This is a genomic window from Pseudomonas sp. No.117 (assembly GCF_054558395.1).
On sequence record NZ_BAAJNP010000006.1, the window covers coordinates 279808 to 392980 of the forward strand.

Genomic DNA, 113173 nt, shown 5'->3' on the forward strand with positions numbered 1-113173 from the left:
CGACTTCAGCAACGGCGCCTACCGCGACCAGGCGGTGGCCGGGCTGCGTACCCTCGCCGATCCGGCGGTCAGCGAACCCGCCCTGGCCCTGCTCGCCGACGTGGTAGGTCGCCCGACCTTTCCCGCCGAGGCCATCCAGCGCATCCGCGACCAGTTGCTGACGCTGATCGTCGCCAGCCGGCGCGAACCGGCCAGCCTGGCGGGTGAAGCCCTGCAGGAGCGTCTCTACGGCAACCACCCCTATGCCCATTCGCCGCGCGGCACGGCAGCGGGCCTGGCGCGCCTGGACGCGGCCAGCCTGAAGGCCTTCCACGCCCGCGCCTATGCCGCCGGCAATACCGTGATCGCCCTTACCGGCGACCTGGATCGCGGCCGCGCCGAGCGCATCGCCGCCCAGCTGTCCCGCGCCCTGCCCCGCGGCCCGGCCCTGCCGCCGCTGCCGCCGCCCGCCCCGGCCGCGCCGGCACGGGTCCAGCTGGAGGTGCCGGCCCAGCAGACGCGCCTGCTGCTCGGCCAGCTCGGCATCACCCGCAGCGATCCCGACTACGCCGCGCTGTTCGTCGGCAACCAGATCCTGGGCGGCGGCGGCTTCGGCAGTCGCCTGATGACCGAGCTGCGCGAGCGCCGCGGCCTCACCTATGGCGTCAGCTCGGGTTTCACCCCCATGCGCCAGCCGGGGCCCTTCACCATCGGCCTGCAGACCCGCGCCGAGCTGGGCGACGCTACCCTCGCCCTGGTGCGCGAACTGCTGCGCGACTACCTGGCCCAGGGCCCCACCCAGGCCGAGCTGGACCGCGCCAAGCGCCAGATCGAAGGCAGCTTCCCGCTGGCCAACGCCAGCAACGGCGCCATCGTCGCCCAACTGGGCAACATCGGCTTCTACGACCTGCCCAGCAGCTACCTGGACGATTTCCTCCAGCAGGTCCGCAGCCTGACGGTCGACCAGGTCCACAGCGCCCTGCAGCGCCACCTGGATCCGGAAAAATTCATCGTGGTCAGCGCCGGCCCGCGGGTCGCCCAGCAGCCGCTGCCGCCACCCCGTCCTCTTACCTCGCTGCCGCTCCGCGGCATTCCGGAGCACTAGCATGGCCCAGAAGACCGCCAACCAATTGCGCATCATCGGTGGCGACTGGCGCAGCCGGCGCTTCGTCTTTCCCGATGCCCTAGGCCTGAGACCCACCCCGGACCGGGTCCGTGAGACCCTGTTCAACTGGCTGGCGCCCGTCACCCCCGGTGCCCGGGTGCTCGATCCCTTCGCCGGCAGTGGCGCCCTGCTGCTGGAAGCCCTCTCCCGCGGCGCCAGCCAGGCCCTGGCCTTCGATCTCAACGCCCAGGCGGCCAATGCCCTGCGTAGCCATTTGCAGACCCTTGACTGCAGCCAGGCCGAGGTACGTCAGACCGATGCCCTGCAGGCCCTGGCCAAGCCGGTGGAGGCGACCTTCGACCTGGTCTTTCTCGACCCGCCCTTCGGCAAGGAGCTCCTCGAGCCGGCCTGCGCGGCCCTGGAAGCCAACGGCTGGCTGGCCGCGGACGCCTGGATCTACACCGAGAGCGAAACCCAGCCTTCGTGCCTGACCCTGCCGGCGACCTGGCACCTGCACCGCGAGAAGAAGACCGGCAACGTCCACTACGCCCTCTGGCACCGCCAAGCGTGACCAGCGCCCCCTTCCGGCCGGCGCCCTGGCTGCCCGGCCCGCACCTGCAGACCCTCTGGGGCTCGCTGTGGCGGCGGCTGCCCCCCATCACCCGGCCGCGGGAACGACTGTGGCTGGAGGATGGCGATTTCCTCGACCTCGACTGGTACCACGCCGAGGATCCCCAGGTACCGCTGGTGCTGATCGCCCATGGCCTCACCGGCAGCTCCGGTTCGCACTATGTGCTCGGCCTGCAATTCGCCCTCGCCGCCCGCGGCTGGGCCAGCGTCGGCCTCAACTGGCGTGGCTGCTCCGGCGAGCCCAACCGGCTGCCGCGTGGCTACCATTCCGGCGTCAGCGACGACCTGGCGGCGGTAGTCCGCCATCTGCGGGCCAGTCGCCCGGAAGCTCCGCTGTTCGCGGTGGGCTTTTCCCTGGGTGGCAACGTGCTGCTCAAGTACCTGGGCGAGCGCGGCGCCGACAGTGGCCTGCGCGCCGCCGCGGCGGTCTCGGTGCCCTTTCGCCTGGACCTCTGCGCCGATCGCATCGGCATCGGCTTTTCGCGCCTCTACCAGCGGCACTTCATCCGCGAACTGGCGCGCTATGTGCGCGACAAACAGGCGCTGTTCGACCGCGAGCGGCATCCCGAGCAGCACGAACTCCTCGCGCGCCTGGGACCACCCGAGGGACTCAAGACCTTCTGGGACTTCGACGACCGCTACACCGCGCCCCTGCATGGTTTCCGCGATGCCCGGGACTATTATCGCCAGGCCTCCAGCCGCTACTACCTGGGCGGCATCCGCATCCCCACCCTGCTGATCCAGGCCGAGGACGATCCCTTCATCGGCGCCGATGCCCTGCCCGCCCGCGCCGAGCTGGCCCCCGGCACCCTGTTCGAGCGCCTGCGCCATGGCGGCCACGTCGGCTTCGTCGGCGGCACCTTCCGCGACCCCGACTACTACCTGGAAAGACGCATTCCCGACTGGCTGGTCAGCCAGCTGCCACCGCCATCCGGCCGATAAACGCCCACGGGTCGGCGATCCTGGCGCTGGTCGCCTTGGCCTCCTCCCGCCCCTGAGCTACCATCCAAGCCCCTACAGCTTCGCCCCCCAGGACAGCGTCATGAACCGAGTGCTATACCCCGGCACCTTCGACCCCATCACCAAGGGCCATGGCGATCTGGTGGAGCGCGCCTCGCGGCTGTTCGACGAAGTGGTGGTGGCGGTGGCCGCCAGCCCCAAGAAGAATCCGCTGTTCCCCCTCGAGCGCCGGGTGGAACTGGCCAAGGCGGTGACGGCGCACCTGCCCAACGTCGAGGTGATCGGCTTCAGCTGCCTGCTGGCCACCTTGGTGGAGCAACAGCAGGCGACCATCATCCTGCGCGGCCTGCGCGCGGTGTCGGACTTCGAGTTCGAATTCCAGCTGGCCAACATGAACCGGGTGCTGGCACCCCAGGCCGAGAGCATGTTCCTGACCCCCTCGGAACACTACTCCTACCTGTCTTCCACCCTGGTGCGGGAAATCGCGGCGCTCGGCGGCGACGTGACCAAATTCGTCCATCCCACTGTGCACCAGGCGTTGCTGGAGCGTTTTGCGCCGGCGGACTGATTAACCCCAAGGACTGTCGGGTGCAGCCGGCGCGCGGATGGGGCAAAATGCGCGCCTGACTTTTGAATCGCCACGTGTCCGCGGGGCGAGGAGCCGACGATGTCCCTCATCATTACCGACGATTGCATCAACTGCGACGTGTGCGAGCCCGAGTGCCCGAACGGCGCCATTTCCCAGGGTGCGGAGATCTACGTGATCGACCCGAACCTCTGCACCGAGTGCGTGGGCCACTACGACGAACCCCAGTGCCAGCAGGTGTGCCCGGTGGACTGCATCCCCCTCGACGAGAACCATGTCGAGACCAAGGAGCAGCTGCACGACAAGTACCTGAAGATCAGCGGCCAGGCCTGATACCTGGCCTTACGCCCTATTCGTTGGTACGGCCGTAACCGCTCTGGGTGCAGCCAAGGCAGCGCACGAAGGCCGCCTTGCCCGGTTCGACCACCAGCGCCTTGCCGGCCTTGCCGACATTGCCGCCCGCGGCGGTGAACGGCAGGCTCACCACGAAGGCACCCGCCCCGATCACGGTGGCGGCGATCAGCAACGGCCGCGCGATCAACAGATCACCGATCATGGAGAAGGCCTCTGGCGCCTGGGCTTCACCGAACGCCTGGTCGGCGGTCTGGTACTCGGTGACGTCACCCTGGGCCTGCTGCGCCTGTGCCGGCATGACCTGGCAGGTCAATGCCAGGGCCAGCACGGCCGCCAGGCTACGGAACGGATTCATACGGCTGATCCCTTGCGCGGTTGTGGTGGTCCCTGAACTATAACAGGCCGCCCGCACTTGTCATGCGGGCGGCCCCCAGACGTCACTCGGTACGGACGACCGGCTGCGGCGCGCGACGGTAGGCGTAGACCATCAGCGCGATACCGCCGAGCACCATGGGCACGCAGAGCACCTGCCCCATGGTCAGCCAGCCCCAGGCCAGGTAGCCGAGCTGGGCATCGGGCACCCGGACGAATTCGACGATGAAGCGGAAGATGCCATAGCAGAGCACGAATAGGCCGGACACGGCCATGGTCGGCCGCGGCTTGCGCGAATAGAGCCAGAGGATCACGAACAGCGCCACCCCTTCCAGGGCGAACTGGTAGAGCTGCGAAGGATGGCGCGGCAGCTGGGCCGGATCGCTGTAGGGCGGGAAGATCATCGCCCAGGGCACATCGGTGGGCTTGCCCCAGAGTTCGGCATTGATGAAGTTGCCGATGCGGCCGGCGCCGAGGCCGATGGGCACCAGCGGGGCGATGAAGTCCATCAGCTCGAAGAAGCCCTTGTTGTGGCGCTTGCCGAACCACCAGACCGCCAGGATCACCCCGAGCAGGCCGCCATGGAAGGACATGCCACCCTTCCAGACCTCGAAGATCAGCGTCGGATTGGCGATGTACTCCGCCAGGTTGTAGAACAGCACATAGCCCAAGCGCCCGCCGGCGATGACCCCGAGCGCCACCCAGAACACCAGGTCGGAGAGGGTCTCGCTGGTCCAGCGCGGATCGAAGCGATTCAGCCGGCGCTTGGCCAGCCACCAGGCGCCGCCGATCCCCACCAGGTACATGAGGCCGTACCAGTGGATCTTCAGCGGCCCCAGCGACAGGGCCACTGGGTCTATTTGCGGATACGGCAGCATGGTGCCTCCTTGGAAGGGATCAAAGTAGGAAGTTGAGACCGACGCCGAACAGCAGCAGCGCGAACAGGCGCTTGAGCAACCGGGGCGACAGGCGATGGGCCAGGCGGGCGCCGAAACGGGCGAAGAACATGCTGGTCAGGGCGATGCCCAGCAGCGCCGGGAGATAGACGTAGCCCAGGCTCCAGGCCGGCAACCCCGGCTCCTGCCAGCCGACGACGATGAACGACAGGGCGCCGGACAGGGCGATGGGCAGCCCACAGGCCGCCGAGGTGGCGACCGCCTGCTGCATCGACAGGCTGCGCCAGACCAGGAAGGGCACGGTGAGCGAGCCGCCGCCGATGCCGAAGATCGCCGAGGCCCAGCCGATCACCACGCCTGCCAACGTCAGCGCCGGCTTGCCCGGCTCGCGGGCCTGGGCCCGCGGCCGCAGGTCCAGCGCCAGTTGCAGGGCGATCAGGATGGCGAAGGTACCGATGATCTTCTGCAGCAGCGGTCCGTGGATGGCGGCGGCGGTGACGGCGCCCAGGGCGCTGCCGAAGACGATGCCCAGCGCCATCCAGGCGAACAGCCGCCAGCGCACCGCGCCGAGTCGATGATGGGCCCAGACCGAGTTGAGCGAAGTGAAGACGATGGTGGCCAGCGAAGTCCCCACGGCCAGGTGGGTGAGGATGTCCGGCGCGAGTCCCTTGGCGGTGAAGCTGTAGACCAGCACCGGCACGATGATCAGGCCGCCACCGACCCCGAACAGGCCGGCCAGTACCCCGGCGCAGGCACCGAGAACCAGGAAGAGCAACAGATCCATCATCACCTCGGGCGCAAGAAGCGGCATGGTACGCCGCTACCTGCCGGGCGGGAAGCGATGCCCCCGCCTGGCACGCTCAGTTCTGGACGCTGGCTGCCGGGTTGATCACCCGGCCCAGTCCGAGGTTGCGCAAGGCCAGGTGCAGGGCGCTGTGGATGACCTGGGGGTTATCGATCTGGCGCATCTGCTGGACCAGTTCGCGGGCCTTCTCCAGGGTGACCTGGCGCAGCAGCCACTTCACCTTGGGCAGGTTGGTGGCGTTCATCGACAGGGTATCGAAGCCCATGCCCATGAGCAGCACGGCTGCCGCCGGATCGCCGGCCATCTCGCCGCAGATGCTCACCGGCACCCCTTCGGCGTGAGCGCCGTCGACCACCTGCTGCAGCGCCTGTAGCACCGCCGGGTGGAAGTAGTCGTAGAGATCGGCTACCCGCGGGTTGTTGCGATCCACCGCCAGCAGGTACTGGGTAAGGTCGTTGGAGCCCACCGAGATGAAGTCCACCTGGCGCGCCAGGTCACGGGCCTGGTAGACCGCCGAGGGCACCTCGACCATGACACCCACCGGCGGCATGGGGATGTCGACGCCTTCGTCGCGCACCTCGCACCAGGCACGGTGCAGGAGGTGCTGGGACTCCTCCACCTCGTGCACGCCGGAGATCATCGGCAGCATGATGCGCAGGTTGTTCAGGCCCTCGCTGGCCTTGAGCATGGCGCGGGTCTGCACCAGGAAGATTTCCGGGTGGTCGAGGGTGACGCGGATGCCGCGCCAGCCAAGGAAGGGGTTGTCTTCCTTGATCGGGAAGTAGGACAGCGCCTTGTCGCCGCCGACGTCCAGGGTCCTCATGGTCACCGGCGCCGGATGGAAGGCGGCCAGCTGCTCGCGATAGATGGAGAGCTGCTCCTTCTCGCTGGGGAAACGCTCGTTGACCATGAAGGGGACTTCGGTACGGTACAGCCCGACCCCTTCGGCGCCGCGCTGCTGGGCGCGGGCGACGTCGGCCATGAGGCCGGTGTTGACCCACAGCGGCATGCGGTGGCCATCGAGGGTCTCGCAGGGCAGGCTGCGCAGGGCGTCGAGGCCCTGGGTCAGCTGGCGTTCTTCTTCCACCACGTCGCCGTATTGCTTGATCAGCGTCGGCGACGGATTGGTGAAGATCTCGCCGTGGTAGCCATCGACGATGAGGTCGATGCCGTCCACCTTGGAATACGGCAGGTCCACCGCGCCCATGACCGTGGGCACCCCCATGGCGCGGGCCAGGATGGCGACGTGGGAGTTGCCGGAGCCGAGGACCGAGATCAGGCCGACCAGGCGCCCCTCGGGGACCTCGCCGAGCATGGCCGGCGAGAGTTCCTCGCTGACCAGGATGGTGTTCTCGGGATAGATCAGGCAGGCCTGGTGGGCCTGCTGCAGGTAGGCCAGCAGCCGGCGACCCAGGTCGCGCACGTCGGCGGCCCGCTCGCGCAGGTAGGCGTCGTCCATCAGCTCGAAACGCTGGACGTGCTCCATTACCACCTGGCGCAGGGCGCCCTGGGCCCATTGGCCACTCTTGATGATGGTGGTCACCTCGTTACCGAGGGCGGCGTCGTCGAGCATCATCAGGTAGACGTCGAACAGCGCCCGCTCTTCCTTGCGCAGCTGGGTCGAGAGTCGCTTGGAGAGCGCCTTCATGTCCGCCCGCACCCCTTCGAGGGCGGTGCGGAACAGCTGCAGCTCGGCGTCGATGTCGGTCACGGTCTTGTCCGGGACCACTTCGAGGTCGGCGGGCGGCAGTACCACCACGGCCTTGCCGACACCGACGCCAGGCGAACCGGGGATGCCGACGAAGCGGGCTTCCTGGATGCCCTTGCCCTGCCGGTCCAGGCCGCGAATGGTCCCGGTGGCCTCGGCGTGGGCGATGACCCCGGCGAGCTGGGCGCTCATGGTCACCAGGAAGGCTTCCTCGCCCTCGTCGAACTGGCGGCGCTCCTTCTGCTGCACCACCAGCACGCCCATCACCCGGCGGTGGTGGATGATGGGGGCCCCGAGGAAGGAGGCGTAGCGTTCTTCGCCGGTCTCGGCGAAATAGCGGAAGCGGGGATGGCTGGCGGCGTCCTCGAGATTGAGCGGCTCCTCGCGGGTGCCGACCAGGCCGACCAGGCCCTCGTTGGGCGCCATGCTGACCCGGCCGATGGACTTCTTGTTCAGGCCCTCGGTGGCCATGAGCACGAAGCGGTTGGTGTCCGGGTCGAGCAGATAGACGGAGCAGACCTGCGACTGCATGGCCGCGCGGACACGCTGCACGATGATGGACAGTGCCGACCCCAGATCCTTGGCGGCATTGACCTCCTGGACGATCTTGCGCAGAACTGCAAGCATCTAGCGCCTCCGCAGTCGACGCCCGGCGGACTCGCCGGCGTGCATCACGTGTCGTTCATCCTGCATGACCACAGCTTCTCCTCACCTCTTTCGCACCGGCCGTACCGGTAATCAGGCCAGCAAGCGGGGTGCCAACTCCTTGAGCGCCCGCCGATAGACCTCTCGCTTGAAGGTCACCACCTGGCCCAGGGGGTACCAGTAGCTTACCCAGCGCCAGCCATCGAATTCCGGCTTGCCGGTGACATCCATGCGCACACGCTGCTCTTCCGCGGTCAGCCGCAGCAGGAACCACTTCTGCTTCTGGCCGATGCACAGCGGACGGCTGTGGGTACGCACCATGCGCTGCGGCAGCCGGTACCTCAGCCAACCGCGGGTACAGGCCAGGATACGGACATCATCGGGACTCAGTCCCACCTCTTCGTTCAGCTCCCGGTACAGCGCCTCTTCGGGCGTTTCCCGGTCATCGATCCCACCCTGGGGAAACTGCCAGGCATCCTGGTTGATCCGGCGGGCCCACAGTACTTGGCCGGCATCGTTGGCGAGAATGATGCCGACATTGGGGCGAAAACCATCAGCGTCGATCACGGCTGCCACCCTTGAAAATTGTCGTTGCCCGCATTGTTCCACAAAGCCCGACAGCCCAGCAATGCAAGCTCCGGACCGACTGCGGTGCGGCCGACCGACGCCGTCTCCAGGCGGCCACTGCCGCCTGCAAAAGCCGGCATTATGGTGCTCGCTAGCTGAACGTCGGCTTAAGGGCGGGCAATCGCGGCGCCCTAGCGGAAATGCCGCTGCACGGCCATGTAAGCGGCCAGCGCCAGACCGACCCAGCCGACCAGCCAGAAATAGTCGAGATAGCCCAGCACCTGGCTTTGGCGGGTGACCAGGCTGGAGATCTGGGCAAGGGCACTGTCGGCACCGGTGGCCTGCCGATAGCGCTCGCCATAGGCCTGGTAGGTCTGGGCATAGGGGGTAACGGCGGCGCTGAGCACCGTGGCATGGAAGGCGTCGCGCCATTGCAGGAAGACGTTGGACAGCACGATGCCCATGGGCATGACCAGTTGCTGGGTCATGTTCTTGATCTGGTAGGCCTGGCTGAAATAGGCCGGCTCGACGCGCATGAAGGTGTACATGATGATCACCGCGAAGGTGCCGATCAGGTAGGTGCCGTGCATCATCAGCCCCGGGACCAGTTGCTGGAACAGCGGCACGTCGGCGTGCTGGCGCACCATCCAGAACCCATAGCCGGCCAGCAGCAGGTAGCCGGCCACCAGGTACTTGCGGAAGCCACCCCAGGGGAAGCGCTCGCGCAGCCGCACCGAGGTGATCATCAACAGCGGCGCCAGGCCGCACAGCCAGCCCAGCGCCATGACGCCCCCGGCGGTATAGACCGGCAGTTGCAGGCCGTTGACCACGTACTGGGGGATGATGAAGTTGTAGGCGCCGAGCAGGAAGTAGTTGAGCATCATGAACAGCATGCCGGCGAGAAAGCCGGGGGTGATGGCATGCTTGAAGTCCAGCGTCGGCCGCGCCAGGCCGCGCTCGTAGTAGACGTACAGCCCGAGCAGGGCCGCCCCCAGCAGCAGCTCCAGCGCCAGCCACGGGCCATCGCTGAAGAAGTCGAAGGCCAGCCGCTGGGTGGTGGTGGTGAGCAGCAGGCTACCGGCGGCGAGCAGCACCATGGACAGCAGCGAAGGCGCGCCGGAATTCTGCAGCGGATGGGAGCGCCGCGGCAGGGACAACCAGACGCAGACCGCCACCAGCAGGCACGCCAGCGCCGGCACCAGGAAGATCGCCCGCCACTGATGGCCTTCCAGCAACTCCGCGGTGGTGAAGGAGGCCAGCGCCCCGCCCAGGGGCACGCCGGAGGCGAAGGCGCGGATCCCGGTCGGCAACTGGGGGCCGGAGAAATACATCTGCACCAGCACCCGCGCCCCGGCGAAGAAGGTGGCGGCGCCGGCGCCCATCAGGACGCGCCCGGCGATGAAGGTCGGCAGGTCGGTGGCGACCAGGCAGCACACCTGCCCGACGAGATGGATGCCGACCGCGGCGAAGATCAGGTTGCGATAGCCCAGGCGCTGGGCGAACCACTGGTGCGGCGCGCTGGTGAGGATGACCGCGGCGCTGTAGCAGGCGGTGGCCAGGGAATAGCTGCGCTGGTCGATGCCGAGGCCGCCATAGACGTAACGATTGGCCAGGGCGATGGACAGGTTGTCGAGAAAGTACACCAGCACCATGAGGGTGATGCTCAGCAGCAGGAGGCCGCGGTGGTGGGGGCGATCGGTGTCGTCGGCGTACATGGAGACCCAGGGCTGGCACTAAGGGGGCCAGCCGTGGACCCTGCGTCCGGGGTGGGGTTCAGCGACGGCGTTGTCGCAGTCTCCTCCAGGTGATGTGGATCGCGTCCCGGATCAGCCCGGCAGCAGTGCCCGGACGTCGGCCAGCAGTTCGTCCGGCACCTCGAGCCAGCCGCGGGTGGTATTGCGCTTCCGCGCGGCATAGCGGCGCTGCGACGGCAGGCGGGCGCCCTGGGCTTCGATGCCGGCGAACAACTGCTCGGCGCGCTGTTGGTAGTCGGCTACCGCGGCGCCGAGAAAGCGCTGGGGATCGAAGGCCAGGATGAGTTCGCCGTGATAGGGCAGCCCGCCCGCGCCAGCGTCGACCGCGGAAGACTCCGGACTGGTGAGATCGCCGATCAGCGGACCGGCGAGCAATTCGATCATGGCCGACAGCGCCGAGCCCTTGTGACCGCCAAAGGTAAGCATGGCGCCCTCCTCCAGCACGGTGCGGGCATCGTTGCTGGGCGCGCCCTCGGCATCCACGCCCCAGCCCTCGGGCAGGGCCTTGCCCGCGCGACGATGCAATTCGATCTCGCCACGGGCCACGGCGCTGGTGGCGAAATCGAAGACGAAGGGCGGACCTTCGGGCCGCGGCCAGCCGAAAGCCAGGGGATTGGTACCGAACAGCGGGCGACGACCGCCGGCCGGGGCGACATAGGCCTGGGTCGGATTGCAGGCCAGGGCCACCAGCCCCCTGGCGGTGAGGGCTTCCATCTCCACCCAGAGCGCCGAGAAGTGCACGCAATTGTTGATCGCCAGGGCTGCCAGGCCACAGCTGCGCGCCTTGGCGTCGAGCAGGGGCAGACCCGTCTCGAAGGCCAGCGGTGAGAAGCCGCCGCCCGCGTCGACCCGAACGATGGCCGGGGCCACGTCCTCGACTCTGGGCTGGGCATCCGCCACCACCTTGCCGGCCTTGAGCGTCTTGATGATGCCCAGCAGCCGATAGATGCCGTGGGAGGCGCAGTCATCCTGCTGCCCGGCCACCATCACCGCGGCGATGGCCGCGCCCTGCGCCGGGCTGAAGCCATGGGCCGCGAGCACCTCTTCGGCCAGGTGCTGCAGGTTTTCCGGGGTCATCTGGGCCATGGCGGCGCTCCATCGGGAAAACCCCGACTATGCCGCAACCGGTCACGACCCGCTCGCTCGACTTGGGAGCGGTCGTGCCGATCCCGGCACAGTCAGCCCTGGTGGTAGCGCCCCGACAATTCGTGCACGGCGGCGATGAAGGCTCCGGCATGGGCCGGGTCCACCTCGGGGGTGATGCCGTGGCCGAGGTTGAAGACGTGGCCGCTGCCCTGGCCATAGCTTTCCAGAATGCGCCCCACCTCGGCGCGGATGGCCGCCGGCTTGGCGTAGAGCACGCTGGGGTCCATGTTGCCCTGCAGGGCGACCTTGCTGCCGACCCGCCGACGGGCTTCGCCGATGTCGCAGGTCCAGTCCAGGCCCAAGGCCTCGGCACCGCTGTCGGCCAGGCTTTCCAGCCAGAGTCCGCCGTTCTTGGTGAAGAGGATCACCGGCACCCGGCGCCCCTCGTGCTCACGAATCAGGCCGGCGACGATCTTGCGCATATAGGCCAGGGAGAATTCCTGGTAGGCCGCCGCCGAGAGGTTGCCACCCCAGGTATCGAAGATCTGCACCGCCTGGGCGCCGGCGCGGATCTGGCCGTTGAGGTAGGCGGTGACCGCCTGGGCCAGCTTGTCCAGCAGCAGGTGCAGGGCCGCGGGGGTGTCGTAGAGCATGGCCTTGGCCTTGCGGAAGTCCTTGCTGGAGCCGCCTTCGATCATGTAGGTGGCCAGGGTCCAGGGGCTGCCGGAAAAGCCGATCAGCGGCACCCGGCCATCCAGCGCGGTACGGATGGTGCGCACGGCGTCCATGACGTAGCCCAGGTCGCTTTCGGCATCGGGGATCGGCAGGGCCTCGATGTCGGCCGGGGTATCGATCACCTTGCGAAAGCGCGGCCCCTCGCCGGTCTCGAAATACAGGCCCTGGCCCATGGCATCGGGGATGGTGAGGATGTCGGAGAAGAGGATGGCCGCATCCAGCGGATAGCGCTCAAGCGGCTGCAGGGTCACCTCGCAGGCGAACTGCGGGTTCTTGCACAGGCTCATGAAGTCCCCGGCACGCGCCCGGCTGGCGCGGTACTCGGGCAGATAGCGTCCGGCCTGGCGCATCATCCACACCGGGGTGACATCCACCGGCTGCTTGAGCAGGGCACGCAGGAAACGGTCGTTCTTCAGGGCGGTCATGGCGACATCCGGCAGCAAAAGTGCCGGCATTGTCGCAAAGCGGCTGGCAAAAGGCACGGCGCCAGGGCGTGCCTTTTGTCTATCGCGGCGATCGGCTCACCAGCTCTTGTAGGGCAGGAACTTACCGTTGAGGACGATCTGCACCCGGTCACCCTTGGGATCGGCCACCCGCGAGATATCCATGCTGAAGTCGATGGCGCTCATGATGCCGTCGCCGAATTCCTCATGGATCAGGGCTTTGATGGTATCGCCGTAGACGTTGATCATCTCGTAGAAGCGATAGATCAGCGGATCGGTCGGCACGGCCTTGTCCCAGTGCTTGTGCGGAAAGGCTTGCAGCGCCAGGGACACCTCGTCCGGCAACTCCAGCACCTGGCACAGACGCTCCGCCACCGCCGGCGGCATGCTGTTCATGCCTAGGCAGGCGGAGGTGGTCCAGACCGGCGACATTTCCAGGCTGGCGGCGATCGCGGCCCAGCTCAGGCCGAGACGCTGCTTGGCGGCCAGGATGGCGGAGGTCATTTCGGGCTTGTTCATGGCAGTACCTCGCAGGAAGGAGCCGGGTTCTCTGCAGGCCCTGTGCCAGGCCCGTCAGGCGCGTGAACTGGCAGCCCGGAGCGCTGGTGACACCCCGGACTGCACCAGAAAGCGGCCCCGCCGCCGAACGACGCCCAAGAAAAAAGCCGACCGGCTCGGCGCCGGTAGGCTTTTTCCCATCCGGGGCGGCTTAGACGCCGAGGTAGTCGAGGATACCCTCGGCGGCGTTGCGGCCTTCGAAGATGGCGGTCACCACCAGGTCGGATCCGCGCACCATATCGCCACCGGCGAAGATCTTCGGATTGCTGGTCTGGTGCTTGAACTCACCGAGACCAGGCGCCACCACGCGGCCCTGGCTGTCGAGGTCGATGCCGAACTGCTCGAACCAGGGCGCCGGGCTGGGGCGGAAACCGAAGGCGATGACCACCGCCTCGGCCGGCAGGATCTCCTCGGAGCCGGGAATCGGCTCGGGGCTGCGACGGCCGCGGGCATCGGGCTCGCCGAGGCGGGTTTCCACCACCTTGACGCCTTCCACCTTGTCTTCGCCGATGATGGCGATGGGCTGGCGGTTGAAGAGGAACTTCACGCCCTCTTCCTTGGCGTTCTTCACTTCCTTGCGCGAGCCCGGCATGTTGGCGGCATCGCGGCGGTAGGCGCAGGTCACGCTCTTGGCGCCCTGGCGGATGGAGGTGCGGTTGCAGTCCATGGCGGTGTCGCCGCCACCCAGGACCACTACGCGCTTACCCTTCATGTCGACGAAGTCGGCCGCATCCTTCTCGAAGCCGAGGTTACGGTTGACGTTGGCCACCAGGAAATCCAGGGCATCGTGCACGCCAGGCAGGTCTTCGCCAGGGAAGCCGCCCTTCATGTAGGTGTAGGTGCCCATGCCGAGGAAGACCGCATCGAATTCCTCGAGCAGCTGTTCCATGGTCACGTCCTTGCCCACCTCGGTGTTGAGGCGGAATTCCACGCCCATGCCGCCGAAGACTTCGCGGCGGCGGCTGAGCACGGTCTTCTCCAGCTTGAACTCGGGGATACCGAAGGTCAGCAGGCCGCCGATCTCGGGGTGCTTGTCGAACACCACCGGGGTCACGCCGTTGCGTACCAGGATGTCGGCGCAACCCAGGCCGGCCGGGCCGGCGCCGATCACGGCGACGCGCTTGCCGGTGGGCTTGACCTTGGACATGTCCGGGCGCCAGCCCATGGCGAAGGCGGTGTCGGTGATGTACTTCTCCACCGAACCGATGGTCACCGCGCCGAAGCCATCGTTGAGGGTGCAGGCGCCCTCGCAGAGACGATCCTGCGGGCAGACCCGGCCACAGACCTCGGGCAGGGTGTTGGTCTGGTGCGACAGTTCCGCCGCCGCCAGGATGTTGCCCTCGGACACCAGCTTGAGCCAGTTGGGAATGAAGTTGTGCACCGGGCACTTCCATTCGCAATAGGGGTTGCCACAGCCCAGGCAGCGGTGCGCCTGTTCGGCGGCCTGCTGCGGCTTGAAGGGATCGTGGATCTCGACGAATTCCTTCTTGCGCTGGCGCAGCAGTTTCTTCTTCGGATCCTTGCGTCCGACCTCGATGAACTGGAAGTCGTTGTTCAGACGTTCAGCCATTTCCAAACCTCTTGAAGCGACGCCCCATCAGCTGGGCGCCACGAGCTAGCACGGTGAAACCGGCTCCCTCGGGAGCCGGCATCGAAGTCGTTATTCCGGACGGGCGCGGGTGCTGACCAGCAGCGAGGCCAGGCTTGCCGCCTTGGGCTTCACCAGCCAGAACTTGCGCAGATAGTCGTCCAGGTTTTCATGGAGATGGCTGCCCCAGGCACTGCCGGTCTCGCGCACGTATTCGGCCAGCACCCCTTCCAGGTGGCTGCGATAGGCTTCCATGGCCTCGCTGTTGATGCGCTGGATCTCCACCAACTCGTGGTTGACCCGGTCGTAGAAACCGTTGTCCAGGTCCAGCACGTAGGCGAAGCCGCCAGTCATGCCCGAGCCGAAGTTGTAGCCGGTCTTGCCCAGTACGCAGACGAAGCCGCCGGTCATGTACTCGCAGCAGTGGTCGCCGGTGCCTTCCACCACGGTGTGCGCCCCGGAGTTACGTACCCCGAAACGCTCACCGGCGGTACCGGCGGCGAACAGCTTGCCACCGGTGGCGCCGTAGAGGCAGGTGTTGCCGATGATCGCCGACTCCTGGCTCTTGAAGCCCGCTCCCTGGGGCGGGGTGATCACCAGCTTGCCGCCGGTCATGCCCTTGCCCACGTAGTCGTTGGCGTCGCCTTCCAGATACAGATGCAGACCGCCGGCGTTCCAGACGCCGAAGCTCTGGCCGGCGGTGCCCTTGAAGCGGAAGGTCACCGGCGCCTTGACCATGCCCTGGTTGCCGTGGCGCCGGGCGATTTCGCCGGAGATACGGGCACCGATGGAGCGGTCGCAGTTGCCGATACTCAGGCTGAAGTCACCGCCTTCGAGCTGCTCGATACCCGGCAGCGCCATGCGCACCATTTCCTCGGCCAGCAGCCCCTGGTCGAACGGCGGGTTCTTCTCCACCTGGCAGAACTGCGGCTTCTCGGCCGGAATATGGTCGCTGCCCAGTAGCGGGGTCAGGTCCAGGTGCTGCTGCTTGGCGGTCTCGCCCGGCAGGATCTCCAGCAGATCGGTACGGCCGATCAGCTCGCCCAGACTGCGCACGCCCAGCTTGGCCAGCCATTCGCGGGTCTCCTCGGCGATGAAGGTGAAGAAATTCATCACCATTTCCACCGTGCCGATGAAGTGCTCCTTGCGCAGCCGGTCGTTCTGGGTGGCCACGCCGGTGGCGCAGTTGTTCAGGTGGCAGATGCGCAGGTACTTGCAGCCCAGGGCGATCATCGGCGCGGTGCCGAAGCCGAAGCTCTCGGCGCCGAGGATGGCCGCCTTGATCACGTCCAGGCCGGTCTTCAGGCCGCCGTCGGTCTGCACCCGCACCTTGCCGCGCAGGTCGTTGCCACGCAGCGTCTGGTGCGCCTCGGCCAGGCCCAGCTCCCAGGGCGAGCCGGCGTACTTGATGGAGGTCACCGGCGAAGCGCCGGTGCCGCCGTCGTAGCCGGAGATGGTGATGAGGTCGGCATAGGCCTTGGCCACGCCGGCGGCCACGGTGCCCACGCCAGGCTCGGACACCAGCTTGACCGACACCAGCGCCTGGGGGTTGACCTGCTTGAGGTCGAAGATCAGCTGCGACAGGTCTTCGATGGAATAGATGTCGTGGTGCGGCGGCGGCGAGATCAGGGTCACGCCAGGTACCGCATAGCGCAGCTTGGCGATCAGGCCGTTGACCTTGCCACCCGGCAGCTGGCCGCCCTCGCCCGGCTTGGCACCCTGGGCCACCTTGATCTGCAGCACCTCGGCATTGACCAAGTACTCGGGGGTCACGCCGAAGCGGCCGGTGGCCACCTGCTTGATCTTGGAGCTCTTGACGGTGCCGTAGCGCGCCGGGTCTTCGCCACCCTCACCGGAGTTGGAGCGCCCGCCCAGGCGGTTCATGGCCTCGGCCAGGGCCTCGTGGGCTTCCGGCGACAGGGCACCCAGGGAGATGCCGGCGGCATCGAAGCGGGTGAAGATGTTGGCCAGCGGCTCGACCTCTTCCAGCGCCAGGGGCTGGTCGCTGGTCTTGACCTTGAGCAGGTCGCGGATCATGGCCACCGGGCGCTGGTCCACCAGTGCGGTGTATTCGCGGAACTTGGCGTAGTCGCCCTGTTGCACGGCCGCCTGCAGCAGGTTGACCACGTCCGGGTTGTAGGCGTGGTACTCGCCGCCATAGACGAACTTGAGCAGGCCACCCGGCTGGATCGGCTTGCGGTTGTTCCAGGCTTCACCGGCCAGCAGCTTCTGCTCGGCTTCCAGGTCGACGAAGCGCGCCCCCTTGATGCGGCTGGTGACGCCGGGGAAGCAGAGGTCGGTGACCTCGTCCGCCAGGCCCACGGCCTCGAACAGCTGGGCGCCGCGATAGGAAGCGACGGTGGAGATGCCCATCTTGGAGATCACCTTGAGCAGGCCCTTGGTGATGCCCTTGCGGTAGTACTTGAACACCTCGTAGAGATCGCCCAGCACCTCGCCGGTGCGGATCAGGTCACCCAACACCTCGTAGGCCAGGAACGGATAGACCGCGGTGGCACCGAAGCCCAGCAGCACGGCGAAGTGGTGCGGATCGCGGGCGGTGGCGGTCTCCACCAGGATGTTGCTGCTGGTGCGCAGCCCCAGGTTGACCAGATGGTGATGCACGGCGCCGGTGGCCAGCACCGCGTGCACCGGAAGCTTGCCCGGCTCGATGTGGCGATCGGTCAGCACCAGCAGCACCTTGCCTGCGCGCACGGCTTCCTCGGCCTGCTCGACGATGTTGCGCAGCGCCGCCTCGAGACCCATGGACTCGGGGTAGTTGAGGTCGATCTTGACATGCTCGAAGCCGGGCTTGGGCATGTTGAGGATGGTCCGCCACTTGGCCGGCGAGACCACCGGGCTGCTCAGGATGGCGCGATCGGCGTGCTCGGCGGTTTCCTCGAAGACGTTGCGCTCGGCACCCAGGCAGGTCTCCAGGGACATGACGATGGACTCGCGCAGCGGGTCGATCGGCGGGTTGGTGACCTGGGCGAACTGCTGGCGGAAGTAGTCGTAGGGCGAACGGATGCGCCGCGACAGCACCGCCATGGGCGTGTCGTCGCCCATGGAGCCGACAGCTTCCTGGCCCTGCTCGCCCAGCGGGCGCAGCACCTGGTCACGCTCCTCGAAGGTGACCTGGAACATCTTCATGTACTGGCGCAGCTGATCCTGGTCGTAGAAGGCCGAACCGTGATCGTTGTCGTCCAGGGTCGCCTGGATGCGCATGGCATTCTTGCGCAGCCACTGCTTGTAGGGGTGGCGTGCCTTCAGGCGGTTGTCGATGTCGTCGGTCTGCAAGACCTCACCGGTCTCGGTGTCCACGGCGAGGATCTGGCCCGGGCCGACCCGGCCCTTGGCGATGACGTCGTCGGGCTGGTAGTTCCAGACGCCGACTTCCGAGGCCAGGGTGATGTAGCCGTTCTTGGTGGTCACCCAGCGCGCCGGGCGCAGGCCGTTGCGGTCGAGCAGGCAGACCGCGTAGCGACCTTCGGTCAGCACCACGCCGGCCGGACCGTCCCAGGGCTCCATGTGCATGGAGTTGAATTCGTAGAAGGCGCGCAGATCGGCGTCCATGGTCTCGACGTTCTGCCAGGCCGGCGGAATGATCATGCGCACGGCGCGGAATAGGTCCATGCCGCCGGTCACCAGCAGTTCCAGCATGTTATCCATGCTGGAGGAATCGGAACCGACGCGGTTGACCAGCGGACCGAGCTGATCGAGGTCCGGGATCAGTTCGTTGACGAACTTGGTCCGCCGCGCCTGGGCCCAGTTGCGGTTGCCGGTGATGGTATTGATCTCGCCGTTGTGGGCGAGATAGCGGAAGGGCTGCGCCAGCGGCCACTTCGGCAGGGTGTTGGTGGAGAAGCGCTGGTGGAACACGCAGATGGCGGTAGCCAGGCGCGGATCGCCGAGGTCCGGATAGAAGGCGGCAAGGTCCGCCGGCATCATCAGACCCTTGTAGACGATGACCCGCGACGACAGGCTGCAGATGTAGTGCTCGGCGTCCTCGGCGTTGCGCACCGAGGAGCGGCGGCGGGCGGAAAACAGCTTGACGGCGAACTGCTGGTCGTCGAGACCGGGACCGGCGACGAACACCTGCTCGATGCGCGGCAACCGCGCCAGGGCCAGTTCACCCAGCACGGAGGTATCGATGGGCACCTTGCGCCAGCCGACCAGGGTCAGGCCGGCGGCCTCGATCTCCAGGTTCATGTTGGCACGGGCCTGCTCGGCGCGGGCTTCGTCCTGGTTGAAGAACACCACGCCGGCGGCGTACTGCTCGGGCAACTCGGCACCGAACTGCTCCTGGGCGATGGCGCGCAGGAAGGCGTCCGGCTTCTGCATGAGCAGACCGCAACCGTCGCCGGTCTTGCCGTCGGCGTTGATACCGCCCCGGTGGGTCATGCAGGTCAGGGCTTCGATGGCCGTTTCCAGCAGGTCATGGCTGGGCTCGCCCTGCATATGGGCGATCAGGCCGAAGCCGCAGTTGTCCTTGAAGCTATCGGGATTGAACAGGCCTGCTTTCATAGCGCTCTCACCGGCAATCAGGTTGTTGCGAAGGCATCACAAAACGGTCCGTTTGTTTGAACTTTTTTCGGACAGTCAAAGGCTGACCAGTGTATCGAAAAAAACGCCTTCGACAAATACCGATGACACCTGATGAAAATTGCATGACGCAAAACAGAAAGCCCCGGCGTCACTCTCGTGATAGCGCCGGGGCTTTCCTTTCCTGCCAGACAACAATCAGCGGCTGGTGGCGATGTCCTGCTGGATGCTGGCGAAGGTCCGCGGCCAGGGCTTGCTGGCCTGCACCTTGGCCGGCAACTGCTTGGCCGCCGCCTCGGCCGCCGCGCGATTGGCGAAGTTGCCGTAGGTCACCACATAGAGCGCCTTGCCCTGGTAGCTCTTCTTGAAGTAATGGAAGCTGCCACTGTCGGCCTGAGCGGCGATGAAGTCCTGTGCCGCCTTTTCGGTGCTGGTGCCGACGACCTGCAGGGCGTACTTGCTGCCGGACTGACTGCTGTACCAGCCTGCGGCCGCACCTGCGGAATGCGTAGCGGGCGCAGCGGGAGCCGGGGCGGGCTTGGCCGGTGCCGGCGCGGGAGTAGGCGCAGGTGCGGTATGCCGGGGCGCCGGAGCGGCCACTGCCGGCGCACTGGGCGCTGGCGTGCGTGCCGGCGTCCGGCTGGGCAGTTCATCCTCGTCACTGATGGGCGGGGCGTCGGTGCTCACGGTTGGTGGCACGCCACCCGCGCCCAGGTCGTTGCCCGCCGCGGTGCCGGCCTGGCGCCCACCGGCGGCTTCCGCCAGCGGCTCGCGGATGACCGGCTGCGACTCGCCCACCAGCGGCAGGGGTAGCGGCTTGGAAGAGCCGTCGAACTGGATGGGCGCACCTTGCGCATCCTTGCCATTGGCAGCCGTGGCCTGGCCGCCCAGGGGCAGGTCCTGTCCGCTCGCCGTGGTCGTCGGCGCCTCGCTCTTGCCGCCCTTGAGCGACAGCGCCGCGGCGCCGACCGCCAGCACCACCACCCCGAGAATGATCAGGTGCTTGCGTGGCAGGGCGGCGAGCAGATTGCGCGAGGCCTTGGCCGGTGCCGCCGCCTTCTTGCGGCGGGCGCTCATGCCCGCCACCAGGATGTCCCGCGCCTCTTCGTTGAGCCGGCCGGGCCAGCCGCCGGAGCGCTGGTGAATGGTCGCCAGCTGCTCGTCGGTGAAGATCTCCAGCCCCTGGCCGGCCCCTTCCAGGCGCTGGGCCAGGTATTCTTCGGCCTCGCTTTCGCTGTAGGGCAGCAATTCGATGGCGTGGTAGCGCTCTTCACCCTGGGCGATGTCCTCGAGGCGCATCACCACCTCGGCCTCGCCGAACAGGAAGACGTGCAGACGCTCCTTCTCGGCGCCGCCGGCCAGCTCCAGCAGGGCTTCCAGGGCAGGCGTCGCCAGTGCTTCGGCGTCATCCACCAGGATGTAGACCTCCTGCCCCGCCAGACGCACTTCTGCGGCCTGCTCGAGAATGGCGGCCGGGGTTTGGCTATCGGCGCCCACGCCCTTGGCGACCTGGGCCAGCACGGTGCGGGCGTCGCCGCCGTTCTGCGCGGAAATCACCACGCAATGCACGGCTTCCTTCTTGGTGCTGGCCGCCAGGGCCTGGCGCAGCAGCGTCTTGCCGCTGCCCTCGGGACCGCTGACCACCAGCAGCAGCTGGCTGTAGCGGGCCAGGTGATGCAGCTGGCCCAGTACCGGCTTGCGCTGCGCCGGGAAGAACTTGAAACCGGGAACGCGCGCGGCGAACGGGTCGTGGGTGAACTGGTAGTGACCGAGAAAGGCTTCGTCGGCGTGCAGATTGGACATGGGACTCTCTTGCTCTCCTTACTGGGCGGTCAGAACGCGGTAATCGGTACGCAGCGTCTGCTCGAGGATGTCGCGGGCGAAGTCGGCGGTCACCACGGCCTGGCCCAGGTCACTAAGCAGCACCAGCCGGAGTTGTCCATCCAGGACCTTCTTGTCCACCGCCATGAGGCGTTCGAAATCGGCGGGCAGCATGTCGGCCGGCGGCACCACGGGCAGCCGGGCCTTGACCAGCAGGCGGATGGCGCGGTCGCGCTGGGCCGCGCTCAACCAGCCCAGCAGCAGGGACATCTGCAGCGCCATCACCATCCCGGCGGAGACCGCCTCGCCATGCAGCCAGACGCCATAGCCCTGGTGGGTCTCGATGGCATGGCCGAAGGTATGGCCCAGGTTGAGGATGGCGCGCAAGCCCGACTCGCGCTCGTCGCTGCCGACGACCTGGGCCTTGGCCGCGCAGGAGCGCTCGATGGCCTGGGTGAGCGCCGCCTGATCGAGGGCTAGCAGCGCCTCGACATGCTCTTCGAGCCAGCCGAGGAAGGGCTCGTCGCAGATCAGGCCGTACTTGATGACTTCCGCCAGGCCGGCCGACAGCTCGCGCGCCGGCAGGGTCGCCAGGCTGTCGGTGTCGATGACGACCGCCTTCGGCTGGTAGAAGGCGCCGATCATGTTCTTGCCCAGCGGGTGGTTGATGCCGGTCTTGCCGCCGACCGAGGAGTCCACCTGGGAGAGCAAGGTGGTGGGCACCTGGATGAAATCCACGCCGCGCTGATAGCAGGCCGCGGCGAACCCCCCCATGTCGCCGATCACCCCGCCACCCAGGGCGATCAGGGTGGTCTTGCGGTCATGGCGATCCTGGAGCAGGCCATCGAAGATCAGCTGCAGGGTTTGCCAGTTCTTGTGCGCCTCGCCATCGGGCAGCACGATGGTGCTGACCAGGCGATCGCCCAGGGTGCGCAGGAGCCGCTCCAGATAGAGCGGCGCGATGGTTTCGTTGGTGACGATGGCCACCTTGCGCCCGGCGAGATGGGGCAGGAAGCATTCCGGTCGATCCAGAAGGCCCTGGCCGATGTAGATCGGGTAGCTGCGCTCACCGAGCTCGACGTGAAGAGTCCGCATGCCGTCACCAAGATTCAAAGGGCGCCTAGCATAGCGCAGAACGCGCGCGGCTTTAATGCGGTGCCAGGGCTTTCAGACGGTCGAGTATCTGCAGTACCACCAGCCGCGGCGGCCGCTCGTCGGTCTCGATGATGATGTCGGCGATCTGGCGGTAGAGCGGATCGCGCATGGCCATGAGGTTGCGCAGCACCGCCGCGGGATCGGCGGTCTGCAACAGCGGCCGGTTGCGGTCCCGGGCGGTCCGCTCGATCTGCTGCTCGATGGAGGCATGCAGGTAGATGACCCGCCCGCCGCGCTTGAGCGCCTCGCGATTGTCTTCGCGCAGCACGGCGCCGCCGCCGGTCGCCATGACCAGGCCGTTTTCCGCGCACAGCTCGGCGATCGCGGCGCGTTCGCGCTCACGAAAGCCCTGCTCGCCTTCCACGTCGAAGATCCAGGGAATGTCGGCACCGGTGCGCTCTTCGATTACCTTGTCGGAATCCTTGAACGGCAACCGCAGCTCCTTCGCCAGGAGCCGACCGATGGTGCTCTTGCCCGAGCCCATCGGTCCTACGAGAAACAGATTACGCACTTATGTCATCGACCGACCGCTATCGCCTGGTTGTTCATGATACGCGGCGTGAGGAAGATCAGCAGCTCGACTTTGCTATCGGTGACCGAATCCCGGCGGAACAGGCGGCCGACATAGGGGATGTCGCCCAGCATCGGCACCTTGGTGGTGGACTTGGTCTGGGTGTTGGAGAACACGCCGCCGAGCACGATGGTCTCGCCATCGCTCACCAGCACCTTGGCATTGACCTCGTTCTTGCTGATCGGCGGCACGCCGTTGAGGGCGTTCTGGTAGTCAGGCGCATCCTTGTTGACCTTGACCTCCATGATGATGCGGTTGTCCGGGGTGATCTGCGGCGTGACCTCCAGGGACAGCGCGGCCTGCTTGAAGCTGGTGCTGGTGGCACCGCTGGAGCTGGCCTCCTGGTAGGGAATCTCGGTACCGCGCAGGATCTTGGCGGTCTCCTTGTCCGAGGTCACCACCTTGGGCTGGGAGATGATCTCGCCGTTGCCGCTGGATTGCAGGGCGGACAGCTGCAGGTCGAGCATCTGGCCGCCGGCCATGAAGCCGATACCGATGCCGGAGGTGCTGCCGGAAACGCCCATGTCGACGAAGGGCGTGGGCGCCACGCCGCTGGTGGAGGTGAAGTTGCCGACCGTGCTGGTTCCCGGCAGGTAGACCTGGCCGGTGGTGCTGTCCACGGTCGTCGCGCCATCCTTGCCATAGACCGAGAAATTGCCGTGGCTGCTATTACCGCCCCAGCGCACACCCAACTGCTTGCTGTAGTCGACGTTGGCTTCCACCAGGCGCGCCTCGATCATCACCTGGCGGACCGGGATATCCAGCTGGGAGACGATGCGGCGCAGTTCGTCCAGGCGATTCTGGGTCTGGTAGGCGATGATGCTGTTGGTGCGCTCGTCCACCGAGATGGAGCCGCGCTCGTCGGCGGTCTTGTCGGCGCTAGTCACCGACTGGAACAGCTTGGCGATGTCGGCGGCCTTGGCGTAGTTGACCTGGATCAGGTCGCGGCGCAGCGGCGCCAGCTGCTGGATCTGCTTCTGCGACTCCAGCTCCTGGCGCTCGCGGGCGGCGATCTCGTCGGCCGGGGCCACCAGCAGCACGTTGCCGATCTGGCGCTTGTCCAGACCCTTGGTCTTGAGGATCAGGTCCAGCGCCTGGTCCCAGGGCACGTTCTGCAGGCGCAGGGTGATGTTGCCCTGCACGGTATCGCTCGCCACCAGGTTGAGGTTGGTGAAGTCGGCGATCAGCTGCAGCACCGAGCGAACATCGATGTCCTGGAAGTTGAGCGACAGCTTCTCACCGGTATAGGTGAAGCGATCCGCTGCGCGCTTTTCCTTTTCCTCGGTGGTCAGCGGCTTGACGCTCAGGGTCAGGCGATTGTTGGTCTGGTAGGCCAGGTAGTCGTAGGTGCCGGTCGGCTCGATGACGATGGAGGCGGCGCCGTTGTCGGCCGAGGCATTGACGAATTGCACCGGCGTGGCGAAGTCCTTGACGTCCAGGCGCACGCGCAGCTCTTCGGGCAGCTGCGTTCCGGCGAAGGTCAGGCGGATCTTGCCGCCCTGCTCCTGGATGTCCGGGTTGATGCCGGTCTCGCTCAGGTCGATGACCACGTTGCCCTCGCCCTGGGGACCACGCTGGAAATCGATATGGCGGATCGCCTTGCCGCGCAGCTGCGGACGCGGCGCGGTCATGGCGGCCACGGTCGAGCTGGCCGGGGTCGGCGGCAAGGCGCCGCGCGTGGCCGGCAGGGGCATGGCCGAAGGTGCGGTCACGGTGGCCGGCGCGGCCGCGCGGGGCAGGTTCGGCGTCAGGTTGGCCTGGGCGCTGACGGTCTGGCGCCCCGCGGTGCCACCGATGGTGACGAAGAGGTTGCGGCCGTCGGCGCGGGTGTCGTAGCTGGCCAGGTTGGTGAGGTTGATGATCAGCCGGGTCCGGTTGCCCGCCTCGACCACCGTCACGCTGCGCGCATTGCCATTGCCCAGGTCACGGCTCTTGCTACCCAGCTTGTTGGCCACCCCGGGCAGGTCCAGGGCGATCCGCGCCGGCTGCTCGATGGTGTAGCCCTTGGGCACGGGCACCGGCTGATCGAAGGTCAGCTTGAGTTCGATGCGATCCCCGGGCAGGGAGGCGACGTTCAAGGCCTGCAGATCGGCCGCCAGGGCCTGGCCGGCCAGGCCGCCCAGCAGCAAGGCCAAGCCCAGTCCCAACCGTCTTGCGCTTTTCGTCTTCACTGTACTCGCCCTGCCCATTAAGTCTTTTCCTTCAAGGTGATGGTGCGCGGCCGTTCCAGCCAGCCACCCTCGCCATCCGGGACGATTTCGATCACGTCGATCTCACCGTCGGTAATCTTGGTGATGCGCCCGTCGTTACGCCCCAGGTAGTCCCCCACCTTGACGCGATGCACCCCGCCGGCCCCGTTGACCAGGGCATAGCGGCCACTGGCATTGGCCAGGATGCCGACCATGCTGAAGGTTTCGATGTTGAAGCCCTCGAGGAACTGCTTGGGCCGATTCGCGTCCGGCTTGATGTTGCCGGTGCCGCGCTGGCGCACCGTAGGATCGATGCGGATCGGCGCCTGGAAGGGGCTGCGCAGGGCCGCCGCGGCGTAGGTGAAGGGCTCGTAGGCGCGGAATTGCGGCAGCGGCTCGATGGAACCGCGCGGCTTGGCGCGGGTTTCATCCATGAAGGCCTGCAGATCGCTGGTATCGCTGGAACCGCAGCCGACCAGCACGCTGGTCAGGAGGCAAAGCAGCAGGGGCGTTCTCATTTGCCGAGCCCCTTGTCGTTGTAGCGATAGGTCTTGGCCAGCACGTTCATGCGCAGCTTGCCACCGGTACCGGACACGGAACCGCTGCCATTGGCCGTCTTGTCATCCACCGGCTTGAGATCGAAGTCGTGCAGGGTAACGATGCGCGGCAGGCTGGAGACGCTGCTGACGAAGGTCGCCAGGTCATGATAGCTGCCCACCACGGTGATCTGGATCGGCAACTCGACGTAGAACTGCTGGGTGACCTCGGGGAGGAGCTTGATCTGCTCGAATTCCAGGCCACTGCCCAGGCCCGTGCGGGTGATGTCCTCGAGCAGCGCCGGTACCTCGGTGTCGCCCGGCAGCTGCCGCAACAGCGCGCCGAAGGACTCTTCCATCTCCACCATCTGCTGCTTGTAGGCATCCAGGTTGGCGGCCTGGAAGGCCTTGCTGGCGTACTGCTGCTTGAGCGTCTCTTCCTGGGTGCGCTGGTTCTCCAGCTGCGCCTGCAGGTCGCTGAGGTGGAACTGGTAGCCGAGCAGCAGCACCACCAGCACGATCAGCAGGCAGGCGATGACCTTGACCGGCTTGGGCCAGGAGCCCAGGTTCTCGAGACTGAGTTCATTGATGTCGATCTTGCGCAGACTGGCCAGGGAATCGGCGAGACTCATGGCTTGACTCCCTGGGCGAGCGGGGCCGGCGCCGGTGCGCCGGGCTGGGTCTGCTTGACGGTGAGCTGGAAGGTGTTGGCCTGGTCCACCGCCCCGGCGGTGGTCGCCTTCACCTCGATCAACGTCGGCGAGGCGAACCAGTCCGAGGCGTCCAGGTTACGCATCAGGTTGGAGACCCGGTTGTTGGATTCCGCCTCGCCACTGATCGACAGGGTATCGCCCTGCATCTTCAGCTCACGGAAATACACCCCGTCCGGCAGGGTCCGCACCAGCTGGTCGAAGACATGGCCGATGACCGGCCGATTGCCCTGCAGGTCCTGGATGATCTTCATCCGCGCCAGCAGCTGCTGGCGGCGGGTCTTGAGTTCGCTGATTTCCTTGATGCGCACGTCGAGCTGGGCGATGTTCTGCTGGATGAAGGCGTTGCGCGCCTCCTGGTGGGTGATCTCACCGGACAGGTACTGATCGCCGAGGAATACGGCGCCGCACGACAGCACGAAGATGCCGCCCAGGATGACCAGGAACTGCTTGCGTCTTTCTTCGCGCAGCTGTTCCCGCCAGGGCAAGAGGTTGATGCGGGCCATCTAGTCGAAACTCCTCATGGCCAGGCCGCAGGCGATCATCAGTGCCGGAGCGTCCCCCGCCAGGGCTGCCGCATTGACCTTGTTGCTGACGGTCATGTCGGCGAAGGGATTGGCCAGGACGGTCGGGGTGCCGATTTTCTGCTGGATCAAACGGTCGAGTCCGGAAATTGACGCTGTTCCTCCGGCAAGCAAGATGTAGTCCACATCATTGTATTGCCCGGCGGCGAAAAAGAACTGCAGCGAGCGCGCGACCTGCTGTACCACCGCCTCGCGGAAGGGGGTGAGGACCTCGCTCTGGTAGTCGTCCGGCAGCCCGCCCTGCTTCTTGGCCAGCCCGGCCTCCTCCACCGACAGGCCATAGCGGCGCTGGATCTCCTCGGTGAGCTGGCGGCCGCCGAACAGCTGCTCGCGGGTATAGATGGTCTTGCCGTTGTGCAGCACGCTCAGGGTGGTCATGGTGGCGCCGATGTCGACCACCGCCACGGTCAGGTCGTCGACGTGGCCACCGAGCTGATTGGCCAGCAGCTGGTAGGCGCGCTCCAGCGCATAGGCCTCGACGTCGACCACCTTGGCCGAGACGCCGGCCAGGGCCAGGGCCGCCTCGCGGACCTCGACGTTTTCCTTCCGGCAGGCGGCCAGCAGCACCTCGACGCGCTCGGCGTTGCGCGGCGACGGCCCCTGCACCTCGAAGTCGATGGCGACCTCGTCGAGGGGATAGGGAATGTACTGGTCGGCTTCCAGCTTGATCTGGTTTTCCAGCTCGTCGTCGGACAGGCCGGCATCCATCTCGATGGTCTTGGCGATCACCGCCGAGCCGGACACGGCCACGGCGGCGCTGCGCGCGGAGGTGCGCGCCTTGACCAGCACCCGGCCGATGGCCAGGCCGACGCCCTCCAGCTCGGCGATGTTCTTCTCGACCACGGCATTGGCCGGGAGGGGTTCGACCGCATAGGCTTCTACCCGATAGCGACCGCCTGCACGGCTCAACTCGATGAGTTTCACGGATGTCGAACTGACGTCGATACCCAGCAGCGTATTCGCCTTCTTTCTGAATAGCCCTAGCACATCAGTTCCCTATGAGCGACGGTGATATTCCGCGGACGGGCATTAGATAACAGACTTGACACCCGAGCAAATAGCGGCCAACCGCCAAACGCGCCTATAATGGCGACGCCGTGTAGGCTGACCCTCACCTGTCGCCCTTTCCTTCTTTCCATTCGAAAAGTCTCTTGATGCGTGTTTTGAAATTTTTCTGGTGGTCGTTGGTCGCCCTGGTCTGCAGCCTGTTGCTGGGTCTCAGCGGTGCCTTCCTCTACCTCAGCCCCAGCCTGCCCTCCATCGACGCCCTGCGTAACGTGCAACTGCAGATCCCCCTGCGGGTGTACAGCGCGGACGGCAAACTCATCGCCGAATTCGGCGAAATGCGCCGCTCGCCGCTGCGGTTCAACGAGATACCCCCCGATTTCATCCATGCCCTGCTCTCCGCCGAGGACGACAACTTCGCCAATCACTATGGCGTGGATGTGAAGAGCCTGGCGCGAGCGGTGAGCCAGCTGGTCAAGACCGGACACATCCAGACCGGCGGCAGCACCATCACCATGCAGGTCGCCAAGAACTACTTCCTGACCAGCGAGCGCAGCTTCTCGCGCAAATTCACCGAGATCCTCCTGGCGCTGCAAATCGAGCGCCAACTGACCAAGGACGAGATCCTCGAGCTCTACGTCAACAAGATCTACCTGGGCAACCGTGCCTACGGCATCGAGGCCGCCGCCCAGGTCTACTACGGCAAGTCCATAAAGGACCTGACCATCGCCCAGATGGCGATGATCGCCGGCCTGCCCAAGGCGCCGTCGCGTTACAACCCGGTCGCTAATCCTGAGCGTAGCCTGGAAAGACGGAATTGGATTCTCGAACGCATGTTCAAGCTCGGTTATATCGATCAGGCGGCCTACCAGGCCGGCATCGCCGAGCCGCTCGAGGCCTATCACCACGTCGCCATTCCCGAGCTCAACGCCCCCTACATCGCCGAGATGGCGCGGGCGGAAATGGTCGGCCGCTATGGCGGCGACGCCTATACCGACGGCTACCAGGTGTACACCACCATCGACAGCCGGCTGCAGACCGATGCCTTCGAAGCCGTGCGTGATGGCCTGACCGACTACGACCGGCGCCATGGCTATCGCGGTCCTGAGGCGCAATGGCCCAACCGCAGCCGGGCCGAATGGACCGCATTGATCCAGAAGCAGCGCATCGTCGGCGGCCAGGATCCCGCGATCGTCACCCAGGTGGAGAAGAGCGGCATCCTGGTGCTGACCCGCGACGGCAAGGAAGAGGCGGTGTCCTGGGAGTCGATGAAGTGGGCCCGCCCCTACCTCAGCGCCAACAGCCTGGGCCCGCGGCCGAACGGCCCGGCCGACGTGGTCAAGGTCGGCGACCTGATCCGGGTGCAGCGCCAGGACGATGGCAGCCTGAAGTTCTCGCAGATCCCCAAGGCGCAGAGCGCCCTGGTCTCCCTCGATCCCCAGGATGGCGCCATCCGCGCCCTGATCGGCGGCTTCTCCTTCGAGCAGAGCAACTACAACCGCGCCACCCAGGCCCGCCGCCAGCCCGGCTCCAGCTTCAAGCCGTTCATCTATAGCGCGGCCCTGGACAAGGGTTTCACCGCGGCCAGCCTGGTCAACGACGCCCCCATCGTCTTCATGGACGAGAATCCCGACGAAGCCTGGCGGCCGAAGAACGACAACAACACCTTCCTCGGTCCGATCCGCCTGCGCGAGGCGCTCTATCGCTCGCGCAACCTGGTCTCCATCCGGGTACTGCAGGCCATCGGTATCGACTATGCGCTGGACTACGTGAGTCGCTTCGGCTTCGAGCGCGATCAGTTGCCGCGCAACCTGTCCCTGGCCCTCGGCACCCCGGGCCTGACGCCGCTGGAAGTGGCCACCGGCTGGTCGGTGTTCGCCAACGAGGGCTACAAGGTGACGCCCTATGTGGTCGACCACGTGACCGATCGCGACGGCAAGGTGGTCTACCGCGCCGCGCCGCCACGGGTGCCACAGCAGGCCCAGGCCAAGACCGTCCCGGGCGTCGAGGTCACCCCCGCCGCCGACACCGCGGCCGCCGATCCGGCCAATCCGGCACCGGTGTTCGCGCCCCAGGTCATCGACCCGCGCAACGCCTTCATCATGAACAGCATGCTGCAGGACGTGATCAAGCGCGGGACCGGGCGCAAGGCCCTGGAGCTGGGTCGTAACGACCTGGCCGGCAAGACCGGTACCACCAACGAGTCGAAGGACACCTGGTTCTCCGGCTACAACGGCGACTACGTGACCACGGTCTGGGCCGGTTTCGACCAGCCCGATACCCTGGGTCGCCAGGAATTCGGTGGCACCGTGGCCCTGCCGATCTGGATGAGTTACATGGGCGCGGCGCTCAAGGACAAGCCGCCGCACCAGCTCAAGGAGCCGGACGGCATCGTGTCCATCCGCGTCGACCCCACTACCGGCCGCGCGGCGCCACCCGGCACGCCCAACGCCTACTTCGAGCTGTTCAAGAGCGAGGATACCCCGCCGAGCCTGGACGAGCTCCCGCCCGGCGTGGCGCCCGGTACTCCGCTGCCCTCCAGCGAAACCGTACCCATGGACATCTTCTGATCTCCAGCCAATAAAAAACCCCGCCAAGGCGGGGTTTTTATTGCTTCAGGCCTTACTTGGCGAAGACGTCATCCACCGACTTCAGCGGATAGTTCGCCGGATAGGGCAGCGTGGCCACACCGGTTTCGATGGCGGCCTTGGCCACGGCATCGGACACCAGGGTGATCAGACGCGCGTCCATCGGCTTGGGAATGATGTACTCGCGGCCAAAGCTCAGGCTGTCGACCTTGTAGGCCTCGCAGACTTCCTTGGGTACCGGCAGCTTGGCCAGGTCGCGCAGGGCCAGGGCGGCGGCGATCTTCATCTCTTCGTTGATGACCCGGGCACGGACGTCCAGGGCACCACGGAAGATGAAGGGGAAGCCGAGGACGTTGTTGACCTGGTTCGGGTAGTCGGAACGACCGGTGGCCATGATCACGTCGTCACGGGTGGCGTGGGCCAGCTCGGGGGTGATTTCCGGATCCGGGTTGGAGCAGGCGAAGACGATGGGATTGGCCGCCATGCGCTTGAGGCCTTCGGCCGACAGCAGATTGGGGCCGGACAGACCGACGAAGACATCGGCGCCGTCGAGGGCATCGTCCAGGGTGCGCTTGCTGGTCTCGGTGGCGAAGGCCGCCTTGTACTGGTTCAGGTCGCTGCGGCCGCTGTGGACCACGCCCTGACGGTCGATCATGTAGATGTTCTCGACCTTGGCGCCCATGCTCGCCAGAAGGCGCATGCAGGAGATCGCGGCGGCGCCGGCGCCCAGGCAGACGATCTTGGCGTCTTCCAGGCGCTTGCCGGCGATTTCCAGGGCGTTGAGCATGCCGGCGGCGGTGACGATGGCAGTACCGTGCTGATCATCGTGGAACACCGGGATGTCGCACTGCTCGATCAGGGCGCGCTCGATCTCGAAGCACTCGGGTGCCTTGATGTCTTCCAGATTGATGCCGCCAAAGGTGATGGAGATGCGCTTGACGGTATCGATAAAGGCCTGGGGGCTCTCGGCTTCCACCTCGATATCGAAGACGTCCACACCGGCGAAGCGCTTGAACAGCACGCCCTTGCCTTCCATCACCGGCTTGGAGGCCAGCGGGCCGAGGTTGCCCAGGCCGAGGATGGCGGTGCCATCGGAAATCACGGCGACCAGGTTGCCTTTGCCGGTGTAACGGTAGGCCAGTTCGGGATCGCGACCGATCTCGCGGACCGGTTCGGCGACACCCGGGCTGTAGGCCAGGGACAGGTCACGGGCGGTGGCGGTAGGCTTGGTCAACTCGACGCTGAGTTTGCCGGGGCGCGGCTGAGCATGGTATTCGAGGGCAGCGGTTTTGAGATCAGACATTATTGGTATATCCGCGTGGTGTGGGTCTTGGGTCGGGCGAGAATACGCAAAGACTCAAGGTGCCACAAGCAATCGGCCATATGCCTGAAATCAATCGCAATACGACTTTCGGCTAAAACGATTCAACCCGCAGACCCAGCATGTGCGGGTCGCTCAGGGTCATCTGCCAGCGCGCTCGCCCTTCCTCCCGCTGCCGGCTGCGATCGACGATCCAGCCCCGTGCTTCGAGGGTCCGACCGATCCATGACTGCAGCGGGACCTTGGCGAAGGCCGCGACGAAACGACTCGGCACCCTGACCACCAGATCACCGTCGAACTGCAGCCAGAGGCCACCCTGGTTGCGCTCCACGCTCCGCAGACGGCCCTGCACCAGGGCGAACCCACTGTCCTGGACGGCGCTGGCGGCGATGGTCGGATCCTGCTTCCAGAGGCCGAGCCGCGCCTGGCGTGCCTGGCGCTCCGCCGCCACCTGGCAGTTGGCCAGGCGGGTGTTGGGCGCGATGGCGACCGCGTAGCCCAGTCCTTCGGCGATCAAACGGGCTTCCAAGTTGCTGCCCTGGCGGTCATAGAGATGGGCCAGGGTCCGCCCATAGTGGTCGGTCGCCTCGCTTCCCGGTACCAGCCGGAGGCGCTCGTCACTGGCCTCGACCAGCGCCTGCAGACGCCGGCGGGCCGCCTCGGCATAGGGCTGGGCGGTACCGCCGGATTTGCCCAGCTCTGGGGCATTGACCCCGATCAGGCGCACGGAGCGCCCATCGACCAGCCGCAGGGTGTCGCCATCCACCACCTGCCGGACCGTCACCTCCTGACCATCCGGCAGCAGCGGGCAGTCCTCGGCCATGGCGAGGGACGCGCTGCCCAGCGCCCAAACGAAAAAGGCGCCCCAGAGGGACGCCTTCTTCCGTGTCGAGCCATGCGGAGATGGCCGACGGCAGCGCATTACTTGCTGCTGCCGAACACGCCGAAGCGCTGCTTGAAGCGATCGATACGGCCGCCAGCGTCCAGGACCTTCTGCTTGCCGGTGTAGAACGGGTGGCATTCGGAGCAGACGTCCAGGTGAATGTTCTTGCTCAGGGTCGAGCGGGTCTTGATGACGTTGCCGCAGCTGCAGGTAGCTTCGATGGCATCGTACTGGGGATGGATATCAGCTTTCATGGGGCTATCCTCGGGGTCTAGCTGTGCCGCCACCCGGCGCCATTGCCGGATACCGCACAGATTTGGGCTGCAAATCATACCAGAGCGGTTAGGACGTGCAAGCGACCCCCACGCCGCCCGTCTGCTACCATCGGGCTTTCCCCCTGCGAGCCTTGCCGTGCCCCTGATCCTGCGCCTGGCGCTGCCCTCCCCGCTGCGTCGCCTGTTCGACTATCTGCCGCCCAAGGGCGCGGTCGCGGAGCAGTTGCGTCCGGGCGTACGGCTGCGGGTGCCCTTCGGTCGCCGCGAAGTCATCGGCGTGCTGATCGAGGTCGCCCAGGACACCGAGGTCCCTGCGGACAAGCTGCGCAAGGCCCTGCAGCTGCTCGACGAGCGTCCGCCGCTACCGAGCGCGCTGTTCGAACTCTGCCAATGGTCCGCCCAGTATTACCAGCACAGCCTCGGCGACACCCTGAGCTGGGCACTTCCTGCCCTTTTGCGTCAGGGCGAGCCGGCCGAGCGCCGGTTGCAGCGTTTCTGGATCGCCCAGCCCGATGCCCGCCCGGAGGATCCGCGCCTGGCCCGGGCACCGCGGCAGCGCGAGGCGCTCAAGACCTTGCGCCAGCATCCCCATGGCGTGCTGCACGAATTGCTCGGCCAGCTCGGCCTGGTCAAGGACAGTCTCGATCTCCTGCAGGCCAAGGGCCTGGTCAAGGTGGAGACCCGCTATCACCAGCCGACCCGGCACCAGGGTTCCTGGCTCGCCCAGGCCGAATTGCCGCTCAACGGCGAACAGCGCCTGGCCTACGAAGCGGTCCGCGCCGGCAGCGGGTTCCACTGCTATCTATTGGAAGGGGTGACCGGCAGCGGCAAGACCGAGGTCTATCTGCAACTGATCCGCGCCACCCTGGAAGCGGGACGCCAGGCGCTGCTCCTGATCCCCGAGATCAACCTGGGGCCCCAGACCCTGGGACGCTTCGAGCAGCGCTTCAACGCCCGCATCGCCCTGCTGCATTCGGCGCTGACCGACCGCGAGCGCATGGACATCTGGCTGGCCGCCCGCGACGGCGAACTGGACATCGTGGTGGGCACCCGCTCGGCGCTGTTCACCCCGCTCAAGCACCCGGGCCTGATCATCGTCGATGAAGAACACGACGCTTCCTATAAACAGCAGGAAGGCCTGAGGTATCACGCCCGCGACCTGGCGGTGGTCCGTGCCCGCTTCGAGAACCTGCCGGTGGTCCTGGGGTCGGCGACGCCCTCGCTGGAAAGCCTTCATAACGCCGACCAGGGCCGCTATGCCCATCTGCGCCTGTCGCTGCGCGCCGGGGGCGCCCAGCCGCCGCGCTTCGAGCGCCTGGACGTGCGCAGCCGTCCGCTGGACAGCGGCCTGTCGCAGCCGCTCTTGAAAGCCATGGGCGCGACCCTGGAGCGCGGCCAGCAGGTACTGGTGTTCCTCAATCGCCGCGGCTTCGCCCCGACCCTGCTCTGCCACGACTGCGGCTGGCTGGCCCAGTGCCCGCGCTGCGATGCGCGCATGACCTACCACCGCGGCTCCGGCGAACTGCGCTGCCATCACTGCGATCACCGCCAGGCACCGCCGCGGCATTGCCCGTCCTGCGGCAAGCTCGACCTGCGCCCGGTAGGCGCCGGCACCGAACGCGCCGAGGAGCGCCTGCAGTTGCTGTTTCCGGACATCCCGGTGCTGCGCATCGACCGCGACACCACGGCGCGCAAGGACGCCCTGGGCAAGCTCTTGCGGACCATCCACAGTGGCGCGCCCTGCATCCTGGTCGGCACCCAGATGCTCGCCAAGGGGCACCATTTCCCCAAGGTGACCCTGGTGGCCGTGCTCGATGCCGACAGCGGGCTGTTCTCCGCCGATTTCCGCGCCAGCGAGCGCATGGCGCAGCAGATCGTCCAGGTGGCCGGCCGCGCGGGTCGTGCCGAGGAACCCGGCCAGGTGCTGATCCAGACCCACCTGGCCGATCATCCGCTGATGGTGCAGCTGGCCGAGGAAGGCTATCCGGCCTTCGCCCGCCAGGCGCTGCAGGAGCGCCGCGCCGCCGGCCTGCCGCCCTTCGCCTACTTGGCGCTGCTGCGCGCCGATGCGCATCGCCAGGACCAGGTGGAGAATTTCCTCGAAGCGGCCTACCACGTCGCCGAGGGGCTGGCGGTGAATCTCGCCCTGCCTCAGGTGGAGTTGCTCGGTCCGGTACCGGCGCCGATGGAGCGCCGCGCCGGTCGTCACCGCGCCCAGTTGCTGCTGCAGAGCAGCAGCCGCGCGCCCCTGCATCGGCTGCTGGGGATCTGGGTGGTGCAGCTGGAAAGCCTGCCGGAGGCCCGGCAGGTGCGCTGGTCGCTGGATGTCGATCCCATCGATCTGTTCTAGTGGCACAGGCTTACCATTGGCAAGGCCGGGCCGGCCACGGATAATGCCGGGTTTTCATCGCAGTGCGCGCTCGGCGCACGCCGAAGGCCAACGACCATGAAAGACAGCATCCGCCAGCTCATCCAGCACGCCCTCGACCGCCTGATCGCCGACGGCACCCTGCCGGCCGACGTCGCCCCGGCCATCCAGGTCGAGAACACCAAGGACAAGAGCCACGGCGACTTCGCCAGCAACGTCGCCCTGCTGCTGGCCAAGCCGGCGCGGGCCAAGCCGCGCGACCTGGCCGAGAAGCTGCTGGCCGCCCTCCCCGCCGATCCGGCGGTGAGCAAGGTGGAGATCGCCGGCCCGGGCTTCCTCAATTTCTTCCAGAATCACGCCCAGTTGGCCGCACGGCTGGATGCGGCCTTCGCCGATCCGCAGCTGGGCGTGCCCAAGCACGATCCACGGCAGCGCGTGGTGGTGGACCTCTCCTCGCCGAACCTGGCCAAGGAGATGCACGTCGGCCACCTGCGTTCCACCATCATCGGTGACGCCGTGGCGCGGGTACTGGAATTCCTCGGCGACGAGGTGATCCGCCAGAACCACGTGGGCGACTGGGGCACCCAGTTCGGCATGCTGCTGGCCTACATGGAAGAACAGCCCCAGGCCGCCGAAGGTGAGCTGGCCGACCTAGAGGTGTTCTACCGCGCCGCCAAGGGCCGCTTCGACGCCTCGCCGGAATTCGCCGCCCGCGCCCGCGAACTGGTGGTGGCCCTGCAGGCGGGCGATGCCGATTGCCTGCGCCTGTGGGAAAGATTCAACGCCGTCTCCCTGTCCCACTGCCAGGAGGTCTACGACCGCCTCAACGTCAAGCTGACCCCGGCCGATGTCAAGGGCGAGAGCGCCTACAACGACGACCTGGCCCAGGTGGTGGCCGACCTGGACGCCGCCGGCCTGCTCACCGAGAGCGATGGCGCCCGCTGCGTCTTCCTCGACGAATTCAAGAACGCCGAGGGCAATCCCCTGCCGGTGATCGTGCAGAAGGCCGGTGGCGGCTACCTCTATTCCACCACCGACCTCGCCGCCATGCGCTATCGCAGCCGCCAGCTGCACGCCGACCGGGCGCTCTACTTCGTCGACCAGCGCCAGGCCCTGCACTTCCAGATGGCCTTCGAGGTGGCGCGCCGCGCCGGTTTCGTCGACCCGGCCATGGGGCTGGAGCACATGGGCTTCGGTACCATGAACGGCGCCGACGGTCGTCCGTTCAAGACCCGTGACGGTGGCACCGTCAAGCTGGTCGACCTGCTCGACGAAGCCGAGGAACGCGCCTACCAGCTGGTCAAGGAGCGCAATGCCGGACGCGCCGAGCGCGGCGAAACGCCCTTCAGCGAAGAAGAGCTGCGCCACATCGGCCGCGTGGTGGGCATCGCCTCGGTCAAGTACGCCGACCTGTCCAAGCACCGCACCAGCGACTACAGCTTCAACTTCGAGCAGATGCTCAGCTTCGAGGGCAACACCGCGCCCTACCTGCTGTACGCCTACACCCGGGTCGCCAGCGTGCTGCGCAAGGCCGGGCAGACCGCGCCCGAGGGCAGCATCCGCCTGGACGCCCCCCAGGAGCAGGACCTCGGCGGGCGGCTGGCGCAGTTCGGCGAGATCCTCGCCAGCGTCGCCGACAAGGGCACCCCGCACCTGCTGTGCAGCTACCTCTACGACCTGGCCGGGCTGTTCTCCAGCTTCTACGAGAATTGCCCGATCCTGACCGCCGAGGACCCCGAGCTGCGCCAGAGCCGGCTGCGCCTGGCCGCCCTCACCGGGCGCACCCTCAAGCAGGGTCTGGAACTGCTCGGCCTGCACACCCTGGAACGCATGTAAGAGACGGATCACCGCCTGATGGCCAAGAAAGCCCCACCCAAGCGCGGCGCCAGTCGCAATACCTCGGCTCCGAAAAAGCAGCCCCTGCCCGGCTGGGTCTGGCTCGCCTCGGGCCTGGCCATCGGCGCCTTCGTGGTGTTCCTGATGAAGCTCGAACCGGGCAACAAGGCGGTGCAGCGCGCCAAGCCGGAAGAAGGTCGTCCGGCGGCCGCGGCGGGCAATGGCAAGCCCTCGACCAGCGCCGGCAAGACCGAAGGCACGCCACCCACACCGATCAAGCCCAAGTACGACTTCTATACCCTGCTGCCGGAATCCGAGGTGATAGTGCCGCCGGACGCCGTCCCGCGCACCCCGACCGCCAAGCCGACCACCCCGGCGAAACCGGATGCCGCGGCGACCCCGGCCCAACCCGGCCAGCCCACCAGCACGACGCCGGCCACTCCGACGACCGCGCCGGGCCAGCCTGCCGCCACGCCGCCCAAGGAAGCCACCACCAAGGCCCAGCCGCCGGTGACGCTGTTCTTCCTACAGGCCGGCTCGTTCCGTACCCAGGCCGATGCCGACCGGGTCCGCGCCCAGATCATCATGCTCGGCCAGGACGTGCGCGTGGAGTCGGGCAAGGTCAAGGACGACACCTGGTACCGGGTGCTGGTCGGCCCCTACAGTGATCGCGACCAGCTGACCCAGGCGCAGAAGCAGCTCGCCGGCAGCGGTTTCAAGAATTTGTTGCTGCAGCAACGCCGCGGTCACTGATTGGATGAATCCCCTCGCCGCGGCGCTTGAAGGGCGTCGCGGCCATCCCCATATCTCTGCGTAACCGGGGCTGACCGCCCCAAGCAACGCGGAGAGATTCCCTTGACCACCATCGTTTCTGTACGCCGCAACGGCAAGGTCGTGATCGGCGGCGACGGCCAGGTTTCCCTGGGCAACACCGTCATGAAAGGCAACGCCAAGAAGGTCCGGCGGCTGTACCGGGGCGAGGTGCTGGCCGGCTTCGCCGGCGGTACCGCCGACGCCTTCACCCTGTTCGAGCGCTTCGAGGCGCAACTCGAGAAGCACCAGGGCCACCTGGTCCGCGCCGCCGTCGAGCTGGCCAAGGACTGGCGCACCGATCGCGCCCTGCGCCGCCTGGAAGCCATGCTGGCCGTGGCCAACAAGGATGCCTCCCTGATCATCACCGGCAACGGCGACGTGGTGGAGCCCGAAGAGGGCCTGATCGCCATGGGCTCCGGTGGCGCCTATGCCCAGGCCGCCGCCCGCGCCCTGCTCATGCATACCGACCTGAGCGCCCGCGAGATCGCCGAGACCGCCCTGAACATCGCCGGTGACATCTGCGTGTTCACCAACCGCAACCTGACCATCGAGGAGCTGGACGCGCCCCAGGCGTGATCCGGTTTAGAGACTGCCCATGTCCATGACCCCCCGCGAGATCGTCCACGAACTCAATCGCCACATCATCGGCCAGGACGACGCCAAGCGCGCCGTGGCCATCGCCCTGCGCAACCGCTGGCGGCGCATGCAGCTGCCCGCCGAGCTGCGCCCCGAGGTCACGCCCAAGAACATCCTGATGATCGGCCCCACGGGCGTGGGCAAGACCGAGATCGCCCGGCGCCTGGCCAAGCTGGCCAATGCGCCCTTCCTCAAGGTGGAAGCCACCAAGTTCACCGAGGTCGGCTACGTCGGCCGTGACGTCGAGTCCATCATCCGTGACCTCGCCGACGCCGCCGTGAAGATGCTGCGCGAGCAGGAGATGGTGCGTAACCGCCATCGCGCCGAAGACGCCGCCGAAGAGCGCATCCTCGATGCCCTGCTGCCCGCCGCCCGCCCCTCGGTGGGCTTCAGCAACGAGCCCCAGCCGGCCGCCACCGATAGCAACACTCGCCAGCTGTTCCGCAAGCGCCTGCGCGAAGGTCAGCTGGACGACAAGGACATCGACATCGAGGTCGCCGATACCCCGGCCGGCGTCGAGATCATGACCCCGCCCGGCATGGAGGAGATGACCAGCCAGCTGCAGAATCTCTTCGCCGGCATGCACAAGGGCAAGACCAAGCAGCGCAAGCTCAAGGTCAAGGAAGCGCTCAAGCTGGTGCGTGACGAAGAGGCCGCCCGCCTGGTCAACGAAGAAGAACTCAAGGGCCGCGCCCTGGAGGCCGTCGAGCAGCACGGCATCGTCTTCATCGACGAGATCGACAAGGTCGCCAAGCGTGGCAACACCAGTGGCGCCGACGTCTCCCGCGAAGGCGTGCAGCGCGACCTGCTGCCACTGATCGAGGGCTGCACCGTCAACACCAAGCTGGGCATGGTCAAGACCGACCACATCCTGTTCATCGCCTCGGGCGCCTTCCACCTGTCCAAGCCCAGCGACCTGGTGCCGGAACTGCAGGGTCGCCTGCCGATCCGCGTCGAGCTCAAGGCGCTGACCCCGCAGGACTTCGAGCGCATTCTCACAGAGCCGCACGCCTCGCTCACCGAGCAGTATCGCGAGCTGCTCAAGACCGAAGGGCTGCACGTGGACTTCGCCGCCGACGGCATCACCCGCATCGCCGAGATCGCCTGGCAGGTCAACGAGAAGACCGAGAACATCGGTGCCCGGCGCCTGCACACCCTGCTGGAGCGCCTGCTGGAAGAGGTGTCCTTCAGCGCCGCCGACCTCGCCGGCCAGCAGAACGGCGAGCCCATCGTCATCGACGCGGCCTATGTGAACGGCCACCTGGGCGAACTGGCCCAGGACGAAGACCTGTCGCGCTATATACTGTGACGGTAGGCTCGGCGACTCTGTGATCGCGGCCATGGCGGTCCGCCGATGCGGCCGCTCCTACAGGAGACATCGAACCCTGTAGGAGCGGCCCATGGCCGCGATGGCCAAAGCAAAGGCTGCAACCAAACCGTAGGTTGGGTTGAGACAGCACTATCGTCGAAGCCCAACATGGCATGCTCCCCGAGCCCGTGCTGGGCTTCGCTAGGCTTAACCCAACCTACGGCAGCCTGTAGGACCGGTCCAGGGCCGCGATGGCCTCAGGCAAAGACTGCAAAACCGCCCAGGGAACCTCAACATGCGTACCCCCACCGCCATCCAGCTGCGCAAGGCCTCCAAGACTCTCAGCGTCAGCTACGGCGCGGAAACCTTCGAGCTGCCCGCCGAGTTCCTGCGGGTGCACTCGCCCTCGGCTGAAGTCCAGGGACACGGCAATCCGGTGTTGCAGTTCGGCAAGCAGCAGGTCGGCATCACGGCCGTGGAACCGGCCGGGCGCTACGCCATCAAGCTGACCTTCGACGACGGCCACGACAGCGGCCTGTTCAGCTGGGATTATCTCTACGAACTGGGCAGTCGCCGCGACCAGCTCTGGGCGGACTACCTGGAGCAGCTGGCCCGCGCCGGCAAGACGCGGGACCCGCACGTCAGCGCGGTCAAGCTGATGCTCTGACCTGGACTCAGGCCGCCAGGGCCTTGTCCAGCTTGCGCTCGATCTCCTTCTCGATCTGGCCGCTGAGCATCGAGAACATCATGCCCAGGGTCGCCAGCACCCGCACCCGGTCCTCACCGACCTCGATCCGCCCATCCACGCCACTGCGCGCGAAGGTCAGGGTGTCGCCTTCCCAGGCGCAGGCCACCCCATAGTCACGCGTGAGTTTTTCCGCCAGCTGGTCGGCCTTCTGCCGGGCGCCTTCCAGCCCGAGCGAGTGGCTGCGTTCGATGGTGATCTGGGACATCGGGGAACTCCGGATAAAGGGCCATGACTATAGCGAGGGCCCGCCACGCCGCCAATCGCGAGAACCGAGCGGTCAGCCCTGGTTTTAGCCGGGCAAGCCGGGTGATCGGCCTGCTAGAATGCCCTCTTGTCCCTGTCCCAGGTGTAGCCCCATGAGCGATCCGCGCAAAGGCCCCGAGGCCGAATCCCAGACCCACTTCGGCTACCAGAGCGTGCCGGAGAGCCAGAAGGCTTACAAGGTCGCGGAGGTCTTCCATTCGGTGGCCGCCAAGTACGATGTGATGAACGACCTGATGTCGGCGGGCATCCACCGGCTGTGGAAGAGATTCACCATCGAGCTGTCCGGCGTGCGCCGCGGCAACCGGGTGCTGGACATCGCCGGCGGTACCGGCGACCTGACCAAGCAGTTCGCCCGCCTGGTCGGCCCCACCGGCGAGGTCGTGCTGGCCGACATCAACGATTCCATGCTCAGGGTCGGCCGTGATCGCCTGCTTGACGAGGGCGTGGCCAGCAACGTGCGTTTCGTCCAGGCGGATGCCGAGAAGCTGCCCTTCCCCGACAACCATTTCGATTGCATCACCATCGCCTTCGGCCTGCGCAACGTCACCCACAAGGACCAGGCGCTGGCCTCCATGCTGCGCGTGCTCAAGCCCGGTGGCCGGCTGCTGGTGCTGGAATTCTCCAAGCCCACCAACCCGCTGGTGTCCAAGGCCTATGACGCCTACTCCTTCGGCTTCCTGCCGCTGATGGGCAAGCTGGTGGCCGGTGACGCCGAGAGCTATCGCTACCTGGCGGAATCCATCCGCATGCACCCCGACCAGCAGACCCTCAAGGCCATGATGGAGGAGACCGGCTTCGCCCGCGTCTCCTACCACAACATGACTGGCGGCGTGGTCGCCCTGCATCGCGGCATCAAGCCCTGATGGCCCTCGTCACCCAGGCCTTGCTGGCGGCGCTGGAGCGCGGCCTGAATCCGCTGCTGGCGCTCGACCCGGTGGCGTTGCCGCGCCTGGCCGCGCTGACCGGGCGGGTGATCGCGGTGCAGACCCGGCAACCCGCGCTGCGTCTCTACATCCTGCCGGCCGGTGACGGCCTGCACTTCGCCGCCCACCACGAGGGCGACGTCGACTGCACCCTGAGCGCCCCGGCGACGCGCCTGGCCGAGCTGGCCCTGGCCCGCGACAAGCAGCGCGTACTGCACCAGCCGGATGTCCGCCTGGAAGGCGACAGCACCCTGCTGATCGAACTCGCCGACATCCTGCAGAAGCTGGAGCTGGACTGGCAGCACGAGGTCAGCCGCTGGCTCGGCCCGCTGCCGGCAGCGCTGTTGGGCGACCTGGCCCGGCGTGGTCAGGCGCTGGGCGCGCAGAGCCGCGACAGCCTGCAGCTGACGCTGTCCAACTGGCTGAACGAGGAAAGTCGCCACCTGGTCGGTCGCCTGGAAGGCGAGGCTCGCTTCGCCGAGATCGATGCCCTGCGGCTGGACGTGGATCGTCTTGACGCCCGGCTCGCCCGCCTGGAAACCGCCCGCAACGCCAGGGATAACCCCGACGAATGAAGCTGTTTGCTGCCCTCAACCGCCTGTTGCGGATCTTCTTCGTCGTCATCCGCTATCGGCTGGACGACATCGTCTATGCCCTGCCGCTGCCCTGGTACCTGCGCGCCACCCGTTACGTGCTGCCCTGGCGCTGGCTGCCGCGGCCGAGCAAGACGCTGCCGCGCGGTGCCCGCCTGCGTCTGGCCCTGGAAGGACTGGGGCCGGTGTTCGTCAAGTTCGGCCAGATCCTCTCCACGCGCCGCGACCTCATGCCCGAGGATATCGCCGACGAGCTGATGTTCCTGCAGGACAAGGTTCCGCCCTTCCCGCCGGAAAAGGCCGTGGCGCTCATCGAGGCCCAGCTCGGCGTGCCCATCAAGCAGGCCTTCGCCCGCTTCGACCACCAGCCGCTGGCCTCGGCCTCGGTGGCCCAGGTCCACGCGGCCCAGTTGCGTACTGGCGAGGAAGTGGTGGTCAAGGTGGTGCGGCCTGGCCTCAAGGGCATCATCAGCCAGGACATCGCCTGGCTGTTCCTGCTGGCGCGCATGGCCGAACGCCTCTCCGCGGAAGCCCGCCGGCTGCACCCGATGGACGTGGTCAGCGACTACGAGAAGACCATCTACGACGAACTCGATCTCCTGCGCGAGGCGGCCAACTCCAGCCAGCTGAGACGCAACTTCGAGGGTTCCGAACGCCTATACGTGCCCCAGGTGTACTGGGACTGGTGCCGCGAGCGGGTGCTGGTGATGGAGCGCATCTACGGCATCCCCGTTACCGATTTGGCCGCGCTGCGCGACCAGGGCACCGACTTCAAGCTGCTGGCCGAACGCGGCGTGGAGATCTTCTTCACCCAGGTGTTCCGCGACAGCTTCTTCCACGCCGACATGCACCCGGGCAACATCTTCGTCAGCACCGCCAAGCCCTGGGACCCGCTCTACATCGCGGTGGACTGCGGCATCATCGGCAGCCTGACCCCCGAGGACCAGGACTACCTGGCGCGCAACCTCTGGGCCTTCTTCCAGCGCGACTACCGCAAGGTCGCCCAGCTGCACATCGACTCCGGCTGGGTCCCGGCCAACACCCAGGTCAACGAGCTGGAAGCGGCGATCCGCACCGTCTGCGAACCCATCTTCGAGAAGCCGCTCAAGGACATCTCCTTCGGCCAGCTGCTGCTGCGACTGTTCCAGGTGGCGCGCCGCTTCAACATGGAGATCCAGCCGCAGCTGGTGCTGCTGCAGAAGACTCTGCTCAACATTGAAGGCCTGGGTCGCCAGCTCTATCCGGACCTGGACCTCTGGTCCACCGCCAAGCCCTATCTGGAGAAGTGGATGCGCAAGCGGCTCAGCCCGCCGCAGATCGCCCGCAACATCCAGCAGCAACTGGAACAGATCCCGCACCTGGCGCAGATGGCCCGCGATACCCTCGAGCGCATCACCCAGCCGCACCGCAAGGATCCGCCCAACCCCTGGGGCGGTCGCAACGACGACTGGATCGTCCGGGTGGTCGGCGCCGTCCTGCTGGTCGGCGCGGCCCAGCTCGGCCTGGAGCCCCAACCCCATGCCTGGCCGGCCTGGGCCATGCTGGTCGGCGGCCTGGTTCTGGTGATCCGGCGCTGAACTCCTTAAGCTGTAACCACCCTGTCATTTTTATCGGGCGAAATACACGCCCTCAGCCACTGGTGCCTTGCCGCTGTATTCGGACCGCGTCTTGTGCGAGGCTAGGGCCTGTCTGACAGTCGCCGCATGACCAAGCGCAGGCATCTTTCAGACAGAGCCCAGTACCCTAATTCGTAGTATCGAACAGACCCATGAGCAACTGGCTAGACGAGATCCACTGGAACAGCGATGGCCTGGTACCGGCCATCGCCCAGGACCCCACCACCGGGCGTATCCTGATGATGGCCTGGATGAACCGCGAATCCCTGGCCCTGACCGCCGCCGAAGGCCGCGCGGTGTACTGGTCGCGTTCGCGCAACCGGCTGTGGCGCAAGGGCGAGGAATCCGGCCACGTGCAGCGGGTGCTCGAACTGCGCCTCGACTGCGACGCCGATGTGGTGGTGCTGCAGGTTGAGCAACTCGGCGGCATCGCCTGCCACACGGGCCGGGAAAGCTGCTTCTATCGCGTGCTGCGCGACGGCCAGTGGGAGATCGTCGATCCTGTGCGCAAGGACCCCAGCGCCATCTACGCCGGAGGCCACGGCCATGACTGACACCCTCGCGCGCCTGGCGCAGGTGCTGGAAGAACGCAAGCAGGCCGCTCCGGACTCCTCCTACGTGGCCAGCCTCTATCACAAGGGCCTGAACAAGATCCTGGAAAAGGTCGGCGAAGAAAGCGTCGAGACCATTCTCGCCGCCAAGGATGCCGCCATCAGCCAGCAATACGACGATGTCATCTACGAGACCGCCGACCTCTGGTTCCACAGCCTGATCATGCTCTCGGCCCTCGGCCAGCATCCGCAGGCCGTGCTGGACGAACTGGATCGCCGTTTCGGTCTCTCCGGGCACGCCGAAAAGGCCGCTCGTACTCAATCCTGACCCCAAGCTTCGCAACGAGGAAAGACCATGGGTATCTTCGACTGGAAACACTGGATCGTCATCCTGCTCGTCGTGGTGATCGTCTTCGGCACCAAACGGCTGAAGCACCTCGGCTCCGACGTGGGCGAGGCCATCAAGGGCTTCCGCAAGGCCATGCACACCGACGAGGACGACAAGGCCGAGCAGCCGTCCACCACCACGGCCAACCCGAACGCTCCCCTGAATCGTCCGCAGACCTTCGACGCCGAGCACCGCAAGGTCGAAGAACCGGTGGTACGCAAGGACTAAGGCGCCCCCATGTTCGGAATCAGCTTCCCCGAGATGATGCTGGTGGGGTTCGTCGCCCTGCTGGTACTGGGCCCGGAGCGCCTGCCCGGTGCAGCGCGCACCGCGGGCCTGTGGATCGGTCGCCTGAGGCGCAGCTTCAACAGCATCCGCCAGGAAGTCGAGCGGGAGATAGGGGCTGACGAGATTCGCCAGCAACTGCGCAACGAGCATATCCTCTCCATGGAGCAGCGCGACAACCGGCCCAAGCCTGGTGCCTCCACGCCGGAAGCCCAGACGTCCCCCGCCGCCGCTGCCCCGCCCATGCCCCAGGACGTGGTTGCCGAACGCCCGCAGGATCCGCCCCAGACGCCGCCAAGAGCACCATGAGCGACAAGCCCTCCGACCACGACGACCAGGAAATGCCCCTGGTCTCGCACCTGACCGAACTCCGCACCCGCATCCTCAGATGCGTGCTGGCCACCTTCGTGATCTTTCTCGGGTTGTTCTATTTCGCCCAGAAGATCTATGCCTTCGCCTCCGAGCCGATCCGGCGCGTGCTGCCCGAAGGCGCGACCATGATCTCCACGGACGTCACCTCGCCGTTCCTCGCGCCCTTCAAGCTGACCCTGGTGGTCTCGCTGTTCATCGCCATGCCGGTGATCCTGCACCAGGTCTGGAGCTTCGTGGCGCCCGGCCTCTATCGGCACGAGAAGAAGGTGGCCATCCCGCTGCTGATTTCCAGCATCGTGCTGTTCTACGCCGGCATGGCCTTCGCCTACTTCCTGGTGTTCCCGATCATCTTCCATTTCTTCAGCAGCATCACGCCGGAAGGCGCCATGATGATGCCGGACCTGAATGCCTATCTGGATTTCATCCTGACGCTGTTCTTCGCCTTCGGCGCGGCCTTCGAGATACCGGTGGCCACCGTCCTGCTGATCTGGATCGGCGTGGTCGACGTCGCCTACCTGAAGAAGATCCGTCCCTACGTCATCATCGGCTGCTTCGTGGTCGGCATGCTGCTGACGCCTCCGGACGTCTTCTCCCAGACCATGCTGGCCGTGCCCATGTGGCTGCTGTTCGAGATCGGCCTGCTGTTCGGCCGCTTCGTGCAAAAGCGCGAAAGACCCATAGGCGCCGACGAAAGCAGCGCCGACCCGCAACCGCCCGCCGAACGCCCGTGAACCTGATCCTGCTCGAGGCGGCCGACTTCACGGCCGCCGACCAGGTCGTGCTGCGTGACCAGCGGCGTCTTGCCCATCTGCGCGACGTCCACCAGGCCCAGGCCGGCGATCAGCTGCGCGTGGGACTCCTCGGCGGCCTGATGGGCCAGGGCCGACTCGAGTCCCTCGATGCCGCCCAGGCCTGCCTGCACGTCACCCTCGACCAGCCGCCACCCGCCAAGCTGCCGCTCACCCTGCTGCTCGCCCTGCCGCGCCCCAAGATGCTGCGCCGCGTGCTGCAGACGGTCTCGGCCATGGGTGTCGAGCGCCTGGTGCTGCTCAACAGCTTCCGGGTGGAAAAGAGTTTCTGGCAGACGCCCTTTCTCGAACCCGCTGCCCTCGAGGAGCAGTTGCGCCTGGGCTTGGAACAGGCACGGGATACGGTGCTGCCGGAGGTGCTGATCGAAAAGAGATTCAAGCCCTTCGTCGAGGATCGCCTGCCGGGCCTCGCGGCCGGCTCTCGCGGCCTGGTCGGGCACCCGGGTGACTATCCGGCCTGCCCACGCGCCCTGAGCGAACGGGTGACCCTGGCGATCGGTCCGGAAGGTGGCTGGATCCCCTATGAGGTCGAAAAGCTGCAGGAGGCTGGCCTGCAACCCGTCCAGCTCGGCGAGCGCATCCTAAGGGTGGAGAACGCCGTCCCGGCCCTGCTCGCCCGCCTCTTCTGACCGTTGCCCAAGAAAAAGCCCCGGTGTCTCACGACAGCGGGGCTTTTTATTGGGCAGAACGCCTCCTCAGGAGGCGGGCCTTGGGCTCAGACCGGCCGGATTACCCACTGCGTCCGTCGCCGAATCGCTGTGGGAGCGGGGTCTCAGGGTCGCATAGGCTTCTCGCCAGTTGCGATGCTCCTCGGCTTTCCAGACCTGCAGGTGCAGTTGCGCCATGCCATCCGGGTCGCTGAGCAGACGCCACTGGTCGTCGCCCTTGGTCTTCTCCGGCCCGGCGGCCAGGACTCGGGCCACCCGCTCTTCGCGCAGGCGCCGCGCCGGCTCCACCACCTTGCCATGGCGCCCACGGGCCATGCCGATGGCCAGGGCATTGAGCACCGGATCGACAGTAGCGCGCAGGAAGCCCTTGGTCAGGGCGTTGCGGTTGTTCAGGTGCAGGTACTCGTCGGTGGCCACCAGCTCGCGCGGCGGGGCGTACTCTTCCGGGATCAGGAACAGGTGGTGCCGCCGACTGCCCAGGCCCAGGTTGGTCCGGCTGGAAATCACCGACACCGGTGCCGACAGGATCAGCGACACCACGATGGGCGACAGCCACCAGAGGAAGCGCGGATCCAGCCAGGCCACGCCGGCGGTCCAGATCAGGCCGAGCAGCATCTGCGAGCCGTGGCGGCGGAAGGCCTCGCTCCAGGGGGTGTCGTCATCGTCCCGCTGGGGCGAATTCCACTGCACCGACCAGCCGAGGAAGGCGGCGGTCACGAACACCGTGTGGAACAGCATCCGTACCGGTGCCAGCAGCACCGAGAAGAGCATTTCCAGCAGCATGGACAGGAACAGCCGCAGGCCCCCACCGAATTCCTTGGCGCCCTTGGCGATGATCAGCACCACGCTGAGCAGCTTGGGCAGGAACAGCAGCACCAGGGTGGTGGAGAACAGCGCGATGGCCTGTTCCGGATGCCACTGCGGCCAGACCGGGAACAGCTGCCGCGGCTGGAAGAAGTACTGGGGTTCCAGCAGCTTGTGGATCGCCAGCAACGCCGTGGACAGTACCAGGAAGAGGAACCACAGCGGCGCCGACAGGTAGGACATCACCCCGGTGAGGAACACCGCGCGGTGTACCGGGTGCATGCCCTTGACCAGGAACAGCCGGAAGTTCATCAGGTTGCCATGGCACCAGCGGCGGTCGCGCTTGAGTTCGTCCAGCAGGTTGGGCGGTAGCTCTTCGTAGCTGCCCGGCAGGTCGTAGGCGATCCAGACGCCCCAGCCGGAACGCCGCATCAGCGCCGCTTCCACGAAGTCGTGGGAGAGGATGGCACCGGCGAAGGAACCCGTGCCCGGCAAGGGTGCCAGGGCGCAATGGTCGATGAACGGCTTGACCCGGATGATGGCGTTGTGGCCCCAGTAGTGGGATTCACCCAGCTGCCAGAAATGCAGGCCCGCGGTGAACAGCGGTCCATAGACCCGGGTGGCGAACTGCTGCAGGCGGGCGTACAGGGTATCCATGCCGGAGGCCTTGGGCGCGGTCTGGATGATGCCGGCGCGGGGATTGGCCTCCATCAACCGGACCAGGCTGGCCAGGCATTCGCCGCTCATGACGCTGTCGGCGTCGAGCACCACCATGTACTTGTACTGGCTGCCCCAGCGGCGGCAGAAGTCGTCGATGTTGCCACTCTTGCGCTTCACCCGACGGCGGCGACGACGGTAGAAGATGTGACCGAAGCCGCCGACCTCGCGGCACAGCTCCAGCCAGGCCTTCTCTTCGGCCACGCACTTGTCCGGATCGTTACTGTCGCTGAGGATGAAGAAATCGAAGTGCTCCAGCTCGCCGCTGGCCCTGACCGATTCGTAGGTGGCGCGCAGACCGGCGAAGACGCGCGGGACGTCCTCGTTGGCGATGGGCATCACCAGCGCGGTACGGGACTGCGGATCGATCGGCTCGGTACCGGTGGAGCTGGCCGAGATGCTGTACTTGTCGCGACCGCTGAGCAGCTGCCAGAAGCCCATCAGGGCGGTCCAGAAGCCGGCGGACACCCAGCAGAACAGCAAGGCGAAGAGCAGCAGGATGCTGGTCTGCACCACATAGGGCAGCACCTGGCGAATGGATTCGCCCCAGCCCTGCCGATAGACCTCGCCGAGATCGACCAGCGCCCAGCCCTGATAGGGCAGCACGGCCTTCATGTACCAGGTGGCGATGCCGGTCTGCACCAGCATGAGGATCAGCAAGATGAAGCGCCGGAACGAACCGACCTTGCGCCAGTGCGCGTGGGCGTCCGCCTCGGGATCCGGTTGCCAGCGGCTGTGGTCCTTGCGGCCGAGCAGGCGCTTCCAGCTCCGCGCCACGGGGTTGGTGCGCCAGGGATCGGGCACCATCATGGAGCGGGTCATGGGCGGGGTGGCCTTGATGAAGACCCGGCCCTGGGCATCGGCGCCCAGCAGCTCGCCGTCATCCAGGGTGTCGTCCCAACCCGCCGCGAGACGGGCCTCGGTGGAAGCGATCACCGCATCGGCGCCCTGGGCGCCCTCCCCCCGGGCACCGGCCAGTTGCCGGTGCAGCGTCTCGACATCGGCCGCAGGATCCAGCGCCTGCCGCTGCCCGGCGGGCAACGGCAGGTGTTCGAGGTAGTCGCCAGCAGCGGCGACCGAGGTATCACGGGTGGAGTTATTCATTGGCAGGTAGCTGGTAAGTCCAGGTTTCGCTGAGAGGTTTGTCACCCTGGGCGAGGTTGGCACGCATTTCCACCGGCTTGGTCTGATCCTTGACCTTGAGTCTCAAGGTCAGGCGATAACCCTTGGTAACCGGGTTGTATCTCACAGAGTTCTCGACCAGTTCACCGTTGGCATCCAGGCTGACCTGGGAGCCGACTTGCGAATCCTCGGGCAGGTCGTCGAGATTCGGCCCTTCGAAATCGATGATATAGGCCAGGCTGCCGTCGGTCTGGCGCACCAGGTTGGACTGGCGCACGTCGCCGGTGGACAGGCGGGTCTGGGCGACCCAGGCCAGGTCCTTGGTGTGCAGATTGGGCTCGTCGGTGGTGAAGTGCAGGCGATAGCTGACATCGATCGGCTGGCCCTTCTCCGGCAGCGTATCCGGCGTCCAGAAGGCCACGATGTTGTCGTTGGTCTCATCCGGCGTGGGGATTTCCACCAGCTCGACGTGACCCTTGCCCCAGTCACCCTTGGGCTCGACCCAGCCGCTGGGACGCTTGTCGTAGCGCTCGTCCAGGTCCTGGTACTTGTAGAATTCGTGGCCCCGCTGCAGCAGACCGAAGCCGCGCGGATTCTCGATGGTGTAGGTGCTGACCGACAGCCGGCGCGGGTTGTTCAGCGGACGCCACAGCCACTCGCCGTTGCCGGCGTGGATGGCCAGGCCGTTGGAGTCGTGCAGGGCCGGACGGTAGTTGACCTGGGCGCTCGGCTGGTTGGGGCCGAACAGGTACATGCTGGTCAGCGGCGCGATGCCGAGCTTGTTGACGTTGTCGCGCAGGAACACCTTGGCTTCGACGTCGACGGTGCTGTCCTTGCCGGGCGTCAGCACGAAACGGTAGGCACCGGTGGCCCGGGGCGAATCCAGCAGCGCATAGATCACCAGGTTGCGGCGATCCGACTGGGGCTGCTCGACCCAAAATTCGGTGAAGCGCGGAAATTCCTCGCCGGACGGCAACGCGGTATCGATGGCCAGGCCGCGGGCGGACAGGCCATAGACCTGGTTCTTGCCAATCACGCGGAAGTAGCTGGCGCCGAGCATGGTCATCAGCTCGTCGTTCTTGTCCGCCTTGTTCAGCGGATAGAGCACCTTGAAACCGGCGAAACCGAGGTCCTTGAGCTGGGACTGGTCGACCTGCAGGTTGCCGAAATTGAACATCGAGGGATCGTATTTGATCTCTTCGACGCTGTTGGCGGTGACCTCGTTGATCTTCACCGGCACGCTGTAGTGCATGCCCTCGTGATAGAAATTCAGGCGGAAGGGCGTCTTGGCATCCTTCCAGTAGGCCTTGTCCTGATTGAAGGTGATCTGCTGATAGTCGGCATACTTCATGCCGCTGAAGGATGCGGGCAGGTTGCTCTTGGGCGCGACGAACTTCTGGCCGGAGAGCTCTTTGGCCTTGGCGGCCACATCGTCCAGGCTGAAGGCCAGGGCCTGGGCACTGAACAGGCCCAGGGCGACGGAGAGCCCGACGAGGGCGAAGCCCTGCTTGCCCGGCTTAACTTTGGAATGAGATAACACGCAGCCTCCTAAATCAGCGTACGAATACGTTTGGCGACCGGTGGTCGCGAAACGGATAGGCAAGGGTCCGACTCCCCCGGGGGTCAATGATTCCCCGGTTGGACGACCGTTCAAACTCGAACTGCGCAATCATAGACACTTGGCAGGGCGCTGTAAGGGGCGCCCTCACTAAATCGACAATAAAAATGTCACCGGTCCGTCGTTGGTCAGGGAAACCTGCATATCGGCACCGAAACGACCGGTCTGAACCTCCGGATGCAGGTCGCGCGCCAGGTTGACCAGATGGCCGAAGAGACGCTCGCCCTGGGCAGGCGGGGCCGCCGAGGAAAAACTCGGCCGCCTGCCGCTGCGGGTATCGGCGGCCAGGGTGAACTGGGACACCAACAGCAGACCGCCTGCCACATCCTGCAGCGAGAGGTTCATGCGCTGCTCGCCATCGGCGAAGACGCGGTACTCCAGCAGGCGCTTGAGCATCCGCGCGCAAGCCGCCTCGTCATCCTGTGGTTCGATACCGACCAGCACCAGCAGACCCGGGCCGATGGCGCCGACCGTGGTGCCCTCGACCTCGACGCTGGCGCGGCTGACCCGCTGCAGCAGCGCCTTCACTCGGCCTCCTGGGGCAGGTCGAGCAACTGCCGGGCAATCTGGTCGGTCGCCCGTACCAGGGCGTCGCAGATACCGGGCTCGCTCGCCGCATGGCCGGCGTCGCGGATGATCTGCAGCTCGCTGCCGGGCCAGGCGTGGTGCAGCGCCCAGGCATTGTCCAGCGGACAGACCATGTCATAGCGGCCATGGACGATCACCGCCGGGATATGGGCGATCTTCGGCATGTCGCGCAGCAGCTGGTCCGGTTCGAGGAAGGCAGCGTTGACGAAGTAGTGGCACTCGATGCGGGCGATGGCCAGGGCATGCTCGCTGAATTTTTCCAGCACGTCGGGATTCGGCCTCAGGGTCACGGTGCGCCCTTCCCAGCAGGACCAGGCGCGGGCCGCGGACATCTGCGCCAGCTCGTCCGGCCCGGTCAGCCGCCGATAATAGGCATTGATCAGGTCGCCCCGCTCCGCTTCGGCGATGGGGTGCAGGTAGTCCTGCCAGAAGTCGGGGAACAGCCGGCTCGCGCCGTCCTGGTAGAACCAGTGCAGGTCCACCGGACGACAGAGGAAGATGCCGCGGACCACCATCGCCCGGACCCGCTCGGGATGCCGCTGGGCATAGGCCAGGGCTAGCGTGGAACCCCAGGAGCCACCGAACAGCACCCATTGCTCGATCCCAAGGTGCTCGCGCAGGCGCTCGATGTCCTCGACCAGGTGCCAGGTGGTGTTGTTTTCCAGGCTGGCATAGGGCGTGGAGCGACCGCAGCCGCGCTGGTCGAAGGTGACGATGCGATAGAGGTTGGGATCGAAGAAGCGCCGGCTCAGGCGATCGCAACCAGACCCGGGGCCGCCGTGGATGAACAGCACCGGCAGGCCGTCGGGCGAACCGCTCTCGTCGGCATAGAGCACATGGGGCGCTTCGACGGCCAGCTCGTGGCGGGCGTAGGGCTTGATTTCCGGGTACAGATTCAGCATGTCGCGCTCCGCGGGGCAGGGTCAGCCCCTTCATCATAGACCTGCACCTTACAGGGTTTCCATGCCGCTCGGGCTTGCCTCACGCCCACGCCGCGCCGCACCATCAGCGGCCAGTCGCCCGAGGAGAGTCCCATGTCCCAGCCCAAGCTGCAGCTGTTGCTGATCGATCCGCAGAACGACTTCTGCGACCTGCCGGGTGCCGCCCTGCCAGTGCCCGGCGCGGTCGCCGGCCTGCAACGCGTCGCGGGTTTGATCGACCGCCTCGGCGCCCGCCTGGCAGGGGTGCAGGTGACCCTGGATTCCCACCAGCCGCTGCATATCGCCCATCCGCACTGGTGGCAGGACGCCGCCGGCCAGGCCCCGGCGCCCTTCACCCAGATCGGCGCGGACGAGGTGGCCAGCGGTCGCTGGCAGACCCGCGACCCGGCCGAACGCGCCCGGGGGCTGGCCTATGTCCAGGCCCTGGAAGCAGGGGGTCGCTATCGCCTGGTGATCTGGCCGGAGCACTGCCTGGTGGGCGGCTGGGGCCATGGAGTGCAAGCGGACGTGCACCGGGCGCTGAATGCCTGGGGCCGGACCCAGGGCCGCCTGGTGGACTTCGTCATGAAAGGGGGCAACCCCCATACCGAGCACTATTCGGCGCTGCGCGCCGAGGTGCCGGATCCGCAGGATGCCCAGACGGCCGTGGATGCCCGGCTGATCGCGCGCCTGCAGCAGGCGGATACCCTGCTGGTAGCGGGCGAAGCCCTGTCCCACTGCGTGGCCAGCACCCTGCGTGACCTGCTCGATCGCTGGCCGGCGGAGCGGCGCCAGGACCTGGTGCTGCTGACCGACTGCAGCCATTCGGTACCCGGCTTCGAGGCCCAGGGCGAGGCCTTCCTGGCCGAGATGCGCGCCGCGGGCGTCAGGCTGGCGACGTCGACGGACGAGCTCGGCTAGCCCACCCGTCGTCTGCCCTACTTGATCTCGTAGAGACCGGTATAGGTTGCCGAGGCCAGCTGGTTGAGGTGGATCATGAAACGGCCGACCGCGTTGGTGGCGTCCGCCGGTACCGGCAACTGGTCGACCTTGAGCGCATGCAGCTGGAAGACGTAACGATGCGGCTTGTCGCCCTTGGGCGGCGCCGCGCCGCCGAAGCCGCGGGTGCCGTAGTCGTTGATCAGCTGCAGGGCGCCCGCGGGCAGGCCCGAGCCGTCGGCGCGACCGGCGTCTTCCGCCAGCCCCTGGGTAGTCAGCGGGATGTTGACCACCACCCAGTGCCAGAAGCCACTGCCAGTGGGAGCATCCGGGTCATAGACGGTCAGGGCGAGGCTCTTGGCGTCGGCGGGCAGATCCGACCACTGCAGGGCCGGCGAAATATTCTCCCCATGGGCACCGAAGTCGGCCACGTCGAACTCGTGACGCTTGGGCATGAACTCATTGTCGGCGAAGGCATCGGTCCAGAGTTTCACGTTAGGGCTCCTGTCGCTCAGGGCATGTGGGCGTCGGTCTCGCGCCAGACCAGACGATTGAGGTTGTAGCCTTTTTCGCGGGCGATGCGCAGCAGCTTCTCGCTCTGCGCCGCGGAGATCTCGGGCTTGCGCGCCAGCAGCCAGAGGTACTTGCGATCCGGGCTGCCGACCAGGGCGGTCTTGTAGTCCTCGTCGACGTAGAGGATCCAGTAGGGTCCCTTGGCCACGTTGGGCAGCACGCCGCTGAACCAGGTGTCGAAGCGTACTTCCAGGCGATCGGTCACGCCGGGCTTGATCGGCGTGGCGGTCCCGGTCGCTTCCTGGACCTTGCCGTCCAGGGTGCGGCAGCTATTGAACACCGCCACCTTGCCGTCGGCCATGACGTGGTAGTTCGCCTCGGACTGGGCGCAGTTGCGCTGGAAGAACATCGGCAGGCGTGCCAGCTCGTACCAGTGCCCCTGGTAGCGCTGCAGATCGACATTGCCCGCGGTAAGCGGCGGCACCTGGCGCGGACTGCTGGCGCAGGCCGCGAGCAATCCGGCGGCACCCGCCAGCAGCAACAGTTTGGTAGAGGTTTTCATCGCAGACCCTGCCCGGCGAACATCGCCACCTTATCGTTGAGATACTGCACGCTGATGAAGGAGCCGCGATCACCCCAGGTACAGGTGGTGACGCCCAGGGCGCCGGCACATTCCGTGGGTGCCCCCAGGATATGTTCCACCTCGGCCTTGGTCTGGCCGGCCTTGAGCCGGGAATAGTTTTCCTGGGTGACCTTGCCGCACCCTGCCAGTAGCAGACTGCCCATCAGCAGAAGCGCCATGCGCCACTTCATACCCTTCTCCTCCATCCTGACGGCAAGGTTATAGAGCCTGTCCGGCCGCCAGGGTTCGCTCGCGCGGAAGCCGTTCACCATCTCGCCGGCTGGCGCCAGACAAGGTGGAAATGCCTGAAAGCTCAGTGTACACGCGGTACCTGAGCCTTTCGCCGGGGCTGGCCACCCAGGGCATGTTCACGCAGTCTGGCGCACGCGCAGCAGATCGTGAGCGGCTCCCTAGCTGGCGAGATAGGAGGAGCGGGTCAGCCCCAGGCGCATGGCGTCGAGGAACTGGGTGCGCTCGCGGGCAGTGAGCCGGGCGCTGGCGACCTTGTCGCGGTAGTAGGTCATCAGTTCCTCGGGCGAGAGGTGCACGTACCTGAGCATGTCCTCGATGGTGTCGTGGGTCTCGATGCCGCCGTGGCGCACGCTGCCGTCGGCGTCCTGGTAGACGTTCACCGAGTCGGTGTCGCCGAACAGGTTGTGCATGTCGCCGAGGATCTCCTGGTAGGCGCCCACCAGGAACACCGCCAGCAGGTAGTCCTCGCCCTCGCGCACCTCGTGCACCGGCAGGCTGGTCTCGATGCTCTGCTCGTCGACGTATTGCTTGATCTTGCCGTCGGAGTCACAGGTCAGGTCCTGCAGCACGGCGCGGCGCACCGGCTCCTCGTCCAGACGGGTCAGGGGCACGATGGGCAGGATCTGGTCGATGGCCCAGGTGTCGGGCAGGCTCTGGAACACCGAGAAGTTGCAGATGTACTTGTCGGCCAGCTTGTCGTTGAGTTCGTCGAGTACCTGGCGGTGGGAGCGCTGGCGCGCCTTGAGCTGGTTGTACAGCCGCCGGCAAATGGCGAAGTAGCACTGTTCGGCCAGTGCCTTGTCGCCCAGGCTGAGACTGCCCGCGGCATACTGGGCGGCAGCTTCGCTGACGTACTGGGTGGCGCGCCAGTAGGTCTCGGTGACCATTTCCGGATCGGTGTCGCCGAGCAGCTCGGCCAGCCACTGCACCACCTCGGGCTTGCCTTCGAAGCGCTCGCTGGCCGGCACGCTGTCGTTGTGGCGCTCGACGTCGGTGACCTGCATCACCAGCATGGCGTGGTGGGCGGTCATGGCGCGACCGCTTTCCGAGAAGATGTTCGGATGCGGCAATTCCTGCTGGTCGCAGAATTCCTTGAGCATGCCGACCACGGTACCGGCGTAGTCGTCCATGTCGTAGTTGATGGAGCTGGCATTGCGCGAGTGGGTGCCGTCGTAGTCCACGCCCAGGCCACCGCCGACGTCGATGTGGTCCAGCGGCAGCCCCAGGGCGCGCAGCTCGGCGTAGTAGCGGATGGCTTCGCGGAAGCCCTGGCGGTAGTCGGCCAGGTTGGCGATCTGCGAGCCCATGTGGAAGTGCAGCAGGCGCACGCCCTGCTCCAGGCCGGCGGCGCGGAAGCGCTCGATCACCGACAGCAGCTGGGCGGCGGACAGCCCGAACTTGGACTTCTCGCCCCCGGTATCGGCCCACTTGCTCGAGGCCAGGGATGACAGCCGTACGCGCAGGCCGACCTGGGGGGTAACCTTGAGCTCGGCCGCCTCCTCGATCACCAGCGGGACCTCGGATTCCTTCTCGATGACGATGAAGACGCTATGGCCGAGCTTCTGGCCCATCAGCGCCAGGCGAATGAATTCGCGGTCCTTGTAGCCGTTGCAGACGATGGTGCCGCCCTTGGGCGCCAGCGCCAGCACCGCCATCAGCTCCGGCTTGGAGCCGGCTTCCAGGCCGATGGAGACGTCGCGGGTGGCGATGATGTTCTCCACCACCGCTTCCTGCTGGTTGACCTTGATCGGATAGAGGGCGGTGTAGCGACCCTGGTAGTCCAGCCGCTCGATGTTACGGTCGAAGGCACCGGTCAGGTGGCGCACCTGGCCCTGCAGGATGTCGGGAAAACGCACCAGCAGTGGCAGCGACAGCCCCGCTTCGCGCAACTGGCCGACCAGGACGTGCAGGTCGATCGGCTGGCCATCCGGGCCGTGGGGGCGGACCTCGACGTTGCCGGCATCGCTGATGGCGAAGTAACCGGCGCCCCAATGGCGAATACCGTAGACGCTGCGGCTGTCCGCCACGGTCCACTGGCTGCCGTCGTCTTTGCGCGTGCGTCGTGGGGACATTCGCGGGAATCTCCTGTAGGGAATCTTGCTTGGATGGACCGCCGCCAGGGACGGTAAGTTGTACGCCGGGGCACCGAAGGCGTGGCCTAGCCGCCCGAGCGCTTGGTCTTGAAGCCGCGTTTCTCGAGTTCGCCGACCAGCAGGTCGACGTGATCGCCCTGGATCTCGATGACGCCATCCTTGAGCGCCCCACCGGTTCCGCAGCGGCGCTTGAGGGCGCTGGCCAGGTCCTTGAGTTCGACCTCGTCCAGCGGTACGCCGGTGACGGTGGTGACCGTCTTGCCACCCCGGCCCTTGGTCTCGCGGCGGACCCGGGCGATACCGTCGCCGGCCGGTGCCTGGACCTGGGGCTCTTCCGGACGAATGCGGCCGACGTCGGTGGAATACACCAGGCGACTGAGGTCCGACAGCGACGAGGTTTTCTTGCTCAAGGGGCGGTCCTCCCAACTCGGGGGCAGGCGTCGGGCACCAGGCGCCGGGCACCTGGCAAACCTTGGATGCAGCACGGTCCGGCAAGGGCCGCACTGTTCCGGGGCCGCGCAATGTAGCAGCATCGCCGCCGGATGCTAAGGGACGAATGCGAGAAATTAAGGCAGGGATGCGACATCCGCCTGCCCCAGGGCCAACCGCAGCGCCTCCAGGGAATCCGGGCAGTACGGCAGGGTCCTTGCCTGGTCGAGGATGACGGCGGGCGCGAGGAAGCGGGCTTCCAGCACCTCTTCCGGCTGCAGCTGCAGCGGGCCGTCCCAGCGGGCGCTGAATACCGCGCCCCAGAGCCGGTTGCCTGGCTCCTCGAAATAGAAGGTGCCGTGCTCGCGCAAGGGCACACCGCTTACCCCGAGTTCCTCGGCCAACTCCCGCGCCGCCGACTCGGCGTAGCTCTCCCCCGGCGCCACCATGCCACCGGCGGCCACGTCCCAATAGCCCGGGTAGAGCGCCTTGCTGAGGGTACGCCGGTGCACGCAAAACTCACCGGCGGCATTGAACAGCAGGATGAAGGTGCAGCGCCCGATCAGGCCGCGGGCGCGCAACTCCGCGCGCGGCAGCTGGCCCTGGACCCGGTCGTCACAGTCGACCCAGACCACCGCCTCCCGGTCGGAGGCGGCGCGATGGGCCGCTTCGCGGTCGCCCGGCGTCATCAGCCCTGTTCCAGCAACTGGCGCAGGTCGATGATGGCGGCGTTGGCGCGGGAGATATAGTTGGCGATCACCAGCGAATGGTTGGCCAGGATGCCGAAGCCGCTACCGTTGAGGATCATCGGACTCCAGATCGGCTGCTGCGCCGCTTCCAGCTCGCGAATGATCTCGCGCACATTCACCGTGGCGTTCTTCTTCGCCAGGGTATCAGCGAAGTCGACCTCGATGGCGCGCAGGATGTGCGACAGCGCCCAGGCCTGGCCGCGTGCCTCGTAGAAGACGTTGTCGATCTGCAGCCAGGGCGTCTCGACGCGCTGCTCGTGGACTTCCGGCACTTGGCCGGCGGGGATGTCCTGGTTCGGCCGTACCTCGGCATCCAGGCGTACGCGGCCGACGCTGGCCGACAGCCGCTGGGACAGCGAGCCAAGCCGCGTCTCGACGTCACCCAGCCAATTGCGCAGGTTGTCCGAACGCGAATAGAAGTAGGCGGTGGGCTGGCCCTGGACGTTCTGGCCACCCAGGCGCGCGAGATAGCGATCAAGGGAGGCGATACCGGCGCGGTATTCGGACTCCGACGACGGCATGGCCCAGCTGTGGTTGTCGAAGTTGAAGCGCGGCTCGGCCTGGGCCAGGTCGACGTCCTCGGTGGACTGCGACTGGGAGCGGGCGAAATCCTTGCGCAGCGCCCGGGCCAGGTCGCGGGTCTGCACCAGCACCCCGTACTCCCAGGACGGCATGTCGTCCAGCCAGACGCCCGGCGGCATGATGTCGTTGGACAGATAGCCACCCGGCTTGTCCAGCAGGGTGCCCGCCACCTGCTTGAGGGTCTCGACCGTGGTGTAGCCGAGTACCAGCTTGCGCCCGCTGGCCGCAGCCGCCTCCTGGGCATGTTGCTGGACCGGGAAGAAATCCGGCTCCCGGCTCCAGTACCAACCTATCGCCAGGGTCACCAGCAGGTACAGCGCCACCAGCACCGCCACCAGCCGGAGCCATCCCGACCTCAAGTTCCACTCCCGCATGGACAATTCCTTGCACTGATTTCAAAGGTGTTGGCGCTTGGACCCCGGCCAGAGCCACCGGTTGCGCCACGCTCGAGGCGACGCCGGGCCGGACCGCGTTCGCCGCCGTTGCCGAGACTAGGGTAACAGGCGACAGACGCTACTCCAGAAGCGACCGACAGTGTCCGTGCGAGCGGCATTACCGCCGCTAACCAGGGTACCGCCTCTCCCCTGCCAGTCATCAATTGGTAGCATAGGGCCATCACCTCCAGAATGACGGACCATTTCGTGAGCGAACATGACGACCCGAGCCGGGACCGACTCAAGCTGCACTTCGCCCAACGGGTCATCCATCAGTCGCGCCAGGTGCTGGAGATCTGGCAGCGCCTGCAGCGGGACGAATGGAGCGCTGGCAGCCTGAGCGAGCTGACCGATGCCAATGCCCGGCTGCGCCAGTACGCGCAGCGTTTCGAGCAGCAGGGCCATGCCGACCTCGCGGAAACCATCGGCGGCACCCTGGCGCAGGTCGCCGCCAATCGGGGCCGGCTCAACAGCCAGGCCATCACCGAACTCAGCCAGGCCATGCAGAGCCTGTCGCGCACCGGCCTGCGCCAGGGCGATCAGCTGGAGACCACCAGCCTGCCGCCGCTGCGCAAGCCGATCTACATCGCCCTGCTCGACACCGAGCGCGCCGAGCGCCTGGCCCAGCAGATGGAGTACTTCGGCGTCACCATCCAGATCAGCCGCGACGCCGACGACTTCCGCCGGATGCTGGACAGTCGCCATCCCGCGGTCATCGTCATGGACGTGGACTTCGGCGGCGCAGGCGCCGGCATCCAGCTGGCGCTGGACGCCCAGCACGGCCTCGAGCGCAAGCTGCCGGTACTCTTCTACAGCCACCAAGAAGCCGACACGCCCTTTCGCCTGGCCGCGGTGCGCGCCGGCGGCCAGGAGTTCTACACCGGCACCCTGGACTCGGCGCGCCTGCTGGAGAAGATCGAGACGCTCACCCGTACCGTCTACTACGATCCGATCCGCGCCCTGGTGGTGGACGACTCCCGGGCCCAGGCCATGGCCACGGAAATGGCGCTCAACAGCGCGGGCATCGTCACCCGCACCCTGATGCAACCTGGCGCGGTCATGGCGCACCTGGCCGAGTTCGCGCCCGACCTGATCATCCTCGACATGTACATGCCCGAGTGCACCGGCACCGAGCTGGCCAAGGTCATCCGCCAGCACGAGCGCTATGTCAGCGTGCCCATCATCTACCTGTCGGCCGAGGACGATCTCGACAAGCAGCTGGACGCCATGAGCGAGGGCGGTGATGACTTCCTCACCAAGCCGATCAAGCCGCGCCACCTGATCGCCACCGTGCGTACCCGCGCCGCGCGGGCGCGCAGCCTGCAGGCACGCATCGTCCAGGACAGCCTCACCGGCCTCTACAACCACACCCACACCCTGCAACTGCTAGAAGATGCCTGCTTCCGCGCCCGGCGCAGCCAGCGGCCGATCACCTTCGCCATGCTCGACATCGACCACTTCAAGCAGGTCAACGACCACTACGGCCATCCCATGGGCGACCGGGTGATCAAGAGCCTGGCGTTGTTCCTCAAGCAGCGGCTGCGCAAGTCCGACCATATCGGCCGCTACGGCGGCGAGGAATTCGCCATCGTGCTGCCCGATACCGATCTGGCCACCGCGACCCGTCTGATCGACGAGATCCGCCAGCGCTTCGCCGAGATCTGCTATCCCGCGCCGCCCAAGGAGCTCAGCTGCACCTTCAGCGCCGGCCTGGCACAACTGCAACCCGATCAGGAAATGACCCTGCTGGCCAAGCAGGCGGACGAGGCGCTCTACAGCGCCAAGCGCGCCGGGCGCAACTGCGTGCACCAGTACGGCCAGGACTAGCGGGACGGCCCTGGCGCCTCTGCTATGATCGGCCGCTGCCGATTGTCGAGAAGCCCATGCGTCTCCTGCTGTTCCTGCTCACCCTGCTGCTGACCCTGCCTGCCACGGCCGGCCTGTTCGATGCGCCGCGGCCGGCGGCCGCCCTGGGGCTGGACGGCCAACGCGCCAGCCAGGCCTTCCTGCCGGTGGACCAGGCCTTTCGCCTGGAGCAGCGCCGCGATACCGAGGGGCGCACGGTGGTGCGTTTCATCATCGCCGAAGGCTACTACCTCTATCGCCAGAGATTCGCCTTCGAGGCCGCGCCCGGCCTGCTGACCGGCCCGGTGCCGCTGCCCGCCGGCGAGCCGAAACACGATGAGTGGTTCGGCGACGTCCAGGTCTACCACGCCGGCGTCGACATTCCCCTGCCCCTCGCGCCCGACCGCGGCGGCCAAATAAAGGTGACCTACCAGGGCTGCGCCGATCGCGGCCTCTGCTATCCGCCGGAAACCCGTACCCTGGAGATTGCCGGTCCCGCGGCTTCAGTTGCCGTGACCACGCCCGCCCCCGACCAGGTGGGGTGGCACAGGATCCTGCTGGCCTTCCTCGCCGGCCTGGGCCTGACCTTCACTCCCTGCGTCCTGCCGATGCTGCCCATCGTCTCGGCGGTGGTGCTGGCTGGCAAGGCGCGTCCCGGACGTGGCCTGCTGCTGGCGCTGGCCTACGTGCTGCCAATGGCGCTGAGCTTCGCCGTCCTGGGCGCCCTCATGGGCGTCTTTGGCGCCCGTCTCAATCTGCAGGCGCAACTGCAGTCGGCCTGGGTACTGATTCCCTTCGCCGGACTGTTCCTGCTATTCGCCCTGGCGATGTTCGGACTCTTCGAGTTGCGTCTGCCGACCGCCCTGCGCGAACGCCTCGAACGACTGGCCAGTGGCACCCGCGGCGGTTCCCTGGGCGGCGCGGCGACCCTCGGGGTGCTCTCCAGCCTGATCGTCTCACCCTGCGTCTCGGCCCCCCTGGCGGGCCTCCTGCTCTACATCAGCAGTACCGCCGACTGGCTCGGCGGAGGCTTGGCGCTGTTCGCCCTGGGTCTGGGCATGGGCACGCCACTCGTCCTGGTCGCCGCCGGGGGCGGTGCCCTGTTGCCGCGCAGCGGCGCCTGGCTGGTAGGTATGCGCAATGCCTTCGGCGTCCTGCTGCTGGCGGTGGCGCTCTGGCTCCTCGAACGGCTGCTGCCGGGGCCGCTGGCGCTAGCCGGCTGGGGCCTGCTGGCCGCCGGCTGCGGCCTGTTCCTCGGTGCCCTCGAATTCCAGCCCAAGCCACCCCGCCAGCGGCTGCTGCAACTCGTCGGGCTGGCCTTGCTGCTGTACGGCGGGGCCGCAGGCATCGGGGCCTTGCGCGGCGCCAGCGATCCCCTGCGGCCGCTGGCCGCGGCAGCGCTAGCGACCCCGGTCACCGGCGAGCAGGGCCTGCGCACCCTGAGCGATCCGGCTGCCCTCGCCACGACCCTGGGCAGGGGCCGGCCGGTCCTGGTGGACGTCTATGCCGACTGGTGCATCAGCTGCAAGCTGATCGAGCGCGAGGTGTTCGGTAACCCCGCAGTCCAGGCGCAGTTGCACGACTTCACGTTGATCCGCTTCGATCTGACGGCAAGCAACCGGGAACAGCGGCAATGGCTCGATCGGCAGGGTCTGTTCGGCCCCCCGGCGATCCTGTTCTATGATGACAAGGGCCAGGAGCAGCCAGCGGGCCGCATCGTCGGTGAAATCGATGCGCCGGACTTTCTCGCCAGGCTGGCCGAGGTAAAAAGGCTGCTCACCAACGATTAAAAGAATTTCGCCCAACGTGCGGGCATTTCCGGCAAACGTCTAGCGACTGGACAGTCACCTCAGGTTGCGGCATAGTCCGCGGCCAATCTGGTGCCGAAAACGCGAGGCAAGTGGCTATGGCGCAACTGCTGGTACTGCACGGACCCAACCTGAATCTGCTGGGAACCCGCGAGCCGGGCGTGTACGGTGCCACCACCCTGGCCGAGATCAACGCCGACCTCGAAGCCCGCGCCACTGCGGCCGGTCACCAGCTGCAGCATCTGCAGAGCAATGCCGAACACCTGCTGATCGAGCGCATCCATGCGGCGCGCGACGAAGGGGTGGCGTTCATCCTGATCAATCCAGCCGCCTTCACCCACACCAGCGTCGCCCTACGTGACGCCTTGCTCGCGGTGAGCATCCCATTCATCGAAGTGCACCTGTCGAACGTGCACAAGCGCGACGCCTTCCGCCAGCATTCTTATTTTTCCGACGTGGCGGTCGGGGTCATCTGCGGGCTCGGCGCCAGTGGCTATCGCCTGGCACTGGAAGCCGCCTGCGAACAGCTCGCCGCCTGCGGCTGAGCGCGACTCAACATCCAGAACATCACCAGAACCCGAGGGGAGAGCCAACGCCAATGGACATCCGTAAAGTCAAGAAACTGATCGAGCTGCTGGAAGAGTCCGGTATCGACGAGCTGGAAATCCGCGAAGGCGAAGAATCCGTCCGCATCAGCCGCAACACCGGCCGTGGCCAGGGCATGCAGACCGTCTACGCCGCCGCGCCCGCTCCGGTCGCCGCCCCGGCTCCGGCTGCCGCTCCGGCCGCTGCTGCCCCCGCCGCCGAAGCCGCCGCGCCGCAACTGACCGGTAACGTGGCGCGTTCGCCCATGGTCGGCACCTTCTACCGCGCCTCCTCGCCCACCACCCCGGCCTTCGTCGAAGTCGGCCAGCAGGTGAAGAAAGGCGACATCCTGTGCATCGTCGAAGCCATGAAGATGATGAACCACATCGAAGCCGAAGCCAGCGGCACCATCGGCCAGGTGCTGGTCGAGAACGGTCAGCCCGTCGAATTCGACCAGCCGCTGTTCACCATTGTCTAAGCCCGTGGAGCCCACGATGCTGGAAAAAGTCCTGATCGCCAACCGCGGGGAAATCGCCCTGCGCGTGGTGCGTGCCTGCAAGGAGCTGGGCATCAAGACGGTGGCGGTTCATTCCACCGCCGACCGCGAACTGATGCATCTGTCCCTCGCCGACGAATCGGTGTGCATCGGCCCGGCCCCCTCGCCCCAGTCCTACCTGAACATCCCGGCCATCATCAGTGCCGCGGAAGTCACCGGCGCCACTGCCATCCACCCCGGCTACGGCTTCCTCGCCGAGAACGCCGACTTCGCCGAGCAGGTGGAGCAGTCCGGTTTCGCCTTCGTTGGCCCCACCGCCGACGTGATTCGCCTGATGGGCGACAAGGTGTCTGCCAAGAACGCCATGAAGCAGGCCGGCGTCCCCACCGTGCCGGGCTCTGACGGCGCCCTGCCGGATGACGAGGCCGAGTGCCTGCGTATCGGCCGCGAAGTCGGCTATCCGGTGATCATCAAGGCCGCCGGTGGCGGTGGTGGTCGCGGCATGCGCGTGGTCGAGGACGAGGCCGAGCTGATCAAGTCGATCAAGCTGACCCAGACCGAAGCCGGCGCCGCCTTCGGCAACTCCATGGTCTACATGGAGAAGTTCCTCGGCAATCCGCGTCACGTGGAAGTCCAGGTGCTCTCCGATGGCCAGGGCAACGCCGTGCACCTCTACGACCGCGACTGCTCGCTGCAGCGTCGGCACCAGAAGGTCATCGAGGAGGCGCCCGCGCCCCAGATCGACGAGAAGGCCCGTGAAGAAGTTCTGGCGCGCTGCGTCAAGGCCTGCATCGACATCGGCTACCGCGGCGCCGGCACCTTCGAGTTCCTCTACGAAGACGGCCGCTTCTACTTCATCGAGATGAACACCCGCGTGCAGGTGGAGCATCCGGTGACCGAGATGATCACCGGCGTCGACATCGTCAAGGAGATGCTCAGCATCGCCGCGGGCAACCCGCTGTCGATCAAGCAGGAAGACATCAAGATCACCGGCCACGCCATCGAGTGTCGGATCAACGCCGAAGATCCCAAGACCTTCATGCCCTCCCCGGGCCTGGTCAAGCACTACCATGCACCGGGCGGCAATGGCGTGCGGGTGGATTCGCACCTCTACAGCGGCTACAAGGTTCCGCCGAACTACGATTCGCTGATCGCCAAGCTGATCACCTGGGGCAAGACCCGCGACGAGGCCATGGCCCGGATGCGCAACGCCCTGGACGAGCTGATCGTCGACGGCATCAAGACCAACGCCGATCTGCACCGGATGCTGACCCGCGACCAGGCCTTCGGCCAAGGCGGCGTGAACATCCACTACCTGGAGAAGAAGCTCGGCCTGCGCCACTGAGTGCATGACGACCTTTGATTCAGCGAACGGGCTGCCCTCGGGCAGCCCGTTTTCATTTACCCTCCCCGCTTTGACCCGATTCAGGTAGCCCACCATGTCCTGGCTGCAAGTCCGCCTCGCCCTCACTCCCGCCCAGGCGGAAACCTACGAAGACCTCATGCTCGAACTGGGCGCCGTCTCGGTGACCTTCATGGACGCCGAGGACCAGCCGATCTTCGAACCGGATCTCGGCACCACGCCACTGTGGTCCCAGACCCATTTGCTGGCGCTGTTCGCAGGCGACACCGACGCCGCGGCCCTGGAGCAGCGCGTGCAGCTGCTGGCCAACGGCCTCGTCTACGAGGTGGAACGCCTGGAAGACCAGGAATGGGAACGCAGCTGGATGGACAACTTCCAGCCCATGCGCTTCGGCCAGCGGCTATGGATCGTGCCCAGCTGGCACGAGGCGCCGGAGCCCGAGGCGGTCAACCTGCTGCTGGATCCGGGCCTGGCCTTCGGCACCGGCACCCACCCCACCACCTCGCTGTGCCTGCAGTGGCTGGATGGCGAGCCGGTCCAGGGCCTGCAGGTGCTGGACTTCGGCTGTGGCTCGGGGATTCTCGCCATCGCCGCCCTGCTGCTGGGCGCCGAGCGCGCCGTGGGCACCGACATCGACGTTCAGGCCCTGGAAGCCTCGCGGGAGAATGCCAACCGCAATGGCCTCGACCCGGCGCGCTTTCCGCTGTACCTGCCCGCCGACCTGCCCGCGGAGCCGGCCGACGTGGTGGTGGCCAACATCCTCGCCGGTCCGCTGGTCGGCCTGGCCGAGCAGATCACCCGTTTAACCCGCATCGGTGGGCGTTTGGCCCTCTCCGGCATCCTCGCCGAGCAGGCCGAGGACGTGCGCGCCGCCTATGCCGGCTGCTTCGACCTGGAGCCCACCGCCACCCTGGACGGCTGGGTACGCATCAGCGGCACCCGTCGCCGCTGAGCCCTGGCCCTGCCGCCGGGCCCGCTCACCCGGCGGCCTGGCGGAGGCGCTTCTTTCGCCAGGGCCTTCGGGTACACTAGCGCGCTTCACTCCCTGGCTGTCGCCTCGCCATGACCGATTCTCTCGTCGCCCAGTGTCCGCATTGCCATACTCGCTTCCGCGTCACCCAGGAACACCTGGCCGCCGCGGACGGTGATGTACGCTGTGGCGTCTGCCTGGAGGTGTTCAACGCCAGCAACCAGGCTGCGCCCCTGACGGCGCCGGAACCCGTGCCCGTGCCCGTGCCCCCCGTGGCCGAGCCGGCGCCGCCCCCCAGCGAAGCCCCCTGGCCGCACGACGAACTGGACCTGAGCCACCTGGAGCTGGACGCAGAGGTCGCCCGCCTGGGCGCCCTGGAAGAACAGCGCCGCGCGCCCCTCGCGCCCACCGCGCCGCTGCCCGTGGCCGCGCCCCGGGAAGAGCCGGCACCGGCCCAGGGCCTGGCGGCCCGTCGCCCCCAGGAAGACGAGGACACCTTCGAGCTGCCGTCGCTCGGCGCTGCCTCCGCCGCGCACGAACCCGAGCCGGAGCCCCTGCGGCTGCAGGCCGAGCCCGAGCCCGAGCCCGAGCTAGCGTTCGAGCCGGAGCCGGAGTGGCAGCCGGAACCCGAGCCGTTGCCCCTGCCCGCACCCGAGCCGGAGCCGGAACCAGAGCCCGAGCCCGACGTGGCGCCGGAACTCGCACCGGTCAGCAACCCCTTACCGGTAGCGGCGCCCCTGGCGGCCACGCGTACCCCGCTGAAGCCCGCCCCGGCCCCGCCGCCCGCGCCGCTGACCGTCCCTGCGCGCGAGCGCCAGGAGCCGGCGCTCGGCCGGGTCGAGGCCGACGACGACGAGCGCGCCGAACCCGGCCTGGGTCGCCTCGACGACTGGCAGGAGCCCGGCGCCGAACCCCTCAGTGCCGACCGCGACCGCGACGAAGAGCCGCTGCTGGCCAAGACCACGAACGCCCTGCGCAGCGAGCCGGAATGGCAGGACGACCCCCTGCTGGACCTGCACGACGAACCCTTGCAGCTGGACAGCCGTCACGCGCGTCCGCGCTGGGGCCGGCGTCTGCTGTGGCTGCTGCTGTGCCTACTGGCCCTGCTCGGCCTGGCCGGCCAGTACGTCTACTACCACTTCGACGAACTGGCGCGGCAGGACAGTTATCGCCCTGTGTTCGTCCAGGCCTGCGCCAGCCTCGGCTGCAAGGTACCGTCCAAGGTCGACGTCCAGCAGATCCGCAGCAGCAACCTGGTGGTACGCAGCCACCCGCAATTTTCCGGGGCCCTGCGCGTCGACGCCATCCTCTACAACCGAGCGCCCTTCTCCCAGCCCTTTCCGCTGCTCGAACTGCGCTTCGCCGACCTCAATGGCCAGTTGCTCGCCAGCCGCCGCTTCAAGCCGGCCGAATACCTGAGCGGCGAACTCAAGGGCCAGGACGAGATGCCGCCGCAGACGCCGATCCACATCGCCCTGGACATTCTCGACCCCGGTCCGCGGGCGGTGAACTACAGTCTGAGCTTCTTCTCCCCGGAGTGAGGCCGGGGTGAATTGCTCATAAACTAGCCAACTCGCGCTTTATCCCGACGCGGCGAGCGGGTATCATTCCCAACCCTTTTCAAGCACAGCAGCCCCTGTCCGCGGCCGGTTCCCGGCGCAGGCGGAACAGGCGCCTATTCGCCAGGGAAAAAGATATGTCGATGGTACGCATCGGCCCTTATACCTTGCCCAACCCGCTGATTCTCGCGCCCATGGCCGGGGTCACCGACCTGCCCTTCCGCCGCCTGTGCCTGGCACTCGGTGCCGGCATGGCCGTGTCGGAAATGGTGACCAGCGACGTGCGTCTCTATGACAGCCGCAAGTCGCGGCTGCGCCTGATCCACGCCAGCGAGCAGGAGCCGCGTTCGGTGCAGATCGCCGGCGGCGACCCGGCGATGCTGGCCGAAGCCGCCCAGCGCAACGTCGAACTGGGTGCCCAGATCATCGACATCAACATGGGTTGCCCGGCGAAGAAGGTCTGCAACAAGGCCGCCGGCTCGGCGCTGATGAAGGACGAGGCCCTGGTGGCCGAGATCCTCTCCGCCGTGGTGGCCGCGGTGGACGTTCCCGTGACCCTGAAGATCCGCACCGGCTGGGATACCGCCAACCGCAACGGCCTGCGCATCGCGCAACTCGCCGAAGCCACCGGCATCCAGGCCCTGGCCGTGCATGGCCGGACCCGGGACGATCGCTTCTTCGGCAGCGCCGAATACGACACCATCGCCGCCATCAAGCAGGCGGTCGGCATCCCGGTGTTCGCCAATGGCGACATCGACAGCCCGGAAAAGGCCCGCGCGGTACTCGACCACACCCGTTGCGATGGCCTGCTGATCGGCCGCGCTGCCCAGGGCCGTCCCTGGATCTTCCGCGAGATCGCCCACTACCTGGCGACCGGCGAGCACCTGGCGGCCCCCAGCGACGCCGAGGTGGAAGCCATCCTGCTGGCGCATCTGGACGCCCTGCATGCCTTCTACGGCGTGGAGATGGGCGTGCGGATCGCCCGCAAGCACGTCGGCTGGTACCTCGCCGATCGCCCGGGGGCGACGGAATCCCGCGCCCAATTCAACCGGCTGCAAGACCCTCAAGCCCAGCACGCCAGCATCCGTGCCTTCTTCGCACAGCCCCCGACCGGGAAGCAGGTGGCATGAATTCGATGACCGAGACCTCTTTGACTGGAACAGCGCCCGTGAGCGACAACGGCGACCTCAAGCAGCACCTGACCGCCCCCTTGCAGGAGGGCCAGACGCTGCGCGACAGCGTGGAAAAGGCGCTGCGCAACTACTTCGCCCATCTCGATGGGCAACCGGTGACCGACGTCTACAACATGGTGCTCTGCGAAGTGGAAGCACCCCTGCTCGAAAGCGTGATGAATTACGTCAAGGGCAACCAGACCAAGGCGTCGGAGATGCTCGGGCTCAATCGCGGCACCCTGCGCAAGAAGCTCAAGCAATACGACCTGCTCTGATCCGCCTCCTCGTCGGTGGGCCAGGGGCCCGACCGGCGACCTCTCTTCTCCTGATGGACATGACCATGACCGACCAGACCTCTCGCCTCCCCGTCCGCCGTGCGCTGATCAGCGTGTCCGACAAGACGGGCGTCGTCGACTTCGCCCGTGAACTCGCGGCCATCGGCGTGGAAATCCTGTCCACCGGCGGCACCTACAAGCTGCTGCGCGACGAAGGCATCCCGGCAGTCGAGGTCGCCGACTACACCGGCTTCCCGGAAATGATGGATGGTCGCGTCAAGACCCTGCATCCCAAGATCCACGGTGGCATCCTCGGCCGCCGCGGCGTCGACCACGAGGTGATGAGCGAGCACGGCATCCGCCCCATCGACCTGGTCGCGGTCAACCTCTATCCCTTCGCCGCCACCGTGGCCAAGCCGGGTTGCAGCCTGGCCGACGCCATCGAGAACATCGACATCGGCGGTCCGACCATGGTCCGCAGCGCCGCCAAGAACCACAAGGACGTCGCCATCGTGGTCAATGCCAGCGACTACGTGTCCATCATCGGCGACCTCAAGGCCGGCGGCCTGACCTATGCCCAGCGCTTCGACCTGGCGCTCAAGGCCTTCGAGCACACCGCCGCCTACGACGGCATGATCGCCAACTACCTGGGCAGCATCGACCAGCAGGCCGAGACCCTGTCCACCGAGGGCCGCGCCGCCTTCCCGCGCACCTTCAGCGCCCAGTTCATCAAGGCGCAGGACATGAGATACGGCGAGAACCCGCACCAGCAGGCGGCCTTCTACGTCGAGCACGCCAGCGAAGCCTGCGTGGCCACCGCCACCCAGCTGCAGGGCAAGGAACTGTCCTTCAACAACGTCGCCGACACCGACGCCGCCCTGGAAACCGTGAAGAGCTACGCGGAGCCGGCCTGCGTCATCGTCAAGCACGCCAACCCCTGCGGCGTGGCCGTGGCCGGCGACCTCCGCCAGGCCTATGAGCTGGCCTACGCCACCGACAGCGAATCGGCCTTCGGCGGCATCATCGCCTTCAACCGCGAGCTGGACGCCGAGACCGCCCGCGCCATCGTCGAACGCCAGTTCGTCGAGGTGATCATCGCCCCGCGCGTCAGCGCCGAAGCCCGTGAAGTCGTCGCCGCCAAGGCCAACGTCCGCCTGCTGGAATGCGGCGAGTGGCCCGCCGAGCGCAAGCCCGGCCTGGACCTCAAGCGCGTCAACGGCGGCCTCTTGGTGCAGAGTCGTGACATCGCCATGATCAGCGCCGCAGACCTCAAGGTGGTGACCCAGCGCGCGCCCAGCGAGCAGGAGCTGCAGGACCTGATCTTCGCCTGGAAGGTGGCCAAGTTCGTCAAATCCAACGCCATCGTCTACGCCAAGGGCCAGCAGACTGTGGGCATCGGCGCCGGCCAGATGAGCCGGGTCAACTCGGCGCGCATCGCCGCCATCAAGGCCGAACACGCCGGCCTGGCCGTAGCCGGGGCGGTCATGGCCTCGGACGCCTTCTTCCCCTTCCGCGACGGCATCGACAACGCCGCGGCCAACGGCATCACCGCGGTGATCCAGCCGGGCGGCTCCATGCGCGACGCCGAGGTCATCGCCGCCGCCGACGAAGCGGGCATCGCCATGGTCTTCACCGGCATGCGTCACTTCCGCCACTAAGCGCCTGTCTCGGCGAGGCCGCACGCGCCTCGCCGTCGCTCCCATTTCAAGTGCGGACGCCACCCTGCGGCCGCCCGAGAGGAACTCTGCATGAACGTACTCATCATCGGCAGCGGTGGTCGTGAACACGCCCTGGCCTGGAAGGTCGCCCAGGACACCCGCGTCACCAAGGTCTATATCGCCCCCGGCAATGCCGGCACCGCCACCGAGGCCAAGTGCGAGAACGTCGCCCTCGACGTCCTGGCCCTGGAGCAGCTGGCCGACTTCGCCGCGGCTAACGTCGAGCTGACCATCGTCGGCCCCGAGGCGCCGCTGGTGGCCGGAGTGGTCGACCTGTTCCGCAGTCGCGGCCTGCCCTGCTTCGGCCCCACCGCCGGCGCGGCGCAACTGGAAGGCTCCAAGGCCTTCACCAAGGATTTCCTGGCGCGCCACAGCATCCCCACCGCCGCCTATGCCAACTTCACCGAGGTGGAGCCGGCGCTGGCCTATCTGCGCGAGCAGGGTGCGCCCATCGTCATCAAGGCCGACGGCCTGGCCGCCGGCAAGGGCGTGATCGTCGCCATGACCCTCGCCGAAGCCGAGGACGCGGTGCGCGACATGCTCTCCGGCAACGTCTTCGGCGATGCCGGCGCGCGGGTGGTGATCGAGGAATTCCTCGACGGCGAGGAAGCCAGCTTCATCGTCATGGTCGACGGCAAGAACGTGCTGCCCATGGCCACCAGCCAGGACCACAAGCGCGTCGGCGACGGCGACAGCGGCCCCAACACCGGCGGCATGGGTGCCTACTCCCCGGCTCCGGTGGTTACCCCCGAAGTCCACGAGCGGGTCATGCGCGAGATCATCGAGCCCACCGTGGCCGGCATGGCCAGCGAAGGCAACGTCTACACCGGCTTCCTCTATGCCGGCCTGATGATCGACCAGAGCGGTGCGCCCAAGGTCATCGAATTCAACTGCCGCTTCGGCGATCCCGAGACCCAGCCGGTGATGCTGCGCCTGCAGTCCAGCCTGGTGCTGCTGGTGGAGGCCGCCCTGGCCGAGGCCCTGGACAAGATCGAGGCCTGCTGGGATCCGCGGCCGAGCCTGGGCATCGTCCTGGCGGCCGGTGGCTACCCGGGCGACTATGCTAAGGGTGACGCCATCGCCGGCCTAGACGCTGCGGCAGCGCTGCCGGGCAAGGTGTTCCATGCCGGCACTACGCTGCGCGACGGTCAGGTGGTTACCGCCGGCGGTCGGGTTCTCTGCGCCACGGCACTGGGCGATACGGTATCCGCTGCTCAGCAGAACGCCTATGCCCTGGCCCAGGAAGTTTCCTGGGATGGCTGTTTCTACCGCAGCGACATCGGCTACCGTGCCATCGCCCGCGAGCGACAGTGACGCTCACCAGGGATCGGCTCGTTACACTGTTACGTCAACAGACGTGACGGGCTGATCTATACTCGACATCCGTAACCGCGAAGGGAACTCTCGTGCACCGGCTCTGGATCGCCATAGGCTTTGTGGTCAGCTGGCTACTGTTGCTGCTAGCGGCCAATTCCGTGCAGGCCGAGAGTTCGCCGGAAGCCGGCTGGGCGCAATACGAGGATGCCTCGGGAGAGTTTCGCCTCGACGACGTTCGCGACCGCCTGTCCGCCTTCAAGCCGCTGACCGTGGCCAAGACCCATCGCCCCGCCGGTCCCGGGGCGCTCTGGCTACATACCCGCATCCAGCCCGACACCCAGCAGCGCCTGCTGCGCATCGTCTCGCCCAACGTGGGCTATCTGGATTTCTTCGCCTACCGCGATGACCAGCTGCTCAGCGAGATCCGCGACGGCCTGTCCCGGCCGTTGCTCAATCCGCAGCAGATCAGCCGCGACTTCGTCTTTCCCATCCCGGCGAGCGATCAGCCGCTGGATGTGTTCCTGAGGTTCGAATCGACCCAGCCGATGCGGATCTCCCTGACCCTCAGCAGCAGCGCCGAAGCCGAGGTCACCCATCGCCTGGTACTGTTCGGCGTGCTGCTCGGCTGCCTGGCCATGCTGGCGCTGTACAACGGCGTCCAGCTGCTCTACCACCGCAGCCGCGCCACCAGCGCCCTCACCCTGCTGCTGGTGATGCTGGTCTGCGTGGCCCTGAATCTGTTCGGCCTGAGCAAGTTCCTGCTCGGTGCCTACAAGGGCCAGGCGCCATTGCTGACCGACCTGTCCGTGCTGGCCTGCGGCGCGGCCGGCCTGAACCTGATCGGCGCCTTCTTCGGTTGGCGCCGCCTACCGTTCTGGAGTCGCCGGCTGATCCGGGCGCTGCTGATCCTGGTGGGCGCGGCCGCCGTGGCCCGCATCGCCGCCGGCGAAGTCTATGTCGGCGACTGGCTGATGACGACCAACGGCCTGGTCCTGCTCGGCTGCCTGGGCATCAGCCTCGAACGCTGGCACCAGGGCGCGCGCTATGCGCGCCTGCTGGTGGTGAGCTGCGTCCTGCTGGCGCTGGCCGGACTGCTCGCGCTGCCGATCCTGGCCGGCTACGCCAACGCGCCCATCTGGCTGGGCCGCGCGCTGATCGCCAGCTGCATGTTCAGCGGCATCCTGCTCACCCTGGCGCTGGAGGAACGTCGCCGCTACCTGCGCGAAGAGCACTTCACCCGCACTCGGGATCGCGCCGCCAACCATGCCGAGCTCAAGGGCAAGGCCGAATTCCTCTCGCGCATCAGCCACGAGATCCGCACGCCCATGAACGGCGTGCTGGGGATGACCGAGCTGCTGCAGGGCACGGCGCTGTCGGCCAAGCAGCGCGACTACGTGCAGACCATCCACAGCGCCGGTGCCGAGCTGCTCAACCTGATCAACGAGATCATCGACATCACCCGCCTGGAAAGCGGCCAGATCGAACTGGAGGAGGTCACCTTCGACCTCAATGCCCTGCTCGACGATTGCCTGGACATCTTCCGTCCCCGCGCCGAAGAGCACCGCGTCGAGCTGCTCAGCTTCATCCAGCCCCAGGTCCCCCGCCGGTTCATCGGCGATCCCACGCGCCTGCGCCAGATCCTGCTGAACCTGCTAGAGAATGCCTTCCAGCGCACCGAAGAGGGCGAGATCCTGCTGGTGATCTCCCTGGAAGAGGCCATCGGCCAAGCGCCCCGGCTGCGCATCTCGGTGCAGGACAGCGGCATCCCGCTGGACGCCACCCTGAGCCGCCAGCTGCTGTCCGCCCACCTCGACAGCCGCGACTTCCTCACCGGCGATACCGCCAGCCTGGATTTCGGCCTGGTCATCGCCCGCCAGCTGGTGCTGCTGATGCAGGGCGAGTTCGGCATCCAGAACAATGCCGAGGGCGGCTCCAGCTTCTGGATCAGCCTGCCGATCCCGGCCCAGGCGCTGGTGCTCTCCCGCGGCGACAGCGACTATCCGCTGCAGGACGTGCGGGTGCTGGTGGTCGACGACAACGAACTCTGCCGCAAGGTACTGCAGCAGCAATGCAGCGCCTGGGGCATGCAGGCGGTCACCGCCGCCTCCGGGCGCGAGGCCCTGGCCCTGCTGCGTACCCAGTCGCACCTGCGGGAATACTTCGACGTGGTGCTGCTCGACCAGCAGATGCCGGGCATGACCGGCATGCAGCTGGCCGCGCGCATCAACGAGGACGAGAACCTCAACCACGACCTGCTGCTGATCATGCTCACCGGGCTGAGCAACGCGCCGAGCAAGGTCATCGCCCGCAATGCCGGCATCAAGCGGGTGCTGGCCAAGCCGGTGGCCGGCTACACCCTGAGAGCCACCCTGGCCGACGAGCTGTCCCGCCGTGGCCAGCGGGTGAGCGAGCCCGAGCCCCAGGAGCAGCCAAGCGGCATTCCCGGCGATTTCCGCGTGCTGGTGGCTGAGGACAACAGCATCTCGGTCAAGGTGATCCGCGGCATGCTGAAGAAACTCGGCGTCGAACCCGACACCGTGAGCAACGGCCTGGAGGCCTTCGAGAAGCTCCAGCAGAACACCTACGACCTCATCCTGATGGACTGCGAGATGCCGCTGCTGGACGGCTTCGGCGCGACCCGCCGACTACGCGCCTGGGAGCAGCAGAACCACAGGTCGCGTACCCCGGTGGTGGCCCTCACCGCCCATATCCTCGCCGAGCACAAGGATCGCGCCCAGGAGGCCGGCATGGACGGCCACATGGGCAAGCCCATCGAGCTCTCCCAGTTGCGCGAGCTGCTGCTCTACTGGGCCGAGCGGCGCCGGCTCGACGTCACCAGCCCGGGCCTCAAGGCGACTCCTTGAACCTGTCCTTGACGTAGGTGATCTCGGTCTTGCCGTGCGGCACCGGATTGCCTTCCTCGTCCAGGTTGACGAAGACGATCTTGTCGATGGTGAGGATGCTCTTGCGGGTGATCTTGTTGCGCACTTCGCACCTCAGGGTGATGGAGGTGCGGCCGAACTCGGTGGCGGTGATGCCCAGTTCGATGATGTCGCCCTGGCGCGAGGCGCTGATGAAGTTGATCTCCGAGATGTACTTGGTCACCACCTTGGGATTTTCCAGCTGGACGATGGCGTAGATCGCCGCCTCCTCGTCGATCCACTTCAGCAGGCTGCCGCCGAACAGGGTGCCGTTGGCATTGAGGTCCTCGGGTTTCACCCACTTGCGGGTATGGAAGTTCATCACGGCTCCTTGAATTTCTCGGGGGTTGCGACATCAGATCGGGGTGCGCGCGGGAGATTCCGGTGGACATGAGGCAGAGCGCCACCCTTTGGGTTTATCGCGATCCTCGTTATACTGCCCGCGCATCGCGGCCACCAGGCCGCCCCGCCTTCCGTTCGAGGGGCGCTGCAGCACGCTGCGTTATCCCATCCTAGCCGACCCGCCGCTGCCGCGGGAATCACGGCGGGCATGACGCCAGACGTTGTCAGGCTCGAGCGGAGCGTTATCAGAACGCATCAACGGCGCCCATTCGCACCTTACGAATGGAGACTCTTCAATGAGCGCTGTCCTCACGCCTGCCGCTTTCAACGATTTCAAGGTCGCCGACATCTCCCTGGCCGACTGGGGTCGTCGCGAAGTCATCATCGCCGAATCGGAAATGCCCGCCCTGATGGGCCTGCGTCGCAAGTACGCCGGCGAGCAGCCCCTGGCTGGCGCCAGGATTCTCGGCTGCATCCACATGACCATCCAGACCGCCGTGCTCATCGAGACCCTGGTGGCCCTGGGTGCCGAAGTGCGCTGGTCCAGCTGCAACATCTTCTCCACCCAGGACCAGGCCGCGGCCGCCATCGCCGCCGCCGGTATCCCGGTGTTTGCCTGGAAGGGCGAGACCGAAGCCGAGTACGAGTGGTGCATCGAGCAGACCATCCTCAAGGACGGCCAGCCCTGGGACGCCAACATGGTGCTGGACGACGGCGGTGACCTGACCCAGATCCTGCACGACAAGTACCCGCAGGTACTGGAGCGCGTCCACGGCATCACCGAAGAGACCACCACCGGCGTGCACCGCCTGCTGGACATGCTCAAGGACGGTACCCTCAAGGTCCCGGCGATCAACGTCAACGACTCGGTCACCAAGAGCAAGAACGACAACAAGTACGGCTGCCGCCACAGCCTCAACGACGCCATCAAGCGCGCCACCGACCACCTGCTGTCCGGCAAGCAGGCGCTGGTGATCGGCTACGGCGACGTGGGCAAGGGCTCGGCCGCCTCGCTGCGCCAGGAAGGCATGATCGTCAAGGTCTCGGAAGTCGACCCGATCTGCGCCATGCAGGCCTGCATGGACGGCTACGAGTTGGTCTCCCCCTACGTCGACGGTCTCAACGACGGTAGCGAAGGCTCCGTCGACCGCGCCCTGCTGGGCAAGATCGACCTGATCGTCACCACCACCGGCAACGTCAACGTCTGCGACGCCAACATGCTCAAGGCGCTGAAGAAACGCGCCCTGGTGTGCAACATCGGTCACTTCGACAACGAGATCGACACCGCCTTCATGCGCAAGCACTGGGGCTGGGAAGAGGTCAAGCCGCAGGTGCACAAGATCCACCGCACCGGCCTGAGCGTCGATCCGAGCAACGACGACTACCTGATCCTGCTGGCCGAAGGTCGCCTGGTGAACCTGGGCAACGCCACCGGCCATCCCAGCCGCATCATGGATGGCTCCTTCGCCAACCAGGTGCTGGCGCAGATCCACCTGTACCAGGAGAAGTTCGCCGACCTGCCGGTCGCCGAGAAGACCGCCAACGTCACCGTCATGGTCCTGCCGAAGAAGCTCGACGAAGAAGTGGCGCTGGAAATGGTGAAAGGCTTCGGTGGCGTGGTGACCCGCCTGACCGAGGCCCAGGCCACCTACATCGGCGTGACCCAGGAAGGCCCCTTCAAGCCCGACAGCTACCGCTACTGATGGCCAGCCCCGCCCGCGAGGGCGGGGCCGCCCACGAGAGAGACGACGTGAAACCCAGTCTGAGTTTCGAATTCTTTCCCTGCAAGACCGAAGCGGGCCATGAGAAGCTGATCGCCACGGCGCGGCAGCTGGCGAGCCACGGGCCGGAGTTCTTCTCCTGCACCTACGGCGCCGGCGGCTCTACCCGCGACGGCACCTATCGCACTGTCCGCCAGCTCAACGACGAGGTCGGCGTGCCGACCGCGCCGCACCTGTCCTGCGTCGGTGACAGCAAGGCCAAGCTGCGCGAGTTGCTGCAGCAATACCGCGAAGCGGGCATCAACCGCATCGTCGCCCTGCGCGGCGATCTGCCGTCCGGCATGGGCCTGTCCGGCGGTGGCGAGTTGCGCCATGCCAGCGATCTGGTCGCCTTCATCCGCGAGGAGACCGGTGATCACTTCCATATCGAAGTCGCCGCCTATCCGGAAACCCATCCGCAGGCCCGCAGCTTTACGGACGACGTGCGCAATTTCGTGTACAAGATGGAGGCCGGTGCTGACCGCGCGGTCACCCAGTACTTCTTCAACGCCGATTGCTACTTCCATTTTGTGGAACGTGTCCGCAAACTGGGAGTCGAAGCTCCTGTGATCCCTGGCATCATGCCGATCACCAACTACAGCAAGTTGGCGCGCTTCTCGGATGCCTGCGGCGCTGAATTGCCTCGCTGGCTGCGGAAGCAACTGGAAGCCTACGGTGACGACACCCAGAGCATCCAGGCCTTCGGTGAAGAAGTCATGACCGCCCTCTGCGAGCGTCTGCTCGAAGGCGGGGCACCCGGTGTGCACTTCTATACCCTGAACCAAGCGGAGCCGTGTATCGCCATCTGGCGAAACCTCGGTTTTTGAAGTCGGCCACGCGAACTGGCGGCGACTTCACCCAATCGTGACTACCGCTACCGGTCATCGCCCGACTCGTCATCCAGCGCAGGATGACGAGGGTGGGCGAGACGTCCGAAACCCTTTGGACGTCAGCCGGGAGCGCAACCGCGCCCCCACGTCGGCGGGACGCCGACAGAGACAGGAACCCCGCATGTCCTTCATTTCCCTCGGTCTCTCCGAGGCCCTTGCCCGCGCTGTGGAAGACGCTGGCTACACGAATCCCACCCCTGTTCAGCAACGCGCCATTCCGGCCGTCCTGCAGGGTCGCGATCTGATGGTGGCTGCCCAGACCGGCACCGGCAAGACCGGCGGCTTCGCCCTGCCGGTGCTTGAGCGCCTGTTTCCCAATGGTCATCCCGATGGTCACCACTATGTGGCCAAGCAGCCCCGCGTGCTGGTGCTGACGCCGACCCGCGAACTGGCCGCTCAGGTCCATGACAGCTTCAAGGTCTATGCCCGCGACCTGCCCATGCGCAGCGCCTGCGTCTTCGGTGGCGTCGGCCTCAAGCCGCAGGTCACCGCCCTGGCCAAGGGCGTCGACGTCCTCGTCGCCTGCCCCGGCCGGCTGCTCGACCTCGCTGGTCAGCAGAGCGTCGACCTGTCCGCCGTCGAGATCCTCGTGCTGGACGAAGCCGACCGCATGCTCGACATGGGTTTCATCCATGACGTGAAGAAGGTCTTGGCCCGCCTGCCCGCGCAGCGCCAGAACCTGCTGTTCTCGGCCACCTTCTCCAAGGACATCACCGACCTCGCCGGCAAGCTGCTGCAGGATCCCGAGCGGATCGAGGTCACCCCGCCGAACACCACTGTCGAGCGCATCGAGCAGCGGCTGTTCCGCATCCCCGCCAACCAGAAGCGCGCCCTGCTCGCCCACCTGATCACCCTGGGTGCCTGGGAACAGGTACTGGTGTTCACCCGCACCAAGCACGGCGCCAACCGCCTGGCCGAGTACCTGAACAAGCACGGCCTGCCGGCCGCGCCGATCCATGGCAACAAGAGCCAGAACGCCCGTACCAAGGCCCTGGCCGACTTCAAGAGCAACGAAGTCCGGGTGCTGGTCGCCACCGATATCGCCGCCCGCGGCCTGGACATCGACCAGTTGCCCCACGTGGTCAACTTCGAGCTGCCCAACGTCGAGGAAGACTATGTGCACCGCATCGGCCGTACCGGCCGCGCCGGGCGCAGTGGCGAAGCCATTTCGCTGGTCTCCCCCGACGAAGAGAAGCTGCTCAAGGCCATCGAGCGCCTGACCAAGCAGAACATCCCGGATGGCGACATGCAGGGCTTCGATCCGCAATCCGTGCCGCCGGAGCAGCCCGAGGTGCGCGCGCCGCGCGAGCCGCGTGGCAAGCCGCAGCAGCAGAATCGCCAGAAGAAGGCCGACAAGCCAGCGCGCAGCGAAGGCAAGAGCCAGAACCAGGGCCAGAACCCGGGTCGTGCCGCCAACGGCGAGCAGTCCGCCGGGCAGCCCCAGGGCGAGCGCAAGGGCCGTACCCGCAATCGTCGTGACCGCCGCGATCGCGATGACGCCGGTCAGGCCAATGCGCAACCCGGCCAGGCCGTGGCCCAGCAGCCGCGCAATCGCGATCCGGAAGAATTCCTGGACGACGATTACGACAACTTCGGCAACAGCGTCGACTACGTCAGTCCCTACCAGGGCAAGGGCCGCAAGGGCCCGCGCAGTGGCAACGGCGGCAACGGTGCCCGTCCGGCTGCCGCGACCGGCACTGGCCAACCGCGCCAGGGTCAGGGCCAGGGCGCGGCCCGTGGTCAGCGTGGCCAACAGCAGCAACAGCCCGGCAAGCGCCGCGGCCAGAACGGCCAGCCCCGCGCTGCCCGGCCGTACGAGTCCACCCCCAGCGAGCCGCGCGCCTATGCCGCGGAAGAGCGGGCCTCGAGCAAGCCGCAGCCGAAGATCGTGCACAAGCCATCGCGCGCCGACCGCCTGCCGACCCTGGAGCAGCTGGAAGACCTGCCGAGCCGGCCGCGCGGCGAGAAGCCTGCGCTGCTGACGCGCAACCGAGAGGCCTGACGAGCACGGGCCGCGTCAGCGGCCCGCTTTCCAGGCAAAAATAAACCCCGCCATGGCGGGGTTTATTTTTGGTGCGGCTAATCAGGCGTGCGCGGCGCGCAGGGCGTCGATATAGGGTTCGGCCTGGCGATGGCTGCGGATCAGCTCGATGAAGTCCTCGCCCTGGGCATTGCGCGCATCCAGGTCGTAGCCAGCCTCGACGAAGAAGCCGACGAAGCGCTCGAAGTCGTCCGGACGCAGGCCGCGATAGGCCTTGACCAGCTTGTGCAGAGACGCGGGGGTATCGTCCGCTGGCTCGACGTCGAGGAACAGCTTGATCTGCTCGTCGCTGATCTCTTCACCGATGACCTGCTTTTTATCCTTGCGCATCCTTTAGCTACCTGTGCTGGGGGATTGTCGAAAAAGGGATCCCGATTCTAACCCCGCCTTCCGCCGGCCCGCCAGTGACAAAGCCGTGGCAATACCGCGACGCGGCGCAAAAGTTCAGTCGAATTGCGCACGCATCCAGCGGCGATAGGCGGCGGCGTCGGCGGCCTCCTCCCGGGGTGCCCAGGCCGGGCGCTCGCCCTCGCCCAAAGGCGTGAAAGGACCGGCCTTGCACTCGAAGAACAGGCAGTCGCCGTCCAGGGCGACCAGAGCATGGTACTGGCCCGGCGCGAGATCGACGCCCAGGCAACCGGCCACCACGGACAGCTCGCGGCGCAGCAGCACCTGACCCGCCTCATCGAAGGTCAGCAGCCCGAGGCGACCTTGCAGCACCAGCAGGCTCTCGGCCTTGCGCGGATCCAGGTGGCGATGGGGAGGTATGTAGCTGTCTTCGCACATGCCCACCACCAGCCGGTGGCAGGGCTCGTCCGGGGTGTGCAGGCTGTGGTGGGCCCGCCGCCGCGGGCTGGTCGCCGCCTGCCCGAGCAGGTCGGCGAACAGCTGGCCGTCGAACAGCCGGGCGGTCACAGCCCCTTCACGGCATAGATGCCGGGGGCGTTGCGCCAATAGCCCTTGTAGTCCATGCCGTAGCCGAAAATGTAGCGATCGATGCAGGGCAGGCCGACATAGGTGGCTTCCAGACCCTTGACCTTGCGATCGTGGGTCTTGTCGATCAGCACCGCGGTGTGCACCTGGCGCGCGCCGGCATGGCGGCAGAAGTCGATGATGGCCTTGAGGGTATGGCCTTCATCGAAGATGTCGTCGACGATCAGGACATCGCGGTCGATGAAGGACACCTCGGGCTTGGCCTTCCAGAACAGCTCGCCGCCGGTGGTCTCGTTGCGATAGCGGGTGGCGTGCAGATAGGACATTTCCAGGGGAAAATTCAGCCGGGTGGCCAGCTTACCGGTCAGGATCAGGCCGCCGTTCATGACGCAGAAGACCACCGGGTTGCGCTCGGCGAGATCGGCGGTGATCGCGGCGGCGAGCTGGTCGATGGCCGCTTCGACCTGGGCTTCGTCATAGAGGCAGTCGGCCTCCTGCATCACCTGGCGGATGTGGGCGAGATCGGCGGACATGGGGCTTCTCCGGGGGATGGGGCGCCAGCCTCGCGGGCGGCGCGGATAAAAGGCGGCAAAGGTACAGACACCGCGGACCGATCTCAAGCGCCGGCAGGCGGCTAGTATTGTCGCAGGGTACTGCCCACCTCGAGTCGGATGCTTTAATGTACCGCGGTTTTTTTATTCGCCTGCCCTGTCCTGCGGCAAGCCTTCGGGCCGCCGGTCGTACCGACACCGTCCTCGTTCGCGGCGATCCGCTGCCCTACCGTCTCTGGAGAACCCCATGTCCGTCCACGAAATCCGCCATCCGCTCATCCGCCACAAGCTCGGCCTGATGCGGCGCGCCGACATCAGCACCAAGAATTTCCGCGAGCTGGCCCAGGAAGTGGGCGCCCTGCTCACCTACGAGGCGACCCAGGACCTGCCGGTGGAAACCGTGGACATCGAAGGCTGGTGCGGCACGGTGCCGGTGGAAAAGATCTCCGGCAAGAAGGTCACCGTGGTGCCCATCCTGCGCGCCGGCATCGGCATGCTCGATGGCGTGCTCAGCCTGATCCCCAGCGCCCGGGTCAGCGTCGTGGGCTTGGCCCGCAACGAATCCACCCTGCAGGCCCATACCTACCTGGAAAAACTGGTGGGTGAGCTGGACCAGCGGCTGGCGATGATCATCGACCCCATGCTCGCGACCGGCGGCTCCATGATCGCCACCATCGACCTGCTGAAGAAGGCCGGGGCCAAGGAAATTCGCGCCCTGGTGCTGGTCGCGGCGCCCGAAGGCATCGCCGCGGTCACCGAGGCCCATCCGGACGTGCGCCTCTATACCGCCTCCATCGACGAGCGCCTCAATGAGCACGGCTACATCCTGCCGGGCCTGGGCGATGCCGGCGACAAGATCTTCGGCACCAAGCAGAAGGACGCCTGAGCGTGGTCGCCAAAGAACCCCTCTGGCGGGAAATCCTCGTCGGCGCCCAGATGCTCTTCGTGGCCTTCGGCGCCCTGGTGCTGATGCCGATGATCACCGGCATGGATCCCAACGTGGCGCTGTTCACCGCCGGCTTCGGCACCCTGCTGTTCCATCTGGTCACCGGCCGTCAGGTCCCGGTGTTCCTCGCCTCCAGCTTTGCCTTCATCGCCCCCATCATCGCCGCCAAAGCCGAATTCGGCCTGCCGGCGGTGCTCGGTGGCGTGGTGGCGGCCGGCTTCGTCTACACCTTCCTGGGCCTGGCGGTGAAACTGCGCGGCGTCGGTTTCATCGACCGGCTGCTGCCACCGGTGGTGATCGCCCCGGTGATCATCTCCATCGGCCTGGGCCTGTCGCCGGTGGCGGCCAACATGGCCATGGGCAAGGCCGGCGACGGCAGCGCCCAGCTGGTGCCCTATGCCACCGCGATGCTGATCTCCATGCCGGCGCTGGTCACCACCCTGCTGGTGGCCATCTACGGTAAGGGCATGTTCCGCCTGGTGCCCATCCTCGCCGGGGTGTTCGTCGGCTATGCCCTGGCCTTCGTCTTCGGCATCGTCCACACCGAGGGCATCGGCGCCGCGCCCTGGCTGGCGATCCCGGCCTTCGTCGCGCCGGAGTTCCACTGGGGCGCCATCCTGTTCATGGTCCCGGTGGCCCTGGCGCCGGCCATTGAGCACGTCGGCGGGGTGATCGCGGTGGGCGGGGTGACCGGCAAGAACTACCTGAAGCAGCCCGGTCTGCACCGCACCCTGCTCGGCGACGGTCTGGCGACCTCGTCCGCCGGTCTGTTCGGCGGCCCGCCCAACACCACCTACGCCGAGGTGACCGGCGCGGTGATGCTGACCAAGAACCACAATCCCAGGGTCATGCTGTGGGCGGCGGGCTTCGCCATGGTGCTCGCCTTCGTCGGCAAGTTCGGCGCGGCGCTGCAGACCATCCCGGTGCCGGTGATGGGGGGCATCCTCTGCCTGCTGTTCGGCTCCATCGCGGTGGTGGGCCTGAACATCCTGATCCGCCACCAGGTGGATCTCTCCGAGGCCCGTAACCTGGTGATCGTCTCGGTGACCCTGGTGTTCGGCATCGGCGGCATCGTCTTCGGCAACGGCGAGATCGGCCTCAAGGGCATCTCCCTCTGCGGCCTGATCGCCATCGGCCTCAACCTGGTCCTGCCCGGGCACAATGCCTGGAAGAAGGACGCCGAGCCGCCAGAGCGCCCGCTGCTCTGACGGCTCGCCAGCCCAGGATGCCGCGCTAGGCCGGCATCCTGGGCTGCTCGATGGGCTGCGGCGGCAGCTCCGCTACTTCCTCGCAGAGTTCGACCAGGGCCTGCACCCAGGCCGGGTGGTCGTTGACGCAGGGGATGAGTACCAGCTCCTCGCCACCGGCCTCGATGAATTGCTCGCGACCGCGATCGCCGATCTCTTCCAGGGTCTCGATGCAGTCGGCGACGAACGCCGGGCACATCACCAGCAGCCGCTTCACGCCGGCCTTGGCCAGTTCGTCCAGCCGCGCCTCGGTGTAGGGTTCGATCCATTTGTCCTTGCCCAGCCGTGACTGGAAGGACACCGACCACTTGCCCGCTGGAATGCCCAGCCGCTTGGCGAGCAATTCGGCGGTGCGCTGGCACTGGCTGCGGTAGCACACGGCCAGGGCCTTGGCGCTGACCTTGCTGCTGTCGGGGGCGCGCAGGTCGTGCTTGCGATCCTTGACCAGCTTGCGGATGTGCCGCTCGGGCAGGCCGTGGAAGGACAGCAGCAGGTGGTCGTAGGGCTGCTCGAGATAGGGCTCGACGCTGGCCGCCAGCGCCGCCTGGTATTCCGGACGATCGTAGAAGGGCGGCAGGATCTTCAGCGTCAGCGGCAGCTGGTGTTCCTCGATCACCCGCCGCGCCTCGACGATGGCGGTGGTGGTGGTGCTGTCGGCGAACTGCGGATAGAGCGGTGCATAGGTCACTTCGCGGATGCCCTGGCTGGCCAGGCGCTTGAGCACCGACTCCACCGACGGTTCGCCGTACCTCATGCACAGCTCGACCGGCCCGTGCGGCCAGTATGGGCGCACCGCCTCCTGCAGCCGGCGGCTGAGCACGATCAGTGGCGAGCCATCGTCCCACCAGATCGACTCATAGGCCTCGGCCGAGGCCGCGGGTCGCTTGATCAGCACCAGCGACACCAGCAGTCGGCGCAGTGGCCAGGGCAGATCGACCACATAGGGGTCCATCAGGAATTGGTTGAGATAGCGCTTCACGTCGGGGACGTGGGGCGAATCGGGCGAACCCAGGTTGGCGAGCAGCAGAGCGTTGGCAGTCATCGTGAATCCTTGGCAGCGAGCAGGTCGGCGAGGGCCGCGTCCAGCTCGGGATAGCGAAAGACGTACCCGGCCGCGAGCAGGCGCTCGGGGCGGGCGCGCTGGCCACCCAGCAGGAGGATGGACAGCTCTCCCATCAGGCGCAGGGCGAAGGCGGGGATCAGCAATCGCGCCGGGCGCCGCAAGGCCCGTCCCAGCGCCTCGGTGAAGTCGCGGTTGCGCACCGGCTGGGGGGCACAGAGATTATAGGGACCCTGGGCGTCGCTGCGGTTGAGAAGAAAATCGATGGCCCCGATTTGATCCTGTAAATGAATCCACGGCATCCATTGGCGTCCGTTACCCAGGCGCGCGCCCAGGCCGAAGCGGAAAGGCGGGAGCAGGCGCAGCAGGAAGCCGTCGTCGGCGGCCAGCACCAGGCCGGTGCGCAGATTGACCACGCGGATCCCCAGCGCCTCGGCCTCGTTGGCCACCTGCTCCCAGGCCAGGCACAGCTCGCCGGCGAAGTCGGGACCCGCCAGGCTGTCCGTCTCGCTGACCGGCTTCTCGCCGCTGTCGCCATAGAAGCCGGTCGCCGAACCGGACAGCAGCACCGCGGGCTTCTGGCTGCGCCCGCGCAGCCATTCGATCAGCCGCTCGGTGGTGCCGATGCGGCTCTGCCAGAGTTCGGCCTTGCGGCTACGGGTCCAGGGCTTGTCGGCGATGGGCGCACCGGCCAGGTTGACCACGGCGTCCAGGTGCTCGTCGCCCAGCGCGTCCAGCTGGGCGATGCCGCGCACGCCAGGCCCGCATTCGCGGGCGACCCGCGCCGGGTCGCGGCTCAAGACGGTGAGCTGGTGTCCGGCAGCCGCCCATTGGCGGCACAGCGCACGGCCGATCAGTCCGGTGCCACCTGTCAGCAGGATATGCATGTCGTCACTTCCTTCTCGTATTGCCCTGTCGCCCGGATGCATCTGAACGAAGGGAAGAGGATTGTTTGGTATGGTCGTGGGTCGAAAGATCCAGAACGGTTGCCAGTCGTAGCCGTAGAGCCCTTGCGCACGCAAACGTTCGACAAGGGCGAATCGTCAGACAAGCGAGGTCCATCATGACTGCCCCTATCGCCATCGTTGGCGCAGGAATAGCCGGACTTTCCGCTGCCCAGACGCTGATTCGCGCCGGGCAGCAGGTCCAGATCTTCGACAAGAGCCGCGGCAGCGGCGGCCGCATGGCCAGCAAGAGAAGCGAGGCCGGTGCCCTCGACCTGGGTGCCCAGTACTTCACCGCCCGCGATCGGCGCTTCATCGACGCCCTCAACGAGTGGCGCCGTGCGGGCTGCGCCGCCGAGTGGAATCCGGTGCTGTACCAGTATCGCGACGGCCGCCTGAGTCCGTCCCAGGATGAGCAGCCACGCTGGGTCGGGGTTCCGCGCATGAGCGCCATCACCCGCCACCTGCTGGCCGATCTGCCGGTCACCTTCGACTGCCGCATCACCGAGGTCTTCCGCGGCGCCAAGCACTGGCATCTGCTCGACGCCAACGGCGAGACCCATGGGCCCTTCGCCCAGGTCATCATCGCCATGCCGGCGCCCCAGGCCACCGCCCTGCTGTCCAGCGTACCCAAGCTGGCGGCCACGGTGGCCGGCGTCAGCATGGAGCCGACCTGGTCGGTGGCGCTGGCCTTCGCCACGCCCCTGCAGACGCCGGTGGAAGGCTGCTTCGTACAGGGCAGCGAGCTGGACTGGCTGGCCCGCAACCGCTGCAAGCCCGAGCGCGACGCCACCCTGGACACCTGGGTGCTGCATGCCACCAGCGCCTGGAGCAAGGCGCACATCGATGCCTCGAAGGACGAGGTAATCGAATGCCTGCACGGCGCCTTTGCCGAGCTGATCGGCTGCCCCTTGCCGGCCCCGAGCTTCACCTTGGCGCATCGCTGGCTCTATGCCCGACCGGCACAACCGCACCAATGGGGCGCTCTGGCCGATCCAGACATGGGCGTCTTCGCCTGTGGCGACTGGTGCTCCAGCGGTCGGGTCGAGGGGGCATGGCTGAGTGGTCATGAGGCGGCGCAACAGCTCCTGGGCAGTCTGGAATAAACGACGAAGCGCACGCCGTCCGTAACCTGCGGCGAATCTTTTACGGTAACCCCCTGTCGAAAGTTGCACGAAACTTGTACAAATAGGCAAACCTTGTACAAGAAAATACACGACAGGGGATCTCCATGTCTTACCTCGCTCCTTCCAGCCTGCCTCGTCCGCGCCTGGGTATCAGTGCCTGCCTGCTGGGTGACGAAGTCCGCTACAACGGTGGACACAAGGAATCCCGGCTGTGCAGCCAGACCTTCGCCGAGCATTTCGACTTCGTCCGGGTGTGCCCGGAAATGGCCATCGGCCTGGGGACGCCACGCGAACCCATCCGCCTGGTCGGCAACGCCCAGGCGCCGCGCGCCGTGGGGACCATGGATCCGAGCCTGGACGTGACCGCCGCCCTCACCGCCTATGGCGAGAAGATGGCCGGCGAGCTCACCGACCTGTCCGGCTTCATCTTCATGCAGAAATCGCCGTCCTGCGGCATGGAACGGGTCAAGGTCTACCACGCCAACGGCCAGGGCAGCGAACCCGATGGCCGCGGCCTGTTCGCCGCCGCCATCATGCGTCTACGACCGGACTTGCCGGTCGAGGAAGCGGGCCGCCTGAACGATCCGGTACTGCGGGAAAACTTCGTCACCCGCGTCTTCGCCCATGCCCATTGGCTGCAACTGCTGCAACAAGGTCTGACGGCGCGGGCGCTCCTGTCCTATCATTCCCGCTACAAGTACCAGCTCATGGCCCACGATGCCCACCGCGCCCGGGCCCTCGGCCAGCTGGTGGGCAGCATCGGCCAGCGCAATCTGGACGAGCTGGGCCAGGAGTACTTCAGTGGCCTGATGGCCGCGCTGAAAAAGTGCGCGACCCGTGGTACTCACTGCAATGTGCTCTATCATCTATTCGGTTACCTGCGTCGGGTGCTGAGCGACAGCGAGAAGCAGGAGATGCAACAGCTGATCGAGCAATACCATGAGGGGGTCGTGCCCCTGGTCGTGCCCCTGACCCTGCTCAAGCATCATTTCCGCCAGCATCCGGATCGCTACGTGAACGAGCAGGCCTATCTCCAACCGCACCCCGAACGTCTGAGTCTGCGAAATGCCATCTAGCGCTACCCCCCTGCCTTCGCCGCCTGCCGGGGAAGATCAGGACTACCAATCCGCCCTCCACGAGGGCTGGCTGCCCATCCGGGAAATCGCTCGGCGCACCGGCGTGAACGCCGTGACCCTGAGAGCCTGGGAGCGGCGCTATGGCCTGCTGGTCCCCAAACGCACGCCCAAGGGTCATCGACTCTACAGCGAGGCCCATGTCGTCCGGGTGCAGCAGATCCTCGCCTGGATCGCCCGCGGCGTAGCCGTCAGCCAGGTCAAGGGCCTGCTCGACGAACAGCGGCCGGCGGCGGTACCCAGTGATACGCCCTGGCAGGGCATCCACCAGGAAATGATGGACGCCATCGGCCGGCTCGCCTCGCGGGCCCTGGACGAGGCCTACAACCGGGCTGCTTCGCTCTATCCACCCCGCGTGCTGCTCGACCAATTACTCTCCCCGCTGCTGCGGGAACTGGAGCGACTCAGCCAGGCCACCGACGATGGGCGCCTGCAGCAGGTGTTCTTCCAATCCTGGTTGCGCAGCAAGCTGGGCGCCCGCATCTACCACAGCCAGCACAACCTGAGGGGCGCGCCCCTGGTGCTGCTGAATCTGGACGACACCCCGATGAACGTGTCGGTGTGGCTCTGCGCCTGGCTGATCAGCGCGGCGGATTGCCCGGTGGAAGTGGTGGAGTGGTCGATTCCGGTGGCCAACCTGGATCGCCTGGTCGAGCAGCTCGATCCCCGGGCGCTGATCCTCTGCCGCGACAGCCGTCCCGACAGCGAGCTGCGGCGCCAGCTGCAGGCCTTCGCCAACCGCCATGCGCGACCCTGCCTGACCCTGGGCGCCCTGGGCGAATCCCTGACCGCCGACGCCGCGCCGGCGCGCAGTCCGGGCGAGGCTTTCGATCGGCTCCAGGGTGCCGGGCTGCTGCGTCAGGAACGTCATGCATGAGTCAGCTCGTCTGGCTTCGCACCGACCTGCGCACCCATGATCACCCTGCCCTTCACGCCGCCGCGGAACGGGGGCCGGTCACCGCCGTCTTCCTGCTCAGCCCCGCGCAATGGCAGGAGCACGACGAGGCGGCGGTCAAGGTCGACTTCTGGCTGCGCAATCTCGCCGAACTCGGCAAGACGCTCGGGGCACTGAACATCCCGTTGCTGATCCGTAGCGCGGACCGCTGGGAGCAGGCGCCCCAGGTGCTGCTGGAGCTGACCAGGGAACTCGGGCTCGCCGACCTGCATTTCAACGACGAGTATGGCCTGAACGAGGCGGCACGTGACGACGCCGTGGCTCAGGCCTTCGCCGAAGCGGGCCTGGGGGTGCATCGCTACCTCGACCAGACCCTGTTCGCCCCGGGTACGGTGCTGACCAAGAGCGGCGGCTACTTCAAGGTCTTCGGGCAATTCAAGAAGACCTGTCTCGCCCGCCTGGAAACCGGACTACCCACGCCCTTGCCGCCACCCGCCAAGCAGCAGGGCCGGCCGGTTGCGGCGGATGAGCTGCCGCGGGTGATCGATGGCTTCGCTGCGCCCCCAGCCGAGGTCCAAAAACTCTGGCCGGCCGGTGAAGAGGCAGCGCTCGGACGCCTGGCGACCTTCATCCGTGAAGATCTGGACGACTATCATCAGGCCCGCGACATTCCTTCCGAGCCCGGCACCAGCCAGCTCTCGGCCTACCTGAACGCCGGGGTGCTGACTCCGCGCCAGTGCCTCCAGGCCGCGGTGCAGGCCAACCAGGGCCAGCTCAGCGGGGGTAGCCAGGGCGCCGCCACCTGGCTCACCGAATTGCTCTGGCGCGAGTTCTATCGCCATGTGCTGGTGGGGTATCCCTGGGTGTCGCGCAATCAACCCTTCAACCGGGAGCTTGCCGCCCTGCCCTGGCGTGACGATCCCGAGGGCCTCGAGGCATGGCAGCAGGGGCGTACCGGCATTCCGATCATAGACGCGGCCATGCGCCAGCTGCTGCAGACCGGCTGGATGCACAACCGCATGCGCATGCTGACCGCCATGTTCCTCTGCAAGAACCTGCTGATCGACTGGCGTGAAGGCGAACGCTGGTTCATGCGCCACCTCATCGATGGCGACCTGGCCTCCAACAACGGCGGCTGGCAGTGGAGCGCCTCCACGGGTACCGATTCGGTGCCCTACTTCCGGGTATTCAACCCCCATACGCAGGCGTTGAAGATCGATGCTCGGGGCGACTACGTACGCACCTGGGTAGCGGAACTGGCGGCGCTCAAGGGCAAGGCGGTGCATACCCCGGGTGGCCGTTACCTGGCGCCACTGGTGGACCTGGGCGAAAGTCGCGAGCGCGCCCTGGCCGCCTATCGCGGCATGGCGCGCCAGAAGACGGCAACGAAAAAGCCGGACTAAGTCCGGCTTTTTTCATTCCAACCCGGTTTACAGGCTGTGGCTGTAGAACAGCGCGTACGACTCGATGCCATCGTTGGGCTGCTTGATGCCGGCATTGGAATAGTGGGTGGCACGGATGCCGACCCGCTGGGTCTCGCCAATCTTCACGCCCAGGCCGAGACGATCTTCGAAGTTGAAGGCCGAGCCCAGATCCTGTTCGCCGACCTTGGTGCTGGAGAACACCGACACGCCGATACCGGCTTCGACGAAGGGCTTCAGGTAGCCATGGCCGAACTCGTAGACGAACACCGGCGCGAAGGATAGCGAGTGCTCCCCGGAGGAATGGCCACTCTCGCCTTCCCAGTAGGTGTAGCCCGCGTCCCAGTAGCCAGTCAGGCGGCCCGTGGAGCTTTCCCACCAGCTCTTGTCCCATTTCCAGCCGGCACCCAGGCGATAGGTCATGCCGCTCTGGCTGGTCGCACCGACCGCGCCGGTAATTTCCGCGGCCTGCACCGACGCCACTCCACCGAGCGAAAGCGCGGCGGCTACTGCGAAGGAAAGCAATTTGTTCATGAGAGTGCCCTTGTGGATGTTTCTAATTTTTACGAACCGCCAGGATTGACCCCGAAGGCGTGAAGGGGTTCACAGGCTTCGGTATTTTACCTACAGAGTTGAATGCTAGTCGTTGCACGGGGCTTTGGCGAGCGAAACCCTCGCGGAAAGTCAGACGAACGCCTTTATCTCGGCCCCTGCAGGCCAGAGCGAGGGAAGTACCTCGACCAGCGCGGCGGGATCGCCCGAGGTCCAGAAGCGCGTCGGGCCGGCCGGGCCCGCGGCCAGGCGGCCGTCTTGGGTCAGCAGACTGTGCAGGCGACGCGCCACGGCGGCGCCGGTATCCACCAGGATGACCTCCGGCGGCACCAGTTCGGCCAGCAAGGGCCGCAGGAAGGGATAGTGGGTGCAGCCCAGGATCAGGGTATCGCAGCCCGCCGCCAGCAGCGGTGCCAGGAAGCCCTGCAGCAACCGCCGGGTCTCGGGCCCCTGCAGGTCACCCCGCTCCACCTGCTCCACCAGCCCCGGGCACGGCTGGGTGAGCACCTGGGCGCCCAGGGCGAATCTGTCCAGCAGGGCCGCGAACTTGGCGCTCTGCAGCGTGCCGGTGGTCGCCAGCACCCCGACCACGCCGTTGCGGGTGGCGGCCGCCGCCGGCTTGACCGCCGGCTCCATGCCGACGATAGGCCAGGTGGGATAGCGCTCGCGCAGGTCGGCGACCGCAGCCACCGTCGCCGTGTTGCAGGCCACCACCAGGGCCTTGGCGCCCTGGGCGTGCAGCCGCGCGGCGATCAGTTGGCAGCGCTCGCGAATGAAGGCCGGCGTCTTCTCGCCATAGGGGATATGGCCGCAATCGGCCACGTAATGCAGGGTTTCCGCCGGCAGCAGCCGCTGGATCTCCGCCAGCACCGACAGGCCGCCGACGCCCGAGTCGAAGACCCCGATCGGTGCCTCGTCAGCCATGGCGCGCGCCGCACACGGGGCAGCCCGGGTCACGCTTGACGCGCAATTCGCGGAAGCGACTGCCCGCCGCATCCACCAGCAGCAGGCGTCCCACCAGCGGTTCGCCGAATCCGGCCAGCAGTTTCAGCGCCTCCAGTGCCTGCAGGCTGCCCACCAGGCCCACCACCGGCCCCAGCACCCCGGCCTCGCTACAGCTCAGTTCGGCTTCGCTGCCCTCGCCATAGAGGCAGTGGTAGCAAGGGCTGTCGGCGCGGCGCGGATCGAAGACGCTGAGCTGGCCTTCCAGGCGAATGGCCGCGCCACTCACCAGCGGCCGGCCCATGGCGACACAGGCAGCGTTCACCGCGGCCCGGGTGGTGAAGTTGTCGGAGCAATCCAGCACCAGATCGACCGCGGCCACCCGCGCCGCCAGGCTGTCGGCATCCAGCGCCTCGCGCAGCGGCACCAGGCGCACCTCGGGATTAAGCGCCGCCAGCCGCTGCAGCGCCGAATCCACCTTGCCCTGGCCGATCAGGGTTTCATCGTGCAGTACCTGGCGCTGCAGATTGCTCAGATCGACGCGATCGAAGTCGGCCAGGTGCAGCTCGCCGACCCCGGCCGCAGCCAGGTAGAGCGCCACCGGCGAACCCAGACCGCCGAGACCGACGATGAGCACCCTGGACTCTTTCAGTCGCAACTGCCCGGCGATGTCGACCTGGGCCAGCAGGATCTGCCGGCTGTAGCGCAGCAGTTCGCCGTCGCTCAGCATGACCAACGACCACCGCTGATGCGTTCGTGACCACCCAGGTCCTGGCGACTCTCCACTTCGGCGAAGCCTTGGCGCACCAGCAGCTCGCGCACCGCGGAAGCCTGCTCGAAGCCATGCTCCAGCCACAGCCAGCCGCCGGGTTGCAGGTAGTCGGGCGCCGCGACGATCAGGTCGCGGAGGTCGTCCAGGCCATCGCCCCCGGCGACCAGGGCACTGCGCGGCTCGAAGCGCACGTCGCCCTCGTCCAGGTGGCGATCGCTGCCGGCAATGTAGGGTGGATTGCTGACGATCAACGCGAAACGCTGCCCGGCGAGGGCAGCGAACCAATGGCTTTCGGTGAAGCGGACATTGGCCAGCCGCAGTCGCTCGGCATTGCGCCGGGCCAGGGCGACCGCCGCCGGGATGCGATCCACCCCGCTGACCTGCCAACGTGGCCGCTCGTGGGCCAGAGCCAGAGCGATGGCCCCGGTACCGGTGCCCAGATCCAGCACCCGCACCTCGTCCGCCAGTGGCAGGGCCAGGGCGGTTTCCACCAGCACCTCGGTGTCAGGGCGGGGAATCAGGGTGTCGGGACTCACTTCCAGGTCCAGCGACCAGAACCCCTGGTGGCCGAGGATGTAGGCCACCGGCTCACCCTGGCGACGGCGCTCCAGATCGGCCTGGAAGCGCGCCAGGGCCTCGCGCGACACCAGCTTCTCCGGCCAGGTGCGCAGGTAGCTGCGCGGCTTGTCCAGGGCGGCGGCCAGCAGCAGTTCGACGTCGAGGCGGGCGCTGGGCGAGGTGGGCAACTGGGTTTCGCGCAACAGCGCGCCGATGGTGGCCATGGCTCAGTCTCCCAGGGCTGCCAGCTGGTCGGCCTGGTATTCCTGCAGTAGCGGATCTATGACCTGCTGGACATCGCCGTTGACTACCTCGCCCAGGGAATAGAGGGTCAGGTTGATGCGGTGATCGGTGACCCGGCCCTGGGGGAAGTTATAGGTGCGGATACGCTCGGAGCGGTCGCCCGAGCCCACCAGCAGCCGGCGGGTGTCGGACATTTCCTTGTGCGCCGCCGCGTCCTGCTGGTCGTTCAGCTTGGCCGACAGCCAGGCCATGGCCTTGGCGCGGTTCTTGTGCTGCGAGCGCTCTTCCTGGCACTCCACCACGATGCCGGTGGGCAGGTGGGTGATGCGCACCGCCGAGTCGGTCTTGTTGACGTGCTGGCCGCCCGCGCCGGAGGAGCGATAGGTGTCGACGCGCAGATCGGCCGGATTGATCTCGATGGCCTGCTGCTCGTCGGGCTCGGGCAGCACCGCCACGGTGCAGGCCGAGGTATGGATGCGGCCCTGGGATTCGGTCTCCGGCACCCGCTGCACGCGGTGCGCGCCGGACTCGAACTTGAGCTTGGCGTAGACGTTGTCGCCCTCGACCCGGGCGATGACTTCCTTGAAGCCGCCGTGCTCGCCCTCGTTCTCCGAAAGCACCTCGAGGCGCCAGCCCTGGCGCTCGGCATAGCGCGAGTACATGCGGAACAGGTCGCCGGCGAAGATCGCCGCCTCGTCACCGCCGGTACCGGCGCGGATTTCCAGGAAGACGTTGCGGCCGTCGTTGGGGTCCTTGGGCAGCATCATGCGCTGCAGCTCGTCTTCCAGCTCCTGCAGCCGCGCCTTGGCGCTGGCGACCTCCTCCTCGGCCATCTCGCGCAGATCCGGATCGCTGTCCTTGAGCAGCGCCTGGGCACCGTCCAGGTCAGCCTGCACCTTGCGGTATTCGGTGAACGCCTGGCTGACCGGCTCGAGTTCGGCGTATTCCTTGGAATAGGCGCGGAACTGGGTCTGGTCGCTGATGACTTCGGCGTCGCCCAACAGCGCGGTCAGCTCCTCGAAGCGGTCCTGCAGACCGTCGAGCTTGTGCAACAGAGAGGTCTTCATGTCTTGTCCAAACCCTCGTCGAGGGCGAAGAGTTCCTGGGCCAGGGTCAGCGCGTCGACGCGCCCCTCGGCGGATAGTTTCTTGAGCTGCACGCTCGGGGCATGCATCAGCTTGTTGGTGAGGCTGCGCGCCAGGGCCGCCAGGGCCTCCTGGGGATCGGCGCCGTTGGCCAGTTGCCGCTGGGCGCGGGCCAGCTCGTCGTCGCGGATCTGCTCGCCCTGCTGGCGATAGGCCCGCACCACGTCAACCGCGGCGCGCTCGCGCAGCCGCTGCATGAAGTCCTCGACCCCCGCCAGCACCAGCTTCTCGGCGGCCTGGGCCGCGCCCTGGCGACTCTTGAGATTCTCGGCCACCACCTCGTGCAGATCGTCCACCGTATAGAGGTAGACGTCCTCCAGCTCGCTCACCTCGGGCTCGATGTCGCGCGGCACGGCGATGTCGACCATGAAGATGGGCTTGTGCCGCCGCTGCTTGAGCGCCCGCTCCACCGCGCCCTTGCCGAGGATCGGCAACTGGCTGGCGGTGGAACTGATGACGATGTCGCTGTTGACCAATTCGTCGGGAATGTCGGCCAAGAGCACGGTATGGGCGCCGAATTCCTCGGCCAGGTGGCTGGCGCGCTCCAGGGTGCGGTTGGCGACGACGATGCGGCGCACGCCCTGTTCGTGGAGATGGCGGGCGACCAGGGTGATGGTCTCGCCGGCGCCGATCAGCAGCGCCTGGCTGCGACTGAGGTCGCTGAAGATCTGCTTGGCCAGGCTGACCGCGGCGAAGGCCACCGACACCGGGTTCTCGCCGATTGCCGTGTCGGTGCGTACCGCCTTGGCGGTGTTGAAGGTGGCCTGGAACAGCCGTCCCAGCAGGGGGCCGACGGTGCCGGCCTCACGCGCCACGGCGTAGGCCGACTTGAGCTGGCCAAGGATCTGCGGCTCGCCCAGCACCATGGAATCCAGGCCGGCGGCCACCCGCATCATGTGCCGTACCGCGGCTTCGTCCTGGTGCAGGTAGATGCTGGCGCGCAGATCCTCCAGGGGTACCCGGTGGTACTGGGCGAGCCAGGCGAGCACCGCTTCCGCCAGGGTCGGCTCCAGCTCCAGATAGAGTTCGCTGCGGTTGCAGGTGGAGAGAATGGCGGCTTCCCGGCTGTGGGTCGCCTGTTCCAGCTGGCGCAGGGCCTCGACCGTCTGTTCCGGGGTGAAAGCCACGCGTTCGCGCACCTCAACCGAGGCGGTCTTGTGATTGATGCCGAGCGCGAGAAAGGCCATGGACGCAAGCAGTCGAACGGGTGGGAAAGCCGAACATTGTCCTACGCGCGCGCTGTGGCGACAACCAGCAGCGACGAGCCGTCGGACAATCGCCGTCATAGCCTGGGCGAATGAATCTTGCCGGGCAAAAGGCGTCAACAGCCTCGACCACCGCACTTCCCGGCCCGCCGCTGCGCATGGGCGACGCGGCAGGGACAACTCTTGTGGCATGATGGACCGACTGTAAAAAGGCCGCCCCGACCCTATGACCAGATACCTTGCGCTGCTGACGACCGCCCTGTTGCTCGCCGGCTGCCAGAACCTCGGCCGCCAGCCGACGCCCGCCGCCGCCATCCCGCCGCCCACCGCCAAGACCAGCACGCCGCAACCGGCCGGCTCCTTCCGCGAAGACACCCTCTACGACCTGCTGGTCGGCGAGCTGGCCGGCCAGCGCAACCGCTTCGACATCGCCCTGACCAACTACGTCGAGCAGGCCAAGTCGACCCAGGACCCGGGCGTGGCCGAACGCGCCTTCCGCATCGCCGAATACCTGGGTGCCGATACCCCGGCGCTGGAAACCGCGCAGATCTGGGCTCGCAACGCGCCGGACAACCTCGATGCCCAGCGCGCCGCCGCCATCATGCTGGCCCGCGCCGGGCGCTACGACGAATCCATGGCCTATATGGAGCGCGTGCTCCAGGGCCAGGGCGATACCCACTTCGATTTCCTCGCCCTGTCCGCCGCGGAAACCGACGAGACCACCCGCGCCGGCCTGCTCAAGAGCTTCGACCGGCTGCTGACCAAGTACCCGCACAACGGCCAGCTGCTGTTCGGCAAGGCGCTGCTGCTGCAGCAGGACGGCCGCCCCGACGAGGCGCTGAAACTGCTGGAGCGCAATCCGGCGGCCAAGCGCGAAGTCGCCCCGCTGCTGCTGCGTGCGCGCCTGCTGCAGAGCCAGGACCGCAGCGCCGAGGCGCTGCCCCTGCTCGAAGCCGGCATCCGCCAGCACCCGGAAGACCGCCGCCTGCGCCTGGCCCATGCCCGGCTGCTGGTGGAACTGGATCGCCTGGACCAAGCCAAGCGCGAATTCGCCGAGCTGGTCGCCCAGTTCCCGGATGACGACGACCTGAGATTCTCCCTGGCGCTGGTCTGCCTGGAGGCCCAGGCCTGGCGCGAAGCCCAGGTCTACCTCAAGGAGCTGATCGACCGCGGCAGCCATGTGGATGCCGCGCACCTCAACCTGGGGCGCAGCTACGAGGAACTCGACCAGCCCGACCAGGCGCTGGCCGAATACACCCAGGTCGGCCCGGGCACCGACTACCTGGCCGCCCAGCAGCGCCAGACGGAAATCCTGCTCGGCGCCGGGCGCGTCGCCGAGGCGCGTCAACGCCTGGCCGAGGCGCGCAAGCGCCAGAGCGAATACGCCGTGCCGCTCTACCTGCTGGAAGTCGAAGGCCTGGCCAGTGCCGACCAGACCGCCCTCGCCGACCAGACCGTGCAGCAGGCGCTGCAGCAATATCCCAACGACCTCAACCTGCTCTACGTCCGCTCCATGCTGGCGGAAAAGCGCGGCGATCTCGGCCAGCTGGAAAGCGACCTGCGCTACATCATCGCCCACGACCCCGACAACGCCATGGCGCTTAATGCCCTGGGCTACACCCTCGCCGATCGCACCCCGCGCCTGGACGAGGCGCGCCAGTTGATCGACAAGGCGCACCAGCTCAGCCCGGACGATCCGGCCATCCTCGACAGCATGGGCTGGATTCGCTATCGCCAGGGCCAGCTGGCCGACGCCGAGCGCTATCTGCGCCAGGCCTACGAACGCTTCCCGGATGCCGAAGTGGCGGCGCACCTGGGTGAGGTGCTCTGGGCCCAGGGCAAGCGCAGCGAAGCGCGCAAGGTCTGGCGCGTGGGCCTCGACGCCGACGCCGACGACGCCATCCTGCGCAGTACCCTCAAACGCCTGACTGGAAGCGAAACCCTCCGATGATCCGCGTGCGTACCCTCTTCACCCTGTTCCTGCTCGCCCTACTGGCCGGTTGCGCCAGCACCTCTCGCCAGGAGGCCGTGGAAGGCCAGGGCAATGCCGCCCAGTGGCAGGCCCACAAGCAGCGGATCGCCGCCCTCGACGGCTGGCAGATCGACGGCAAGGTCGGCATCCGCGCCCCGCGCGATTCCGGCAGCGGCACCCTGTTCTGGCTGCAGCGCCAGGACTACTACGACATCCGCCTGGCCGGCCCCCTGGGGCGCGGCGCCACCCGCCTCACCGGGCGCCCGGGCGCCGTCACCCTCGACGTCTCCGGCCAGGGCAGCTACCAGGCCGATTCCCCCGAGGCCCTGCTGGAACAGCAACTCGGCTGGCGCCTGCCGGTCTCGCACCTGCTCTGGTGGGTGCGTGGCCTGCCGGCCCCGGACAGCCGCAGCCAACTGACCCTGGACGCCGACAGCCACCTGGCGCGCCTGGTACAGGACGGCTGGACCGTCGAATACACCCGCTACACCGAGCAGAACGGCTATACCCTGCCGGAGCGCCTCAAGCTCACCGGCAAGGACCTGGAAGTCATCCTGGTGGTGAAGACCTGGCAGCCGCGCGAGCTGGGCAAATGACCGCGACACCCGCCTTCACCCTGCCGGCACCGGCCAAGCTCAATCTGTTCCTGCATATCCTCGGCCGCCGTCCGGACGGTTACCACGAACTGCAGACGCTGTTTCAGTTTCTCGACTGGGGCGACGACCTGGGCTTCGCCGGACGTGACGACGGGACCCTGCAGCTGCACGACGGCCTCCCCGGCGTCGCCCCCGAGCAGAATCTCATCCTGCGCGCGGCCCGCCTGCTGCAACAGGAGAGCGGTACCCGCCAGGGCGCCGACCTCTGGCTGACCAAGCGCCTGCCCATGGGCGGCGGCATCGGCGGCGGCAGCTCGGACGCCGCCACTACCCTGCTCGGCCTGAATCATCTCTGGGGCCTGGATGCCAGCCTCGACGACCTGGCCGCCCTGGGGCTGCGCCTGGGCGCCGACGTGCCGGTATTCGTCCGCGGCCAGGCCGCCTTCGCCGAGGGCGTGGGCGAAAAGCTCACGCCCGTTTCGCCTGCGGAACCCTGGTACCTCGTGGCCGTGCCGCAAGTCTCTGTAAGTACAGCAGAAATTTTTTCCGATCCGCTGTTGACACGAGACACTCCCGCCATTAAAGTTTGCGCCGTTCTCGAGTGGACAGGTCGAAACGACTGCCAGAGTACGGTCGAGAAGCGTTACCCAGAAATTCGTAACGCTTTGATCTTGCTAAACAAATTTGTTTCAGCTAGATTAACCGGCACTGGAGGTTGCATATTTGGAAGCTTTCCAAATAAGACCGAAGCTGATACAGTAGCTCGCCAGCTACCAGCATCACTTCCAGGCTTCGTGGCCAAAGGTAGCAACGTTTCCATGTTGCACCGGGCGCTGGCAAGCCTGACCAGAGAATGAGTACAGCTAGTACTCTGCAAGATACAGGGGCGTCGCCAAGCGGTAAGGCAGCAGGTTTTGATCCTGCCATGCGTTGGTTCGAATCCAGCCGCCCCTGCCATTTTCCTTCCAAGACCCACCTCAAGCCGCAGGAACTGCAGCGTGTCCAAGATGATGGTCTTCACGGGGAACGCCAACCCCGATCTGGCACGGCGCATCGTGCGCCAGCTGCACATCCCTCTCGGTGACGTCTCCGTCGGAAAGTTCTCCGATGGCGAGATCAGCGTCGAAATCAACGAGAACGTGCGGGGCAAGGATGTCTTCATCATCCAGCCCACCTGCGAGCCGACCAACGACAACCTGATGGAACTGGTGGTGATGGCCGATGCCTTCCGCCGCTCCTCGGCTACCCGTATCACCGCAGTCATCCCCTATTTCGGCTATGCGCGCCAGGATCGCCGTCCGCGTTCCGCGCGGGTCGCCATCACCGCCAAGGTCGTGGCCGACATGCTGACCGTGGTGGGCATCAACCGGGTGCTCACCGTCGACCTGCATGCCGACCAGATCCAAGGCTTCTTCGATATTCCCGTGGACAACATCTACGGCTCCCCCGCCCTGGTGGACGACATCGAAGACCAGCGTTTCGAAAACCTGATGATCGTTTCCCCCGATATCGGCGGCGTGGTCCGTGCACGTGCCGTGGCCAAGAGCCTGGGCGTGGACCTGGCGATCATCGACAAGCGCCGTCCCAAGGCCAACCAGTCGGAAGTGATGCACATCATCGGTGACATCCAGGACCGCACCTGCGTGCTGGTCGACGACATGGTCGACACCGCCGGCACCCTGTGCCACGCGGCCAAGGCCCTGAAGGAACACGGCGCCGCCAAGGTGCTGGCCTACTGCACCCACCCGGTGCTGTCGGGTCGCGCCATCGAGAACATCGACAACTCCGTGCTGGACGAGCTGGTGGTGACCAACACCATTCCGCTGTCCGCCGCGGCCCAGGCCTGCAGCCGCATCCGCCAGCTGGACATCGCGCCGGTGGTGGCCGAAGCCGTACGCCGCATCAGTAACGAAGAATCCATCAGCGCGATGTTCCGTTAAGGGACAGCCGCTCTGGAAGCGCCCCGGAAGGCCGTGATGGCCTACCGGGGCTTTTTAGTCGGTAGGGTCGTGGAACTGGTCGCAAGTTCGCGTCCCGCCGATTCCTTATCCTGGAGATTCACAATGGTTGATTTCACTCTGAATGCCGAAGTGCGTTCCGACCTGGGGAAAGGTGCGAGCCGCCGCCTGCGTCGTAACGCCGGTAACGTTCCTGCCGTGATCTACGGTGGCGACCAGGCCCCGACCTCCATCACCCTGGTAGGCAAAGACCTGGCCAAGATGCTGGAAAGCGAAGCCGCTTACTCCAGCGTCATCACCCTGAAGGTCGGTGGCAGCAACGAAAGCGTCCTGGTCAAGGCCCTGCAGCGTCACCCCTCCAAGGGCTACGTCCTGCACGCCGACTTCCTGCGCGTCGTCGCCGGTCAGAAGCTGACCGCCCACGTCCCGCTGCACTTCATGAACCAGGAATCCTCCGTGGGCGTGAAGCAGCAGGGTGGCGAGATCCTGCACACCATCAACGAAGTCGAAGTTTCCTGCCTGCCGAAAGACCTGCCGGAATTCATCGAAGTCGACATGGCCAAGGTCGAGCTGGACCAGATCGTTCACCTGAGCGACCTGGCCGTTCCGGCTGGCGTCGAGCTGGTGTCCCTGGCCCACGGCAGCGATCTGCCGGTTGCCAGCATCCACCTGCCGCGCATCCGTGAAGAAGCCGAAGACGGTGCTGCCGAAGAAGGCGCTGCCGAGTAATATCTCGCACGCCTGACCGAGAAGGGCTCCTGACATGACTGCCGTCCAACTGATCGTCGGCCTGGGTAATCCGGGCCCCGAATACGACCAGACCCGGCACAATGCAGGGGCCCTTTTCGTTGAGCGACTGGCAGCCGCCCAGGGCGCGAGCCTGGCTGCCGAGCGCAAGTATCATGGCCTCGTGGGGCGCTTCCGCCACGCGGGCAACGATGTTCGTCTGCTGATCCCTACCACCTACATGAACCGCAGCGGCCAGGCCGTGGCGGCGCTCGCCGGCTTCTTCCGCATCCCGCCGGCGGCCATCCTGGTGGCCCATGACGAACTCGACCTGCCACCCGGCACCGCCCGCCTCAAGACCGGCGGCGGCCATGGTGGCCACAACGGGCTGCGCGACATCATCGCCCAGCTCGGCAATCAGAACGGCTTCCAGCGCCTGCGCCTGGGCATCGGCCATCCGGGGCATGCCAGCCTGGTTTCCAACTTCGTGCTGGGCCGCGCACCGCGCAGCGAGCAGGAACTGCTCGACAACAGTATCGACGCCGCCCTTGAGGTGGTACCGGAGCTGCTCTCCGGCGACCTGACCCGCGCCATGCAACGCCTGCACAGCCGCAAGGCCTGACCTACCCTACCCTCTTCCTTTTCTTCCGCGAGGACACACACCATGGGATTCAATTGCGGCATCGTCGGCCTGCCCAACGTCGGCAAGTCCACCCTGTTCAATGCCCTGACCCAATCCGGTATCGCGGCGGAAAACTTCCCCTTCTGCACCATCGAGCCCAACAGCGGCATCGTGCCCATGCCCGATGCGCGGCTGAACGCCCTGGCGGAGATCGTCAAGCCCGAGCGGGTGATCCCCACCACCATGGAATTCGTCGACATCGCGGGGCTGGTGGCCGGCGCGTCCAAGGGTGAAGGCCTGGGCAACAAGTTCCTCGCCAACATCCGCGAGACCGACGCCATTGCCCACGTGGTGCGCTGCTTCGAAGACGAGAACGTCATCCACGTGGCCAACTCGGTGGACCCCAAGCGGGACATCGAGGTGATCGACCTGGAGCTGATCTTCGCCGACCTCGACAGCTGCGAGAAGCAGCTGCAGCGCGTGACCCGCAACGCCAAGGGCGGCGACAAGGAAGCCCTGGCACAGAAGGCCCTGCTGGAACAGCTGATTCCCCACTTCGAAGCCGGCAAGCCCGCCCGTAGCCTGCTGAAGGGTATGGACGAGGAGCAGAAGCGCCTGGTGCGCAGCTTCCACCTGCTGACCAGCAAGCCGGTGATGTACATCGCCAACGTCGCCGAGGATGGCTTCGAGAACAACCCGCACCTGGACGTGGTTCGCGCCATCGCCGAAGAAGAAGGCGCCGTGGTGGTGCCGGTGTGCAACAAGATCGAGGCGGAAATCGCCGAACTGGACGACGACGAGGAAAAGCAGATGTTCCTCGAGTCCATGGGCATGGAAGAGCCGGGCCTGAACCGGGTGATCCGCGCCGGCTACGAACTGCTCAACCTGCAGACCTACTTCACCGCCGGGGTGAAGGAAGTCCGCGCCTGGACCGTCCGCGTCGGCGCCACCGCGCCCCAGTCGGCCGCCGCCATCCATACCGACTTCGAGAAAGGCTTCATCCGTGCCGAAGTGGTGGCCTATGACGACTTCATTGCCTTCAAGGGCGAGAACGGCGCTAAGGAAGCCGGCAAGTGGCGCCTGGAAGGCAAGGACTACATCGTCAAGGACGGTGATGTCATGCACTTCCGCTTCAACGTCTGATCAAATACCCGAATCTTGCTGGACGAACCCTCTCAGGCATGCAGCCTGAGAGGGTTTTTCTTTTCTGACGGATGCATTAGCCATGGCTGGATTGCCAGCCGAGGCGATGCCGCTCATCAGCTCGATCATGACTGTGCCGTCAGCAGGTCGGTTACCTGGATGCCGCTGAACCAGTGGCACATCGCTCGACGAACCAGCTCCCGACTGTCGCTAGCGCCGCCCTTTGCAGTGACCTAACGGGAGCCTGGAGGCAGTCAAGCCCTCTGCTTGGGATACAATCACTGACCTTTGTGTCATCACGACTGGCGCCTGCCCAAGGGTGCCCACAAGAGATTCAGCAATGCCCCTTACGCTGCAACAATTGGAACGTCACCTGTTCAAGGCCGCCGATATTCTGCGCGGCAAGATGGACGCCTCGGAGTTCAAGGAATACATCTTCGGCATGCTGTTCCTTAAGCGTTGCTCCGATCTATTCGAGGAACGCTACGAGCAGGTTGTTGCCGCTGAGATAAGTGCCGGCAAGAGCAAGTCCGAGGCCTGTGCTACAGCGGAAAACCCACGCTGGTATAAGCTCCACGGCAATTTCTGGGTGCCCACGCATTCGCGGTTCTGGTATCTGCGCAACGAAGCGCACATCAATGTTGGCAGCCTGCTGAACAAGGCGTTAGGTGGTATCGAAGACAACAACACCTCCTTGAACGGAGTGCTCGATCATATCGACTTCACTCGCAAGGTCGGTCAGAGCAAGATTCCCGATCAGAAGCTGCGCCAACTCATTACCCACTTCAGTGAAGTACGACTGCGTAATAGCGACTTCGAATTTCCTGACCTCTTGGGGGCCGCTTACGAGTACCTGATTGCGGAATTCGCCGATTCGGCTGGCAAAAAAGGCGGCGAGTTTTATACGCCGCGTTCGGTGGTACGGTTGATGGTGAATCTGCTCAAGCCAACCCTCGAGCACGACATCTACGACCCCTGCTGCGGCTCGGGCGGTATGTTGATTGCCGCCAAGGAATATATCGAAGAACACGGCGAGGATGGTCGTAAGGCCAACCTGTTCGGCCAGGAATTCAACGGCACCGTCTGGTCCATCGCGCAGATGAATATGTTGCTGCACGGCATCAGCAACGCTTGGCTGGAGAACGAAGACACTCTGGCCGATCCAAGGCATATCGAAGGTGGCGAACTGCGCCGCTTCGACCGCATCCTCACTAACCCGCCGTTCTCTATCAACTGGGGTCACACCGAAAAGAATCCGGATGGCAGCCTGGCCTGGAACCCAACCTTCCGCGAGATACGTTTTCCCTTTGGCGAGGTGCCGCTGGGCTCGAAAAAGGCCGACCTGATGTTTCTCCAGCACATGCTTGCCGTCACTCGCGACGAAGGCATGATCGCCACCGTACTGCCCCACGGTGTGCTGTTCCGGGGTGGTGAGGAGCGCGGCATTCGCGCCGGCATCATCGAGAACGATCTGCTCGAAGCGGTGATCGGCCTGCCGGCCAATCTGTTTTATGGCACCGGCATCCCGGCCTGTATTCTGATCCTACGTCAGCAAAAGCAGGAGGGCGCCAACCGCATCAGCAGCAAGCCGGCCGCTCGCCAGGGTAAGGTGCTGTTCATCAATGCCGACCGCGAATACTTCGAGGGCCGGGCGCAGAATTACTTACTGCCAGAGCACATCGAGAAGGTCACCACTGCCTACGATGAATTTCGCCGGATCGATGGACTCAGCGATGTGGTGGATATTGCCACCTTGCGCGCCAACGACTACAACCTGAATATCCGCCGCTATGTGGATAACGCACCGCCACCGGAGCCCCATGATGTAAGGGCCCACTTACTGGGCGGTGTGCCCAAGGCCGAAGTCGAGGCGAAAGCATCCCTGTTCGCCGCCCATGGCCTTGATCCAAACGACCTCTTTGTCGAGCGCGATGCCCAGTATTTCGACTTTCGCCATGAGCAGAGCCGCCGCGCCGACCTCAAGCCGGCCATCGAAGGCAATGCCGGCCTGTTGGCAAAGGAAGCTACCCTGCGCGATACCTTCGAGACCTGGTGGCACCTGCATAGCCCGCGTATCACTGCCCTGGCGGGCAAGTTGGATAACAGCGCCGCCCTGGTCGAGCTGCGCGGCGAGCTACTGAACAGTTTTAGCCAGACCCTGGAAGGCATCGGCCTGCTCGATCCCTTCCAGGTCCGCGGCATCGTGGCCGGCTTCTGGTACCAGAGCAAATACGACTTTCTTGGCCTGATGGCCCGCGGCAGTCGGGGCGTGGTGGATGCCTGGCGTACCAGCATCATCACGGCTCTGGAAGACAAGACCAGCAAACAAAGCCCGCTGGAACACAAGCTGGTGAAATTCCTGCTCGGCGATTTCGTCGCCGGGCTGGCCGAGCTGGAAGCGAAAAAGGCCGAGCTGGACAGCCAGCTCAAGACCGCCGCCCCCAGCAAGGGGGAAGATGCCGACGAGGCAGACGGCCAAGCGGACGCCGATGACGAGGAAAATCCCATCGACGAAGCCCAGCTCAAGGCCTGGAAGGCCGAGCTGGCCAAGGTGAAGAAGCAGCTCAAGACCCAGCAGGAAAACTTCGCCAGCCATCTGAACCAGGCCGTCGACGGACTGGACGAGGCGCAGGCCGCCGAGCTGTTGCTAACCATTCTGCATGACGATATGCAGGCCATCGTCGAGCGCTATATCGCCGCCCAGCGCAAGCAGATCGTTGCTGCCTTCGAGAACTGGTGGGACAAGTATCGGGTGACGCTGAATGAGATCGAACAGAGGCGTGACGCGGCAGCAGTGGCGCTGCAGGGATTTCTGAAGGGCTTGGGGTATGTCTGAGTGGGTCAACGGAACACTGGCAGACGCCATAGCGTCACTCGATGCCGGTGTCAGCGTGAACGCGGAGGATCGTCCCCATGGCGCGGGCGATATCGGCGTGCTGAAGACCAGCGCTATCAGCGGTGGAGCGTTTCGTGCCGAACAGAACAAGACCGTTCTCCAGCATGAACGCAGGCTAGTAGCTGAGCCCGTAGAGGCTGATTCCATTCTGGTCAGCCGAATGAATACACCTGCTCTGGTTGGTGAATCCTGTTACGTGCGCGAGGCGCACCCCTCACTCTTCCTGCCGGACAGACTCTGGCAGCTAAAGCCAAAGGATCGGGCGCAGTTAAACATGCGCTGGCTTTCGTTCGTGCTGCAGTCTGCTGACTATCGCCGCTACGTCGAAGTACATGCGACCGGCACCAGTGGCAGCATGAAAAATCTGCCCAAGTCAAAGCTGCTGGCTCTTCCTGTTCAATATCCGGCGACAGCAGAGCAGACAGTCATCGCCCAAATCCTCAACACCCTCGACACCGCCATCCGTGAAACCGAGGCGCTGATTGACAAGCTCAAGGCCGTCAAGCAGGGCCTGCTGCACGACCTGCTGACCCGTGGCATCGACACCAACGGCCAACTACGCTCGCCACAGAGCGAAGCGCCGCAGCTCTACAAGGAGTCGCCGTTGGGCTGGATTCCGAAGGAGTGGAATGTCGTAACGTTGGGTGAGGTACTTAGCGAGCTAGGTCAGGGATGGAGCCCTGATTGCCCATCCGAGCCGGCTGGGGTCGGTGAATGGGGCGTTCTTAAGACGACCTCAGTCGTGTGGGGGGGATACAACGAAGACGAAAATAAGCAGCTACCCGCCCCATTTAAGCCGCGGCCTGATCTTGAGGTTAAAAGTAATGACATTCTGATCACCCGTGCAGGGCCCAAAAGTCGTGTTGGAGTTGTGGTTCATGTGCCGTCCACACGTTCTCAACTGATGATCTCAGACAAGATCTATCGCTTGCGGCTGTTGGGTTCTGAGGTGCCAGCTTACTTTGCCTTGGCGCTATCAGCAGAGTACATGCAAAGTGCGATCTCTCGAACAGTCACCGGTATGGCTGAGTCACAGACGAACATATCTCAAAGTGTCATTAGAGGGCTTGCAATCCTGCGCCCTATGCGAGAAGAGCAACACGCAATCGTCGAACATACCAGAGCTTTTGACGAGAGGTTAAGAGCCGAAGCACTTAGCCTTTCTAAATTGCGGGAACAGAAAAATGGCCTTATGGATGATCTACTAACCGGCCGAGTCCGCGTCACCCCGCTGCTGGAATCCACGCAACAAGCTGCTGCACCAACGGGAGCCTGATATGCCCCAGCGCCTGCCTTCCCGCGAATCCCTTACAGTCGAGTTCAAGAGCGACCGCAGCAGATTGCCTGACCGCGAGCTGATCGAGGCGCTGGTGTGCCTGGCCAATGCGGAAGGCGGCGAGCTATGGCTGGGCGTCGAGGATAACGGCATGCCCAGCGGTCTGCATGCCGATCATCGCCTGCTGGAAGGTTTGGTCGGCATGGTGGCGGCACGCACTTCGCCATCGTTGAATGTACAGGCCGAGACAGTCGAGCTGGACGGCGTGACCGTGGCGCGCATCCAGGTGCCCAAGGCCCAAGGCGAAGTGGCCACCACCAGCGGCGTGTACCTGCGCCGCCGTTTGAAACACGACGGTACCCCCGAATGCGTGGCCATGCTGCCCCATGAGCGCAGCAGCCGCGCAAGCAGCTTTGGCCTGCTCGATGTATCCGCCCAGCCGGTGGCGGGCGCCAGCCTAGCCGACCTCGACCCGCTGGAACGCGAGCGCCTGCGCCAGGCCGTGCAGCAGTATGGTGGCGACCGTGTGCTGCTGGAGTTGGACGACGAAGCCCTCGACGGCGCGTTGCTACTGACCGTGCGCCAGGCGGACGGCAGCCGCGTGCCCACCCTCACCGGCCTGCTGCTGATTGGCCGGGAAACCTCGCTGCGACAACTGGTACCCACCCACGAATTCGCCTTCCAGGTGCTGGCCCAGCAGGCGGTGCGCTTCAACGAGTTCCGCCGCTTCCCGCTGCTCAAGGCGCTGGACTGGCTGGAAACCAACTTTCGCCCCTATAACCCCGAAGAAGAGCTGCAGGTCGGCCTGTTCCGCGTTCCGGTGCCCAAGGTGGACCTCGGCGCCTTTCGCGAAGCGGTGGCCAATGCCCTGGTACACCGGGATTACCATGGCCGGGGGGCGGTACATGTACGCCTCGAAGACGAGGCTCTGGTGGTCAGCAATCCCGGAGGCCTAGTCGATGGTGTGACTCTGGCCAATCTTCTAGTAACCGAACCCCGCCCACGCAACCCAGCACTGGCCGACGCCATGAAGCGCATCGGCGTGGTCGAACGCTCCGGTCGTGGCGTGGACAAGATCTTTCGCGGCATGCTCAAGTTCGGTCGCCCGGCCCCGGACTACAGCTATACCACCGCCCAGAGCGTGGTGCTGCGCCTGCCCACCGCCGAGGCTGACCTGGATTTCCGCCGCCTGGTGGTGGAGCACGAGCGCGCCACCAATGCTGAGCTGCCCATCGACAGCCTGATCGCCCTGGCCGCTTTGCGCGCGAGCAAACGCGTCACTGCCGATGAACTGGCTGTGCAGATTCAGCGCGACACCGCCAGTGCCAAACGCACCCTGGAAGCTCTGACCGAAGCCGGCCTGGTGGAAGCCCACGGCGCCACCCGCGGGCGCAGCTACACCCTGTCGGCCAGCCTGTACCAGGCCGCAGGGGACAAAGCCGCCTATACCCGCCAGGCAGGCTTCGCACCGATTCAGCATGAGCAGATGGTGCTCAACTATGTGCAGCAGCATGGGCAAATCAAACGTGCCGAGGTCATGGAGTTATGTCGGATATCGACAGACCAGGCGGCCAAGCTCCTGAAAAAACTGAAAGATAAAGGCGCCATTGTGCAGAGCGGCAAGAATCGAGGGGCGTCTTACACCATCGCCCCCTGAATTGAGCTGGAATGAGCCGGAATGAGCCTGTATGAGCCCATACACGCCTGAACTGGATTAAAGGAGTAACCCTGTGGGCTGGGAACTGGAAGACGTCGAAAAACCCTTTGTGGCGCAGTTGCAGGGGCTGAACTGGCAGCACACCGAGGGCAGCCTCGACAACCCGGCCACGACCGGCCGCAGCAGTTTCAGTGAAGTCATCCAGCGTGACGCACTGGTCGAACGCCTGCGCGCCATCAACCTGCGCGACGGCCAGCCCTGGCTGGACGATCAGCGCATTGCCGAGGCAGTCGCGGCCATTACCCGCGTGGGCAGCGGCAAGCTGATGGAAGCCAACCAGAAGGTCACCGAGTTGCTGCTCAAGGGCATTACCGTTGACGGGCTTCCTGGCTGGGAGGGTGGGCGCGGCCAAACCATCCAGTACATCGACTGGGACACTCCGGCCAACAATCACTTCAGCGTGATCAACCAATACCGGGTTGATTGCCCGCCAGGCTACAACAGCGGCAAGCAATTCATCGTCCCGGATCTGGTGCTGTTGGTGAACGGCATCCCCTTGGTGGTGGTGGAATGCAAGAGCCCATCCACTCACGAACCGCTGGCCGAGGCTGTCGATCAACTGCGCCGCTACAGCAATCAACGCAAGGCAGCCTTCGAGGTCGAGGAGAACGAGGGCAACGAGGCGTTGTTCGCCAGCGTGCAACTATTGATCGCCAGCAGCTACGACGAAGCACGGGTAGGCTGCATTGGCGCCGGCTTCGCGCATTTTTTCCAGTGGAAAACAGTGGTTGGTCCCGACGCCAACGGCAGTGAACAGGTGGTGTCCGAGCAGTTGGGCAAAGCCAAACTATCCGAGCAGGAGCGCTTGGTGGCGGGCATGCTGACGCCTGACCATCTCCTCGACCTGGTTCGGCATTTCATGCTGTTCATGCCAGTGGGCGGGCAGACCATCAAGACGGTCTGCCGCTACCAGCAGTATCGCGCCGTGAACCGCACGGTGCCCCGTATGAAACGCGGACAGACGCGCTTGGAGCATGGCGAGAGCGACCAGCGCGGCGGCATCGTCTGGCATACCCAGGGTTCCGGCAAAAGCCTGACCATGGTGTTCCTGGTGCGCAAGATGCGCACAGATACGCAGTTGCGCCGCTTCAAGATCATCGTGGTCACCGACCGCAAGGACCTGCAGAACCAACTCGCCGCCACCGCTACCTTGAGTGGCGAGCTGCCCGAGGTGGCCTCCACTATCGAGGGCGTTAAAGCCTTGGCACGCCGCCGGGGGCCCGGCCTGGTTTTCGCTACTATCCAGAAATACCGTAACCCCGAGCAGGACGAGGATGGCTCGACTGCCAGCGCTTCAGAACCCTCTGCCCTCGCCAAAGCCGCGGAAAAACGTGCGCCCTACCAGGTAGGTAAACCGTTCGAGGTGCTCAATCCCGACGAGAGCATTCTCGTGCTGATCGATGAGGCGCACCGCACCCAGGCCGGCGACCTGCACGCCAACCTACTGGCGGGTCTGCCCAATTGTGTGCGTATCGGCTTTACCGGTACGCCGATCATCATGGGTGACAAGAAGCGTACCCATGAGATTTTCGGCGCCTTTATCGACAAGTACACCATCAAGGAAGCCGAGGCAGATGGCGCGACCGTGCCGGTGCTTTATGAAGGACGCACCGCACGGGGCGCCGTGAAAGACGGGGCTAGCCTGGACGGGCTATTCGAAGACTTGTTCCGTGATCACAGCCAGAACGAGCTGGAACTGATCAAGCGGAAGTACGCCACCAAGGGCCATATCCTCGATGCCCCAGCGCTGATCGCGGACAAGGCCCGCGATATCCTCTGCCACTATGTCACCCATATCCTGCCCAATGGCTACAAGGCGCAGGTGGTGGCCTACAGCCGACTTGCAGCCGTCCGCTATTTCCAAGCGCTACAGGCCGCCCGCGATGAACTGCTCGCCGAGGCCGACGCCTTGCCTGCTGATGAGAAGGCTCTGGACGATGAAGCCCTGTGCCAGCGCCCGCCCAAGCTGCAGGCGCAAATACAGGCGTGGCGTTATCGCGACACGCTACGCGGTCTGGAGTTCGCGGCCATTATTTCCGGATCCAATAACGACCCAGCCGAGTGGAAAAGCTGGACGGATGGCAGTAAGCACGAACACCTGATCCAAAGATTCAAGAAACCCTTGAAGCATGAGCAGGCGGGCAAGGCCGATCCGCTAGCCTTCTTGATCGTCAAGTCGATGCTATTGACCGGCTTTGATGCCCCCATCGAGGGGGTGATGTACCTCGACCGGCCGATCAGGGAAGCCGAACTGCTGCAGGCCATCGCGCGGGTCAACCGCACCGGCTTCGGCAAGCGTTGTGGCATCGTGGTCGACTACTACGGAGTCGCCAACCATCTACGCGAAGCCCTGGCTGCCTATGCCGACGAGGATATAGAGGGTGCGCTGAGCAGCATCAAGGACGAGGTGCCGGTGCTCCGTGACCGACACCTGCGGGTGGTGGATGTGTTGCGCCGTCAGGGGATCGAGTCGCTGGACGACGTGGAAGCCTGTCTTACGGCACTCGAATCGGAAAAGGTGCGCGCTGAGTTCGCGGTCAAGCTCAAAGCCTTTCTCGATACACTGGATACCGTCTTGCCGCGCCCCGAGGGCCTGCCCTTCATCAAGGATGCCAAGCGCCTGGCCTATATCCATGCCCGGGCGCGCGGGCGCTACAAAGACCTGCCGCAACTGGGCAAGGATGTTGGCGCCAAGGTGCGCAAGCTGATCGACGATCACGTGATCTCGCTGGGCATCGACCCGAGGATTCCGCCGATCCAGCTCACCGACGCGGACTTCGAAAAGCAGCTATCACGTAGTGTCAACAACCGCGCCAAGGCCTCGGAGATGGAGCACGCCATCCGCTCGCATGTGCGCAAGCATGTGGATGAGGATCCGGTGCGGTATCGCAAGCTATCCGAGCGCCTGAACGAACTGCTCAAGGCGTTTGGTGAACAGTGGGATCAACTTGTTGCGCAACTGCAGAAGCTCATCGACGAGTTGCGTAGCGGCCAAATGAGCGATGACAACAGCTCCCTGGATGTGCCCGAGCACTATGCGCCCTTCCTGCGCACGCTGCTGGATGTGGTGTGCGCCGACGCCACTCCGGAGCCTGCAGCACTGCTCCGACTGAAGGATGTCACGGTAGATCTGGTCGATCTATTGGTGGACGAACTGCAAAGTCACCGTGACATCTGGAGCCCGCGCAAGCGAGCGGCACAGGAGGAGCTGGCCGGGCAATTATTCGACCACCTGATGCGCCTGCGTCCGCCCTTGGTGAACACTGATACGGCGGGGGTATTAGCTGACCGCCTGCTGGATCAGGCCAGGGCCAGCCATGAGCGGCTGGTGCAGTTATGAGCCATCAATCCCTCACCGTTAACGACCTGCACTTGAGGCTGCATCGTAGTGCACGCCGCAAGACGATGCAGATCACCGTCGAGCGAGATGGCACCCTAACTCTTTCCGCGCCACCCGAGGTGGAGGAACAAAGGCTGCGCCAATTCGTAGCGGAAAAAAGCTTCTGGATTTACTCGCGGCTAGCCGAAAAGGATCGCCTGCAGCGAGCTATCCCTACCAAGGACTATGTGAATGGTGAGGGATTTTTGTATCTGGGGCGAAGTTATCGTCTCAAACTGGTAGAGGAGCAAGAGGTAGCGCTCAAACTCTCAGCCGGCCGCTTCTGCTTGTTGCGTAGCGAGCTGCCAAACGCTCGGGAGCATTTTGTCCGCTGGTACAGCGACCATGCGCGCAATTGGCTGGCCTCGCGCGTGAAGCGTTACCAACCCCGCATGGAACTAGCCCTGGGAGGAGTGCGGGTGCAGGACCTGGGCTATCGGTGGGGATCCTGCGGTAAGGGCGCGCAGTTGTATTTTCACTGGAAGACCATCTTGCTGCCCAAACACATTGCCGAGTACGTGGTGGTGCATGAGATGGTGCACCTGCACGAGCCGCACCACACCCCGGAGTTTTGGCTGCGTCTGGAACGCGCCATGCCGGACTACGCGCAACGCAAGGTCTGGCTGGCAGAACACGGCATTGA

102 protein-coding genes, 1 tRNA gene and 1 riboswitch (2 of these 104 running past the window's edge) are annotated in these 113173 nt (G+C 66.1%); of the genes, 56 read left to right on the forward strand and 47 right to left on the reverse strand.

The genetic code is table 11. From position 1 onward, the window contains the following. The 5 genes from ACYJP6_RS16380 to ACYJP6_RS16400 form a co-directional block, all read left to right on the forward strand. Positions 1-1084, forward strand: the 3' portion of a protein-coding gene (locus tag ACYJP6_RS16380; protein WP_459476076.1) for a M16 family metallopeptidase. Its footprint begins 356 nt before the window's first position; only the last 1084 of its 1440 coding nucleotides appear in the window; its start codon lies off the left edge, out of view; the stop codon is at positions 1082-1084. Position 1085: 1 nt separating this feature from the next. After that, positions 1086-1655, forward strand: a complete 570-nt coding sequence (gene rsmD, locus ACYJP6_RS16385) for a 16S rRNA (guanine(966)-N(2))-methyltransferase RsmD (RefSeq protein WP_459476077.1) — start codon at positions 1086-1088, stop codon at positions 1653-1655. Then, positions 1652-2656 carry a hydrolase gene (locus tag ACYJP6_RS16390; RefSeq protein ID WP_459476078.1) on the forward strand — a complete coding sequence of 335 codons (1005 nt, stop codon included), beginning with the start codon at positions 1652-1654 and terminating at the stop codon, positions 2654-2656. The genes rsmD and ACYJP6_RS16390 overlap by 4 nt, the downstream gene beginning before the upstream one ends. A 100-nt stretch (positions 2657-2756) precedes the next feature. Continuing rightward, positions 2757-3242 carry a pantetheine-phosphate adenylyltransferase gene (gene coaD, locus ACYJP6_RS16395; RefSeq protein ID WP_459476079.1) on the forward strand — a complete coding sequence of 162 codons (486 nt, stop codon included), beginning with the start codon at positions 2757-2759 and terminating at the stop codon, positions 3240-3242. A 99-nt stretch (positions 3243-3341) separates the two neighbouring features. After that, positions 3342-3593, forward strand: a complete 252-nt coding sequence (locus ACYJP6_RS16400; protein ID WP_007161640.1) for a YfhL family 4Fe-4S dicluster ferredoxin — start codon at positions 3342-3344, stop codon at positions 3591-3593. A 16-nt stretch (positions 3594-3609) separates the two neighbouring features. On the opposite strand, the gene ACYJP6_RS16405 is transcribed toward ACYJP6_RS16400, so the two are convergent. From ACYJP6_RS16405 to ACYJP6_RS16495, 19 genes are all read right to left on the reverse strand, one after another. Beyond that, entirely contained in the window at positions 3610-3969 is a 360-nt protein-coding gene (locus ACYJP6_RS16405; RefSeq protein ID WP_459476080.1) for a multidrug transporter, read from the reverse strand. A gap of 82 nt (positions 3970-4051) precedes the next feature. Then, positions 4052-4864: a prolipoprotein diacylglyceryl transferase gene (gene lgt / locus ACYJP6_RS16410; RefSeq protein ID WP_459476081.1), complete on the reverse strand. Its 813-nt coding sequence runs from the start codon at positions 4862-4864 to the stop codon at positions 4052-4054. Positions 4865-4883: 19 nt separating this feature from the next. Beyond that, complete coding sequence (locus ACYJP6_RS16415; protein WP_459476222.1) at positions 4884-5666, reverse strand: sulfite exporter TauE/SafE family protein; 783 nt, start codon at positions 5664-5666, stop codon at positions 4884-4886. 76 nt (positions 5667-5742) lie between these two features. Then, positions 5743-8022, reverse strand: coding sequence for a phosphoenolpyruvate--protein phosphotransferase (gene ptsP, locus ACYJP6_RS16420; protein WP_145007596.1), 2280 nt, complete (start codon positions 8020-8022; stop codon positions 5743-5745). A gap of 111 nt (positions 8023-8133) precedes the next feature. Beyond that, positions 8134-8607: an RNA pyrophosphohydrolase gene (locus ACYJP6_RS16425; RefSeq protein WP_007161635.1), complete on the reverse strand. Its 474-nt coding sequence runs from the start codon at positions 8605-8607 to the stop codon at positions 8134-8136. A 191-nt stretch (positions 8608-8798) separates the two neighbouring features. Next, positions 8799-10322: an MFS transporter gene (locus tag ACYJP6_RS16430; protein WP_459476082.1), complete on the reverse strand. Its 1524-nt coding sequence runs from the start codon at positions 10320-10322 to the stop codon at positions 8799-8801. A gap of 111 nt (positions 10323-10433) precedes the next feature. After that, positions 10434-11447: an Ldh family oxidoreductase gene (locus ACYJP6_RS16435; protein ID WP_459476083.1), complete on the reverse strand. Its 1014-nt coding sequence runs from the start codon at positions 11445-11447 to the stop codon at positions 10434-10436. Positions 11448-11539: 92 nt separating this feature from the next. Then, entirely contained in the window at positions 11540-12607 is a 1068-nt protein-coding gene (hemE, locus tag ACYJP6_RS16440) for a uroporphyrinogen decarboxylase (protein ID WP_459476084.1), read from the reverse strand. A gap of 96 nt (positions 12608-12703) precedes the next feature. Next, a complete protein-coding gene (cynS, locus tag ACYJP6_RS16445; protein WP_459476085.1) occupies positions 12704-13144 on the reverse strand; it encodes a cyanase in 441 nt (146 codons plus the stop codon). A gap of 190 nt (positions 13145-13334) precedes the next feature. Continuing rightward, positions 13335-14753: an FAD-dependent oxidoreductase gene (locus ACYJP6_RS16450; protein ID WP_459476086.1), complete on the reverse strand. Its 1419-nt coding sequence runs from the start codon at positions 14751-14753 to the stop codon at positions 13335-13337. A gap of 90 nt (positions 14754-14843) precedes the next feature. Further along, a complete protein-coding gene (gltB, locus tag ACYJP6_RS16455) occupies positions 14844-19292 on the reverse strand; it encodes a glutamate synthase large subunit (RefSeq protein WP_459476087.1) in 4449 nt (1482 codons plus the stop codon). A gap of 216 nt (positions 19293-19508) precedes the next feature. Continuing rightward, entirely contained in the window at positions 19509-21113 is a 1605-nt protein-coding gene (locus ACYJP6_RS16460) for an AAA family ATPase (RefSeq protein WP_459476088.1), read from the reverse strand. 18 nt (positions 21114-21131) lie between these two features. Continuing rightward, the gene (gene aroB, locus ACYJP6_RS16465; protein ID WP_459476089.1) at positions 21132-22226 is read right to left on the reverse strand and encodes a 3-dehydroquinate synthase; all 1095 of its coding nucleotides are present in this window, start codon (positions 22224-22226) and stop codon (positions 21132-21134) included. A gap of 52 nt (positions 22227-22278) precedes the next feature. Further along, positions 22279-22797 (reverse strand): shikimate kinase AroK, encoded by a 519-nt coding sequence (gene aroK, locus ACYJP6_RS16470; protein WP_459476090.1) that lies wholly within the window; start codon positions 22795-22797, stop codon positions 22279-22281. A 5-nt stretch (positions 22798-22802) separates the two neighbouring features. Further along, the gene (pilQ, locus tag ACYJP6_RS16475) at positions 22803-25046 is read right to left on the reverse strand and encodes a type IV pilus secretin PilQ (RefSeq protein ID WP_459476091.1); all 2244 of its coding nucleotides are present in this window, start codon (positions 25044-25046) and stop codon (positions 22803-22805) included. Beyond that, positions 25046-25564 (reverse strand): pilus assembly protein PilP, encoded by a 519-nt coding sequence (locus tag ACYJP6_RS16480; RefSeq protein WP_145007574.1) that lies wholly within the window; start codon positions 25562-25564, stop codon positions 25046-25048. The genes pilQ and ACYJP6_RS16480 overlap by 1 nt, the downstream gene beginning before the upstream one ends. Continuing rightward, positions 25561-26214, reverse strand: a complete 654-nt coding sequence (gene pilO, locus ACYJP6_RS16485) for a type 4a pilus biogenesis protein PilO (RefSeq protein ID WP_459476092.1) — start codon at positions 26212-26214, stop codon at positions 25561-25563. Before pilO ends, ACYJP6_RS16480 begins: the two co-directional genes overlap by 4 nt. Further along, positions 26211-26798, reverse strand: a complete 588-nt coding sequence (locus tag ACYJP6_RS16490) for a PilN domain-containing protein (RefSeq protein WP_459476093.1) — start codon at positions 26796-26798, stop codon at positions 26211-26213. The genes pilO and ACYJP6_RS16490 overlap by 4 nt, the downstream gene beginning before the upstream one ends. Continuing rightward, entirely contained in the window at positions 26799-27863 is a 1065-nt protein-coding gene (locus ACYJP6_RS16495) for a pilus assembly protein PilM (RefSeq protein ID WP_459476094.1), read from the reverse strand. Positions 27864-28030: 167 nt separating this feature from the next. Here ACYJP6_RS16495 and ACYJP6_RS16500 point away from each other — a divergent pair, with 167 nt between their 5' ends. Beyond that, entirely contained in the window at positions 28031-30451 is a 2421-nt protein-coding gene (locus tag ACYJP6_RS16500) for a penicillin-binding protein 1A (protein WP_459476095.1), read from the forward strand. A 52-nt stretch (positions 30452-30503) separates the two neighbouring features. Here the strand turns inward: ACYJP6_RS16500 and ACYJP6_RS16505 are convergent, their stop codons facing one another. The 3 genes from ACYJP6_RS16505 to rpmE all read right to left on the reverse strand — a co-directional run bounded on the left by ACYJP6_RS16505 (position 30504) and on the right by rpmE (position 32927). Beyond that, entirely contained in the window at positions 30504-31772 is a 1269-nt protein-coding gene (locus ACYJP6_RS16505; RefSeq protein ID WP_459476096.1) for a malic enzyme-like NAD(P)-binding protein, read from the reverse strand. Positions 31773-31884: 112 nt separating this feature from the next. After that, on the reverse strand, positions 31885-32712 hold the full coding sequence (locus ACYJP6_RS16510; RefSeq protein ID WP_459476097.1) for a thermonuclease family protein: 828 nt from the start codon (positions 32710-32712) through the stop codon (positions 31885-31887). After that, entirely contained in the window at positions 32712-32927 is a 216-nt protein-coding gene (rpmE, locus tag ACYJP6_RS16515) for a 50S ribosomal protein L31 (RefSeq protein ID WP_007161618.1), read from the reverse strand. The genes ACYJP6_RS16510 and rpmE overlap by 1 nt, the downstream gene beginning before the upstream one ends. Before the next feature lie 157 nt (positions 32928-33084). Here rpmE and ACYJP6_RS16520 point away from each other — a divergent pair, with 157 nt between their 5' ends. The 6 genes from ACYJP6_RS16520 to ACYJP6_RS16545 all read left to right on the forward strand — a co-directional run bounded on the left by ACYJP6_RS16520 (position 33085) and on the right by ACYJP6_RS16545 (position 40577). Next, positions 33085-35298, forward strand: a complete 2214-nt coding sequence (locus ACYJP6_RS16520) for a primosomal protein N' (protein ID WP_459476098.1) — start codon at positions 33085-33087, stop codon at positions 35296-35298. A 96-nt stretch (positions 35299-35394) separates the two neighbouring features. After that, positions 35395-37152 (forward strand): arginine--tRNA ligase, encoded by a 1758-nt coding sequence (gene argS, locus ACYJP6_RS16525; RefSeq protein WP_459476099.1) that lies wholly within the window; start codon positions 35395-35397, stop codon positions 37150-37152. Positions 37153-37167: 15 nt separating this feature from the next. Further along, positions 37168-37905 (forward strand): SPOR domain-containing protein, encoded by a 738-nt coding sequence (locus ACYJP6_RS16530; RefSeq protein WP_459476223.1) that lies wholly within the window; start codon positions 37168-37170, stop codon positions 37903-37905. 102 nt (positions 37906-38007) lie between these two features. Beyond that, on the forward strand, positions 38008-38541 hold the full coding sequence (hslV, locus tag ACYJP6_RS16535) for an ATP-dependent protease subunit HslV (RefSeq protein ID WP_058764934.1): 534 nt from the start codon (positions 38008-38010) through the stop codon (positions 38539-38541). Positions 38542-38560: 19 nt separating this feature from the next. Further along, positions 38561-39910 carry an ATP-dependent protease ATPase subunit HslU gene (gene hslU, locus ACYJP6_RS16540; protein WP_459476100.1) on the forward strand — a complete coding sequence of 450 codons (1350 nt, stop codon included), beginning with the start codon at positions 38561-38563 and terminating at the stop codon, positions 39908-39910. A 295-nt stretch (positions 39911-40205) separates the two neighbouring features. Continuing rightward, positions 40206-40577, forward strand: coding sequence for a gamma-butyrobetaine hydroxylase family protein (locus ACYJP6_RS16545; protein ID WP_459476101.1), 372 nt, complete (start codon positions 40206-40208; stop codon positions 40575-40577). A gap of 7 nt (positions 40578-40584) precedes the next feature. On the opposite strand, the gene ACYJP6_RS16550 is transcribed toward ACYJP6_RS16545, so the two are convergent. Next, complete coding sequence (locus ACYJP6_RS16550) at positions 40585-40863, reverse strand: polyhydroxyalkanoic acid system family protein (RefSeq protein ID WP_459476102.1); 279 nt, start codon at positions 40861-40863, stop codon at positions 40585-40587. A gap of 151 nt (positions 40864-41014) precedes the next feature. Here ACYJP6_RS16550 and ubiE point away from each other — a divergent pair, with 151 nt between their 5' ends. The 9 genes from ubiE to ACYJP6_RS16595 all read left to right on the forward strand — a co-directional run bounded on the left by ubiE (position 41015) and on the right by ACYJP6_RS16595 (position 47088). Beyond that, positions 41015-41785: a bifunctional demethylmenaquinone methyltransferase/2-methoxy-6-polyprenyl-1,4-benzoquinol methylase UbiE gene (gene ubiE, locus ACYJP6_RS16555; protein ID WP_459476103.1), complete on the forward strand. Its 771-nt coding sequence runs from the start codon at positions 41015-41017 to the stop codon at positions 41783-41785. Beyond that, the gene (locus tag ACYJP6_RS16560) at positions 41785-42420 is read left to right on the forward strand and encodes a ubiquinone biosynthesis accessory factor UbiJ (protein ID WP_459476105.1); all 636 of its coding nucleotides are present in this window, start codon (positions 41785-41787) and stop codon (positions 42418-42420) included. Before ubiE ends, ACYJP6_RS16560 begins: the two co-directional genes overlap by 1 nt. Continuing rightward, positions 42417-44015: a ubiquinone biosynthesis regulatory protein kinase UbiB gene (gene ubiB, locus ACYJP6_RS16565; RefSeq protein ID WP_459476106.1), complete on the forward strand. Its 1599-nt coding sequence runs from the start codon at positions 42417-42419 to the stop codon at positions 44013-44015. Before ACYJP6_RS16560 ends, ubiB begins: the two co-directional genes overlap by 4 nt. Positions 44016-44206: 191 nt before the next feature. Then, positions 44207-44608: a phosphoribosyl-AMP cyclohydrolase gene (gene hisI / locus ACYJP6_RS16570; protein ID WP_459476107.1), complete on the forward strand. Its 402-nt coding sequence runs from the start codon at positions 44207-44209 to the stop codon at positions 44606-44608. Then, positions 44601-44933, forward strand: coding sequence for a phosphoribosyl-ATP diphosphatase (locus ACYJP6_RS16575; protein ID WP_007161606.1), 333 nt, complete (start codon positions 44601-44603; stop codon positions 44931-44933). Before hisI ends, ACYJP6_RS16575 begins: the two co-directional genes overlap by 8 nt. A gap of 27 nt (positions 44934-44960) precedes the next feature. Continuing rightward, positions 44961-45221: a twin-arginine translocase TatA/TatE family subunit gene (locus ACYJP6_RS16580; RefSeq protein ID WP_145007537.1), complete on the forward strand. Its 261-nt coding sequence runs from the start codon at positions 44961-44963 to the stop codon at positions 45219-45221. Positions 45222-45230: 9 nt separating this feature from the next. Beyond that, complete coding sequence (gene tatB / locus ACYJP6_RS16585) at positions 45231-45587, forward strand: Sec-independent protein translocase protein TatB (RefSeq protein ID WP_459476108.1); 357 nt, start codon at positions 45231-45233, stop codon at positions 45585-45587. Next, positions 45584-46381 carry a twin-arginine translocase subunit TatC gene (gene tatC, locus ACYJP6_RS16590; RefSeq protein WP_459476109.1) on the forward strand — a complete coding sequence of 266 codons (798 nt, stop codon included), beginning with the start codon at positions 45584-45586 and terminating at the stop codon, positions 46379-46381. The genes tatB and tatC overlap by 4 nt, the downstream gene beginning before the upstream one ends. Then, positions 46378-47088: a 16S rRNA (uracil(1498)-N(3))-methyltransferase gene (locus ACYJP6_RS16595; RefSeq protein WP_459476110.1), complete on the forward strand. Its 711-nt coding sequence runs from the start codon at positions 46378-46380 to the stop codon at positions 47086-47088. Before tatC ends, ACYJP6_RS16595 begins: the two co-directional genes overlap by 4 nt. Before the next feature lie 66 nt (positions 47089-47154). On the opposite strand, the gene mdoH is transcribed toward ACYJP6_RS16595, so the two are convergent. From mdoH to pip, 4 genes are all read right to left on the reverse strand, one after another. Further along, a complete protein-coding gene (mdoH, locus tag ACYJP6_RS16600) occupies positions 47155-49752 on the reverse strand; it encodes a glucans biosynthesis glucosyltransferase MdoH (RefSeq protein WP_459476111.1) in 2598 nt (865 codons plus the stop codon). Continuing rightward, positions 49745-51244: a glucan biosynthesis protein G gene (locus ACYJP6_RS16605; RefSeq protein WP_459476224.1), complete on the reverse strand. Its 1500-nt coding sequence runs from the start codon at positions 51242-51244 to the stop codon at positions 49745-49747. The genes mdoH and ACYJP6_RS16605 overlap by 8 nt, the downstream gene beginning before the upstream one ends. Positions 51245-51478: 234 nt before the next feature. Then, on the reverse strand, positions 51479-51916 hold the full coding sequence (gene dtd / locus ACYJP6_RS16610) for a D-aminoacyl-tRNA deacylase (RefSeq protein WP_459476112.1): 438 nt from the start codon (positions 51914-51916) through the stop codon (positions 51479-51481). Then, on the reverse strand, positions 51913-52878 hold the full coding sequence (gene pip / locus ACYJP6_RS16615) for a prolyl aminopeptidase (protein ID WP_459476113.1): 966 nt from the start codon (positions 52876-52878) through the stop codon (positions 51913-51915). Before pip ends, dtd begins: the two co-directional genes overlap by 4 nt. A 132-nt stretch (positions 52879-53010) precedes the next feature. Between pip and ACYJP6_RS16620 the strand changes: the two genes are divergently transcribed. Then, positions 53011-53817: a cysteine hydrolase family protein gene (locus tag ACYJP6_RS16620; protein ID WP_459476114.1), complete on the forward strand. Its 807-nt coding sequence runs from the start codon at positions 53011-53013 to the stop codon at positions 53815-53817. Between the two features lie 17 nt (positions 53818-53834). On the opposite strand, the gene ACYJP6_RS16625 is transcribed toward ACYJP6_RS16620, so the two are convergent. The 7 genes from ACYJP6_RS16625 to ACYJP6_RS16655 form a co-directional block, all read right to left on the reverse strand. Then, positions 53835-54329: a YbhB/YbcL family Raf kinase inhibitor-like protein gene (locus ACYJP6_RS16625; RefSeq protein ID WP_459476115.1), complete on the reverse strand. Its 495-nt coding sequence runs from the start codon at positions 54327-54329 to the stop codon at positions 53835-53837. Positions 54330-54346: 17 nt separating this feature from the next. Next, positions 54347-54910, reverse strand: coding sequence for a lipocalin family protein (locus ACYJP6_RS16630; RefSeq protein WP_459476116.1), 564 nt, complete (start codon positions 54908-54910; stop codon positions 54347-54349). Beyond that, a complete protein-coding gene (locus tag ACYJP6_RS16635) occupies positions 54907-55161 on the reverse strand; it encodes an outer membrane protein assembly factor BamE (protein WP_145007515.1) in 255 nt (84 codons plus the stop codon). Before ACYJP6_RS16635 ends, ACYJP6_RS16630 begins: the two co-directional genes overlap by 4 nt. Positions 55162-55380: 219 nt before the next feature. Further along, positions 55381-57294, reverse strand: coding sequence for an arginine decarboxylase (gene speA, locus ACYJP6_RS16640; protein ID WP_459476117.1), 1914 nt, complete (start codon positions 57292-57294; stop codon positions 55381-55383). Between the two features lie 86 nt (positions 57295-57380). Further along, positions 57381-57725, reverse strand: coding sequence for a translation initiation factor Sui1 (locus tag ACYJP6_RS16645; RefSeq protein ID WP_459476118.1), 345 nt, complete (start codon positions 57723-57725; stop codon positions 57381-57383). Between the two features lie 156 nt (positions 57726-57881). Continuing rightward, the gene (locus ACYJP6_RS16650) at positions 57882-58433 is read right to left on the reverse strand and encodes an NUDIX hydrolase (protein ID WP_459476119.1); all 552 of its coding nucleotides are present in this window, start codon (positions 58431-58433) and stop codon (positions 57882-57884) included. Further along, a complete protein-coding gene (locus ACYJP6_RS16655; protein WP_459476120.1) occupies positions 58433-59449 on the reverse strand; it encodes a DUF2333 family protein in 1017 nt (338 codons plus the stop codon). The genes ACYJP6_RS16650 and ACYJP6_RS16655 overlap by 1 nt, the downstream gene beginning before the upstream one ends. Before the next feature lie 267 nt (positions 59450-59716). On the opposite strand from ACYJP6_RS16655, the gene ACYJP6_RS16660 reads away from it, so the two are divergent. The 12 genes from ACYJP6_RS16660 to ACYJP6_RS16715 all read left to right on the forward strand — a co-directional run bounded on the left by ACYJP6_RS16660 (position 59717) and on the right by ACYJP6_RS16715 (position 75481). After that, complete coding sequence (locus ACYJP6_RS16660; protein WP_459476121.1) at positions 59717-61336, forward strand: GGDEF domain-containing response regulator; 1620 nt, start codon at positions 59717-59719, stop codon at positions 61334-61336. 56 nt (positions 61337-61392) lie between these two features. Beyond that, entirely contained in the window at positions 61393-63144 is a 1752-nt protein-coding gene (gene dsbD / locus ACYJP6_RS16665) for a protein-disulfide reductase DsbD (protein WP_459476122.1), read from the forward strand. Between the two features lie 116 nt (positions 63145-63260). Then, on the forward strand, positions 63261-63707 hold the full coding sequence (gene aroQ, locus ACYJP6_RS16670) for a type II 3-dehydroquinate dehydratase (RefSeq protein ID WP_459476123.1): 447 nt from the start codon (positions 63261-63263) through the stop codon (positions 63705-63707). Between the two features lie 53 nt (positions 63708-63760). Then, entirely contained in the window at positions 63761-64225 is a 465-nt protein-coding gene (accB, locus tag ACYJP6_RS16675; protein WP_459476124.1) for an acetyl-CoA carboxylase biotin carboxyl carrier protein, read from the forward strand. Between the two features lie 16 nt (positions 64226-64241). Further along, on the forward strand, positions 64242-65588 hold the full coding sequence (gene accC / locus ACYJP6_RS16680) for an acetyl-CoA carboxylase biotin carboxylase subunit (RefSeq protein WP_027598936.1): 1347 nt from the start codon (positions 64242-64244) through the stop codon (positions 65586-65588). Positions 65589-65682: 94 nt separating this feature from the next. Beyond that, a complete protein-coding gene (gene prmA, locus ACYJP6_RS16685; protein WP_459476125.1) occupies positions 65683-66558 on the forward strand; it encodes a 50S ribosomal protein L11 methyltransferase in 876 nt (291 codons plus the stop codon). 110 nt (positions 66559-66668) lie between these two features. Then, positions 66669-68117: a DUF3426 domain-containing protein gene (locus ACYJP6_RS16690; RefSeq protein WP_459476126.1), complete on the forward strand. Its 1449-nt coding sequence runs from the start codon at positions 66669-66671 to the stop codon at positions 68115-68117. A gap of 155 nt (positions 68118-68272) precedes the next feature. Beyond that, positions 68273-69265: a tRNA dihydrouridine synthase DusB gene (gene dusB, locus ACYJP6_RS16695; protein ID WP_459476127.1), complete on the forward strand. Its 993-nt coding sequence runs from the start codon at positions 68273-68275 to the stop codon at positions 69263-69265. Continuing rightward, positions 69262-69582: a DNA-binding transcriptional regulator Fis gene (gene fis, locus ACYJP6_RS16700; protein WP_145007488.1), complete on the forward strand. Its 321-nt coding sequence runs from the start codon at positions 69262-69264 to the stop codon at positions 69580-69582. The genes dusB and fis overlap by 4 nt, the downstream gene beginning before the upstream one ends. A gap of 65 nt (positions 69583-69647) precedes the next feature. Further along, the gene (gene purH, locus ACYJP6_RS16705) at positions 69648-71240 is read left to right on the forward strand and encodes a bifunctional phosphoribosylaminoimidazolecarboxamide formyltransferase/IMP cyclohydrolase (RefSeq protein ID WP_459476128.1); all 1593 of its coding nucleotides are present in this window, start codon (positions 69648-69650) and stop codon (positions 71238-71240) included. Positions 71241-71330: 90 nt separating this feature from the next. Then, the gene (purD, locus tag ACYJP6_RS16710; protein ID WP_459476129.1) at positions 71331-72614 is read left to right on the forward strand and encodes a phosphoribosylamine--glycine ligase; all 1284 of its coding nucleotides are present in this window, start codon (positions 71331-71333) and stop codon (positions 72612-72614) included. Positions 72615-72706: 92 nt separating this feature from the next. Beyond that, positions 72707-75481, forward strand: a complete 2775-nt coding sequence (locus ACYJP6_RS16715; protein ID WP_459476130.1) for a response regulator — start codon at positions 72707-72709, stop codon at positions 75479-75481. Here ACYJP6_RS16715 and ACYJP6_RS16720 read toward each other — a convergent pair. After that, positions 75465-75860: an acyl-CoA thioesterase gene (locus ACYJP6_RS16720; protein WP_007161577.1), complete on the reverse strand. Its 396-nt coding sequence runs from the start codon at positions 75858-75860 to the stop codon at positions 75465-75467. The genes ACYJP6_RS16715 and ACYJP6_RS16720 overlap by 17 nt on opposite strands. A 151-nt stretch (positions 75861-76011) precedes the next feature. After that, positions 76012-76154, forward strand: a riboswitch (S-adenosyl-L-homocysteine riboswitch). A gap of 22 nt (positions 76155-76176) precedes the next feature. On the opposite strand from ACYJP6_RS16720, the gene ahcY reads away from it, so the two are divergent. From ahcY to ACYJP6_RS16735, 3 genes are all read left to right on the forward strand, one after another. After that, positions 76177-77583 (forward strand): adenosylhomocysteinase, encoded by a 1407-nt coding sequence (gene ahcY / locus ACYJP6_RS16725; protein ID WP_459476131.1) that lies wholly within the window; start codon positions 76177-76179, stop codon positions 77581-77583. Further along, positions 77583-78467: a methylenetetrahydrofolate reductase [NAD(P)H] gene (metF, locus tag ACYJP6_RS16730; RefSeq protein WP_459476132.1), complete on the forward strand. Its 885-nt coding sequence runs from the start codon at positions 77583-77585 to the stop codon at positions 78465-78467. The genes ahcY and metF overlap by 1 nt, the downstream gene beginning before the upstream one ends. Before the next feature lie 184 nt (positions 78468-78651). Next, the gene (locus ACYJP6_RS16735) at positions 78652-80532 is read left to right on the forward strand and encodes a DEAD/DEAH box helicase (RefSeq protein WP_459476133.1); all 1881 of its coding nucleotides are present in this window, start codon (positions 78652-78654) and stop codon (positions 80530-80532) included. 81 nt (positions 80533-80613) lie between these two features. Here the strand turns inward: ACYJP6_RS16735 and ACYJP6_RS16740 are convergent, their stop codons facing one another. The 3 genes from ACYJP6_RS16740 to ACYJP6_RS16750 form a co-directional block, all read right to left on the reverse strand. Next, entirely contained in the window at positions 80614-80901 is a 288-nt protein-coding gene (locus ACYJP6_RS16740) for a PA4642 family protein (protein ID WP_459476134.1), read from the reverse strand. Positions 80902-81015: 114 nt separating this feature from the next. After that, positions 81016-81486, reverse strand: a complete 471-nt coding sequence (locus tag ACYJP6_RS16745) for a WbuC family cupin fold metalloprotein (RefSeq protein ID WP_459476135.1) — start codon at positions 81484-81486, stop codon at positions 81016-81018. Then, a complete protein-coding gene (locus tag ACYJP6_RS16750) occupies positions 81483-82037 on the reverse strand; it encodes a hypoxanthine-guanine phosphoribosyltransferase (protein WP_145007470.1) in 555 nt (184 codons plus the stop codon). The genes ACYJP6_RS16745 and ACYJP6_RS16750 overlap by 4 nt, the downstream gene beginning before the upstream one ends. Before the next feature lie 265 nt (positions 82038-82302). On the opposite strand from ACYJP6_RS16750, the gene upp reads away from it, so the two are divergent. Both upp and ACYJP6_RS16760 read left to right on the forward strand, forming a co-directional pair. Beyond that, positions 82303-82941: a uracil phosphoribosyltransferase gene (gene upp, locus ACYJP6_RS16755; RefSeq protein ID WP_145007469.1), complete on the forward strand. Its 639-nt coding sequence runs from the start codon at positions 82303-82305 to the stop codon at positions 82939-82941. A gap of 2 nt (positions 82942-82943) precedes the next feature. Continuing rightward, complete coding sequence (locus ACYJP6_RS16760) at positions 82944-84209, forward strand: uracil-xanthine permease family protein (protein WP_459476137.1); 1266 nt, start codon at positions 82944-82946, stop codon at positions 84207-84209. Between the two features lie 25 nt (positions 84210-84234). Here the strand turns inward: ACYJP6_RS16760 and ACYJP6_RS16765 are convergent, their stop codons facing one another. After that, the gene (locus tag ACYJP6_RS16765; RefSeq protein WP_459476138.1) at positions 84235-85290 is read right to left on the reverse strand and encodes a ferrochelatase; all 1056 of its coding nucleotides are present in this window, start codon (positions 85288-85290) and stop codon (positions 84235-84237) included. After that, on the reverse strand, positions 85287-86195 hold the full coding sequence (locus ACYJP6_RS16770) for a TIGR01777 family oxidoreductase (RefSeq protein ID WP_459476139.1): 909 nt from the start codon (positions 86193-86195) through the stop codon (positions 85287-85289). The genes ACYJP6_RS16765 and ACYJP6_RS16770 overlap by 4 nt, the downstream gene beginning before the upstream one ends. A gap of 152 nt (positions 86196-86347) precedes the next feature. Between ACYJP6_RS16770 and ACYJP6_RS16775 the strand changes: the two genes are divergently transcribed. From ACYJP6_RS16775 to ACYJP6_RS16790, 4 genes are all read left to right on the forward strand, one after another. Next, positions 86348-87358, forward strand: a complete 1011-nt coding sequence (locus ACYJP6_RS16775; protein WP_459476225.1) for an NAD(P)/FAD-dependent oxidoreductase — start codon at positions 86348-86350, stop codon at positions 87356-87358. A 125-nt stretch (positions 87359-87483) separates the two neighbouring features. Continuing rightward, the gene (locus ACYJP6_RS16780) at positions 87484-88455 is read left to right on the forward strand and encodes a YbgA family protein (RefSeq protein ID WP_459476140.1); all 972 of its coding nucleotides are present in this window, start codon (positions 87484-87486) and stop codon (positions 88453-88455) included. Then, on the forward strand, positions 88445-89389 hold the full coding sequence (locus ACYJP6_RS16785; protein ID WP_459476141.1) for a MerR family transcriptional regulator: 945 nt from the start codon (positions 88445-88447) through the stop codon (positions 89387-89389). The genes ACYJP6_RS16780 and ACYJP6_RS16785 overlap by 11 nt, the downstream gene beginning before the upstream one ends. Beyond that, positions 89386-90810: a cryptochrome/photolyase family protein gene (locus tag ACYJP6_RS16790; RefSeq protein WP_459476142.1), complete on the forward strand. Its 1425-nt coding sequence runs from the start codon at positions 89386-89388 to the stop codon at positions 90808-90810. The genes ACYJP6_RS16785 and ACYJP6_RS16790 overlap by 4 nt, the downstream gene beginning before the upstream one ends. Positions 90811-90837: 27 nt before the next feature. On the opposite strand, the gene ACYJP6_RS16795 is transcribed toward ACYJP6_RS16790, so the two are convergent. From ACYJP6_RS16795 to hemA, 6 genes are all read right to left on the reverse strand, one after another. Next, complete coding sequence (locus ACYJP6_RS16795) at positions 90838-91362, reverse strand: acyloxyacyl hydrolase (RefSeq protein WP_459476143.1); 525 nt, start codon at positions 91360-91362, stop codon at positions 90838-90840. A gap of 150 nt (positions 91363-91512) precedes the next feature. Continuing rightward, the gene (gene murI, locus ACYJP6_RS16800; protein ID WP_459476144.1) at positions 91513-92304 is read right to left on the reverse strand and encodes a glutamate racemase; all 792 of its coding nucleotides are present in this window, start codon (positions 92302-92304) and stop codon (positions 91513-91515) included. Then, the gene (locus ACYJP6_RS16805) at positions 92297-93052 is read right to left on the reverse strand and encodes a molybdopterin-synthase adenylyltransferase MoeB (RefSeq protein WP_459476145.1); all 756 of its coding nucleotides are present in this window, start codon (positions 93050-93052) and stop codon (positions 92297-92299) included. Before ACYJP6_RS16805 ends, murI begins: the two co-directional genes overlap by 8 nt. After that, positions 93046-93876: a peptide chain release factor N(5)-glutamine methyltransferase gene (gene prmC / locus ACYJP6_RS16810; RefSeq protein WP_459476146.1), complete on the reverse strand. Its 831-nt coding sequence runs from the start codon at positions 93874-93876 to the stop codon at positions 93046-93048. Before prmC ends, ACYJP6_RS16805 begins: the two co-directional genes overlap by 7 nt. Before the next feature lie 3 nt (positions 93877-93879). Further along, positions 93880-94962, reverse strand: a complete 1083-nt coding sequence (gene prfA / locus ACYJP6_RS16815) for a peptide chain release factor 1 (protein ID WP_459476147.1) — start codon at positions 94960-94962, stop codon at positions 93880-93882. Further along, positions 94959-96227: a glutamyl-tRNA reductase gene (hemA, locus tag ACYJP6_RS16820; protein ID WP_459476148.1), complete on the reverse strand. Its 1269-nt coding sequence runs from the start codon at positions 96225-96227 to the stop codon at positions 94959-94961. Before hemA ends, prfA begins: the two co-directional genes overlap by 4 nt. A 244-nt stretch (positions 96228-96471) precedes the next feature. Here hemA and ACYJP6_RS16825 point away from each other — a divergent pair, with 244 nt between their 5' ends. The 8 genes from ACYJP6_RS16825 to ychF all read left to right on the forward strand — a co-directional run bounded on the left by ACYJP6_RS16825 (position 96472) and on the right by ychF (position 103262). Further along, positions 96472-98196 (forward strand): tetratricopeptide repeat protein, encoded by a 1725-nt coding sequence (locus tag ACYJP6_RS16825; RefSeq protein ID WP_459476149.1) that lies wholly within the window; start codon positions 96472-96474, stop codon positions 98194-98196. Then, positions 98193-98813 carry a lipoprotein insertase outer membrane protein LolB gene (gene lolB, locus ACYJP6_RS16830; protein WP_007161555.1) on the forward strand — a complete coding sequence of 207 codons (621 nt, stop codon included), beginning with the start codon at positions 98193-98195 and terminating at the stop codon, positions 98811-98813. Before ACYJP6_RS16825 ends, lolB begins: the two co-directional genes overlap by 4 nt. After that, positions 98810-99670 (forward strand): 4-(cytidine 5'-diphospho)-2-C-methyl-D-erythritol kinase, encoded by an 861-nt coding sequence (ispE, locus tag ACYJP6_RS16835; protein ID WP_459476150.1) that lies wholly within the window; start codon positions 98810-98812, stop codon positions 99668-99670. Before lolB ends, ispE begins: the two co-directional genes overlap by 4 nt. Positions 99671-99695: 25 nt before the next feature. Beyond that, positions 99696-99770 (forward strand) — tRNA-Gln (locus tag ACYJP6_RS16840). A 41-nt stretch (positions 99771-99811) separates the two neighbouring features. Further along, positions 99812-100753 (forward strand): ribose-phosphate pyrophosphokinase, encoded by a 942-nt coding sequence (locus tag ACYJP6_RS16845; protein ID WP_007161553.1) that lies wholly within the window; start codon positions 99812-99814, stop codon positions 100751-100753. Positions 100754-100876: 123 nt separating this feature from the next. Further along, a complete protein-coding gene (locus tag ACYJP6_RS16850) occupies positions 100877-101500 on the forward strand; it encodes a 50S ribosomal protein L25/general stress protein Ctc (RefSeq protein ID WP_459476151.1) in 624 nt (207 codons plus the stop codon). A gap of 34 nt (positions 101501-101534) precedes the next feature. Next, positions 101535-102119: an aminoacyl-tRNA hydrolase gene (pth, locus tag ACYJP6_RS16855; RefSeq protein WP_459476152.1), complete on the forward strand. Its 585-nt coding sequence runs from the start codon at positions 101535-101537 to the stop codon at positions 102117-102119. Positions 102120-102161: 42 nt separating this feature from the next. After that, the gene (gene ychF / locus ACYJP6_RS16860; RefSeq protein WP_459476153.1) at positions 102162-103262 is read left to right on the forward strand and encodes a redox-regulated ATPase YchF; all 1101 of its coding nucleotides are present in this window, start codon (positions 102162-102164) and stop codon (positions 103260-103262) included. On the opposite strand, the gene ACYJP6_RS16865 is transcribed toward ychF, so the two are convergent. After that, positions 103263-103391 (reverse strand): hypothetical protein, encoded by a 129-nt coding sequence (locus tag ACYJP6_RS16865; RefSeq protein WP_459476154.1) that lies wholly within the window; start codon positions 103389-103391, stop codon positions 103263-103265. A 211-nt stretch (positions 103392-103602) separates the two neighbouring features. On the opposite strand from ACYJP6_RS16865, the gene ACYJP6_RS16870 reads away from it, so the two are divergent. From ACYJP6_RS16870 to ACYJP6_RS16890, 5 genes are all read left to right on the forward strand, one after another. Then, a complete protein-coding gene (locus ACYJP6_RS16870; RefSeq protein WP_459476155.1) occupies positions 103603-106098 on the forward strand; it encodes a type I restriction-modification system subunit M in 2496 nt (831 codons plus the stop codon). Then, complete coding sequence (locus tag ACYJP6_RS16875; protein WP_459476156.1) at positions 106091-107434, forward strand: restriction endonuclease subunit S; 1344 nt, start codon at positions 106091-106093, stop codon at positions 107432-107434. Before ACYJP6_RS16870 ends, ACYJP6_RS16875 begins: the two co-directional genes overlap by 8 nt. 1 nt (position 107435) lies before the next feature. Next, a complete protein-coding gene (locus ACYJP6_RS16880; RefSeq protein ID WP_459476157.1) occupies positions 107436-109091 on the forward strand; it encodes an ATP-binding protein in 1656 nt (551 codons plus the stop codon). A 73-nt stretch (positions 109092-109164) separates the two neighbouring features. After that, on the forward strand, positions 109165-112491 hold the full coding sequence (locus ACYJP6_RS16885; protein WP_459476158.1) for a type I restriction endonuclease subunit R: 3327 nt from the start codon (positions 109165-109167) through the stop codon (positions 112489-112491). Next, positions 112488-113173 carry the 5' portion of a M48 family metallopeptidase gene (locus ACYJP6_RS16890; protein WP_459476159.1) on the forward strand. 16 nt of this gene lie beyond the right edge of the window, so 686 of the gene's 702 nt are visible here — the first part of the coding sequence; the start codon lies at positions 112488-112490; its stop codon lies off the right edge, out of view. The genes ACYJP6_RS16885 and ACYJP6_RS16890 overlap by 4 nt, the downstream gene beginning before the upstream one ends.

What these genes read in the sequence shown, in the direction of transcription:
- ACYJP6_RS16770 (WP_459476139.1), bottom strand. Translation starts at nt 86,195, where the DNA reads ATGCATATCCTGCTGACAGGTGGCACCGGACTGATCGGCCGTGCGCTG.
- aroQ (WP_459476123.1), top strand. Translation starts at nt 63,261, where the DNA reads ATGGCGCAACTGCTGGTACTGCACGGACCCAACCTGAATCTGCTGGGA.
- aroB (WP_459476089.1), bottom strand. Translation starts at nt 22,226, where the DNA reads ATGCGGACTCTTCACGTCGAGCTCGGTGAGCGCAGCTACCCGATCTAC.
- cynS (WP_459476085.1), bottom strand. Translation starts at nt 13,144, where the DNA reads ATGAACAAGCCCGAAATGACCTCCGCCATCCTGGCCGCCAAGCAGCGT.
- ubiB (WP_459476106.1), top strand. Translation starts at nt 42,417, where the DNA reads ATGAAGCTGTTTGCTGCCCTCAACCGCCTGTTGCGGATCTTCTTCGTC.
- ACYJP6_RS16870 (WP_459476155.1), top strand. Translation starts at nt 103,603, where the DNA reads ATGCCCCTTACGCTGCAACAATTGGAACGTCACCTGTTCAAGGCCGCC.
- ACYJP6_RS16460 (WP_459476088.1), bottom strand. Translation starts at nt 21,113, where the DNA reads ATGTCCAATCTGCACGCCGACGAAGCCTTTCTCGGTCACTACCAGTTC.
- ACYJP6_RS16560 (WP_459476105.1), top strand. Translation starts at nt 41,785, where the DNA reads ATGGCCCTCGTCACCCAGGCCTTGCTGGCGGCGCTGGAGCGCGGCCTG.
- tatC (WP_459476109.1), top strand. Translation starts at nt 45,584, where the DNA reads ATGAGCGACAAGCCCTCCGACCACGACGACCAGGAAATGCCCCTGGTC.
- lolB (WP_007161555.1), top strand. Translation starts at nt 98,193, where the DNA reads ATGATCCGCGTGCGTACCCTCTTCACCCTGTTCCTGCTCGCCCTACTG.
- ACYJP6_RS16620 (WP_459476114.1), top strand. Translation starts at nt 53,011, where the DNA reads ATGTCCCAGCCCAAGCTGCAGCTGTTGCTGATCGATCCGCAGAACGAC.
- ACYJP6_RS16490 (WP_459476093.1), bottom strand. Translation starts at nt 26,798, where the DNA reads ATGGCCCGCATCAACCTCTTGCCCTGGCGGGAACAGCTGCGCGAAGAA.
- ACYJP6_RS16805 (WP_459476145.1), bottom strand. Translation starts at nt 93,052, where the DNA reads ATGCTGAGCGACGGCGAACTGCTGCGCTACAGCCGGCAGATCCTGCTG.
- ACYJP6_RS16500 (WP_459476095.1), top strand. Translation starts at nt 28,031, where the DNA reads ATGCGTGTTTTGAAATTTTTCTGGTGGTCGTTGGTCGCCCTGGTCTGC.
- ACYJP6_RS16880 (WP_459476157.1), top strand. Translation starts at nt 107,436, where the DNA reads ATGCCCCAGCGCCTGCCTTCCCGCGAATCCCTTACAGTCGAGTTCAAG.
- rpmE (WP_007161618.1), bottom strand. Translation starts at nt 32,927, where the DNA reads ATGAAAGCTGATATCCATCCCCAGTACGATGCCATCGAAGCTACCTGC.
- ahcY (WP_459476131.1), top strand. Translation starts at nt 76,177, where the DNA reads ATGAGCGCTGTCCTCACGCCTGCCGCTTTCAACGATTTCAAGGTCGCC.
- pip (WP_459476113.1), bottom strand. Translation starts at nt 52,878, where the DNA reads ATGCTGAATCTGTACCCGGAAATCAAGCCCTACGCCCGCCACGAGCTG.
- ACYJP6_RS16550 (WP_459476102.1), bottom strand. Translation starts at nt 40,863, where the DNA reads ATGTCCCAGATCACCATCGAACGCAGCCACTCGCTCGGGCTGGAAGGC.
- ACYJP6_RS16450 (WP_459476086.1), bottom strand. Translation starts at nt 14,753, where the DNA reads ATGGCTGAACGTCTGAACAACGACTTCCAGTTCATCGAGGTCGGACGC.
- ACYJP6_RS16435 (WP_459476083.1), bottom strand. Translation starts at nt 11,447, where the DNA reads ATGGCCCAGATGACCCCGGAAAACCTGCAGCACCTGGCCGAAGAGGTG.
- pilQ (WP_459476091.1), bottom strand. Translation starts at nt 25,046, where the DNA reads ATGGGCAGGGCGAGTACAGTGAAGACGAAAAGCGCAAGACGGTTGGGA.
- ACYJP6_RS16415 (WP_459476222.1), bottom strand. Translation starts at nt 5,666, where the DNA reads ATGGATCTGTTGCTCTTCCTGGTTCTCGGTGCCTGCGCCGGGGTACTG.
- ACYJP6_RS16630 (WP_459476116.1), bottom strand. Translation starts at nt 54,910, where the DNA reads ATGAAAACCTCTACCAAACTGTTGCTGCTGGCGGGTGCCGCCGGATTG.
- ACYJP6_RS16510 (WP_459476097.1), bottom strand. Translation starts at nt 32,712, where the DNA reads ATGCGCTGCCGTCGGCCATCTCCGCATGGCTCGACACGGAAGAAGGCG.
- ACYJP6_RS16765 (WP_459476138.1), bottom strand. Translation starts at nt 85,290, where the DNA reads ATGACTGCCAACGCTCTGCTGCTCGCCAACCTGGGTTCGCCCGATTCG.
- ACYJP6_RS16780 (WP_459476140.1), top strand. Translation starts at nt 87,484, where the DNA reads ATGTCTTACCTCGCTCCTTCCAGCCTGCCTCGTCCGCGCCTGGGTATC.
- tatB (WP_459476108.1), top strand. Translation starts at nt 45,231, where the DNA reads ATGTTCGGAATCAGCTTCCCCGAGATGATGCTGGTGGGGTTCGTCGCC.
- rsmD (WP_459476077.1), top strand. Translation starts at nt 1,086, where the DNA reads ATGGCCCAGAAGACCGCCAACCAATTGCGCATCATCGGTGGCGACTGG.
- ACYJP6_RS16740 (WP_459476134.1), bottom strand. Translation starts at nt 80,901, where the DNA reads ATGCGCAAGGATAAAAAGCAGGTCATCGGTGAAGAGATCAGCGACGAG.
- ACYJP6_RS16400 (WP_007161640.1), top strand. Translation starts at nt 3,342, where the DNA reads ATGTCCCTCATCATTACCGACGATTGCATCAACTGCGACGTGTGCGAG.
- ychF (WP_459476153.1), top strand. Translation starts at nt 102,162, where the DNA reads ATGGGATTCAATTGCGGCATCGTCGGCCTGCCCAACGTCGGCAAGTCC.
- ptsP (WP_145007596.1), bottom strand. Translation starts at nt 8,022, where the DNA reads ATGCTTGCAGTTCTGCGCAAGATCGTCCAGGAGGTCAATGCCGCCAAG.
- ACYJP6_RS16430 (WP_459476082.1), bottom strand. Translation starts at nt 10,322, where the DNA reads ATGTACGCCGACGACACCGATCGCCCCCACCACCGCGGCCTCCTGCTG.
- accB (WP_459476124.1), top strand. Translation starts at nt 63,761, where the DNA reads ATGGACATCCGTAAAGTCAAGAAACTGATCGAGCTGCTGGAAGAGTCC.
- ACYJP6_RS16635 (WP_145007515.1), bottom strand. Translation starts at nt 55,161, where the DNA reads ATGAAGTGGCGCATGGCGCTTCTGCTGATGGGCAGTCTGCTACTGGCA.
- hslU (WP_459476100.1), top strand. Translation starts at nt 38,561, where the DNA reads ATGTCCATGACCCCCCGCGAGATCGTCCACGAACTCAATCGCCACATC.
- ACYJP6_RS16405 (WP_459476080.1), bottom strand. Translation starts at nt 3,969, where the DNA reads ATGAATCCGTTCCGTAGCCTGGCGGCCGTGCTGGCCCTGGCATTGACC.
- murI (WP_459476144.1), bottom strand. Translation starts at nt 92,304, where the DNA reads ATGGCTGACGAGGCACCGATCGGGGTCTTCGACTCGGGCGTCGGCGGC.
- ACYJP6_RS16650 (WP_459476119.1), bottom strand. Translation starts at nt 58,433, where the DNA reads ATGACGCCGGGCGACCGCGAAGCGGCCCATCGCGCCGCCTCCGACCGG.
- prmA (WP_459476125.1), top strand. Translation starts at nt 65,683, where the DNA reads ATGTCCTGGCTGCAAGTCCGCCTCGCCCTCACTCCCGCCCAGGCGGAA.
- hemE (WP_459476084.1), bottom strand. Translation starts at nt 12,607, where the DNA reads ATGACCGCCCTGAAGAACGACCGTTTCCTGCGTGCCCTGCTCAAGCAG.
- speA (WP_459476117.1), bottom strand. Translation starts at nt 57,294, where the DNA reads ATGTCCCCACGACGCACGCGCAAAGACGACGGCAGCCAGTGGACCGTG.
- gltB (WP_459476087.1), bottom strand. Translation starts at nt 19,292, where the DNA reads ATGAAAGCAGGCCTGTTCAATCCCGATAGCTTCAAGGACAACTGCGGC.
- lgt (WP_459476081.1), bottom strand. Translation starts at nt 4,864, where the DNA reads ATGCTGCCGTATCCGCAAATAGACCCAGTGGCCCTGTCGCTGGGGCCG.
- ACYJP6_RS16875 (WP_459476156.1), top strand. Translation starts at nt 106,091, where the DNA reads ATGTCTGAGTGGGTCAACGGAACACTGGCAGACGCCATAGCGTCACTC.
- ACYJP6_RS16785 (WP_459476141.1), top strand. Translation starts at nt 88,445, where the DNA reads ATGCCATCTAGCGCTACCCCCCTGCCTTCGCCGCCTGCCGGGGAAGAT.
- ACYJP6_RS16850 (WP_459476151.1), top strand. Translation starts at nt 100,877, where the DNA reads ATGGTTGATTTCACTCTGAATGCCGAAGTGCGTTCCGACCTGGGGAAA.
- coaD (WP_459476079.1), top strand. Translation starts at nt 2,757, where the DNA reads ATGAACCGAGTGCTATACCCCGGCACCTTCGACCCCATCACCAAGGGC.
- ACYJP6_RS16655 (WP_459476120.1), bottom strand. Translation starts at nt 59,449, where the DNA reads ATGCGGGAGTGGAACTTGAGGTCGGGATGGCTCCGGCTGGTGGCGGTG.
- ACYJP6_RS16750 (WP_145007470.1), bottom strand. Translation starts at nt 82,037, where the DNA reads ATGTCCGCCGATCTCGCCCACATCCGCCAGGTGATGCAGGAGGCCGAC.
- metF (WP_459476132.1), top strand. Translation starts at nt 77,583, where the DNA reads ATGGCCAGCCCCGCCCGCGAGGGCGGGGCCGCCCACGAGAGAGACGAC.
- ubiE (WP_459476103.1), top strand. Translation starts at nt 41,015, where the DNA reads ATGAGCGATCCGCGCAAAGGCCCCGAGGCCGAATCCCAGACCCACTTC.
- ACYJP6_RS16720 (WP_007161577.1), bottom strand. Translation starts at nt 75,860, where the DNA reads ATGAACTTCCATACCCGCAAGTGGGTGAAACCCGAGGACCTCAATGCC.
- ACYJP6_RS16690 (WP_459476126.1), top strand. Translation starts at nt 66,669, where the DNA reads ATGACCGATTCTCTCGTCGCCCAGTGTCCGCATTGCCATACTCGCTTC.
- ACYJP6_RS16735 (WP_459476133.1), top strand. Translation starts at nt 78,652, where the DNA reads ATGTCCTTCATTTCCCTCGGTCTCTCCGAGGCCCTTGCCCGCGCTGTG.
- accC (WP_027598936.1), top strand. Translation starts at nt 64,242, where the DNA reads ATGCTGGAAAAAGTCCTGATCGCCAACCGCGGGGAAATCGCCCTGCGC.
- dsbD (WP_459476122.1), top strand. Translation starts at nt 61,393, where the DNA reads ATGCGTCTCCTGCTGTTCCTGCTCACCCTGCTGCTGACCCTGCCTGCC.
- ACYJP6_RS16790 (WP_459476142.1), top strand. Translation starts at nt 89,386, where the DNA reads ATGAGTCAGCTCGTCTGGCTTCGCACCGACCTGCGCACCCATGATCAC.
- pth (WP_459476152.1), top strand. Translation starts at nt 101,535, where the DNA reads ATGACTGCCGTCCAACTGATCGTCGGCCTGGGTAATCCGGGCCCCGAA.
- purD (WP_459476129.1), top strand. Translation starts at nt 71,331, where the DNA reads ATGAACGTACTCATCATCGGCAGCGGTGGTCGTGAACACGCCCTGGCC.
- argS (WP_459476099.1), top strand. Translation starts at nt 35,395, where the DNA reads ATGAAAGACAGCATCCGCCAGCTCATCCAGCACGCCCTCGACCGCCTG.
- ACYJP6_RS16480 (WP_145007574.1), bottom strand. Translation starts at nt 25,564, where the DNA reads ATGAGAACGCCCCTGCTGCTTTGCCTCCTGACCAGCGTGCTGGTCGGC.
- hemA (WP_459476148.1), bottom strand. Translation starts at nt 96,227, where the DNA reads ATGGCCTTTCTCGCGCTCGGCATCAATCACAAGACCGCCTCGGTTGAG.
- ispE (WP_459476150.1), top strand. Translation starts at nt 98,810, where the DNA reads ATGACCGCGACACCCGCCTTCACCCTGCCGGCACCGGCCAAGCTCAAT.
- prmC (WP_459476146.1), bottom strand. Translation starts at nt 93,876, where the DNA reads ATGGCCACCATCGGCGCGCTGTTGCGCGAAACCCAGTTGCCCACCTCG.
- ACYJP6_RS16505 (WP_459476096.1), bottom strand. Translation starts at nt 31,772, where the DNA reads ATGTCTGATCTCAAAACCGCTGCCCTCGAATACCATGCTCAGCCGCGC.
- ACYJP6_RS16580 (WP_145007537.1), top strand. Translation starts at nt 44,961, where the DNA reads ATGGGTATCTTCGACTGGAAACACTGGATCGTCATCCTGCTCGTCGTG.
- dusB (WP_459476127.1), top strand. Translation starts at nt 68,273, where the DNA reads ATGTCGATGGTACGCATCGGCCCTTATACCTTGCCCAACCCGCTGATT.
- hisI (WP_459476107.1), top strand. Translation starts at nt 44,207, where the DNA reads ATGAGCAACTGGCTAGACGAGATCCACTGGAACAGCGATGGCCTGGTA.
- ACYJP6_RS16865 (WP_459476154.1), bottom strand. Translation starts at nt 103,391, where the DNA reads ATGATCGAGCTGATGAGCGGCATCGCCTCGGCTGGCAATCCAGCCATG.
- ACYJP6_RS16825 (WP_459476149.1), top strand. Translation starts at nt 96,472, where the DNA reads ATGACCAGATACCTTGCGCTGCTGACGACCGCCCTGTTGCTCGCCGGC.
- mdoH (WP_459476111.1), bottom strand. Translation starts at nt 49,752, where the DNA reads ATGAATAACTCCACCCGTGATACCTCGGTCGCCGCTGCTGGCGACTAC.
- prfA (WP_459476147.1), bottom strand. Translation starts at nt 94,962, where the DNA reads ATGAAGACCTCTCTGTTGCACAAGCTCGACGGTCTGCAGGACCGCTTC.
- fis (WP_145007488.1), top strand. Translation starts at nt 69,262, where the DNA reads ATGAATTCGATGACCGAGACCTCTTTGACTGGAACAGCGCCCGTGAGC.
- upp (WP_145007469.1), top strand. Translation starts at nt 82,303, where the DNA reads ATGTCCGTCCACGAAATCCGCCATCCGCTCATCCGCCACAAGCTCGGC.
- purH (WP_459476128.1), top strand. Translation starts at nt 69,648, where the DNA reads ATGACCGACCAGACCTCTCGCCTCCCCGTCCGCCGTGCGCTGATCAGC.
- ACYJP6_RS16545 (WP_459476101.1), top strand. Translation starts at nt 40,206, where the DNA reads ATGCGTACCCCCACCGCCATCCAGCTGCGCAAGGCCTCCAAGACTCTC.
- ACYJP6_RS16575 (WP_007161606.1), top strand. Translation starts at nt 44,601, where the DNA reads ATGACTGACACCCTCGCGCGCCTGGCGCAGGTGCTGGAAGAACGCAAG.
- pilO (WP_459476092.1), bottom strand. Translation starts at nt 26,214, where the DNA reads ATGAGTCTCGCCGATTCCCTGGCCAGTCTGCGCAAGATCGACATCAAT.
- ACYJP6_RS16795 (WP_459476143.1), bottom strand. Translation starts at nt 91,362, where the DNA reads ATGAACAAATTGCTTTCCTTCGCAGTAGCCGCCGCGCTTTCGCTCGGT.